Origin of the sequence: Paenirhodobacter populi (assembly GCF_004022215.1) — a bacterium.
Taxonomy (GTDB): Bacteria; Pseudomonadota; Alphaproteobacteria; order Rhodobacterales; family Rhodobacteraceae; genus Rhodobacter; species Rhodobacter populi.
The window spans coordinates 1-109,930 of sequence record NZ_SAUZ01000019.1 but is presented as its reverse complement, the minus strand read 5'-3'; the positions used below and the strand labels follow the sequence as shown (position 1 = coordinate 109,930).

The 109,930-nt window shown below is 65.8% G+C and carries 108 protein-coding genes, 6 tRNA genes, 1 other RNA gene and 4 pseudogenes (1 of these 119 cut by a window edge); 78 read left to right on the top strand and 41 right to left on the bottom strand.

Features of this window, described 5'->3' with window-relative positions; all coding sequences use genetic code 11:
• Positions 1-345: the 3' portion of a cation diffusion facilitator family transporter gene (locus D2T30_RS16440; protein ID WP_128209764.1), read on the top strand. It extends 546 nt beyond the left edge of the window; the window shows 345 of its 891 coding nt (coding positions 547-891); its start codon lies off the left edge, out of view; the stop codon is at positions 343-345.
• A 6-nt stretch (positions 346-351) separates the two neighbouring features.
• Here D2T30_RS16440 and D2T30_RS16435 read toward each other — a convergent pair whose 3' ends face one another.
• The 5 genes from D2T30_RS16435 to pdxH form a co-directional block, all read right to left on the bottom strand.
• Positions 352-2,370 carry a M3 family metallopeptidase gene (locus tag D2T30_RS16435; protein WP_128209763.1) on the bottom strand — a complete coding sequence of 673 codons (2,019 nt, stop codon included), beginning with the start codon at positions 2,368-2,370 and terminating at the stop codon, positions 352-354.
• A 92-nt stretch (positions 2,371-2,462) separates the two neighbouring features.
• Positions 2,463-2,539 (bottom strand) — tRNA-Pro (locus D2T30_RS16430).
• Positions 2,540-2,580: 41 nt separating this feature from the next.
• The gene (locus D2T30_RS16425) at positions 2,581-3,063 is read right to left on the bottom strand and encodes a DUF192 domain-containing protein (RefSeq protein ID WP_128209762.1); all 483 of its coding nucleotides are present in this window, start codon (positions 3,061-3,063) and stop codon (positions 2,581-2,583) included.
• 4 nt (positions 3,064-3,067) lie between these two features.
• The gene (locus tag D2T30_RS16420; protein WP_128185302.1) at positions 3,068-3,676 is read right to left on the bottom strand and encodes a cold-shock protein; all 609 of its coding nucleotides are present in this window, start codon (positions 3,674-3,676) and stop codon (positions 3,068-3,070) included.
• A gap of 164 nt (positions 3,677-3,840) precedes the next feature.
• Complete coding sequence (pdxH, locus tag D2T30_RS16415; RefSeq protein ID WP_128209761.1) at positions 3,841-4,464, bottom strand: pyridoxamine 5'-phosphate oxidase; 624 nt, start codon at positions 4,462-4,464, stop codon at positions 3,841-3,843.
• A gap of 128 nt (positions 4,465-4,592) precedes the next feature.
• Between pdxH and fabI the strand changes: the two genes are divergently transcribed.
• From fabI to D2T30_RS16315, 20 genes are all read left to right on the top strand, one after another.
• Positions 4,593-5,414 carry an enoyl-ACP reductase FabI gene (gene fabI, locus D2T30_RS16410; protein WP_128185298.1) on the top strand — a complete coding sequence of 274 codons (822 nt, stop codon included), beginning with the start codon at positions 4,593-4,595 and terminating at the stop codon, positions 5,412-5,414.
• A 1-nt stretch (position 5,415) separates the two neighbouring features.
• Positions 5,416-6,030: a LysE family translocator gene (locus D2T30_RS16405; protein WP_128209760.1), complete on the top strand. Its 615-nt coding sequence runs from the start codon at positions 5,416-5,418 to the stop codon at positions 6,028-6,030.
• 7 nt (positions 6,031-6,037) lie between these two features.
• Positions 6,038-6,541, top strand: coding sequence for a xanthine phosphoribosyltransferase (gpt, locus tag D2T30_RS16400; protein WP_128185294.1), 504 nt, complete (start codon positions 6,038-6,040; stop codon positions 6,539-6,541).
• 57 nt (positions 6,542-6,598) lie between these two features.
• A complete protein-coding gene (locus D2T30_RS16395) occupies positions 6,599-7,780 on the top strand; it encodes an aminotransferase (protein ID WP_128209759.1) in 1,182 nt (393 codons plus the stop codon).
• Positions 7,781-7,879: 99 nt separating this feature from the next.
• Positions 7,880-7,954, top strand: a tRNA-Gly gene (locus D2T30_RS16390).
• A gap of 19 nt (positions 7,955-7,973) precedes the next feature.
• Positions 7,974-8,048: transfer RNA gene (locus tag D2T30_RS16385), tRNA-Gly, on the top strand.
• 100 nt (positions 8,049-8,148) lie between these two features.
• Complete coding sequence (gene hisB, locus D2T30_RS16380; RefSeq protein WP_128209758.1) at positions 8,149-8,736, top strand: imidazoleglycerol-phosphate dehydratase HisB; 588 nt, start codon at positions 8,149-8,151, stop codon at positions 8,734-8,736.
• Complete coding sequence (gene hisH, locus D2T30_RS16375; RefSeq protein ID WP_128209757.1) at positions 8,736-9,377, top strand: imidazole glycerol phosphate synthase subunit HisH; 642 nt, start codon at positions 8,736-8,738, stop codon at positions 9,375-9,377. Before hisB ends, hisH begins: the two co-directional genes overlap by 1 nt.
• 22 nt (positions 9,378-9,399) lie before the next feature.
• Entirely contained in the window at positions 9,400-10,119 is a 720-nt protein-coding gene (hisA, locus tag D2T30_RS16370; protein ID WP_128209756.1) for a 1-(5-phosphoribosyl)-5-[(5-phosphoribosylamino)methylideneamino]imidazole-4-carboxamide isomerase, read from the top strand.
• Positions 10,120-10,417: 298 nt separating this feature from the next.
• Entirely contained in the window at positions 10,418-11,179 is a 762-nt protein-coding gene (gene hisF / locus D2T30_RS16365; protein ID WP_128209755.1) for an imidazole glycerol phosphate synthase subunit HisF, read from the top strand.
• Positions 11,176-11,487: a phosphoribosyl-ATP diphosphatase gene (locus tag D2T30_RS16360; RefSeq protein WP_128185282.1), complete on the top strand. Its 312-nt coding sequence runs from the start codon at positions 11,176-11,178 to the stop codon at positions 11,485-11,487. Before hisF ends, D2T30_RS16360 begins: the two co-directional genes overlap by 4 nt.
• Positions 11,488-11,618: 131 nt before the next feature.
• Positions 11,619-12,062 (top strand): tellurite resistance TerB family protein, encoded by a 444-nt coding sequence (locus D2T30_RS16355; protein WP_206612987.1) that lies wholly within the window; start codon positions 11,619-11,621, stop codon positions 12,060-12,062.
• A gap of 128 nt (positions 12,063-12,190) precedes the next feature.
• Entirely contained in the window at positions 12,191-12,967 is a 777-nt protein-coding gene (locus tag D2T30_RS16350) for an ABC transporter ATP-binding protein (protein ID WP_241560640.1), read from the top strand.
• A 35-nt stretch (positions 12,968-13,002) separates the two neighbouring features.
• Positions 13,003-13,722, top strand: coding sequence for a transporter substrate-binding domain-containing protein (locus tag D2T30_RS16345; RefSeq protein ID WP_128185276.1), 720 nt, complete (start codon positions 13,003-13,005; stop codon positions 13,720-13,722).
• 61 nt (positions 13,723-13,783) lie between these two features.
• Positions 13,784-14,665 (top strand): ABC transporter permease, encoded by an 882-nt coding sequence (locus D2T30_RS16340; protein ID WP_128185274.1) that lies wholly within the window; start codon positions 13,784-13,786, stop codon positions 14,663-14,665.
• Positions 14,666-14,678: 13 nt separating this feature from the next.
• Positions 14,679-15,509, top strand: a complete 831-nt coding sequence (locus D2T30_RS16335; RefSeq protein WP_128209752.1) for an ABC transporter permease — start codon at positions 14,679-14,681, stop codon at positions 15,507-15,509.
• Between the two features lie 4 nt (positions 15,510-15,513).
• The gene (locus D2T30_RS16330; protein ID WP_128185270.1) at positions 15,514-16,845 is read left to right on the top strand and encodes a glutamine synthetase family protein; all 1,332 of its coding nucleotides are present in this window, start codon (positions 15,514-15,516) and stop codon (positions 16,843-16,845) included.
• 65 nt (positions 16,846-16,910) lie between these two features.
• On the top strand, positions 16,911-17,591 hold the full coding sequence (locus D2T30_RS16325; protein WP_128209751.1) for a type 1 glutamine amidotransferase: 681 nt from the start codon (positions 16,911-16,913) through the stop codon (positions 17,589-17,591).
• 18 nt (positions 17,592-17,609) lie between these two features.
• Positions 17,610-18,965, top strand: a complete 1,356-nt coding sequence (locus tag D2T30_RS16320) for a glutamine synthetase family protein (RefSeq protein WP_128185266.1) — start codon at positions 17,610-17,612, stop codon at positions 18,963-18,965.
• Complete coding sequence (locus tag D2T30_RS16315; RefSeq protein ID WP_128209750.1) at positions 18,962-20,278, top strand: NAD(P)/FAD-dependent oxidoreductase; 1,317 nt, start codon at positions 18,962-18,964, stop codon at positions 20,276-20,278. The genes D2T30_RS16320 and D2T30_RS16315 overlap by 4 nt, the downstream gene beginning before the upstream one ends.
• Positions 20,279-20,366: 88 nt before the next feature.
• Here D2T30_RS16315 and D2T30_RS16310 read toward each other — a convergent pair whose 3' ends face one another.
• Both D2T30_RS16310 and rlmB read right to left on the bottom strand, forming a co-directional pair.
• Complete coding sequence (locus D2T30_RS16310) at positions 20,367-20,786, bottom strand: CoA-binding protein (protein ID WP_128209749.1); 420 nt, start codon at positions 20,784-20,786, stop codon at positions 20,367-20,369.
• A gap of 186 nt (positions 20,787-20,972) precedes the next feature.
• Entirely contained in the window at positions 20,973-21,755 is a 783-nt protein-coding gene (rlmB, locus tag D2T30_RS16305; RefSeq protein WP_128185260.1) for a 23S rRNA (guanosine(2251)-2'-O)-methyltransferase RlmB, read from the bottom strand.
• 142 nt (positions 21,756-21,897) lie between these two features.
• Between rlmB and D2T30_RS23135 the strand changes: the two genes are divergently transcribed.
• Positions 21,898-21,981 (top strand) — tRNA-Tyr (locus D2T30_RS23135).
• Positions 21,982-22,039: 58 nt separating this feature from the next.
• Here the strand turns inward: D2T30_RS23135 and D2T30_RS16300 are convergent.
• The 5 genes from D2T30_RS16300 to D2T30_RS16280 all read right to left on the bottom strand — a co-directional run bounded on the left by D2T30_RS16300 (position 22,040) and on the right by D2T30_RS16280 (position 26,751).
• Positions 22,040-22,993 carry a LysR family transcriptional regulator gene (locus D2T30_RS16300; RefSeq protein ID WP_128209748.1) on the bottom strand — a complete coding sequence of 318 codons (954 nt, stop codon included), beginning with the start codon at positions 22,991-22,993 and terminating at the stop codon, positions 22,040-22,042.
• A gap of 109 nt (positions 22,994-23,102) precedes the next feature.
• Positions 23,103-23,780, bottom strand: a complete 678-nt coding sequence (locus D2T30_RS16295) for a DUF1028 domain-containing protein (protein WP_128209773.1) — start codon at positions 23,778-23,780, stop codon at positions 23,103-23,105.
• Between the two features lie 65 nt (positions 23,781-23,845).
• Positions 23,846-24,259: a RidA family protein gene (locus D2T30_RS16290; protein WP_128185254.1), complete on the bottom strand. Its 414-nt coding sequence runs from the start codon at positions 24,257-24,259 to the stop codon at positions 23,846-23,848.
• A gap of 45 nt (positions 24,260-24,304) precedes the next feature.
• Positions 24,305-25,579, bottom strand: a complete 1,275-nt coding sequence (locus tag D2T30_RS16285) for a flavin-containing monooxygenase (RefSeq protein ID WP_128209747.1) — start codon at positions 25,577-25,579, stop codon at positions 24,305-24,307.
• Between the two features lie 44 nt (positions 25,580-25,623).
• Complete coding sequence (locus D2T30_RS16280; protein ID WP_128209746.1) at positions 25,624-26,751, bottom strand: aromatic ring-hydroxylating oxygenase subunit alpha; 1,128 nt, start codon at positions 26,749-26,751, stop codon at positions 25,624-25,626.
• A 476-nt stretch (positions 26,752-27,227) separates the two neighbouring features.
• Here D2T30_RS16280 and D2T30_RS16275 point away from each other — a divergent pair, with 476 nt between their 5' ends.
• Positions 27,228-27,443 carry a hypothetical protein gene (locus D2T30_RS16275; RefSeq protein WP_128209745.1) on the top strand — a complete coding sequence of 72 codons (216 nt, stop codon included), beginning with the start codon at positions 27,228-27,230 and terminating at the stop codon, positions 27,441-27,443.
• A gap of 195 nt (positions 27,444-27,638) precedes the next feature.
• Here the strand turns inward: D2T30_RS16275 and D2T30_RS16270 are convergent, their stop codons facing one another.
• The gene (locus tag D2T30_RS16270; protein ID WP_128209744.1) at positions 27,639-29,297 is read right to left on the bottom strand and encodes an NAD+ synthase; all 1,659 of its coding nucleotides are present in this window, start codon (positions 29,295-29,297) and stop codon (positions 27,639-27,641) included.
• A gap of 173 nt (positions 29,298-29,470) precedes the next feature.
• On the opposite strand from D2T30_RS16270, the gene D2T30_RS16265 reads away from it, so the two are divergent.
• The 8 genes from D2T30_RS16265 to D2T30_RS16230 all read left to right on the top strand — a co-directional run bounded on the left by D2T30_RS16265 (position 29,471) and on the right by D2T30_RS16230 (position 39,730).
• Complete coding sequence (locus D2T30_RS16265) at positions 29,471-30,934, top strand: MORN repeat-containing protein (protein ID WP_164884325.1); 1,464 nt, start codon at positions 29,471-29,473, stop codon at positions 30,932-30,934.
• 390 nt (positions 30,935-31,324) lie between these two features.
• Positions 31,325-32,884: a 2-isopropylmalate synthase gene (locus tag D2T30_RS16260; protein WP_128185241.1), complete on the top strand. Its 1,560-nt coding sequence runs from the start codon at positions 31,325-31,327 to the stop codon at positions 32,882-32,884.
• A gap of 311 nt (positions 32,885-33,195) precedes the next feature.
• Positions 33,196-34,230: a rod shape-determining protein gene (locus D2T30_RS16255; RefSeq protein ID WP_164881765.1), complete on the top strand. Its 1,035-nt coding sequence runs from the start codon at positions 33,196-33,198 to the stop codon at positions 34,228-34,230.
• A gap of 29 nt (positions 34,231-34,259) precedes the next feature.
• Complete coding sequence (gene mreC / locus D2T30_RS16250; RefSeq protein ID WP_128185239.1) at positions 34,260-35,159, top strand: rod shape-determining protein MreC; 900 nt, start codon at positions 34,260-34,262, stop codon at positions 35,157-35,159.
• Entirely contained in the window at positions 35,152-35,691 is a 540-nt protein-coding gene (locus D2T30_RS16245) for a rod shape-determining protein MreD (protein ID WP_128185237.1), read from the top strand. Before mreC ends, D2T30_RS16245 begins: the two co-directional genes overlap by 8 nt.
• A gap of 11 nt (positions 35,692-35,702) precedes the next feature.
• Positions 35,703-37,649: a penicillin-binding protein 2 gene (mrdA, locus tag D2T30_RS16240; RefSeq protein ID WP_128209743.1), complete on the top strand. Its 1,947-nt coding sequence runs from the start codon at positions 35,703-35,705 to the stop codon at positions 37,647-37,649.
• 3 nt (positions 37,650-37,652) lie between these two features.
• Entirely contained in the window at positions 37,653-38,792 is a 1,140-nt protein-coding gene (rodA, locus tag D2T30_RS16235; RefSeq protein WP_128185233.1) for a rod shape-determining protein RodA, read from the top strand.
• On the top strand, positions 38,792-39,730 hold the full coding sequence (locus tag D2T30_RS16230; protein ID WP_128209742.1) for a 2-hydroxyacid dehydrogenase: 939 nt from the start codon (positions 38,792-38,794) through the stop codon (positions 39,728-39,730). Before rodA ends, D2T30_RS16230 begins: the two co-directional genes overlap by 1 nt.
• A 135-nt stretch (positions 39,731-39,865) precedes the next feature.
• Here D2T30_RS16230 and hisG read toward each other — a convergent pair whose 3' ends face one another.
• From hisG to hisS, 3 genes are read right to left on the bottom strand one after another with little or no spacing between them, the layout of a single operon-like run.
• Complete coding sequence (gene hisG / locus D2T30_RS16225) at positions 39,866-40,573, bottom strand: ATP phosphoribosyltransferase (protein WP_128209741.1); 708 nt, start codon at positions 40,571-40,573, stop codon at positions 39,866-39,868.
• Positions 40,570-41,643 carry an ATP phosphoribosyltransferase regulatory subunit gene (locus D2T30_RS16220; RefSeq protein ID WP_128209740.1) on the bottom strand — a complete coding sequence of 358 codons (1,074 nt, stop codon included), beginning with the start codon at positions 41,641-41,643 and terminating at the stop codon, positions 40,570-40,572. Before D2T30_RS16220 ends, hisG begins: the two co-directional genes overlap by 4 nt.
• On the bottom strand, positions 41,643-43,136 hold the full coding sequence (gene hisS, locus D2T30_RS16215) for a histidine--tRNA ligase (protein ID WP_128209739.1): 1,494 nt from the start codon (positions 43,134-43,136) through the stop codon (positions 41,643-41,645). The genes D2T30_RS16220 and hisS overlap by 1 nt, the downstream gene beginning before the upstream one ends.
• A gap of 94 nt (positions 43,137-43,230) precedes the next feature.
• On the opposite strand from hisS, the gene D2T30_RS16210 reads away from it, so the two are divergent.
• Both D2T30_RS16210 and D2T30_RS16205 read left to right on the top strand, forming a co-directional pair.
• Positions 43,231-43,437 (top strand): SlyX family protein, encoded by a 207-nt coding sequence (locus tag D2T30_RS16210; RefSeq protein ID WP_128185223.1) that lies wholly within the window; start codon positions 43,231-43,233, stop codon positions 43,435-43,437.
• A 212-nt stretch (positions 43,438-43,649) separates the two neighbouring features.
• A complete protein-coding gene (locus tag D2T30_RS16205; RefSeq protein ID WP_128209738.1) occupies positions 43,650-44,711 on the top strand; it encodes an AbrB family transcriptional regulator in 1,062 nt (353 codons plus the stop codon).
• Here the strand turns inward: D2T30_RS16205 and D2T30_RS16200 are convergent.
• The 3 genes from D2T30_RS16200 to D2T30_RS16190 all read right to left on the bottom strand — a co-directional run bounded on the left by D2T30_RS16200 (position 44,700) and on the right by D2T30_RS16190 (position 47,462).
• Positions 44,700-46,040, bottom strand: coding sequence for an 8-oxoguanine deaminase (locus D2T30_RS16200; protein ID WP_128209737.1), 1,341 nt, complete (start codon positions 46,038-46,040; stop codon positions 44,700-44,702). The genes D2T30_RS16205 and D2T30_RS16200 overlap by 12 nt on opposite strands.
• Positions 46,041-46,187: 147 nt before the next feature.
• A complete protein-coding gene (locus D2T30_RS16195; RefSeq protein ID WP_128209736.1) occupies positions 46,188-47,009 on the bottom strand; it encodes an inositol monophosphatase family protein in 822 nt (273 codons plus the stop codon).
• A gap of 90 nt (positions 47,010-47,099) precedes the next feature.
• Complete coding sequence (locus D2T30_RS16190) at positions 47,100-47,462, bottom strand: helix-turn-helix domain-containing protein (protein ID WP_128186895.1); 363 nt, start codon at positions 47,460-47,462, stop codon at positions 47,100-47,102.
• Positions 47,463-48,060: 598 nt separating this feature from the next.
• Here D2T30_RS16190 and D2T30_RS16185 point away from each other — a divergent pair.
• The 14 genes from D2T30_RS16185 to D2T30_RS16120 all read left to right on the top strand — a co-directional run bounded on the left by D2T30_RS16185 (position 48,061) and on the right by D2T30_RS16120 (position 58,817).
• Positions 48,061-48,783, top strand: a complete 723-nt coding sequence (locus tag D2T30_RS16185) for a Bax inhibitor-1/YccA family protein (protein WP_128186897.1) — start codon at positions 48,061-48,063, stop codon at positions 48,781-48,783.
• A gap of 142 nt (positions 48,784-48,925) precedes the next feature.
• Positions 48,926-49,000, top strand: a tRNA-Lys gene (locus D2T30_RS16180).
• Positions 49,001-49,327: 327 nt separating this feature from the next.
• Complete coding sequence (locus tag D2T30_RS16175) at positions 49,328-49,888, top strand: hypothetical protein (protein WP_128209735.1); 561 nt, start codon at positions 49,328-49,330, stop codon at positions 49,886-49,888.
• Positions 49,885-50,124 (top strand): hypothetical protein, encoded by a 240-nt coding sequence (locus tag D2T30_RS16170; protein ID WP_128209734.1) that lies wholly within the window; start codon positions 49,885-49,887, stop codon positions 50,122-50,124. Before D2T30_RS16175 ends, D2T30_RS16170 begins: the two co-directional genes overlap by 4 nt.
• Positions 50,125-50,551: 427 nt before the next feature.
• The gene (locus D2T30_RS16165) at positions 50,552-50,812 is read left to right on the top strand and encodes a hypothetical protein (RefSeq protein ID WP_128209733.1); all 261 of its coding nucleotides are present in this window, start codon (positions 50,552-50,554) and stop codon (positions 50,810-50,812) included.
• Complete coding sequence (locus D2T30_RS16160; RefSeq protein ID WP_128209732.1) at positions 50,796-51,452, top strand: DUF6441 family protein; 657 nt, start codon at positions 50,796-50,798, stop codon at positions 51,450-51,452. The genes D2T30_RS16165 and D2T30_RS16160 overlap by 17 nt, the downstream gene beginning before the upstream one ends.
• Positions 51,453-51,612: 160 nt before the next feature.
• Positions 51,613-52,044 (top strand): terminase small subunit, encoded by a 432-nt coding sequence (locus D2T30_RS16155; protein WP_241651315.1) that lies wholly within the window; start codon positions 51,613-51,615, stop codon positions 52,042-52,044.
• Entirely contained in the window at positions 52,031-53,815 is a 1,785-nt protein-coding gene (locus tag D2T30_RS16150; RefSeq protein WP_128209730.1) for a phage terminase large subunit family protein, read from the top strand. The genes D2T30_RS16155 and D2T30_RS16150 overlap by 14 nt, the downstream gene beginning before the upstream one ends.
• 21 nt (positions 53,816-53,836) lie before the next feature.
• On the top strand, positions 53,837-54,424 hold the full coding sequence (locus D2T30_RS16145) for a hypothetical protein (RefSeq protein WP_128209729.1): 588 nt from the start codon (positions 53,837-53,839) through the stop codon (positions 54,422-54,424).
• Between the two features lie 210 nt (positions 54,425-54,634).
• Positions 54,635-55,096 carry a hypothetical protein gene (locus D2T30_RS16140; RefSeq protein ID WP_128209728.1) on the top strand — a complete coding sequence of 154 codons (462 nt, stop codon included), beginning with the start codon at positions 54,635-54,637 and terminating at the stop codon, positions 55,094-55,096.
• The gene (locus D2T30_RS16135; protein WP_128209727.1) at positions 55,096-56,403 is read left to right on the top strand and encodes a phage portal protein; all 1,308 of its coding nucleotides are present in this window, start codon (positions 55,096-55,098) and stop codon (positions 56,401-56,403) included. Before D2T30_RS16140 ends, D2T30_RS16135 begins: the two co-directional genes overlap by 1 nt.
• Positions 56,400-58,274, top strand: a complete 1,875-nt coding sequence (locus tag D2T30_RS16130) for a prohead protease/major capsid protein fusion protein (protein WP_128209726.1) — start codon at positions 56,400-56,402, stop codon at positions 58,272-58,274. Before D2T30_RS16135 ends, D2T30_RS16130 begins: the two co-directional genes overlap by 4 nt.
• 4 nt (positions 58,275-58,278) lie before the next feature.
• Positions 58,279-58,494: a phage head-tail joining protein gene (locus D2T30_RS16125; RefSeq protein WP_128209725.1), complete on the top strand. Its 216-nt coding sequence runs from the start codon at positions 58,279-58,281 to the stop codon at positions 58,492-58,494.
• A gap of 2 nt (positions 58,495-58,496) precedes the next feature.
• On the top strand, positions 58,497-58,817 hold the full coding sequence (locus tag D2T30_RS16120) for a DUF2190 family protein (RefSeq protein ID WP_128209724.1): 321 nt from the start codon (positions 58,497-58,499) through the stop codon (positions 58,815-58,817).
• Here D2T30_RS16120 and D2T30_RS16115 read toward each other — a convergent pair.
• Positions 58,814-59,176 (bottom strand): Arc family DNA-binding protein, encoded by a 363-nt coding sequence (locus D2T30_RS16115; RefSeq protein ID WP_128209723.1) that lies wholly within the window; start codon positions 59,174-59,176, stop codon positions 58,814-58,816. The two genes, D2T30_RS16120 and D2T30_RS16115, sit on opposite strands and share 4 nt — an antisense overlap.
• 90 nt (positions 59,177-59,266) lie before the next feature.
• On the opposite strand from D2T30_RS16115, the gene D2T30_RS16110 reads away from it, so the two are divergent.
• From D2T30_RS16110 to D2T30_RS16095, 4 genes are read left to right on the top strand one after another with little or no spacing between them, the layout of a single operon-like run.
• Positions 59,267-59,506 carry a hypothetical protein gene (locus tag D2T30_RS16110; RefSeq protein ID WP_128209722.1) on the top strand — a complete coding sequence of 80 codons (240 nt, stop codon included), beginning with the start codon at positions 59,267-59,269 and terminating at the stop codon, positions 59,504-59,506.
• Positions 59,499-59,645: an Arc family DNA-binding protein gene (locus D2T30_RS16105; protein WP_128209721.1), complete on the top strand. Its 147-nt coding sequence runs from the start codon at positions 59,499-59,501 to the stop codon at positions 59,643-59,645. Before D2T30_RS16110 ends, D2T30_RS16105 begins: the two co-directional genes overlap by 8 nt.
• A 1-nt stretch (position 59,646) precedes the next feature.
• Entirely contained in the window at positions 59,647-59,832 is a 186-nt protein-coding gene (locus D2T30_RS16100) for a hypothetical protein (protein WP_128209720.1), read from the top strand.
• Positions 59,825-60,979 carry a tyrosine-type recombinase/integrase gene (locus D2T30_RS16095; protein ID WP_128209719.1) on the top strand — a complete coding sequence of 385 codons (1,155 nt, stop codon included), beginning with the start codon at positions 59,825-59,827 and terminating at the stop codon, positions 60,977-60,979. Before D2T30_RS16100 ends, D2T30_RS16095 begins: the two co-directional genes overlap by 8 nt.
• Positions 60,980-60,997: 18 nt before the next feature.
• On the opposite strand, the gene D2T30_RS16090 is transcribed toward D2T30_RS16095, so the two are convergent.
• Positions 60,998-61,074, bottom strand: a tRNA-His gene (locus tag D2T30_RS16090).
• A gap of 222 nt (positions 61,075-61,296) precedes the next feature.
• Between D2T30_RS16090 and D2T30_RS16085 the strand changes: the two genes are divergently transcribed.
• Complete coding sequence (locus D2T30_RS16085; RefSeq protein ID WP_128209718.1) at positions 61,297-62,640, top strand: NAD(P)/FAD-dependent oxidoreductase; 1,344 nt, start codon at positions 61,297-61,299, stop codon at positions 62,638-62,640.
• Positions 62,641-62,658: 18 nt separating this feature from the next.
• Here D2T30_RS16085 and D2T30_RS16080 read toward each other — a convergent pair whose 3' ends face one another.
• Entirely contained in the window at positions 62,659-63,066 is a 408-nt protein-coding gene (locus D2T30_RS16080; RefSeq protein WP_128186901.1) for a universal stress protein, read from the bottom strand.
• An 84-nt stretch (positions 63,067-63,150) separates the two neighbouring features.
• Positions 63,151-64,158, bottom strand: a complete 1,008-nt coding sequence (gene moaA, locus D2T30_RS16075) for a GTP 3',8-cyclase MoaA (protein WP_128209717.1) — start codon at positions 64,156-64,158, stop codon at positions 63,151-63,153.
• 209 nt (positions 64,159-64,367) lie between these two features.
• Here moaA and D2T30_RS16070 point away from each other — a divergent pair, with 209 nt between their 5' ends.
• The 7 genes from D2T30_RS16070 to ybaK all read left to right on the top strand — a co-directional run bounded on the left by D2T30_RS16070 (position 64,368) and on the right by ybaK (position 70,780).
• Complete coding sequence (locus D2T30_RS16070) at positions 64,368-64,757, top strand: hypothetical protein (RefSeq protein ID WP_128209716.1); 390 nt, start codon at positions 64,368-64,370, stop codon at positions 64,755-64,757.
• A gap of 293 nt (positions 64,758-65,050) precedes the next feature.
• Positions 65,051-66,640: a Re/Si-specific NAD(P)(+) transhydrogenase subunit alpha gene (locus tag D2T30_RS16065; RefSeq protein WP_128186907.1), complete on the top strand. Its 1,590-nt coding sequence runs from the start codon at positions 65,051-65,053 to the stop codon at positions 66,638-66,640.
• Between the two features lie 12 nt (positions 66,641-66,652).
• The gene (locus D2T30_RS16060; RefSeq protein ID WP_128186909.1) at positions 66,653-68,116 is read left to right on the top strand and encodes an NAD(P)(+) transhydrogenase (Re/Si-specific) subunit beta; all 1,464 of its coding nucleotides are present in this window, start codon (positions 66,653-66,655) and stop codon (positions 68,114-68,116) included.
• Between the two features lie 141 nt (positions 68,117-68,257).
• On the top strand, positions 68,258-69,544 hold the full coding sequence (locus D2T30_RS16055; protein WP_128209715.1) for a DUF3422 family protein: 1,287 nt from the start codon (positions 68,258-68,260) through the stop codon (positions 69,542-69,544).
• Between the two features lie 39 nt (positions 69,545-69,583).
• Complete coding sequence (locus tag D2T30_RS16050) at positions 69,584-69,946, top strand: YigZ family protein (RefSeq protein WP_128209714.1); 363 nt, start codon at positions 69,584-69,586, stop codon at positions 69,944-69,946.
• Positions 69,933-70,304 carry a DUF4186 domain-containing protein gene (locus tag D2T30_RS16045; RefSeq protein ID WP_128209713.1) on the top strand — a complete coding sequence of 124 codons (372 nt, stop codon included), beginning with the start codon at positions 69,933-69,935 and terminating at the stop codon, positions 70,302-70,304. Before D2T30_RS16050 ends, D2T30_RS16045 begins: the two co-directional genes overlap by 14 nt.
• Positions 70,301-70,780 (top strand): Cys-tRNA(Pro) deacylase, encoded by a 480-nt coding sequence (gene ybaK, locus D2T30_RS16040; RefSeq protein WP_128209712.1) that lies wholly within the window; start codon positions 70,301-70,303, stop codon positions 70,778-70,780. Before D2T30_RS16045 ends, ybaK begins: the two co-directional genes overlap by 4 nt.
• Positions 70,781-70,789: 9 nt before the next feature.
• Here ybaK and ssrA read toward each other — a convergent pair.
• The 7 genes from ssrA to hslO all read right to left on the bottom strand — a co-directional run bounded on the left by ssrA (position 70,790) and on the right by hslO (position 77,906).
• Positions 70,790-71,140, bottom strand: a transfer-messenger RNA (tmRNA) gene (gene ssrA / locus D2T30_RS16035).
• Between the two features lie 28 nt (positions 71,141-71,168).
• Positions 71,169-71,678, bottom strand: a complete 510-nt coding sequence (locus D2T30_RS16030) for a L,D-transpeptidase family protein (protein WP_128209711.1) — start codon at positions 71,676-71,678, stop codon at positions 71,169-71,171.
• A gap of 66 nt (positions 71,679-71,744) precedes the next feature.
• A complete protein-coding gene (locus tag D2T30_RS16025) occupies positions 71,745-72,968 on the bottom strand; it encodes a class I SAM-dependent RNA methyltransferase (RefSeq protein WP_128209771.1) in 1,224 nt (407 codons plus the stop codon).
• A 323-nt stretch (positions 72,969-73,291) separates the two neighbouring features.
• Positions 73,292-75,109 (bottom strand): ABC transporter ATP-binding protein, encoded by a 1,818-nt coding sequence (locus tag D2T30_RS16020; RefSeq protein WP_128209710.1) that lies wholly within the window; start codon positions 75,107-75,109, stop codon positions 73,292-73,294.
• A 40-nt stretch (positions 75,110-75,149) separates the two neighbouring features.
• A complete protein-coding gene (locus D2T30_RS16015) occupies positions 75,150-76,295 on the bottom strand; it encodes a CCA tRNA nucleotidyltransferase (RefSeq protein ID WP_128209709.1) in 1,146 nt (381 codons plus the stop codon).
• Entirely contained in the window at positions 76,286-76,888 is a 603-nt protein-coding gene (locus D2T30_RS16010) for an NUDIX hydrolase (protein WP_128209708.1), read from the bottom strand. The genes D2T30_RS16015 and D2T30_RS16010 overlap by 10 nt, the downstream gene beginning before the upstream one ends.
• Positions 76,881-77,906 carry an Hsp33 family molecular chaperone HslO gene (gene hslO / locus D2T30_RS16005; RefSeq protein WP_128209707.1) on the bottom strand — a complete coding sequence of 342 codons (1,026 nt, stop codon included), beginning with the start codon at positions 77,904-77,906 and terminating at the stop codon, positions 76,881-76,883. Before hslO ends, D2T30_RS16010 begins: the two co-directional genes overlap by 8 nt.
• Before the next feature lie 88 nt (positions 77,907-77,994).
• Here hslO and D2T30_RS16000 point away from each other — a divergent pair, with 88 nt between their 5' ends.
• Positions 77,995-78,444, top strand: coding sequence for an NUDIX domain-containing protein (locus D2T30_RS16000; protein WP_128209706.1), 450 nt, complete (start codon positions 77,995-77,997; stop codon positions 78,442-78,444).
• Between the two features lie 4 nt (positions 78,445-78,448).
• Here D2T30_RS16000 and D2T30_RS15995 read toward each other — a convergent pair whose 3' ends face one another.
• Positions 78,449-79,720, bottom strand: a complete 1,272-nt coding sequence (locus tag D2T30_RS15995) for a PP2C family protein-serine/threonine phosphatase (protein WP_241651314.1) — start codon at positions 79,718-79,720, stop codon at positions 78,449-78,451.
• A gap of 312 nt (positions 79,721-80,032) precedes the next feature.
• Between D2T30_RS15995 and D2T30_RS15990 the strand changes: the two genes are divergently transcribed.
• A complete protein-coding gene (locus D2T30_RS15990; RefSeq protein WP_128209705.1) occupies positions 80,033-80,452 on the top strand; it encodes an Hpt domain-containing protein in 420 nt (139 codons plus the stop codon).
• On the opposite strand, the gene ilvA is transcribed toward D2T30_RS15990, so the two are convergent.
• Complete coding sequence (gene ilvA, locus D2T30_RS15985) at positions 80,415-81,662, bottom strand: threonine ammonia-lyase IlvA (protein ID WP_128209704.1); 1,248 nt, start codon at positions 81,660-81,662, stop codon at positions 80,415-80,417. The two genes, D2T30_RS15990 and ilvA, sit on opposite strands and share 38 nt — an antisense overlap.
• Positions 81,663-81,814: 152 nt before the next feature.
• Between ilvA and D2T30_RS15980 the strand changes: the two genes are divergently transcribed.
• Positions 81,815-83,041 (top strand): argininosuccinate synthase, encoded by a 1,227-nt coding sequence (locus D2T30_RS15980; protein ID WP_128186935.1) that lies wholly within the window; start codon positions 81,815-81,817, stop codon positions 83,039-83,041.
• On the top strand, positions 83,038-83,562 hold the full coding sequence (gene mog, locus D2T30_RS15975) for a molybdopterin adenylyltransferase (protein WP_206612986.1): 525 nt from the start codon (positions 83,038-83,040) through the stop codon (positions 83,560-83,562). The genes D2T30_RS15980 and mog overlap by 4 nt, the downstream gene beginning before the upstream one ends.
• Here mog and D2T30_RS15970 read toward each other — a convergent pair.
• Entirely contained in the window at positions 83,537-83,905 is a 369-nt protein-coding gene (locus D2T30_RS15970; protein ID WP_241651313.1) for a DUF488 domain-containing protein, read from the bottom strand. The two genes, mog and D2T30_RS15970, sit on opposite strands and share 26 nt — an antisense overlap.
• Complete coding sequence (ubiG, locus tag D2T30_RS15965; RefSeq protein ID WP_128186937.1) at positions 83,902-84,642, bottom strand: bifunctional 2-polyprenyl-6-hydroxyphenol methylase/3-demethylubiquinol 3-O-methyltransferase UbiG; 741 nt, start codon at positions 84,640-84,642, stop codon at positions 83,902-83,904. The genes D2T30_RS15970 and ubiG overlap by 4 nt, the downstream gene beginning before the upstream one ends.
• A gap of 74 nt (positions 84,643-84,716) precedes the next feature.
• Here ubiG and pip point away from each other — a divergent pair, with 74 nt between their 5' ends.
• The 15 genes and pseudogenes from pip to D2T30_RS15895 form a co-directional block, all read left to right on the top strand.
• On the top strand, positions 84,717-85,685 hold the full coding sequence (gene pip, locus D2T30_RS15960) for a prolyl aminopeptidase (RefSeq protein WP_128186939.1): 969 nt from the start codon (positions 84,717-84,719) through the stop codon (positions 85,683-85,685).
• A gap of 549 nt (positions 85,686-86,234) precedes the next feature.
• Positions 86,235-87,221 (top strand): TerC family protein, encoded by a 987-nt coding sequence (locus D2T30_RS15955; RefSeq protein WP_128209703.1) that lies wholly within the window; start codon positions 86,235-86,237, stop codon positions 87,219-87,221.
• 130 nt (positions 87,222-87,351) lie between these two features.
• Positions 87,352-87,960 (top strand): ribosome maturation factor RimP, encoded by a 609-nt coding sequence (rimP, locus tag D2T30_RS15950; RefSeq protein WP_128186943.1) that lies wholly within the window; start codon positions 87,352-87,354, stop codon positions 87,958-87,960.
• Between the two features lie 3 nt (positions 87,961-87,963).
• Positions 87,964-89,574 carry a transcription termination factor NusA gene (gene nusA / locus D2T30_RS15945; protein WP_128186945.1) on the top strand — a complete coding sequence of 537 codons (1,611 nt, stop codon included), beginning with the start codon at positions 87,964-87,966 and terminating at the stop codon, positions 89,572-89,574.
• Positions 89,571-90,200, top strand: a complete 630-nt coding sequence (locus D2T30_RS15940) for an RNA-binding protein (protein ID WP_128186947.1) — start codon at positions 89,571-89,573, stop codon at positions 90,198-90,200. Before nusA ends, D2T30_RS15940 begins: the two co-directional genes overlap by 4 nt.
• The gene (gene infB / locus D2T30_RS15935; RefSeq protein ID WP_128209702.1) at positions 90,197-92,725 is read left to right on the top strand and encodes a translation initiation factor IF-2; all 2,529 of its coding nucleotides are present in this window, start codon (positions 90,197-90,199) and stop codon (positions 92,723-92,725) included. Before D2T30_RS15940 ends, infB begins: the two co-directional genes overlap by 4 nt.
• 252 nt (positions 92,726-92,977) lie before the next feature.
• Positions 92,978-93,691, top strand: a complete 714-nt coding sequence (locus D2T30_RS15930; protein WP_128209701.1) for a GntR family transcriptional regulator — start codon at positions 92,978-92,980, stop codon at positions 93,689-93,691.
• A 183-nt stretch (positions 93,692-93,874) separates the two neighbouring features.
• A complete protein-coding gene (locus D2T30_RS15925) occupies positions 93,875-94,837 on the top strand; it encodes a dihydrodipicolinate synthase family protein (protein ID WP_128209700.1) in 963 nt (320 codons plus the stop codon).
• 319 nt (positions 94,838-95,156) lie between these two features.
• Positions 95,157-95,414 (top strand): hypothetical protein, encoded by a 258-nt coding sequence (locus tag D2T30_RS15920; protein WP_241651312.1) that lies wholly within the window; start codon positions 95,157-95,159, stop codon positions 95,412-95,414.
• Position 95,415: 1 nt separating this feature from the next.
• A pseudogene (locus tag D2T30_RS15915) lies at positions 95,416-95,847 on the top strand (ATP-binding cassette domain-containing protein); the annotation flags it as partial.
• Positions 95,847-97,079: an NAD(P)/FAD-dependent oxidoreductase gene (locus tag D2T30_RS15910; protein ID WP_128209698.1), complete on the top strand. Its 1,233-nt coding sequence runs from the start codon at positions 95,847-95,849 to the stop codon at positions 97,077-97,079. The pseudogene D2T30_RS15915 and the gene D2T30_RS15910, both read left to right, overlap by 1 nt.
• A 30-nt stretch (positions 97,080-97,109) precedes the next feature.
• A complete protein-coding gene (locus tag D2T30_RS15905) occupies positions 97,110-98,111 on the top strand; it encodes a 4-hydroxyproline epimerase (protein ID WP_128209697.1) in 1,002 nt (333 codons plus the stop codon).
• Entirely contained in the window at positions 98,108-99,793 is a 1,686-nt protein-coding gene (gene lhpI, locus D2T30_RS15900) for a cis-3-hydroxy-L-proline dehydratase (RefSeq protein WP_128209696.1), read from the top strand. Before D2T30_RS15905 ends, lhpI begins: the two co-directional genes overlap by 4 nt.
• A 7-nt stretch (positions 99,794-99,800) precedes the next feature.
• Positions 99,801-99,938: pseudogene (locus D2T30_RS24325) on the top strand (proline racemase family protein); the annotation flags it as partial.
• Positions 99,921-100,154, top strand: a pseudogene (locus D2T30_RS15895) (proline racemase family protein); the annotation flags it as partial. The pseudogenes D2T30_RS24325 and D2T30_RS15895, both read left to right, overlap by 18 nt.
• A gap of 147 nt (positions 100,155-100,301) precedes the next feature.
• Here D2T30_RS15895 and D2T30_RS15890 read toward each other — a convergent pair.
• The 7 genes and pseudogenes from D2T30_RS15890 to D2T30_RS23130 form a co-directional block, all read right to left on the bottom strand.
• Positions 100,302-102,641 (bottom strand): molybdopterin-dependent oxidoreductase, encoded by a 2,340-nt coding sequence (locus D2T30_RS15890; RefSeq protein WP_128209695.1) that lies wholly within the window; start codon positions 102,639-102,641, stop codon positions 100,302-100,304.
• 279 nt (positions 102,642-102,920) lie between these two features.
• Positions 102,921-104,012: an LLM class flavin-dependent oxidoreductase gene (locus D2T30_RS15885; RefSeq protein WP_128209694.1), complete on the bottom strand. Its 1,092-nt coding sequence runs from the start codon at positions 104,010-104,012 to the stop codon at positions 102,921-102,923.
• Positions 104,009-105,712 (bottom strand): ABC transporter ATP-binding protein, encoded by a 1,704-nt coding sequence (locus D2T30_RS15880; protein ID WP_128209693.1) that lies wholly within the window; start codon positions 105,710-105,712, stop codon positions 104,009-104,011. The genes D2T30_RS15885 and D2T30_RS15880 overlap by 4 nt, the downstream gene beginning before the upstream one ends.
• Positions 105,691-106,533, bottom strand: coding sequence for an ABC transporter permease (locus tag D2T30_RS15875; protein ID WP_128209692.1), 843 nt, complete (start codon positions 106,531-106,533; stop codon positions 105,691-105,693). The genes D2T30_RS15880 and D2T30_RS15875 overlap by 22 nt, the downstream gene beginning before the upstream one ends.
• Positions 106,530-107,540, bottom strand: a complete 1,011-nt coding sequence (locus D2T30_RS15870; RefSeq protein ID WP_128209691.1) for an ABC transporter permease — start codon at positions 107,538-107,540, stop codon at positions 106,530-106,532. Before D2T30_RS15870 ends, D2T30_RS15875 begins: the two co-directional genes overlap by 4 nt.
• A gap of 18 nt (positions 107,541-107,558) precedes the next feature.
• Complete coding sequence (locus tag D2T30_RS15865) at positions 107,559-109,199, bottom strand: ABC transporter substrate-binding protein (RefSeq protein WP_128209690.1); 1,641 nt, start codon at positions 109,197-109,199, stop codon at positions 107,559-107,561.
• Between the two features lie 490 nt (positions 109,200-109,689).
• A pseudogene (locus D2T30_RS23130) lies at positions 109,690-109,930 on the bottom strand (hypothetical protein); the annotation flags it as partial.

Here is a 109,930-nt window from a genome sequence, read left to right as displayed (position 1 = left end):
GTCGACAGCATCGTCGCCATCCTTGCCGCGCTGATCATGATTCGCGGCGCGGTTCGCATCGGCGCCAGCGGCTGGCACGCGCTGATGGACCGTTCCGCCCCCGAGGACATTCTGGCGAAGATCGAGCGTCTGGCGCGCGATACCCCCGGCGTGCGGGGCTTCCACGACCTGAAGACCCGCACCGCCGGAACCATCCTGTTCGTGCAGCTGCATATCGAACTCGACGGCGGACAGACCCTGTCCGAGGCCCATGCCATCGCCGCCGAGGTGAAGCGCCGCATCATCGAGGCCTATCCCCATTCGGATGTCATCATCCACATGGACGTCTGGCAGCCGGAGGGTTGACGGCCCTCAGGCCGTCTCCAGCAGCCCCCGCCCCTTCAGCAGCGCCTCGATCCCCGGCTTCTTGCCGCGGAAGGCCAGCCACAATTCATCCGCCGGCCGCGAGCCGCCCGCCGACAGGATGAACTTCTCCAGCTTTTCCGCCGTTTCCGGGTCAAAGGCATCGCCGCGTTCCTCGAAGGCGGCGAAGGCGTCGGCATCCATCACCTCGGACCACATGTAGCTGTAATAGCCCGAGGAATAGCCGTCGCCCGAGAAGATATGGCTGAAATGCGGGGTGGCGTGGCGCATCCGGATCGCATGCGGCATGCCGATGGATTTCAGGATTTCCGCCTGCCGCGCCATCGGATCCTTCGGCGCGGGGCCGTCGTGGAAGTCCAGATCGACCAGCGCCGAGGCGACATATTCCACCGTCGAGAAGCCCTGATCGTAGGTCTGCGCGGCCAAGAGCTTGTCCAGCAGCGCCTGCGGCATCGGCTCGCCGGTCTTCCAGTGCCTCGCGTGGCGTTGCAGCACCTCGGGCACCTCCAGCCAGTGTTCGTAAAGCTGGCTCGGCAGCTCGACGAAATCGCGCGAAACCGAGGTGCCGGAGATGAACTGATAGGTCACGTCCGACAGCATCTGATGCAAAGCATGGCCGAATTCGTGGAACAGCGTGCGCGCATCGTCGTAGGACAGCAGGCTCGGGTTGCCCTTGGTGAAGTTGCACACGTTGACGACGATCGCATGCGTCTCGCCGCCGAGCTTTTTCTGCGACCGCATGGCCGAGCACCATGCGCCCGAGCGTTTCGATCCACGCGCGAAGTAATCGCCCAGAAAGACCGCGACATGTTGGCCCTTGCGGGTCACTTCCCAGCCGCGGACATCCGGGTGGTAGAACGGCCCGTCGAGTTCGCGGAATTCCAGCCCGAACAGCCGGTGCGCGGTGTCGAACGCCGCGCCGATCATCGCATCCAGCGACAGATAGGGTTTCAGCAGCGATTCATCGAAATCGAATTCCGCCACCCGACGCTTTTCGGAATAGTAGCGCCAGTCCCATGCCTCAAGATCGCCGTTCACCCCGTCTTCGTGCATCATCCGGGTCAGGGTTTCTGCATCCGCCTCGGCCTTGCGCCTTGCGGGCGCCCAGACCTGCATCAGCAGATCGCGCACCTGCGCGGGGGTCTTGGCCATCTCGTCGTCCAGCTTGAAGGCCGCGAAATTCGGGAAGCCCAGCAGATGCGCGCGTTCCTCGCGCAGCTTGAGGATTTCCGCCGCATTGGCGCGGTTGTCCGTCTCGCCGCCATTCGCGCCGCGCGCGCCCCATGCCTCATAGGCGATCTCGCGCAATTCGCGCTTGGGCGAGAATTGCAGGAACGGCACGATCAGCGAACGGTTCAGCGTCAGCACCGGCCCGTCCTGCCCGCGTTCGCGGCCGGCCTCGCGCGCGGCCTCGACCACGAAATCGGGCAGGCCTTCGAGGTCTTCCTCCGACAGCGGGCGGAACCAGTCGCGTTCATCGGCCAGCAGGTTCTGGCTGAACGCGGTCGACAGCACCGCGAGCCGTTCGCGGATCGCCGCCATCCGCTGCGCCTCGGCCCCGTCGAGCGCCGCCCCCGCGCGCACGAACATCTTGTGATACAGGTCCAGCACGCGGAGCTGTTCGGGCGTCAGGTCCAGCGCCTCACGCCCCTGCCACAGCGTGTCGATGCGCCGGAACAGCGCCTTGTTCATCGTCACCTCGGACGAGAAGGCCGCCATCTTCGGCGCCAGATCGCGCATCAGCGCCTCGCGCGCCGGGGTGCTGTCGGCGCTGGACAGATTGTAGAAAACGCCCGACACGCGATCCAGCAGCGTCTCGGCCTGCTCCATCGCCTCGATCGTATTGGCGAAGGTCGGGGGTTCCGCATTCGCGGCGATCCGCGCGATATTGGCGCGGGCCTCGGTCAGGGCGGCGTCGAAGGCGGGGGCGAAATCCCCGTCGCCGATCACGGCAAAGGGCGGCAGCGCGAATGGCCCCGTCCAGTCGGCCAGAAGCGGGTTTGTCATGATGAGATCCTTCCGTTCGCAAGGCAGGCGGCGCTGCCCGTTGCGCCACTATATGGGCAGGACGGAGAGGGTTTCGAGCCTTTTATGGCGGATGGTCGGGGCGGCGAGATTCGAACTCACGACCTACTGTACCCAAAACAGTCGCGCTACCAGGCTGCGCTACGCCCCGACGGGATCTTCCTACAGAAGCGCCGCAGCGGAGGGAAGGGGTCAGCCGCAGGGAATCGCGGCCTGCGACGGGTCAATCGCGGGATGCGACAGCACCATCCCCGGTTCCAGCCGCATCCGCCGCGCAAGCCCGCCGTTGATTTCCAGCACGAACTGCGCCGGGGCGCCGGATGGAATCGGCGTTTCATCCAGCGGCACCGCCTCGGAATGGATCGAGACGATCCGCCCCGCAGCGTCGATGAACAGCATGTCCAGCGGGATCAGCGTGTTGCGCATCCAGAAGGCGACGGGTTCCTCGTCGGGATAGACGAACAGCATCCCCGATGCCGTGGGCAGGTGTTCGCGCCCCATCAGCCCCTGGGCGCGTTCCTCGGCGTCATCGGCGATCTCGACATGGAACCGCGCGACCTCGCGCCCGGCGGGGGCGCTCAGAATCGCCTGATCCGGCATGCAGACGGGCGCCGCGCCCGCCGCCCCGGCGGCCAGAACGAACAGCGCCGCCAAGGCCCCAAGGGGGGCCGGCATCCGCTCAGCGGCGGCCCACAAGCCGCAAATCACCATTCTCCGCCTCTTTGCCCGCTGCCTCCGGTGTCCCTTCGGAGGTCTGCGTCTGTTGTGCCACGTCCCAGCAATAGACCGCAACCGCCATCTGGCCGCGCTTGCCTGCGATCACGCGCAGGCAGATGGCCTCGCCCGCCGCAAGATCGGCAAGCCCGGAACGACGCAGGATCTCGATATGGACGAAGATGTCCTCGGGCTTGCCGAAGACATTGGCGAAACCGAACCCCTTACCCTTGTCGAACCATTTGACCCGTGCCGGCAAAAGGGGGAGCTGCGCCAGAACCTCCAGCGTCACGCCGCCCAGATCCTCGGACAGGACCATACGGTTTTCGGTTTCGGGCGGGATGATTTCTATCACCTCCACAGCCTGCACGCCGCGCGGCGTGGATTGCACGGAAACCACCACCTGAGCATTGTCGGCGATGGAGCTTTGCCCAAAATTGCGCAGGACATTCGCATGCAACAGGATATCCGCGCCGCCCTGATCGTTCAGAATGAAGCCGAAACCTTTAGCGGGGTCAAACCATTTGACACGCCCGCGCACGATTGGGGCCTCGGCCCTCTCATCCGTCATCATTCCTCGTCCAAACACTTTATGGTAGTTCAACTCAACCGGAGACCGGCGCGTCGCACTCTCACATGCTATGCGCAGGTTTCAAGCAAAAAAGTATGGTTTTCCTGACCACAACCTGTCGGATTGCAGTATTCGCGCTGAATTAATGGGCGATTTTGGCCTGAAATTCACGGATTTAGCCGGTCGCAGCGCCAATCAGACGCAAAATCGGACCGCTCCCATCGAAATCTGTCATGTAACCGGAAGGCGCCATCCGCCCAGAATTCAACCTCAAGTGGTGTAATCCGGTAGCCGCCCCAGAACGGCGGGCGCTTCGGATTGGGGCCTTTCAGCGCCGTCACCTTTGCAACTTCGGCCATCAGCGCCCCGCGCGAGGACAGCGGCTGGCTCTGATGCGAGGCCCAGGCCCCGAGTCGCGACTGCAACGAGCGCGAGGCGTAATAGGCGTCTGCCTGCGGCCCCTCTTCGCGCGTCACCAGCCCGCGCACGCGGATCTGCCGGCGCAGGCTTTTCCAATGCATCACGAAGGCCGCCTTGCCCGAGGCGTCCAGTTCCTGCCCCTTGCGCGAGCCGTAGTTGGTGTAGAACACGAAGGCCCCGCCCGAGGGTGCGTCCCGCCCCTCGATCTCCTTCAGCAGCACCATCCGCACATTCGGCAGCCCCGTCGGGTCGACGGTCGCAAGGGCGATCGCATTCGGGTCGTTGAGTTCGGTGGCGGTGGCCTCTTTCAGCCAGGCCGCCGCGATGGCAAAGGGATCGTCTCCTGCGAAAATCCCGGTTCTGTCGCTCATCTCATCCTCCGGTTCAGGGGCCACACGGGCGGCGAAGCAGAGGAGATGCCCGTCAAGCGGCCTTGATGCACCATGAGGTTTCGCCTAATGCTGTGCCACTTACCAGAGGGAAGCGGGGGTAACCTGACATGACGAACACGCTTTTGGCGGGCAAGCGCGGGCTGATCATGGGCCTGGCCAATGACAAGTCGATCGCCTGGGGCATCGCCAAAGCCTGCGCCGACGCGGGGGCCGAGCTGGCGTTTTCCTATTACGGCGATGCGCTGAAAAAGCGGGTCGAGCCGCTGGTGGCCGAAATCGGGTCCGATTTCCTCGTCGAATGCAACGTCGGCGATCAGGCATCGCTCGACGCGCTCTTCGCCGCGCTGAAGGACCGCTGGGGCAAGATCGATTTCGTGGTCCATGCAATCGGTTTCTCCGACAAGAACGAGCTGCGCGGCCGTTACGTGGATACGTCGCTCTCGAACTTTACGATGACGATGGACATTTCCGTCTATTCCTTCACCGCCGTCTGCAAGCGCGCGGCGGATCTGATGCCGGATGGCGGCTCGCTGCTGACGCTGACCTATTACGGCGCCGAACAGGTGATGCCGCATTACAACGTCATGGGCGTCGCCAAGGCCGCGCTGGAGGCTTCGGTCAAATACATCGCCGAGGATCTGGGCAAGGACGGCATCCGGGTGAACGCGATCTCGGCCGGGCCGATCAAGACGCTGGCCTCCTCGGGCATCGGCGATTTCCGCTATATCCTGAAGTGGAACGAGCTGAACTCCCCCCTGCGCCGCAACGTGACGCAGGAAGAGGTGGGCAAGGCCGCGCTGTTCCTGCTGTCCGATCTGGGCACCGCCACGACGGGCGAGACGCTGCATGTCGATGCGGGCTACCATATCGTCGGCATGAAGGCGGTGGATGCGCCCGACATCGACGTGGTGACGGGGCGCAAGGAATAAGATGACGCTCGGGGCGCTGGCCGCGATCTATTTCGTGCAGCTCGCGGCGGCGATCTCGCCCGGGCCGGCCATCCTGATGGCCGCCCGCACCGGCCTGCGCGAAGGTTTCGCGCGCGGCGTCTGGCTGTCGCTGGGGATCGGGCTCGGGGCCGCGTTCTGGGCGCTGGCCGCGCTGTTCGGGCTGTCGGTCCTGTTCCGCATCGCCCCTGCCCTGCTGACGGCGCTGAAATTCGCCGGTGCCGCCTACCTGCTGTGGATGGCGGTGAAGATGTGGCGCCATGCCCCCGATCCGATCGACGAAACCGATGCGAAGACCGCCGGGCGCAGCAACGCCGGGCTGTTCCGGCTGGGGCTGGCGATCCAGCTGGCCAATCCCAAACCTGCGATCTTTTTCGGCACGGTGTTCCTGACCTTCCTGCCGCCCGACGCGCCCGGCTGGGCCTATCCGGCAATCCTGCTGATGGTGCTTGTCAACGACAGCGCCTGCGCCATGCTGGTCGCGCGTATTTTTTCGCTCGAACGGACGCGACGGGCCTATGTCGGTCTGAAAACCGCGTTGGAGCGCGTGTTCGGGGGGCTTCTGGCCCTTCTTGGTCTGAAACTGGCACTTACCTGAGGCTCAAATGGAACGTCTGCCGCATGAAAAGGGCTTTCTTGTAAGCTGGGATCAACTGCACCGCGATGCGCGGGCGCTGTCGTGGCGTCTGGACGGGCATGGCCCCGGCCCGGAGGGTAGCTGGCGGGCGATCGTCGGCATCACCCGCGGCGGGCTGGTGCCCGCGGCCATCGTCGCGCGCGAGCTGAACATCCGGGTGATCGATACGATCTCGGTCAAGGGCTACAACCACCAGACGCAGCACCCGCCGCAGGTCATCAAGGCGCCGCAGGCCGATCTGATGGGCGATGGCGAAGGCATTCTGGTGGTCGACGATCTGGTCGATTCCGGCCGGACGGTGGAGCTTGTCCGCTCGCTCTACCCGCGCGCGCATTTCGCCACGATCTACGCCAAGCCCAAGGGCAAGATGCAGGTCGATACCTATGTGACCGAGGTCAGCCAGGACACCTGGATCTTCTTTCCGTGGGACACCGCGCTGCAATATGTCCAGCCGTTCCGCGGCACGGACTGACCCGCCCGCCAAGCCATTTCCGGTCGGCGCGGTCAGGCGCCGAGTTTCGAGGACGCCATGACCCTGAACACGATCAACCCCGCCTTCAGCCGCACCTTCGCCCCGCCGATCATGGAATCGCGCAATTGGCTGGATGGTGTCACCTTCCCGCCGGATCGTCCGCTGATCAACCTCGCGCAGGCAGCGCCCCTCGATCCGCCGCCCGAGGGTCTGCGCCGCGCCATCGCCGATGCCTGCCTGACCCAGACGGCGGCGCATCTTTACGGCCCCGTCCTCGGCCTGCCCGAACTGCGCGCCGAAGTCGCCGCGCAATGGTCCGTGGCCTATGGCGGTGCTGTGAGCGAAGATCAGGTGGTCATCACGCAGGGCTGCAATCAGGCCTTCTGCGCGATCATGGCGACGCTCGCCGGCCCGGGGGATGAGGTGATCCTGCCGACGCCGTGGTATTTCAATCACAAGATGTGGCTCGACATGACGTCGGTCACGGCGGTTCCGCTGCCGACCGAAGCGGATCTGATCCCCGATCCGGAACGCGCGGCGGGGCTGATTACCCCGGCGACCAAGGCGATCGTGCTGATCTCGCCCAACAATCCGGGCGGCGCGGAATATCCGGCGGAAACGCTGCGCGGCTTCCTCGATCTGTGCCGCAGCCGGGGCATCGCGCTGATCGTCGATGAAACCTACCGCGATTTCGACAGCCGCGACGGCCGCCCGCATGAGCTGTTCACCGACCCCGACTGGGCCGATACGCTGATCCACCTTTACAGCTTTTCCAAGGCCTACCGGCTGACCGGGCACCGCGTCGGTCTGGCCATCGCCTCGAAGGCGCGGCTGAAGGAGGTGGAGAAATTCCTTGATACCGTGGCGATCTGCCCGAACCAGCTGGGCCAGATCGGCGCGCTCTGGGGTCTGCGCAACCTTTCCCAATGGGTCGCCGGCGAACGGGCCGAGATCCTGGCCCGCCGCAGCGCGATGCTGGACGGGTTCAGCAAGCTCGAAGGGTGGAAGATGCTCGGCTGCGGCGCCTATTTCGCCTATGTCGAGCACCCCGACATCACCGATTCGCCCGCCTATGCGCAACGGCTGGTGCGCGAAGGCGGGGTGCTGCTGCTGCCCGGCACGATGTTCACGCCCGAGGACGACCCCTCGGGCCGGAAACAGTTCCGCATCGCCTTCGCCAATGTCGATGTGCAGGGGATCGCCACGCTGATGGAACGGCTGCCGCTCGCCCGCCCCTGATCCCGGCCCTGAACCGGGGCGGGAAATTCGCCGGACGCGAATTTTCCTCTTGCAGGGCGGGACGGCATCCCCTAAATCCCCGCTCACCGAAACGGCAGCGCGGGCGTAGCTCAGGGGTAGAGCATAACCTTGCCAAGGTTAGGGTCGGGCGTTCGAATCGCCTCGCCCGCTCCATTTCGGTGATGTCGCTGATGCGGGCGTAGCTCAGGGGTAGAGCATAACCTTGCCAAGGTTAGGGTCGGGCGTTCGAATCGCCTCGCCCGCTCCAGCGAACCAAACGGGACCGCCATCGGCGGTCCTTTTGTTTTCCGCCGCTTTGCAACCCTTTCCGAGCGCCCTATAAGGCGGCAGAACCGAAGGGGAAACCGATGCGCACCGCCACCATCACCCGCAAGACCGCCGAGACCGCGATTTCCGTCACGATCAACCTCGACGGCACCGGCATTTATGACAACAAGACGGGGGTGGGCTTCTTCGACCACATGCTGGATCAGCTGTCGCGCCATTCGCTGATCGACATGACGATCCGGGCCGAGGGCGATTATCACATCGACGATCACCACACGGTCGAGGATACCGGCATCGCTCTTGGGCAGGCGCTGGTGAAGGCGATCGGCGACAAGAAGGGCATCCGCCGCTACGGCCATTTCGCGCTGGCGATGGACGACACGCAGGTGGCGACGGCGCTGGACCTGTCGGCGCGGCCCTGGCTGGTGTGGAACGTCGATTTCCCGACGCCGAAGATCGGCACCTTCGACACGGAACTGGTGCGCGAATTCTTTCAGGCGCTCAGCACGAATGGCGGCATCACCCTGCATGTCGACAAGGTGCACGGGATCAACAGCCACCACATCGCCGAGGCGGCGTTCAAATCCGTCGCCCGCGCGCTGCGTATGGCGGTCGAGATCGACCCGCGCATGGCTCAGGCGCTGCCCTCGACCAAGGGGGCGCTCTGATGTCACTCACGGCTCTGGTCGATTACGATTCGGGCAACCTGCATTCCGCACGCAAGGCATTCGAACGCATGGCGCGCGAAGAGGGGCTGGGCACCGTCACCGTGACCTCCGACCCCGATGTGGTGGCAAAGGCCGACCGGATCGTCCTGCCGGGCGACGGGGCTTTCCCCTCCTGCCGCGCGGCGCTGATCCGCCACACCGGCCTGTTCGAGGCGATCGCCGATGCGGTGACCCGCCGCGGCACGCCCTTCCTTGGCATCTGCATCGGGATGCAGATGCTGGCGACGCGCGGGCTGGAGTTCGAGCCGACCGAGGGCTTCGGCTGGATCCCCGGCGAGGTGGTGCGCATCACCCCCGCCGATCCCGCGCTGAAGGTGCCGCATATGGGCTGGAACGATCTGGTAGTGGACCGGCCGCACGCGGTGCTGGACGGCATCAAAACCGGCGATCACGCCTATTTCGTCCATTCCTACCATTTCAACGTGGCGGATCCCGCGCATCTGCTGGCGCATGTCGATTATGCCGGGCCGATCACCGCGATCGTCGGGCGCGACAATATCGTCGGCACGCAGTTCCACCCGGAAAAATCGCAGGCGACGGGGCTGCGCCTCATCGCGAATTTCCTGCGCTGGAAACCCTGACTTCCCAGATGAAGAGAACAGCATGATCCTTTATCCCGCGATCGACCTCAAGGACGGCCATTGCGTGCGGCTCCTGCACGGCGACATGGACAAGGCGACGGTCTTCGGTGACGACCCGGCCGAGCAGGCGGCGGCGTTCGAGGCCGCGGGCTGCGCCTGGGTCCACCTCGTCGATCTGAACGGCGCCTTCGCCGGCGCGCCGGTGAATGGGGCAGCGGTCGAGGCGATCCTCGCCCGTATCAAGGTCCCAGCGCAGCTCGGCGGTGGCATCCGCGACATGGCGACGATCGAGCGCTGGCTGTCCAAGGGCCTCGCGCGCGTCATCCTCGGCACCGTGGCGGTGGAGAACCCCGATCTGGTGCGCGAGGCGGCCCGCGCCTTCCCCGGTCAGGTCGCCGTCGGCATCGACGCGCGCAACGGCCGCGTCGCTACCCGTGGCTGGGCCGAGGAAACCGACGTCATGGTCACCGACCTAGCCCGCAGCTTCGAGGACGCGGGCGTCGCCGCGATCATCTACACCGACATCCTGCGCGACGGCGCGATGACCGGCCCGAACATCGCCGCGACCGAGGCGCTCGCCCGCGCCGTCTCCGTCCCCGTCATCGCCTCGGGCGGCGTCTCGTCGCTCGCCGACCTGACGCGGCTGCGCGATACGGGCGTCATCGCCGGGGCGATCTCGGGCCGGGCGATCTATGACGGCGCCCTCGACCTGACGGAGGCGCTTGCGGCGCTGAGGGCATAGGGGGCCAGCCCCCTCGCCCGTTCCGGGCTCACCCCCGGGATATTTATGGAAGAATGAAGGCCATTAAGTCTTCAGTTACCAGATCCGGGCAATTCTGGATATGCAGAACAGGCGGGGACGCCGATGACCGTGAAGGATGAAGGTCTGGCCCGGCTTCGCCGAGCGTCCCGGGTCGGGCCGTTTTGTCTTCATTCTTCCATAAATATCCCGGGGGAGTCCGAAGGACGGGGGCAGCGCCCCCAATCGACGCTGGCCACGGGCGGCGCGGATCTGTATTCAGGCGCCGAAGGAGTTTCGCATGCTGAAAACCCGCATCATTCCCTGCCTCGATGTCGCCGATGGCCGCGTGGTCAAGGGCGTCAACTTCGTCAACCTGATCGACGCGGGTGACCCGGTCGAGGCGGCCAAGGCCTATGACGCGGCGGGCGCGGATGAGCTGTGTTTTCTCGACATCCATGCAACGCATGAAAACCGCGGCACGATGTATGACCTCGTGACCCGCACGGCCGAGCAATGCTTCATGCCGCTGACCGTGGGCGGCGGCGTGCGTAGCCATGAGGATGTGCGCAAGCTGCTGCTCGCCGGGGCCGACAAGGTTTCGTTCAACTCCGCCGCCGTCGCCGACCCCGATGTGGTGGCCGAGGCCGCCGACCGCTTCGGCGCGCAATGCATCGTCGTCGCCATCGACGCCAAGACCGTCGCGCCCGGCCGGTGGGAGATCTTTACCCACGGCGGGCGCAAGCCCACCGGCATCGACGCGGTCGCCTTCGCCCGCACGGTCGAAGCGAAGGGGGCGGGGGAAATCCTGCTCACCTCGATGGACCGGGACGGCACGCGAGCGGGGTTCAACCTGCCGCTGACCCGCGCCATCGCCGATGCGGTCGAGATTCCCGTGATCGCCTCGGGCGGGGTCGGCACGCTCGACCATCTCGTCGAGGGGGTGAGCGAGGGCCATGCAAGCGCCGTGCTCGCCGCCTCGATCTTTCATTTCGGCACCTATACCATCCGCGAGGCCAAGGAACACATGGCCGCCGCAGGCATCCCCGTGAGGCTTTCATGAACACGCTCGAACGGCTCGCCGCCACGATCGAATCGCGCAAGGGCGCGGACCCGGACAGCAGCTGGACCGCCAAGCTGTTCTCCAAGGGCGCAAACAAATGCGCGCAGAAATTCGGCGAAGAGGCGATCGAGGCCTGCATGGCCGTCGCCAGCGACGACCGCGACAACCTTGTCTATGAATCCGCCGACGTGCTCTACCACCTGTTGGTGATGCTGACGGCGAAGGGCGTGACGCTGGACGAGGTGCTGGCGGAACTCGAACGGCGCGAGGGCACGTCGGGCATCACGGAAAAGGCCTCGCGCGGCTGATCCCGGCCGGAGCGTGCCTGCCGGAGGGACAGGTGATCCCTCCGGGGCACGATCCCCGTAAGTTGATCCGGCGATCGTCGCGGGCTGCGGGGAATGCTTGTCCCGCGCCGGACACTGATTAAATTGGGATCATGTTCAAATCTCTCCTGTCCCGGCTGTCCGATCCCGCCCCCGCGCCGCTTTCCGCCGAAGAGGCGGAGCTGGCCATCGCCGTTCTTCTGGTGCGGCTCGCGCGCGCCGATGACAGCTACGAAGCCTCTGAAAAGGAACGCATCGATCGCGTTCTGGCCGCCCGCGGCAATCTTGGCCCGTGGGAGGCGGCGCAACTGCGCCGGCAGGCCGAGGCGATCGAGCGCGAGGCCCCCGACACCGTGCGCTTCACCCGCACGATCAAGGACAGGATCCCGCATGACGACCGCATCGGCGTGATCGAGGCGCTGTGGGATGTCGCGCTGGTCGATGACGCCCGCTCGGCCGAAGAGGATGCGCTGATCCGGCTGGCGGCAAATCTGCTGGGCATCAACGATCGCGAATCGGCTCTGGCGCGGCAACGGGTCGAAGCGCGCCGTTCGTGAAGGCCTGACGCCTGAATTTTCACCACCTGCTCAGGGATAAGGCGGTTTCCTCTTGCCGAGCCTGCTTCGTCATTGCATTGATGGCGGAAATCGGCCCAAGCTCCGGTAACGGACCCAGAGAAAACAACGTGCCAATCAATCCAGCCGTCATCGAAATCCGCGACCTTCACAAGAGCTACGGCTCGCTGGAAGTGCTGAAAGGCGTTTCCCTGCGCGCCGACAAGGGCAAGGTGATCTCGCTCATCGGCTCTTCGGGGTCGGGCAAATCCACGCTTCTGCGATGCTGCAACCTGCTTGAGGACAGCCAGCAGGGCGACATCCTGTTCAACGGCGAGGCGGTGAAATGGGCGGGCGAAGGCCTGCGCCGCCATCCCGCCGACCGGGGGCAGGTCGTGCGCATCCGCACCAACCTGTCGATGGTGTTCCAGCAGTTCAACCTGTGGTCGCACATGACCATCCTGCAAAACGTCATGGAAGCGCCGCTCACCGTGCTGAAGCGCGACCCGAAAGAGGTCGAGGCGCTGGCGCGCAGGCTGCTCGACAAGGTGGGGATCGGATCCAAGGCCGACGCCTGGCCCGCGCAGCTTTCGGGCGGGCAGCAGCAGCGCGCCGCCATCGCCCGCGCCCTGTGCATGCAGCCCGAGGCGCTTCTGTTCGACGAACCGACCTCGGCGCTCGATCCGGAACTGCAGCAGGAGGTGGTCAAGGTCATCAAGGACCTCGCCAATGAGGAACGCACGATGATCATCGTCACCCATGACATGCGGCTGGCGGCGGATGTGTCCGACCATGTCATCTTCCTGCATCAGGGCCTGATCGAGGAAGAGGGCCCGCCCGCGCAACTGTTCGGCGCGCCGAAATCCGAGCGGCTCAAGCAATTCCTGTCGGCGACGCTTGCGCACTGACAGATGACCTTCAACCAGCAATACAGGGGACTGAAATGAAGAAGCTGATCCTGACGGGGGCGGTTCTGGCCATGACCGCGGGCGTCGCGATGGCGCAGGATGTCGTGCGCATGGGCACCGAGGGCGCCTACCCTCCCTACAACTTCATCAACGACAAGGGCGAGGTCGACGGTTTCGAGCGCGAACTCGGCGACAAGCTGTGCGAGATGGCGTCGCTCAACTGCACCTGGGTCACCAATGACTGGGATTCGATCATCCCGAACCTGCTGTCGGGCAACTACGACACCATCCTTGCCGGGATGAGCATCACCGAAGAACGCAAGCAGACCATCGACTTCACGCAGAACTACTTCCCGCCGGCCGCTTCGGCCTATGTGGCGCAGAATGAGGATGTCGACCTGCAGGGGGTGATCGCCGCGCAGGTGGGCACGATCCAGGCGGATTACATCGCCCAGTCGGGCGCCACGCTGCTGGAATTCGCCACGCTCGACGACACGATCGCCGCCGTCAAGAACGGCGAGGCTGATGCGGTCTTTGCCGACAAGGACGCGCTGACCCCCTTCATCAGCGATGGCTCGGGTCTGGTGATCGCCGGCGAGGACGTGCCGCTTGGCGACGGGATCGGCATCGGCCTGCGCAAGTCGGATACCGCGCTGAAGGACAAGTTCAACGCCGGCATCACCACGCTGAAGGAAAACGGCGAGCTGAACGCGCTGATCACCAAATGGTTCGGCGCGGACGCGAAAACCTTCTGAGGTTCGGCTGACGTTCCGGGGCGGGCCCCTGCCCGCCCCCTTCTCCCATCCGACGTGAGCCATGTTTTCAAACTGTGCCGATCCATCCCAACTCGAGGGGCTGAGCTGGCTCCTGTGCTACCTGACTTCGGGCAAGCACATGATGTTCTACACCTCGTTCTTCGTGGTGATCGCGCTGATGCTGATCGTCGCGCCGGTCGCGCTGCTGTTCGGCTTCGGCGGGGCGCTGGCCGCGCGGGCGCATTTCGCGCCGCTGCGCTGGTTCGGCAAGGGCTATACCTCGATGGTGCGCGGGGTGCCCGACATCATCTTCTTCCTGTTCGTGCCGGTGGCGATGGATCAGGCGCTGGAATATCTGCGCTACAAGATGGTCTGCCCGCCCTCCGACGCGCCGGTCTGGTCGAACAACGAATTCAACGTCTGCGCCGCGGCCAAGCTGCCCCTGTCCTCCTCGCCGCAGATCTACCATGAGGTTTACGGCTTCTTCCTGGCCGTGATCGCCTTTGCCATCGTCTTCGGCGCCTTCGCGGCCAATGTGCTCTATGGCGCGATGAACGCCGTGCCCCGCGCGCAGCTTGAAACCGCCGAGGCCTATGGCATGTCGACGGCGCAGGTCCGCCGCCGGATCCTGATCCCGCAGATGTGGACCTACGCCCTGCCCGGCCTGTCGAACCTGTGGCTGATCCTGATCAAGGCGACGCCGCTGCTGTTCCTGCTGGGGGTTCCCGACATCGTCTACTGGGCGCGCGAGCTGGGCGCGACGAAATCGCAGATCTACGACTATCCGCACCCCGACTGGCGGCTGTGGTATTTCCTCGCGCTGCTGGTCTTTTACCTCGGCATGACGCGGATTTCGGAAATCATCCTCGGCCGGCTGACCGCGCGGCTGGCGCAGGGGCAGGCGACGATGGCGGGCGAAGCAATGCGAAAGGCCCAGACATGAAAGAGGCCCGCGCATGAACACCTGCCTCCAGACCATCGCCGACTACGGGCTGCGCTCCATCGGGTTCGGCGAGCGTGTGCTGCCGCGCGGCACCTTCACCCTGTGCGAGCAGTTCACCCTGATCGGCTCCGGCCTGATCTGGAACGTCTATTTCGGAGTCCTGTCGCTGCTGTTCGGCTTTGGCTTCGCCACCGCGCTGGCGGTGGCGAAGGCGTCGGGCAATCCGTGGCTGCGCAAGCCCGCCGAATGGTTCATCTTCATCTTCCGCGGCTCGCCGCTCTTCATCCAGTTCTTCATCATCTACGAAATGCTGGTGCTGCTGCCGCGCGGCGGGATCACGCTCGGCGGCATCCTGATCGCCACGAACTGGATGACCTCGGCCTGGGCCGGGGCGCTGCTGGTGCTGTTCCTCAACACCTCGGCCTATTCCGCCGAGATCTTCTATGGCGCGCTCCGCGCCGTGCCCAAGGGCGATATCGAGGCCGCCGACGCCTACGGCATGACCGGCTGGGCGAAATTCCGGCGGGTGATCTGGCCGACGACCTTGCGCCTTGCATGGCCAGCCTATACGAACGAGGCGATCTTTCTGTTTCACGCCACGACGCTGGTGTTCTTTTCGGGTTTCCCCGCCTTTCAGCAAAGAGGCGACGCGCTCTATTACGCCAAGTTCTTTGCCGACAAGACGTTCAACCCGTTCATCGCCTATCCGATCGCGGCATTCTACTTCATCCTGCTGACCTTGACGCTGATCACGGTCTTCGGGATGATCAACCGCCGCCTGAACCGCCATCTTCCCGCTGAGCGGCGTGCCAAGCTGAGGATCAGGCCGCAAATTGTCAGGTGAGGTTATGGACTGGCTGAAAGAACACCCCGAAGTGCGCACCATTCGCGTGGCGGCGGCGGATCTGAACGGGGTGCCGCGGGGAAAACGCATCCCCGTGCGTTTCGCAGGCAAGGTGTTTTCCGAAGGGACGCGCTTCCCCTTTTCGGTGATGAATCTGGATATCTGGGGCGAGGATATCGAGGACAGCCCGCTGGTCTTTGCCACCGGCGATTGCGACGGTCTGCTGATACCGACGGAACGCGGCTTCATGCCCATGCCCTGGCTGTCGGCGCCGACGGCGCTTTTGCCGATCTGGATGTTCCACATGGACGGCCGCCCCTATGCGGGCGATCCGCGTCAGGCGCTGGCGCGGGTGGTGGACCGCTACAAGGCGCGCGGGCTGACGCCGGTGGTGGCGACCGAGCTTGAATTCTTCCTGATCGACGATTCCGGCAAGACGCTGCGGGTGCCGCCCTCGCCCCGGTCGGGCAAGCGCCGCTCGGGCGGGGAAACGCTGTCGCTGCGCGCGCTCGACACCTTCGACACCTTCTTCAGCGCGCTCTATGCCGCCTGCGAGGAAATGGACATCCCCGCCGATACCGCGATTTCCGAGGCGGGGCCGGGCCAGTTCGAGATCAACCTGATGCATCAGGGCGACGCGCTGAAGGCCGCGGATGACACGTGGCTGTTCAAGATGCTGGTCAAGGGGCTGGCCCGCACGCATGGCTTCGCCGCCTCTTTCATGGCCAAACCCTATGAGCTGTGGGCCGGGAACGGGATGCACACGCATTTCTCGATCCTCGACGCGGCGGGGGACAACATCTTCAACGACGGGACGGAAAAGGGCTCCGACGCGCTGCGCCATGCGGTGGCGGGATGTCTGGCCGCCCTGCCCGGCTCGACGCTGATCTTCGCGCCCCATGCGAACAGCTATGACCGGCTGGTGCCCAATGCGCATGCGCCCACCTCGATCGGCTGGGCCTATGAAAACCGCACCGCCGCGCTGCGCATCCCGGCCTCGGGCCCCGCTGCCCGGCGGATCGAGCATCGCGTGGCCGGCGGCGACGTGAACCCCTATCTGATGATCGCCGCGGTCCTTGGCGCCGCCCTCGTGGGGATCGAGGATGAGATGCCCGCCGATCCGCCGATCGTCGGCAACGCCTATGCCCAGAGCCTGCCGCAGCTGCCGGCGACGTGGAACCTGGCGATCAACGCCTTCGACAATTGCGCGCTGATCCCCCGGATCTTCGAGCGCGAGCTGATCGAGAATTTCCTGATGACCAAGCGGCAGGAAATCCACTACATGGCCGAGCTTTCGGAGGAAGAGCAGACCGAACTGTACCTCGACACCGTGTGACCGGCCCCCCTTGCCCGCCATTCTGGCCGGGGCTAACCTGTCGCGACGAAAATCAAGAGATATTCATGCAAATCGGTATTCTGCAAACCGGCCAGTCGCCCGAAGTCTTGCGGGCAAAGGACGGCGATTACCCCGACATGTTCGAACGGCTTCTGGCCGGGCATGGGCTGACCTTTCGCACCTATCGCGTGGCCGAGATGGACTTTCCGCAAGACGTCCACGATTGCGACGGCTGGCTGATCACCGGGTCGCGTTTTGGCGTCTATGAGGATCATCCGTTCATCGCCCCGCTCGAGGATTTCATCCGCCACGCCATCGCCGCCAAGGTGCCGATGGTGGGGATCTGCTTCGGCCATCAGATCATCGCCCAGGCGATGGGCGGCAAGGTCGAGAAATATCCAGGCGGATGGGCCGTCGGCGCGCAGGATTACGTTCTGGACGGCGAAGAGGTCACGCTGAACGCCTGGCATCAGGATCAGGTCACCCGCCTGCCCGAAGGCGCGCAGGTGATCGGCTGCAACGATTTCTGCGAAAACGCCGCGCTGGTCTATGGCGACACGGCGCTGACGGTGCAGGCGCATCCGGAATTCGACGACGGTTTCATCGGGGGGATGCTGGAAAAGCGCGGCCCCGGCGTGGTGCCGGACGCCATTCTCGACCGCGCCGGAGCCCGGTTGCACGATCCGAAATCCTCCGCGCTTCTGGGCGACAGGATCGCGCGTTTCTTTCTCAAACCGAGGGGCTGACGCCCCGGAAGGCCCATCATGTCCGATTGGAAAGACCTGATCCCGCAGGCGGCCCGCGACTATATCGCCGGGCGCCGCCTTGACGAGGTGGAATGCATCGTCGCCGATATCGCCGGCGTCGCGCGGGGCAAGGCGATGCCCGCGTCGAAATTCGTGCATCAGGACCGCTTCTTCCTGCCCAACTCGATCTTCTTGCAGACGATCACCGGCGAATGGACCGACAACCCGATGGGCGCGTTCACCGAGCCCGACATGATCCTGACGCCCGACTGGTCGACGGCCGCCGCCGCGCCTTGGACGGCGGACATCACCCTGATGGTGATCCATGACGTCAAGGACCAGCAGGGCAATCCCGTCTCCGTCGCGCCGCGCAACGTGCTCAAGCGCGTGCTGGCGCTGTTCGAGGCGGAAGGCTGGCGTCCGATCGTCGCGCCCGAGATGGAATTCTTCCTCGTCGCGCGCAATCTGGACCCGAACCAGCCGATCATCCCGCCGATGGGCCGGTCCGGCCGCCGTGCCGCCGGCAAGCAGGCCTATTCCATGTCCGCCGTCGACGAATACGGCAAGGTGATCGATGACATCTACGATTTCGCCGAGGCGCAGGGGTTCGAGATCGACGGCATCCTGCAGGAAGGCGGCGCGGGTCAGGTGGAAATCAACCTCGCCCACGGCGATCCGGTGCATCTGGCGGACCAGATCTTCTACTTCAAGCGGCTGATCCGCGAGGCCGCGCTGCGCCACGACTGTTTCGCCACCTTCATGGCGAAACCGATCGAGGGTGAGCCCGGTTCGGCCATGCATATCCACCAGTCGGTGGTGGATGTGCGCACCGGCAAGAACATCTTTTCCGATGCCGATGGCGGCGAGACGCCGGCCTTCATGCATGCCATCGCCGGGCTGCAAAAGCACCTGCCCGCCGTGACCGCGCTGCTGGCGCCCTATGTGAACAGCTATCGCCGCTACGTTCCGGATTTCGCCGCGCCGATCAACCTCGAATGGGGGCGCGACAACCGCACCACGGGGCTGCGCGTGCCGATTTCCGGCCCCGCCGCCCGGCGGATCGAAAACCGGCTGGCGGGGATGGACTGCAACCCCTATCTGGGGCTCGCGGCCTCGCTCGCCTGTGTGTATCTGGGGCTCAAGGCGCAGGACATGCCGCGCCCGGAATGCATCGGCGACGCCTATATGAACGACACCGACCTGCCCTACAATCTGGGCGACGCGCTGGATGTCTTCTCGGAATCCGCGCCGGTGCGCGAGGTGATGGGACCGGAATTCTGCACCGTCTACGAGGCCGTCAAACGCAACGAATACAAGGAATTCCTGCAGGTCATCAGCCCCTGGGAACGTGAACACCTGCTGCTGAACGTATGAAGCTCCTTTTCGCAAACGACCGCCTTGGGGAATATCCCGCCAGTTTCTATGCCGCGACGTGCGATCCCTCGCCCGAGCGGCCGGGGCTGCGCGGGGCGGAACAGGCGGATGTCTGCGTCATCGGCGCGGGCTATACCGGCCTGTCGGCGGCGCTGCATCTGGCCGAGGCCGGGCGCCGGGTCATCGTGCTCGAGGCGCACCGGGCGGGTTTCGGCGCCTCGGGCCGCAACGGCGGGCAGATCGGCTCGGGCCAGCGGCTGGAGGTCACCGATCTGGAACGCATGGCGGGCAAGCCCGCCGCGCACCGGCTGTGGGACATGGCCGAGGAGGCCAAGGCCCTGACCTATGCGCTGGCCGAACGCGCCGGCGTGCCCACCCGGCGCGGCATCGCCCATTGCGCGTTGAGGCCATCCGAGGTCGCCCATGCCCATCACATGGCCGACTATCTGGCGGCCAATTACGGTTACGACCAGATCACGCCGCTGGACCGCGACGGGCTCAGGGCGCTGGTGCCCTCGCCGCTGTATGTCGGCGGCGACATCGACCGGGGCGCGGGCCATGTGCATCCGCTGAACTACTGCCTTGGCCTCGCCCGTCTGGCCGAGGCGGCGGGAGCGGTGATCCTTGAGAAATCCACCGTCACCCATATCGAACATGGCCGGACGGGGGAGCCGAGCGTCGTCGCCACCGCCGATGGCCAGGTCGAGGCGGATCACGTCATCCTTGCCGCCAATGCCTATCTGGACCATCTGGAACCGCAGATCGCGGCACGGGTGATGCCGCTGAACAACTACATCGTGGCGACCGAACCGCTCGGGCCCCGGATGTCCGAGGTGCTGACCGAAGACATCGCCGCGCATGACACGAAATTCGTGGTGAACTACTGGCGGATGCACCGCGATGCCGAAGGCGACCGGCTGCTGTTCGGCGGCGGCGAGACTTTGGGCTACCGCTTCCCGAAGGACATCGCGGGCATGGTGCGCCGGCCGCTGGAACAGGTCTATCCGCAACTGAAAGGCGTGCGGCTGACCCATGCCTGGGGCGGCACGCTTGGCATCACGGTGAACCGGATGCCGTGCTTTCGCCGGCCGGCGCCGAACTGCCTGTCGGCCTCGGGCTATTCGGGACATGGGGTGGCGCTGGCGACGCTGGCGGGCAAGCTGATGGCCGAGGCCGTCACCGCCACCGGCGACGGCTTTGACGTGATGGCCGCCCTGCCCTGCCACATGTTCCCGGGCGGCAGCCACCTGCGCTGGCCGCTGCTGGTCGCGGGGATGAGCTGGTATGCCCTGCGCGACCGGCTGGGAGTTTGACGGCCGGGAGCAGGGGACCAGCCCCCTCTTTGCGCATGCGCGCAAATTCACCCCCGGGATATTTATGGAAGAATGAAGCCAGACCCGCTCACGGCAGCAGCCGCGCGTGTTCGATCTTGGGGCAGCGGTCCATGACGACCTTTTTCCCGGCGGCGCGGGCGGCCTGCGCGGCGGGTTCGTTCACCACGCCGATCTGCATCCAGATCGTCGTGGCGCCGGGCAGATGCGCCAATGCTTCATCGACGATCCCCGGCACCGCCTCGGACGCGCGGAAGATGTCCACCATGTCGACGCCCGCCGTTTCGGGGATCGAGGCGAGGTCGGGATAGACCAGCTCTCCCTCGATCTCCTGCCCGGCAAGGCCGGGGTTCACCGGAATCACCCGGTAGCCCTGCGCCCGCATATAGCGCGCCACCCCATGCGAGGGCCGCGCCGGATTGGCCGAATATCCCACCATGGCGATCACCCGGGTGGACTTGAGTATGTCGCGGATTTCGTCGTCGGTCATGCCATCCTCCTTCCTGCGCAGCCTGCACAGAAAAATGCGCCCGAGCCAAGAGGCCGGGCGCACAGTGGCGGAACGAGGGACAGTGAACTGAAACACAGCAGTTCCAAAGCTGCGTTTCTGCTCTTATAGGTAGGAAGGAATCAGCCCATTTAAAGGGCGACAAGCGAATATCCCGTTTTCGTGATCTCAGCGGTTCGTTGCGGCGTAGAGCGATACCGCCGCCGCGTTCGAGACATTCAGCGACCCGAACCCCCCGGCGAAGGGGATGCGCACCAGCACGTCGCAGGTTTCGCGGGTCTTTTCGCGCAAACCCGGCCCTTCGGCACCAAGGACCAGCGCCACCGGCCGCGTCCCGGCCTGGGCGAGCCCCTCGGCCAGCGTCACCTCGGCCTCACCCGCAAGACCGATCAGGATGTAGCCCATCTTGCGCAGTTCGTCCATCGAATCGGCCAGATTGGTGACGCGCAGATAGGGTTGCCGTTCCAGCGCGCCCGAAGCGGTCTTGGCCAGCGCCCCGGTTTCCGGCGCGGAATGGCGGGCGGGGGCCACCACCGCGCGCGCCCCGAACACCTCGGCCGAGCGCAGCACCGCGCCCACGTTATGCGGATCCGTCACCCGGTCGAGCAGCACGACCAGCGGCGCCCCCGCCCCGGTCAGCGCGACATCCTCGAGGCTGCCCCAGTCGAGCGGCTTCGCCTCCAGCGCGGCGCCCTGATGCACAGAATCGGGCGCCAGCGGCACATGCGCGTCGAACTTGCGGGGATCGACGATCTCGGGTTCCAGCCCGCCGGCGGCGATGGCCTCGGTCAGCTTGTCCGAGGCGTTCTTGGTCAGCACCAGCCGCAGTTTCTGCCGCGCCGGGTTCATCAGCGCATCGCGCACGGCATGCAGCCCGAACAGCCAGACGGTTTCCGCCGCCGCCGCACGTTTCGCCCGCTCCTTGTCGATCACCCAAGCCGGTTTTTTCATCATGATCCCTTTCGTCCCCTCCTAACTGCGTCGCCGGGCGGACTTTGGCAAGAGCGGCTGTGACGGCAGGCGTAACATCCCCCCGGCTTTGGCGAAAAACCCGCTTGACGCCCCCTGCCCCCATGAGTATTCACCCCCCGTCGGGTGACGAGCTGCAAGGTGCGGCAGCGGACTGTAACTCCGCCGGGGAGACCCACGCCTGGTTCGATTCCAGGGTCACCCACCACTCCCGACAAATGACGTGAAATCAAAGTGGTGGGATGCCGGCCTGTGCCGTGACCACCTCAGGCCCGCCGCAGCGGCGTATTCGCCCGCACCTGCAATCCCGGCGCGCGCAGGGGCGTGATCTGGTCCTGCGCATGGTCGATGAAGGCACTGATCGTGCGCGACTGCCGCGCCGTGTCATGCAGCAACAGCCCCAGATGCAGCGCCTTCACCGGCCCGGTCAGCGGCACGAACCGCAGCCGCCGCCCATCCGGCGCAAGGTCCGACAGAGGCCGGATATTCGCCACCGAATAGCCGAATCCATTGGCCACCAGAGACCGCATCACCGCGATGTCGCGCGTGCGTTCCGCAATGATCGGATCGATCCCCATCGCGGTGAAGAACGACAGGAAGTAATCCGCGCTCATCGGCAGGTCGAGCAGCACCATCGGATAATCCGCCAGATCGGCCGGGGAGAGGCTCTCCCGATGCGCCAGCTCATGCGTTTCGTTCAGCAATGCGAAGGGCGGCAGCTCGATCAGCGGAATGAAGGCCAGATCGGCCGGAATGTTCAGATCGTAGGTCAGCGCGATATCCAGCCGCGCGCTGCGCAGATCGTCGAAAATCGCCTGCTGGTCGCGCTCGAACTGATGGAACTCGACCTCGGGCCATTGATCGACGAAGCCGCGGCGCAGTTGCGGCAGCACGATCTGCGCGAAGGTCACAAGGCAGCCCACGTTCAGCGGCCCCCGCACCTTGCCCGAGATGTCATTCGCCAGATCGTTCAGCGCCCGCGCCCGTTCCAGCACCTCGCGCGCATGTTCCATGAACCGCGCCCCACCCTGGGTCAGCGACAGCCCATGCGCATGACGGCGGATGAAAAGCTGCAATCCAAACTCGGCCTCGAGCTGCGCGATGGCGGCTGAAATCGAGGGCGAGGAGACGCTGACCTTTTCCGCCGCCAGCGCGATTGAACCATGCTCGCCAACGGCGACGAAATATTCCAGTTGCCGCAACGTGATGCGTAAGGCCATTCACCATCCGATCGGAGAAAAGTCAGCTCCGCCCCGGCAGAATGCTGCCGATCCTTCGCGGCCCCGTCAATATCGATCCGGATGGTTTCTGCACGGAATACGTGCGGGGTCACGCGTCTCCGGGAACGCCGTAAGAGGGCGCGGACACCGGGTTCAGCGCGCGCGTCACGTAATCATCGGCCTGCGGCTTGTAGACCTCCCACGCGCGGGCGACGGCCGCGACCGGGCAGGCATCGTCAATCCAGTCGATCCGCAGCTCGGCATAGGGCCAGCTTTCGCGATCCGCGATCAGCAGCCCGGCCGAATGCACCGGCCCGGCCTCGCCGCCCTCGGCGATCCCGGCGCGCAGCGCGGCGATCAGCCGGTCACCCAGCACGCCCCCCGCCCCCTCGAAGGCCGCCACCATCGCCGCGGGCACGCCTGCATGCGCCAGCATGTTGCCCCCCGCCGCGCAATCGCGCCCCTGCGCCGAGGTCCAGATGCCAAGCGCGCGCGCCCCGGAATGAGCCGCCGTCCGCCCAAGCGCATCCACCGCCAGCAATTGCCGGTAGTCCGGAAACCCGTCGGCATCGCGCGCGCCTGCCACCGCCTCCGGCGCGCCCGCGCCCGCCTCCATCCGATCGAGCATCAGCGGGCCAAGCGCCGGATTGGTCACGTTCTGCGTGGACACCGCGCCCACCCCTGCCCGCACCCAGGCGCAACGCGCCGCCACGGCCGGGGAGGATGACGAGATCGCCACCCCGAACTGCCCTGTTTGCGCACAGCGCGCGACGATGGAAAAGGTCATGGCTTTCATCTTTCCATAAATATCCTCCGGGGGTCCGGGGGTGGAAAACCCCCGGCTGCGCCGGTTCAGTCCGGGATGACGGCGGTGGCGTCGATCTCCACCAGCCAGTCGGGCCGCGCCAGCGCTGTCACCACGACACCGGTCGAGACCGGATGCACGCCCTTGATATATTCGCCCATCGTCCGGTAGACCGCCTCGCGGTGGCGCACATCGGTCAGATAGACCACCACCTTGCACAGATGCTCCATCGAGCCACCGGCCTCCTCGATCAGCTGCCGGATATTCTGCATCACCTTGTGCGTCTGCGCCACCGGATCGTGGCTGTCGATATTCGCCGAGGTGTCCAGATCCTGCGGGCAGGCGCCGCGCAGAAAGACCGTGGTGCCCCGCGCCACGACCGCATGGCACAGGTCGTTGTCGAGGTTCTGCTCGGGATAGGTTTCCTTCGTGTTGAAGGGGCGGATGCGTTTATGTGCCATTCTCATCTCCATCGGATCAGGCAAGGCGGCGAAAACCGCCAGTAATCATTCGGCGGCCTCGTGCCTGCGGGTCAGTGCATCCAGGTGATAGGCCAGGTAGCCGCGCTGCTTGGCGATATGATCCGCCACGAACTTCGCATCATGCCAGACCCCCCAGATGAACGAGGATCCCCGCCGCGACTGCCACGGCAGGCCAAGGAAATAGATCCCCGGCTCGGTCGAGACGCCGCGCTTGTGCCGCGGCCGGCCGTTGCCGTCGAAGGCATCGACCTCCATCCAGCTGTAATCATTCTCATATCCCGTGGCCCAGAGGAGCGTCGTCACCCCCGCCGCCTTCAGGTCCAGCGACAGCACCGGGTCACGCACACAGGGCGGATCGGCGGGGATGACCTTCGCCTCCGGCTCCTCGGGCAGGTCGAGGCCGTTGCGCGCCACATAGCCATCCGCCTCCGCCAGCAGCGACAAGTAATTCGCGTCGCCCGCATCCAGATTGCGCTTCAGATCGGGGGCGAAGGTCATCACCCCATCGGCGCAGCCTTCGGTCCGGCCCGCCAGCATCATCCCCCGCTCCGCCAGACGGCGGAAATCGACGGTATGGCCACCGCCCGCGCCGCTGACCGCGATGGTGGTATGCTCGACCCCCGGCGTCGCCTCCATGTCCCATTTGTCCAGCACGCCCAGCCACCAGACGAAATCGCGCCCGCGATAGGACCGCGGCGGGCGGTCATGCGGCCCGACCGAAAGCCAGACCTTCCGCCCCGCCTGCATCAGCTCGTCGGCGATCTGCACCCCCGAGGAGCCCGCCCCCACCACCAGCACCGCCCCCTCGGGCAACTGGCCGGGATTGCGGTAATCGGCCGAATGCATCTGCGTCAGGCCCGGAATGTCCGGCACGATCGGCGGGATCACCGGCGTCTGAAACGCCCCCGTCGCCGCCACGACATACTCCGCCTCGACCGGCCCTTGCGAGGTTTCCACCCGGAAGCCCGCCCTGCCGTTCAGCCGGGCAACCCGCGTGACCTCGACCCCGCAGCGGATCGGCGCGCCGATCCGTTCCGCATAGGTGACGAAATAATCCGCGACCGCTTCCTTCGGCACGAAACCATCCGGATCGCCCGAGAATTCCAGCCCCGGAAACCGGTCATGCCAGGCCGGACCGTTCGCCACCAGCGAATCCCACCGGCCCGAGCGCCATTTCTCGGCCACCCGCCCGCGTTCCAGAACCAGATGCGGAATCCCCGCCCGGCCCAGATGCTCGCTCATCGCGACACCCGCCTGACCCGCGCCGATCACCAGAACCTCGGTCTTCTCAACTGCCATCTTCTATCCTTCCAGATATCGGGCGCCGGTCCCCGGCGAACGGCTCAGCCCTGCCGCACCTTGTCAAAGATCCAGCGGGCGAATTCGAAATTGGGGCGTTCCAGATGCGACAGCGCGCCGGGCGCGGCAAAGCGGCTCTGCATGCCCCGCCAGACCCGTTCGGTGCAGCCGCGATCCTCGTCGTTCACGTCATCGAGCAGCGCCTTGAGCGCGCGGAAATGCGCCTCGGCCTGCGGATCGGCGATGAAATCGGGCGACAGCCCGCCGCCATACAGGATCTTCACGTGATCCGGCCCATCCGGCATCAGCGACAGATACCAGAAATAGCCCGGCGTCAGCGTGATCAGCAGCGAGGGATAGATCGACAGCAGCCAGGTGCGGTTGCGTTCCTCGCCCGTCAGCGCCGTGTTCGTCGGATGCGCCAGCGCCAGCGGCACCGAATCGTCCTTGAGAATGTGGTGGTAGTTGAACGCCTCGAATCCTTCGGGACAGGTCATGTCGCGCAGCTTCACCGCCCCGCCGATGGTGCCGCCATGGCACATCGGCAGGTGATAGCTTTCCATGAAATTCTCGGCGAGGATCTTCCAGTTGGTGTTCCATCGATGTTCCTCGCGGAAGGTCTCGACATAGCTGCCCATGTCCAGATAGCCGACCAGCCCGTCCACATCGGCGAACTGCACGGCGGGGTCGGGCAGGTCGGGATCTAGCGTGATCATGATCCACCCCTGCCAGTCCACGCAGCGGATCGCCGGCAGGCGGATGTCCTGCTTGCAGAAGCTGGCGTTCAACTCCATCGCCGGGGCGCCGCGCAGGCTGCCGTCAAGGCTGTAGGTCCAGGCGTGATAGGGACAGGTGATGACCCGCGCATGGCCGCGCCCCTCCAGCAGCACCGACATCCGGTGCCGGCAGACGTTCGACATCGCCCGCAGCGCGCCCTCCTGATCGCGCAGGACGATCACCGGCTCCCCGGCGATTTCCAGCGTCAGATAGTCGCCCGGCGTCTTCAGCGCATCGGCGCGCCCGGCGCAAAGCCAGCTTCGCGCAAAGATCCGGTCCTGCTCAAGCGCAAGGAAATCGGGCGAGGTATAGACCGACACCGGCATCGCCTGCGCCTGTTCGAACGGAACGGCGACCGAGGCGGCAAGGTCTGCGACAGGATCGTGGCGGTTCATGGCTGGCTCTCTCATCGGTTGCGGGAAGATGGCGCAGGCTGATATTCAGAAAAAGAATATCCTTTATCACCATTGATTAGTCCAAGACTAATCAAACAGCGCCCCGGTCCGGCACGGACGTGATCCGGCCGCGTTGATGCTGCAATCGAGGTCGCGCTGCATAGTCATCGGTCTCTCCCTTCCACCGGGATCCTGCGACAGGATCCCGAACAGGGTGCAGAAACATTTTCCGAGCCGGAGCTTCGGATTTTCCGAACCCAATGCCGGGACATACACAAATGCATGAAATCAAATGTCATTTCCCGGGGCGGAGGGACAGGACGGCATGGCTCTCCGCCACCCATGATCGGGAACACGGCATTCTGCCCGATTCACAGGCAAAGCAAGAATGGCACGCGGACGCCACGCGGGGATCAGGCCACAACACCCGCCGGAAGGGCCTTGCGAATCCCGGACGAAACGGGAAAACCCCGTCCATGGCCGGGAAATGCACAGTTACACTGCTCGAGGACGGCGCGTCCTTCCGCATCGCGCGGGATGCGTGGTTCAACGATTATCCGCTGGAAGAACTCGATGGCTGGATCGACTTCTACAAGCAGCTCCGCGCGGATCATTCGAAATCGCTGCACAGCTATGACGAAACGATCCGCGCGCTGGAGGATTTCGCGGAAATGCAGAAACGCCGGGGCTAAGCGTTCCAACGTCCATTCGCGCGCCCCTCGACCGGCAAGCGCCACGCGAGGAACCTCTCCGAAGCGCCCCTTTCCCCTTCATTCTTCCACAAATATCCCGGGGGTGAGCGCGGAACGCGCGAGGGGGCTGGCCCCCTGCACCCCATCCGCCCGCGCTCCGGTCCGGGTTCCAAACCCGCCCCGCAAAATCCGCGGTCAGCTTTGGTCGCGCCAGCAGTTGACCATCGGATAGCGCCGGTCGAGCCAGAAGGCCCGGCGCGTCAGCCGCGGCCCCGGCGCCGACTGGAAGCGCTTCCATTCCGAGATATACAGCAGATGCTCGACCCGCTTCACGGTGGCCCGGTCGAAGCCCGCCGCGACGATCTCGGCCACCGACTGGTCATCCTCGACCAGCCGTTCGAGGATCGCGTCCAGCACCTCGTAGGGCGGCAGGCTGTCCTGATCCTTCTGGTTGTCGCGTAACTCGGCCGAAGGGGGCTTGTCGATGATCACCGTGGGGATCACCTCGCCCGCCGGGCCCTTCATCCACGGGCGGTGGTTGGCGTTGCGCCAGCGGCAGGTCTCGAACACGCGGGTTTTATACAGGTCCTTCAGCGGGTTGTAGCCGCCCGACATGTCGCCGTAGATGGTGCAGTAGCCGACCGCCATCTCGGACTTGTTGCCGGTGGTCAGCAGCATCCCGCCGAACTTGTTGGAAATCGCCATCAGCATCACGCCCCGCAGGCGGGACTGGATGTTTTCCTCGGTGCTGTCGGGTTCGGTGCCGGCCATGATATGCGCCAGCGCCCCGGTGACGGCCTCGCGGCTGCCCTCGATCTCCACGGTGTCGAGCCGCGCGCCGATCCGGTGCGCCAGCGCCGCCGCATCATCAAGCGATCCCTGCGAGGTATGGCGCGAGGGCAGCATCACGCAATGCACGTTCTCCGCACCGATCGCATCGGCGGCGATCACCGCGACCAGCGCCGAATCGACCCCGCCCGACAGCCCCAGCACGACCTTGCGAAAGCCCGACTTGCCCAGATAGTCCCGCAGGCCCAGCACCATCGCGTGATAATCCTGTTCCCATGCGTCGGGCTGCGGGGTCAGCGCCTGCGGCACGGCGCGCCAGCCCTCGGCCCCACGGGTGAAATCGACATGGGTCACGCATTCCTCAAAGGCCGGAAGCTGCGCCGCGATCTCGCCGTGCGGGTTCAGCACGAAGCTCGCCCCGTCGAACAACTGGTCATCCTGCCCGCCCACGGTGTTCAGATAGACGACGGGCAGGCCCGTCTCGACCACGCGCGACACGATGACATTCATCCGCACGTCCTGCTTGTCGCGGAAATAGGGCGAGCCGTTCGGCACGATCAGGATCTCGGCCCCGGTTTCCAGGAGCGTTTCCGCCACCTCCGGGTGCCAGCTGTCCTCGCACACCGGAATGCCGACACGCGCCGCACCAATGCGGACGGGACCGGAGATCTGCCCCGAATCGAACAGCCGGTATTCGTCGAAGACATCTTCATGCGGCAGGTTGTGCTTGAGGATCCGCGCCGCGACCTTGCCGTCCCGCAGCACCCACCATGCGTTGTAATGGCCGGTTTCGTCCCAGTAGGGCCCGCCGATGCCAAGCGCCGGGCCATCGGTGATCCGCGCGGCCAGCCGCTCCATCGCCGCCATGGCGTCCTGCACGAAGGCGGGTTTCAGCACCAGATCCTGCGCCTGATAGCCGGTCAGGAACATCTCGGGCAGCATGACCATGTCGGCGCCGGCGCGGCGCCCCTCTTCCCATGCGTCAAGCGCCTTGGCGGCATTCGCCTCGAACGCGCCGACGGTGGGGTTGAGCTGCGCCAGCGTGAGGCGGAAGGTATCGGCCATGCGGAAATCCTCGGTTTGCAGGTCCGATGTAACGCCTCCCCCGTTCCGTGAAAAGCACCCACGGCATCCAGAGGGGCCGGGCGACTTGTTTCCCGTTCCCCCGCACACTAGTCTGACCGCGCCCGGACGCGATGACCCGCGCCGATCTTGGGGGACATATGGCGAAGAAGCGCATGATCATCTGGCTTGGACTTGCCCTGACGCTGACCGCGACCACGGCGATGGCGCAGAACGTGATCACCAAGCAATACGAGGATGGCGGCATCTACGAGGGCACCTTCAAGGATGGCAAGCAGGACGGGCGCGGCACCTATCGCCTGCCCTCGGGCTACGAATACGAAGGCGAATGGGTGGCGGGCGAGATCGTGGGTCAGGGCCGGGCGCGGTTCCCGAACGGATCGGTCTACACCGGCCATTTCACCGCCGGCAAACCGGACGGACAGGGCCGGATGACCTTCGCCAATGGCGGCACCTACGAAGGCCAGTGGACGGCGGGCGAGATCACCGGCGAGGGCACCGCCGAATATCCCAACGGCACCAGCTACACCGGCCAGTTCCGCAACGCCCTGCATGACGGCAAGGGCGTGCTGACCGGGGCCGACGGCTATCGCTACGAAGGCGACTGGGTCGAGGGCGCCAAGCAGGGCGAGGGCCGGATCACCTATCCCGACGGCGCCGTCTACGAAGGCGGGATGCAGGCGGGGCAGCGCTCCGGCACCGGCAAGCTGACGCTGGCGAACGGCATGGTCTACGAAGGCCAGTGGGCGAACGGCCAGATGAACGGCACCGGCAAGCTGACCCAGCCGAACGGCGATATCTACGAAGGCGGCATGGTCGACGGCAAGCGACAGGGCGAAGGCCGCGTCACCTATGCCAACGGCGACATCTACGAAGGCGGTTTCATCGCCGACCAGCGGCAGGGCAAGGGCGTCTTCCGCGGCACCGACGGTTATGTCTACGACGGCGACTGGATGCAGGGCCGGATCGAGGGACAGGGCAAGGTAACCTATCCCGACGGCTCGGTCTACGAGGGCGCCTTCCGCAACGACCAGCCCGATGGGCAGGGCCGGATCACCTATCCCGACGGATCGGGCTACGAAGGCGGCTGGGTCGCCGGAGTGATCGAGGGCACCGGCACCGCGCGCTATGCCAACGGCCTTGTCTATGAGGGCGGCTTTCGCGGCGCGCGCAACAACGGCAAGGGCCGCATGACCTATCCGGACGGCTATGTCTACGACGGCGACTGGGTCGACGGCCAGCGGCAGGGACAGGGCCGCGCCACCTATCCGGACGGCACGACCTACGAGGGCGGCTTCGAGGGCGGCAAGCGCGCCGGTCAGGGCAAGCTGACGATGCCCGATGGCTTCACCTACGAAGGCGCCTGGCGGGACGGCGAGATCGACGGCGAAGGCCGCGCCACCTATGCGAACGGCGATGTCTACGAGGGCCATTTCGCCGCCGGCAAGCGGCAGGGTCCGGGCATCATGCGCTATCGCACCGGACAGGTGGCCGAGGGCGACTGGCAGGACAACGTGCTGCGCCGCGACACGGCCGAGCCCGCGCCCGAAACCGCGCCAGAAACCGCGCCCGTGCCGGAAGCCGCCCCCGCGCCGGAAGATCCGGCGGCTTCCCCCTGAAGATGGCACCCGGCCGTGCGGTCGCAGGGGGCCAGCCCCCTCTTTGCGCATGCGCGCAAATTCACCCCCGGGATATTTAGGGAAAGATGAAAGCAGGACGGGCGGCGCGAACCGCCTGAAGGTAAGCAAAACTGCCATATTTTTGGGCTTTTCATTTACGGAAGGCCGCGCCATAGTCCGCGCCATGACACGGACGCTGACCATATCCATTCACCTGACCGGGGCCCTGCCCTCCGGCCCGTCCGTCCGCGGTCTCTTTCTTCTTAGCAGCCTCTGAGCGTGCCTTCGGGCGCGACCGCTCAGAGGTGTCCAGCGCCCAACGCTCCCGAAGCCCAGGCGTGATGCTGGCCTTCGGTTCCCCAGACAGCCAAGCAGAAGAAGGCAATCCCGATGACCGACAACACCCGCGTCCTGATTTTCGACACCACCCTGCGCGACGGCGAGCAATCGCCCGGCGCCACCATGACCCATGACGAGAAGCTGGAGATCGCCCAGGCTCTTGACGAAATGGGCGTGGACATCATCGAGGCGGGCTTCCCGATCGCCTCGGAAGGCGATTTCGAGGCGGTTTCCGACATCGCCCGGAATGCGAAGAATTCGGTGATCTGCGGCCTGAGCCGCGCGAACCTCAAGGACATCGACCGCTGCTGGGAGGCGGTGAAGCACGCGCGCCGGCCGCGCATCCATACCTTCATCGGCACCTCGCCCAGTCACCGGGGGATCACCAACCTCGATCAGGACCAGATGATCGAGCGCATCTATCAGACCGTCACCCATGCCCGCAATTATTGCGAGGATGTGCAGTGGTCGGCGATGGACGCGATCCGCACGGAACGCGACTACCTCTGCCGTGTCGTCGAAACGGCGATCAAGGCGGGCGCGACCACGATCAACATCCCCGATACCGTCGGCTACACCCTGCCGCAGGAAAGCGCCGAGATCATCCGCATGCTGCTGGAGCGCGTGCCGGGCGCCGACCGGATCATCTTCGCCACCCATTGCCACAACGATCTGGGCATGGCTACGGCCAACGCGCTGGCCGCCGTATCGGCGGGCGCGCGGCAGATCGAATGCACGATCAACGGGCTGGGTGAGCGCGCCGGCAACACCGCGCTGGAAGAGGTCGTGATGGCGATCAAGGTGCGCCGCGACCTGATGCCCTACACCACCGGCATCGACACGACCAAGATCATGAACCTGTCGCGCCGCGTTTCGCAGGTCTCGGGCTTTCCGGTGCAGTTCAACAAGGCGGTCGTCGGCAAGAACGCCTTCCTGCACGAAAGCGGCATCCATCAGGACGGCGTGCTGAAGAACGTCGAGACCTTCGAGATCATGAAGCCCGCCGACATCGGCCTGACCGAAACCAACATCGCGATGGGCAAGCATTCGGGCCGCGCGGCGCTGCGCTCGAAGCTGTCGGATCTGGGCTTCGATCTGGCGGACAACCAGCTCAACGACGTCTTCGTGCGGTTCAAGGCGCTGGCCGACCGCAAGAAGGAGATCTACGACGAGGATCTGGTCGCGCTGATCTCGGATTCCACCGCCAATACCGACAGCGACTATCTGCAGGTGAAATGGCTGCGGGTGGTCTGCGGGTCCGACGGGCAGGAAGCGGAACTGAAAATGACGGTGGACGGGGTCGAGAAATCCGCCCGCGTGCCCGGCGACGGGCCGGTCGACGCCTGCTTCAAGGCGGTCAAGGCGATCTACCCGACCAACGCCCGGCTGAAGGTCTATCAGGTGCAGGCGGTGACGCAGGGCACCGACGCGCAGGCGACGGTGAGCGTCCGGCTGGAGGAAGACGGCCGCATCGTCACCGGCTCGGCTGCGGATACGGATACGATCCTCGCCTCGGTCAAGGCCTATGTCGGCGCGCTGAACCGGCTGCGCGTGCGGTCGCAAAAGACCGCGCCGGACGCCGATATGAAGACGGTCAGCTACAAGATCTGATCCGCATTCCCGACAGGGCGGCGGGGCACCGGCGATCCGGCGCCCCGCCATCTCGGCAGACATGCACAATTGACCATATTTCACACGTCAACGTGAGATGTTGTCTTTGTGCATTTTATAGCCTGGTTTTCGGCCGATTTTCCGGCCGAATATCGCAAAAGTGCAAGCCCCCTCATCCCCCCTTGCGGAAGCCCGCGCATCGTCGGCAGCGGTAACGTAAATCAGCTTTCGCCTTGTCATGCCTTTGCATATATGGGCGGGAACCGGACTCGGCACGAGTCGCGGGCGCAGCGCAGGCGGGACACGAAATCATGGGACTTGGCGGGATTTTCTCCTCGGATATGGCGATCGACCTCGGAACAGCGAACACGCTGATCTACATGAAGGGCAAGGGGATCGTGCTGAACGAACCCTCGGTCGTCGCCTACCACGTCAAGGACGGGAAGAAGCAGGTGCTCGCCGTCGGTGAGGATGCCAAGCTGATGCTCGGCCGCACCCCCGGCTCGATCGAGGCGATCCGCCCGATGCGCGACGGCGTCATCGCCGATTTCGACAGCGCCGAAGAGATGATCAAGCATTTCATGCGCAAGGTCCACAAGCGCTCCACCCTGTCCAAGCCCAAGGTCGTCGTCTGCGTGCCGCAAGGCGCGACGCCGGTTGAAAAGCGGGCGATCCGGCAATCGGTCCTGTCGGCCGGGGCGCGCCGCGCCGGGCTGATCGCCGAGCCGATCGCCGCCGCCATCGGCGCGGGGATGCCGATCACCGACCCCACGGGCTCGATGGTCGTCGACATCGGCGGCGGCACGACCGAGGTGGCGGTGCTGTCGCTTGGCGACATCGTTTATGCGCGGTCGGTCCGTGTCGGCGGCGACCGGATGGACGAGGCGATCATCTCCTACCTGCGCCGCAACCAGAACCTTCTGGTGGGCGAAGCCACGGCCGAGCGGATCAAGACCACCATCGGCACCGCGCGGATGCCCGACGACGGCCGCGGCTCCAGCCTGCTGGTGCGGGGGCGCGACCTCCTGAACGGCGTGCCGAAGGAAGTCGAGATCACGCAGGCCCAGATCGCCGAGGCGCTGGCCGAACCCGTGCAGCAGATCTGCGACGCGGTGATGCAGGCGCTGGAAGCCACGCCCCCCGATCTGGCGGCCGATATCGTCGATCGCGGCGTGATGCTGACCGGCGGCGGCGCGTTGCTGGGCGATCTCGACCTCAGCCTGCGCGAACAGACCGGGCTTTCGATCACCGTGGCCGACCAGACGCTGAATTGTGTTGCGCTTGGCACCGGCAAGGCGCTGGAATATGAAAAACAGCTTCGGCATGTGATCGACTACGATAGCTGAGACCGGACCCCCGGTCGCCGGAGGCACATGTGGCCAGAGACCGCGACGAAGATTACGCAGGACCGCTGCGCCGGATCGTCATAGCGATTCTGGCGTTGTCGCTTGCTGCGACCTTCCTTGTCTGGCGCATCGACAGCCCGCGGGTCGAGCGCTTCCGGCTGGCCTTCATCGACCGTTTCGTGCCGACCTTCGACTGGGCCATGGTGCCGGTCACCAAGGTCCTCGGCATGGTCGAGAATTTTCAGTCCTACGCGCGGATCTACGAACAGAACCAGGAACTGCGGCGCGAGTTGCAGCAGATGAAGGCGTGGAAAGAGGCTGCGGTCCAGCTGGAACAGCAGAATGCCAAGCTGCTGGCGCAGAATCAGGTGCGGCTGGACCCCAAGCTGACCTCCGTCTCGGGCGTGGTGCTGGTGGACAGCGGCTCGCCCTTCCGGCAGTCGGTGCTGCTGAACGTGGGATCGCGTGACGGGATCGTGGACGGCTGGGCGACGATGGACGGGCTCGGCCTTGTCGGGCGGATTTCCGGCGTCGGCCGGTCGACCAGCCGGGTGATCCTGCTGACCGACACGTCGAGCCGCATCCCGGTCATCGTCCAGCCCTCGGGCCAGCGCGCGATCCTGACCGGCGACAACACCCCCTTCCCAGTGATCTCCTTCCTCGAAAACGCCGATCAGGTGCGACCGGGCGACCGGGTGATTTCCTCGGGCGACGGCGGGGTCTTTCCGGCCGGGCTCTTGGTCGGGCAGGTGTTGCAGGGCCATGACCGGCGGCTGCGGGTGCGGCTGGCGGCGGATTACGAACGGCTCGATTTCCTGCGCGTCCTGCGGTCGCATCCGGCGGAGCAGATCCGCGATGCCGGCCCGCTGATCGCGCCCGAGGCGCCCCGCGCCCCCCCCGACACCACCGCCGGGGACACCAATGGTTGACCCCCGCACCACAAGGCGCCTTGCGCATTGGGCGCTGTTCCTGCTGCTGACGGCGGTGACGATGTTCCTGCGGCTGCTGCCGATCAATCCGATGACCGACGGCATTCCCGGCCCGGACCTGATGCTGGCCTTCACCTTCGTCTGGCTGCTGCGCCGGCCCGACTACATTCCCGCCTGGCTGATCGTCACGGTCTTCTTTCTGGGCGATCTGGTCTATTGGCGGCCGGTCGGGCTCTGGCCGCTGATCGTTCTGCTGGGCACCGAGTTCCTGCGCGGGCGGGCGCCGCGCTCGCGCAGCCTGCCGATGGCGGCGGAACTGGCGATGGTCGGATCCGTCATGCTGGCGATGCTGTTGGTGAACCGGCTGATTCTGGCGCTGGCGCTGGTCGAACAGCCGTCTCTGGGGCTGGAACTTTTGCGTTTCGTGATTACGCTTATGGCCTATCCTTTCGTTGCCGCTTTCTCGCGGCTCGCCTTTGGCCTGCGCCGCCCGGTGCCGGGCGAGGCGGCGGGCTACGGGCGCAGGCTTTAGGGGGGCAGCAGATGCCGAAATCGCAAAAGGACACGCAGGCCGGCCGCGCCTCGATCACCCGCCGGGGGCTGATGCTGGGTGCGGCGCAGGTGGCGATCGTCGCGGTGCTGGGCATGCGGATGCGCAAGATGCAGCTCGAACAGGCCGATGACTACCGGATGCTGGCCGACGGCAATTCGGTCAAGATCCGGCTGATCCCGCCGGCGCGCGGGCTGATCTACGACCGCAACGGCGTGCTGCTGGCCGGGAACGAACAGAACTACCGCGTCACCATCACCCGCGAGGATGCCGGGAATGTCGAAGATGTTCTGGCCGATCTGCGCCAGCTCATCCCGGTGACCGATACGCAGGCCGAGGAAACCCTGACCGAGATCCGCCGCCAGCCCCCCCACGCGCCCATCACCGTCGCCGAACGGCTGAGCTGGGAGGAGTTTTCCCGCATCGCGGTGAACACCCCCGCCCTGCCCGGCGTCTCGCCCGAGGTGGGCCTGTCGCGCATCTATCCGCGCGGCCCGGATTTCGCCCATGTGCTGGGCTATGTCGGCGCGGTGTCGGATTACGACCTCAAGAAGCTCGAGGATCCCGATCCCCTGCTGCGCATCCCGAAATTCCAGATCGGCAAGACCGGGGTCGAGGCGAAGCTGGAAGACGAGCTGCGCGGCAGCGCCGGTCAGCGGCGGATCGAGGTGAACTCGCTCGGCCGCGAGATGCGCGAGCTGGGCCGGCGCGAGGGCGACCCGGGCGTGAACCTGCAACTGACGCTGGATTACCGGCTGCAAAACTTTGCCCATGCGCGGCTGAAGGGCGAATCGGCGGCGGCCGTGGTGATGGATGTGACGAACGGCGACATCCTCGCCATCGTCTCCGACCCGTCCTTCGATCCGAACATGTTCGTGCGCGGGATCAGCTCGGTCGAATACAAGGCGCTGATGGAAAACGACCACCGGCCGCTGGCGGACAAATCGGTGCAGGGGCTGTATCCGCCGGGATCGACGTTCAAGGTCGTCACCGCGCTCGCCGCGCTGGAAAGCGGCGCGATCGGGGCCGACGACACCGTCTATTGCCCCGGCTATTTCGAGGTCGCCGGGCGCCGCTTCCATTGCTGGAAACATGGCGGCCACGGCCGGCTGAACGTGCAGCAGGCGCTGGAACAATCCTGCGACGTGTTCTTCTACGAGGCATCGCAGCGCGTCGGCATCGACAAGATCGCCGACATGGCACATCGCATGGGGGTGGGCGTGCGCCACGACCTGCCGATGTCCGCCGTGGCCGAGGGGCTGGCCCCCACCCGCGCATGGAAACGGGAACGCTACAACAAGGAATGGCTGATCGGCGACACGATCAACGCCTCGATCGGGCAGGGCTATGTGCTCGCCTCGCCCCTGCATCTGGCGGTGATGACGGCGCGGCTGGCCTCGGGCAAGGTGGTGGTGCCGCGGCTGGTGCGCGCGAAGAACGGGGTCGAAGTGCCGGTCGAGGAACCGCCCTCCCTTGGTCTGCCGGAAGGCTGGCTGCGCCGCGTGCGGCAGGGGATGGACGATGTGATGAACGGCCGTCACGGCACCGCCGCCAAGGCGCGGATCGTGCTGTCGAACTGGAAGATGGCGGGCAAGACCGGCACCAGTCAGGTGCGCAACATCACCGCGGCGGAACGGGCGCGCGGGGTGATTTCCAACGCGCAGCTGCCGTGGAACCGGCGCGACCATGCGCTGTTCGTCTGCTACGCGCCGGTCGACAATCCGAAATATGCCGTCAGCCTGATCGTCGAGCACGGCTCCGGCGGGTCGAGCACCGCCGCCCCGATCGCCCGCGACATCCTGCTGTTCGCGCTGGCGGACGGGCTGCCGCCGCTGGACGCCTACCCCTCCGGCCAACGCAACGAGGTGCAGGCGCGCTTCGACGCGCTCGATCTGGTGAACCCCGAGGCCGTCAGCAGCGGCATCAAGAGCCGGGCCTGACGCATGAGTTTCCTCGAAAGCAACCTCAAGACCGTTCCCACAGGCATCCGCAAGGTCCTGTATCTGAACTACCCGCTCATCATCCTGCTGTCGGCGGTGTGCTGCGCGGGGTTCCTGATGCTGTATTCCGTGGCGGGCGGGGATCCGACGCTGTGGGCCGAACCGCAGATGAAGCGTTTCGCCGTCGGCATGGTGGTGATGCTGGTCGTCGCCTTCACGCCGATCTGGTTCTGGCGCAACATCTCGGGGGTGGTCTATCTGCTGGCGCTGCTGCTGCTGGTCGCGGTGGAATTCTTCGGCGTGATCGGCATGGGGGCGCAGCGCTGGCTGGAAATCGGTCCGATGCGGGTGCAGCCCTCCGAGATGATGAAGGTGGCGCTGGTGATGCTGCTGGCCGCCTATTACGACTGGCTGCCGGTGGAAAAGGTGTCGCGCCCGCTCTGGGTGCTGATCCCGATCCTGCTGACCGTGGTGCCGACGGTGCTGGTGCTGATGCAGCCAGACCTTGGCACATCGATCATGCTGATCGCGGGGGGCGCGGTGGTGATGTTCGCCGCCGGCGTCAGCCTGTGGTATTTCGGCACGGTGGTGGCGCTGGTCGTCGGGCTGGTCTTCGTCGTGCTGGAAAGCCGCGGCACCGACTGGCAGCTGCTGCACGATTACCAGTTCCGCCGGATCGACACCTTCCTCGACCCGACGGCCGATCCGCTCGGCGCGGGCTACAACATCATTCAGGCGCAGATCGCGCTCGGCTCCGGCGGATGGGCGGGGCGGGGCTTCATGCAGGGCACGCAGAGCCAGCTGAACTTCCTGCCCGAGAAGCACACCGACTTCATCTTCAACACGCTGGCCGAGGAATTCGGCTTCGTCGGCGCCTTCGGGCTGCTGATGCTCTATACCGCGATCATCGGCTTTTGCCTGCACGCCGCGCTGGTGAACAAGGACCGCTTTTCCAGCCTGTTGATCATGGGCGTGGCAGGGACCTTCTTCTTCTACTTCGCGATCAACATGGCGACCGTCATGGGGCTGTTGCCGGCCAAGGGCTCGCCCCTGCCGCTGGTCAGCTATGGCGGCAGCGCGATGATCATCATCCTGGCCTCCTTCGGCCTTATCCAGAGCGCAAACGTCCACAGGCCCCGCTGATGCTGACAGTCCTTTATTCCGGTGAACCCGATCTGTGGCCCGTCTATCGGCCCGCCCTGACCGCCGCGCTGCGCGAGGCCGGCATTGCCGCGCGCCTCGTCCTGCCGGGCGAAGCCGCGCCCGAAAGCGTCGACTACATCGTCTTTGCCCCCTCCGGCCCCGTCACCGATTTCACCCCCTACCGGCAGGCGAAGGCGGTGCTGAGCCTCTGGGCCGGGGTCGAGCGCGTCGTCGGCAACCCGACCCTGACACAGCCCTTGTGCCGGATGGTGGACGAGGGGCTGGAACGCGGCATGGTCGAATGGGTGGCGGGACAGGTGCTGCGCCATCATCTGGGGCTCGACCGCCATATCACCGGGCAGGACGGCGTCTGGCGCAACGATCAGGTGCCGCCGCTCGCCCCCGAACGCGGGGTGACGGTGCTTGGCCTCGGCGTGCTTGGCCGCGCCTGCGCAACGGCCCTTGCGACACTCGGCTTCCGCGTGACGGGCTGGAGCCGCAGCCCCAAGGACGTGCCGGGCATCGCCTGCCTGCACGGGACCGAGGGCCTGAATGAGGCTTTGCGGCGCGCCGAAATCCTCGTCTCGATCCTGCCCGACACGCCGGAAACCAACGGCCTGCTGAATGCGGAAACGCTGGCGCTTCTACCCCAAGGCGCGGTGGTGCTGAACCCCGGGCGCGGCACGCTGATCGACGATGCGGCACTGCTCTCCGCGCTGGATGCCGGGCAGGTCGGCCATGCGACGCTGGATGTGTTCCGCACCGAGCCCCTGCCCCCCGATCACCCCTACTGGGCGCATCCGCGCGTCACCGTCACGCCCCATATCGCGGCCGCGACGCGGCCCGGCTCCGCCTCGGCGGTGATCGCGGAAAACATCCGCCGCGGCGAGGCGGGAGAGCCTTTCCTCCATCGCGTGGACCGAGACAAGGGCTATTAAGCCCGGATTTCAAAGCCACCCGACCGCACGACTTATCTTTCGTGTTTCCATAAATATCCCGGGGGTGAGCCCGGAACGGGCGAGGGGGCTGGCCCCCTCTGCCGCCCACCTGCGGTTCTGGACCGCAGCCCGAAGCTACCGCAGCTCCGGCTCCGGCAGGCCAAGCTGCGCGGTCAGCGCGGCAAGGCAATCGCGCCCTTCGGTCCAGTCCGCCGCCCGCGCGGCAAAGAGCGTGGCCTGCGACTGGTGGATCATCCCGTCCGACAGGATCTTCAGGTGATTGGCGCGCAGCGTCTCGCCCGAAGAGGTGATATCGGCGATCGCCTCGGCGGTCAGGTTCTTGACCGTGCCCTCGGTCGCGCCCTGACTGTCGACAAGCTGCCAGTCGGCCACGCCCTCGCGCGTCAGGAATTCCCGCACGAGCCGGTGGTATTTCGTCGCGATCCGCAGCCGGTGGCCGTGGGTTTCGCGGAAGGCATGCGCCACGGCGTCGAGGTCTTCGAGCGTCTCGACATCCGCCCAGCAGGCCGGCACCGCGATGATCAGGTCGGCATGGCCGAAGCCCATCGGCGCCAGTTCCGCCACCTGCCCCTGCCAGTCGGCCAGCTTGTCGCGCACGAGGTCCGAGCCCGTCACGCCCAGATGGATCCGGCCCGAGGCCAGCTCGCGCGGGATTTCCCCGGCCGAAAGCAGCACCAGCTCGATCCCGTCCGCGCCCTCGACCGCGCCGGCATATTCGCGCTCGGACCCGGTGCGTTTCAGCGTCACGCCGCGCCCCGCGAACCAGTCGAAAGTCTTTTCCATCAGCCGCCCCTTGGAGGGCACGCCCAGCTTGATCGTCATGCGCCAGCCTCCAGATCGGCCACCACGCCCGGGCGGATCACCCCGCCCACCGCCGGGATTTCACGCCCGCCGCCCAGTTGCCGGGTCAGCGCGTCGTAGCGCCCGCCCGAGGCGATGGGCGGCAGCGCCGGATCGGCGGCCGAGAAGGTGAAGACGAAACCGTCGTAATATTCCATCGAGGTGCGGCCATGGCTGGCCTCGAACATCAGGTCCGAGGTGTCGATCGACCGCGCCGCCATTGCCGCGAGCCGCCGTTCCAGCCGGTCGATCGCCATATTCAGCGCGGGCATCGACAGCGCGCGCAGCCGCGCGGGCGCCTCATGCGCCGGACAGGCGAGGGAAAACAGCGCGTCGAACTGCGCCACGACCTCCGCGGGGATCGGCGCCGCTTCGGCGTCCTGCCGCAGCACCTCGATCCGGGCGCGCATCTCGGCGGGGCCGCGCAGGCCGATCCACGGCGCGCCATTCGCGGCCTCCCCGGCCAGCAGGGCGGCGCGATGCGGGGGCACCGGCTCCAGCCCGGCATAGCGGGTCATCAGCCGGTGGAACCGGCGCGGGCGCCAGATGTGCCGCGCCAGCGCCGCCTTGCGCGGCGCGATCGTGTCGATGCCGTCCACCGCCGCGCGCAGGATGCCGATGTCGCCGATCGTCGCCTTCAGCCGCAGATGCGCCAGCAGCCGCGCGAAGAGCGAGAACACCTCAGCATCCGCCGTCACCGGATCGGTGCGGTCGAAAACCTCGTATCCCGCCTGCAGATATTCACTGGCCCGCGCCGCGCCGCGATGATCCTGCCGCCGGAAGACCTCGCCCATGTAGCAATAACGGGCGGGTTCGGCGCCCTCGGCCATTTGCGCCTCGACCACCGGAACGGTGAAGTCGGGGCGCAGCATCATCTCGCCCCGCAGCGGGTCCGAGGTGACATAGGCGCGCGCGCGGATGTCTTCGCCATACAGGTCCAGCAGGGTTCCGGCGGGCTGCAGCATGTCGGGCGTAACCTCGACCGCGCCCGCGCGCAGGAAGGCGCCCAGAAGCCTCTCGCCCGTTTCCCGCGCCTGAGCCTTCGTCGCCATCAGACGCCCAGCCCCAGCATGCGGCGCACGGTCTCGACCATCTCGGCGCGCGGCACCTCGACCTGCGCGGGCTGGTTCTTCCATTCCTCAAGGCTGGCCGAGGCGGCGATCTTCGCCCCCAGCACCAGATCCTTGATCTGCACGACGCCGCGCCCGGCCTCGTCCGTGCCCTGAATGACGGCCACCGGGCTTTCGCGCTTGTCGGCGTATTTGAGTTGGTTGCCGAAGTTCTTCGGGTTGCCCAGATAGACCTCGGCCCGGATACCGGCGCGGCGCAGTTCAGACGCCATGGCGAGGTAATCGCCCATCCGGTCGCGGTCCATCACGGTGACGACGACCGGCCCCTCGGTCTTGCCGCCGATCCGCCCCTTGGCCCGCAGCGCCGCAAGCAGCCGGTCCACGCCGATGGACACGCCCGTCGCGGGGACCTCCTGCCCGGTGAAGCGTTTCACCAGATCGTCGTAGCGCCCCCCGCCCGAGACCGAGCCGAAGGACCGCTTGCGCCCCTTTTCGTCAAGGATCTCAAAGGTCAGCTCCGCCTCGAACACCGGGCCGGTGTAATAGCCAAGGCCCCGCACGACGGACGGGTCGATCACGATCCGGTCCGCCCCGTAGCCCTGCCCATCAAGCAGCGTGGCGATCAGGTCAAGTTCATCGACCCCCGCCGCGCCAAGCGCCGAGCCGGTCACCAGTTCCCGCAGCCGCGCGGCGGTCGCGGCGCCGGTGTCGCGCTTGGCCTCCATGAAGCCCATGACGATATCGGCCTGTTCGTCCGACAGGCCCGCGCCCTTGGTGAAATCGCCCGACTCGTCCAGCCGCCCGGGGCCGATCAGCGCGCGCACGCCCGCCTCGCCGAACTTGTCGAACTTGTCGATGGCGCGCAGCACGATGCCGCGTTCATCGGCGAATTTCGCGGGATCCGAGGGGTCGAGCACGCCCGCCACCTCCATCACGCCGTTCAGCACCTTGCGGTTGTTGACGCGGATCAGATAGTCGCCGCGCGGGATGCCGACGGCTTCCAGCGTGTCGGACAGCATGCCGCAGATTTCCGCATCCGCCGCCACGGTGGGCGCGCCCACGGTATCGGCATCGCATTGATAGAACTGGCGGAACCGCCCCGGCCCCGGCTTTTCGTTGCGCCAGACCGGCCCCATCGTATAGCGCCGGTAAGGGCTGGGCAGGTCGTTGCGGAACTGCGCCGCGACGCGGGCGAGCGGCGCCGTCATGTCGTAGCGCAAGGCGAGCCAGTCGCCGCCCTCGTCCTGCCAGGCAAAGACCCCCTCGTTCGGGCGGTCCACATCGGGCAGGAACTTCCCCAAGGCCTCGACCGTCTCGACCGCGCTGGTTTCCAGCGGATCGAAGCCGTGGGCGCGGTAGACCTCGGCGATGGTGGCGAGCATGTCGGTCCGCTCGGTCACCTCGGCGCCGAAGTAATCGCGAAACCCTTTCGGCGTTTCCGCGCGCGGACGGCGCGGTTTCTTGTCGCTGGCCATGGTCTTGCACCCGATCGTTTCCCGCGCGAGGGTGTAACGGATGGGGTGCCCCGCGGCAAGTCCGCTGCGCCCCATGAAACAGGAGGAGGAAAAGATGACGGACCGGATCGAACATCTGGAAGAACAACTGGCCTTCCTGACCAAGACCGTGGACGAGCTGAGCGACGTGGTCGCCCGGCAGACGCTGGAGATCGACCGCCTCGGCCGGTCGGTGGGCATGCTGATGGAACGCGAGGCCGAACGCGAGGTGGGCGAAGGCGGACAGATTCCGCTGGCCGACCAGAAGCCGCCGCACTGGTGAAAGCCCCCTTCACCGCCCGCGCACCGGCCTTTCCCGCCTTCATTCTTCCATAAATATCCCGGGGGTGAGGGCCGAAGGCCCGAGGGGGCGGCGCCCCCTCGCCACGCCTCCACCCGCCCGCAGGCCTCCGGTCCCGCGGTACGCTGTCGCCCCTGCCCCTTGCCTCCGCCTTCCGGCAATGCCACACGGGCACCGGACCGGAACGGACGACGATGACCCCGCGCGAAAGCCTGCATCTGCCAACCCTTTGCGTGACCGTGCTTCTGGCCGCGGCGGGCGGGATGGCGGCGCGGTTCGTGCATCTGCCGCTGCCGATGCTGCTCGGGCCGCTTCTGGTGGTGGCCACGGTGTCGCTGGCGGGATGGCGGCCGTTCGGGCGGCTGCCGCAATTCCCGATGAGGCTGCGCAACTGCTTCGTGCCGATCGTCGGCGTGGCGATCGGGGCCAATTTCACGCCAGAAATCGTCCGGCAGGCGGCGCAATGGTGGCCCTCGCTGCTGGCCATCGCGCTGTTCATCCCGACGGCGCATTACGTCTGCTTCCGCGCGGTCAAGGCGACCGGGCTGATCGACCCGGTCACCGCCTTCTTCGGCACCGCGCCCGGCGGGCTGATCGACGCCGTGCAGATGGGCGAGGACAAGGGCGCCGACGTGCCGATGCTGACCATGCTGCAGTTCCTGCGGCTGATCGTGACCATCGTGACGGTGCCGGTGTTCTTTTCGGTCATGGTCGGCCATGCGGTCGGCTCCTCGGGCGGGGCCACGCTGTCGCACGGGGCGCTGGCGCTGACCGACATTCCCTGGCTGGTCATCGCCGGGGTCAGCGGGGCGCTGGCCGGCAAATGGCTGAAGATGCCGGGCGCGATGGTGACCGGGCCGCTGGCCGTGTCGGCGGTGGTGCATCTGGCGGGGCTGGTGCAGGGCAGCCCGCCCACCTTCCTTGTCAACATGACGCAGGTGGTGATCGGCGCGGCGCTCGGCGTGCGGTTCGCGGGGATGGAAATCCGCCGCTTCCGTCTGGCGATCCGGCTGGCGGCGCTGTCGACGGGCGTGTCGATCACGATGGCGGTGATCTGCGCCTTCACGCTCTATCGGTTTGTGGACGAGCCGATGGCGGCGGTCTTTCTGGCCTTCGCGCCGGGGGGGCTGACGGAAATGTCGCTGATCGCGCTGTCGTTGCAGATCAGCATCGTCTACGTCACCGCGCATCACGCGCTGCGGATCATCCTTGCGGTGCTGGTGGCGCGGCTGCTGGCGGACCGGCTAGCCCGCTAAGCCGCGCGCCAGACGGTTCTGCGTCTCGATCACCCGCGGCAGGTCGATGGTGGTGATCTGCCCGTCGCGGACCACCTGCCGCCCCTCGACGAACAGATGCCGGACGCGCATGGGACCGGACAGCAGCAGCGCCGCGACCGGGTCCCACGCCCCCGCCGCCTCCAGCCCCGAGACATCCCAGATCGCCAGATCGGCGCGCTTGCCCGGCTCGATCGCGCCGCAGTCGTCCCGGCCCAGAACCTGCGCCCCGCCAAGCGTGGCGATTTCCAGCATTTCCCGCGCCGACATCGCATCGGCGCCGTTTTGCACGCGCTGAAGCAGCATCGCCATCCGCGCCTCGCCGATCAGGTTGCCCGCGTCGTTCGAGGCGGAGCCATCGACGCCAAGCGCCACCTTCACCCCCCGGTCGCGCATCTGCCGCACCGGCGCGATGCCGGACCCCAACCGGCAGTTCGAGCACGGGCAATGCGCCACCCCCGTCCGCGATGCGGCGAACAGGTCGATCTCGGCCGCGTCCAGTTTGACGCAATGCGCGTGCCAGACATCGGCCCCGGTCCAACCCAGATCCTCGGCATATTGACCGGGGCGGCAGCCGAAATGCGCCTGCGACCAGGCGACATCCTCGTCATTCTCGGCCAGATGGGTGTGCAGCATCACGCCCTTGTCACGCGCCAGCAGCGCCGCCTCGCGCATCAGATCGCGGCTGACCGAGAACGGCGAACAGGGCGCCACGCCGATGCGCAGCATCGCCCCCGGCCGCGGATCGTGAAAGGCGTCGATCAGCCGGAGGCAATCGTCCAGAATCGCCCCCTCCTTCTCGATCAGACTGTCTGGCGGCAGCCCGCCCGCGCTTTCGCCGATCGACATGGCCCCTCGCGTCGGATGGAACCGCAGCCCGATCTCGCGCGCCGCGTCGATCGTATCCTCCAGCCGCGCGCCGTTCGGGAACAGGTAAAGGTGGTCGGAACTCATCGTGCAGCCCGACAGCGCCAGTTCGGCCAGCCCCGTCAGGGCCGAGACGCGCATCTCTTCCGGCCCCATCCGCGCCCAGATGGGATAGAGCGTCCGCAGCCAGCCGAACAGCAGCGCATCCTGCCCGCCCGGAACCGCGCGGGTCAGCGTCTGGAAAAGGTGATGGTGGGTGTTCACCAGGCCGGGCGTCACCACGCAGCCATCGGCCAGAATCTCCTCGGCCCCCGGGGCAAAGAGCCCGGTCCCGACCCCGGCGATCCGCCCGTCACGGATCAGCACATCCGCCCCGGCAAGCTCGCGCCGTGCCCCGTCCATGGTCACGACCACCCCGGCCCCGCGAATCAGTATTTCCGGCATCTCCGGCCTCCCCTGAGATGCGCCCAAACCGCGCGCGCCCCTTTCCCATTCATCCTTCCGAAAATATCCCGGGGGTGAGCGCGGAACGCGCGAGGGGGCTGGCCCCCTGCCCGCTATCCGCCCAAAGCTTCCGCCCGGAAATCAGGCTCAGCCGTTCAGAACCTTCATCGCCTCGGCGTGGATCTCGTGGTTGGCGGCGGCAAGTACCCGGCCACCGCGCCAGGCGGGACCACCGGTCCAGTCGGTGACGATACCGCCCGCCGCCTCGATCACCGCGATCGGGCCGCCCACGTCATAGGGATGCAGGCCGGCCTCGACCACAAGGTCGATCTGCCCCGCCGCGATCAGCGCATAGGCGTAGCAATCCATCCCGTAGCGCGTCAGCCGCACCTGTTTCGAGAGCCGGGCGAAGGCCGCGCCCTCCTCGGCCGTGCCGACCTCGGGGAAGGTGGAAAACAGCACCGCCTCGGACAATGGCCGCGCCGGCCGGGCCCTCAGCGGCATCACCCCGCGTGGGCCGGACAGTTCGGACCGGCCGAAGCCGCCAAGGAACCTTTCTCCGACATAGGGCTGATCGACGAGACCCATCAGCGGCCGGCCGGGGCCATCGGCCAGTTCCTCGGACAAGGAGATCAGCACACCCCAGGTCGGCGTGCCGGACATGTAGCCGCGCGTGCCGTCGATCGGGTCCAGCACCCAGGTCAGGCCACTTTCCCCGCGCTTCACGCCATATTCCTCGCCGAAGATGCCATCCTGCGGGCGCCGTTCTGCCAGCAGGTCGCGCATCGCCTTTTCCGCGCCGCGATCCGCGACGGTCACCGGGTCGAACCCGCCCGCCAGCTTGTTGCTGGTTTCCGGGCCGCCCGCGGTGCGGAAATGGCGCAGGGTTTCCACCCGCGCCGTATCGGCCAGCTCCTGGGCGAGAGCGATCAGCGCCTCGCGTTCGGCGGGAGAGATGGAAACGGTCATGCCTTGCCTCCGGGTCAGTCCCGAAAGCGGTAGCCCCTGCCCGATGCCCCGGTCAAGGCTGCATCGGCCAGAGGCAGGGCTCCGCCCAAGTCATGCCGCGTCGGACAGGACCTTCGCCAGCTCGAACAACCGCCTGCGCTGCGGCGCGGGGATCGCGTAATAGGACCGCACCAGCGCCAGAGCCTCGCTGTCTCCGACCAGCTCGCGCGAAAGATTCGCCCTATGGGTGTTTTCCTCGTTGAACCCCTCGAAGAAGAAGGACACGGTCACGCCAAGCGCATGCGCGATGTCCCACAGGCGGGACGCGGAAACCCGGTTCATGCCGGTTTCATACTTCTGGATCTGCTGGAATTTGATGCCGACACGATCGGCAAGTTGTTGCTGGGTTACGCCGGTCATCCAGCGGCGATGCCGGATGCGCTTGCCCACATGAGCGTCAACGGGATGTACCATCTGCACCTTCCTAAACACGAAATACTGGCAACCAATTCAAAATACGTAGGGCAGCGTAACACAGCTTTGCCATTGCATGAACGAAGGGATCGTCGGTCGTCGGCAAAAATACGCCGTTTCCGTGGGGGGAAATCCGCGAATGAGGAAGGCGCACGCCCCGCCGAAAGGCGAATCGGCGCCCCGGAGGAGCGCCCGCTCCCACCCGCCCGCCGGGGCCTGTCTTTGCGAATGTGCTTCAAAACCGATATTTTACACGCATGGGGTGTAGAATCCGCCGCCCCTGCCCGCCGTTTTCCCCGGGGTAAGGACGTGGCGGCCGGCCCGGTGATGAAAACGCCCGGGATCGCGCCCATCCGGCATGCAAAGCGGGCCGCCGGGCACCGGAATCGCCCCATGAACGAAGGCCCGACTGATTCGCAGGCCCGCCACCGCCCACACATCTGTGCAGCCAAACACGGCAGACCGCCGTTTTTTGGGTGATCGCGGCGATTTTACGCAGATTCCCGCCCATGCCATGCTTGAAATCACCCCCTGCTTTCCCGATATCATGGCGGAAAGAGCGGCGATCCGCGCCGCACATGGCCCGAGGGAGATAAGGATGCCTGATTTCAACACGATGCGCGCCAGCTCCGCGACAACGCGCGCGACGCAGATCGATGAGGGTCTGCGGGCACATATGAACAAGGTCTACGGGCTGATGTCCGTGGCCATGCTGATCACCGGCGTGGTGGCCTATGGCGTGGGGTCGAACCCGCAGCTGATCGCGGCGATCTGGGGATCGGGCCTGAAATGGGTCGTCATGCTGGCGCCGCTCGCGGTGGTGTTCGCCTTCAGCGCGATGATCAATCGCATGTCGACGGCGACGGCGCAGATGGTCTTCCTCGGCTATTCCGCCCTGATGGGCCTGTCGATCAGTTTCATTTTCGCCGCCTATACCGGCATTTCCATCGCGCAGACCTTCCTTGTCACCGCGATCGCCTTTGCCGGCCTGTCGCTTTACGGCTACACGACCAAGCGCGACCTGAGCCCGGTGGGTTCGTTCCTGATGATGGGCCTGATCGGCCTGATCGTCGCCTCGATCCTAAACATCTTTATCGCCTCCTCGGCGCTGCAATTCGCGATCTCGGTGATCGGCGTGCTGCTGTTCGCGGGCCTGACCGCCTACGATACGCAGAACATCAAGAACACCTACCTGCAACTCGCCGCGACCGAGCATGACTTCATCGGCAAGGCCGCGATCCTTGGCGCGCTGCAACTGTATCTGGACTTCCTGAACCTGTTCATGTTCCTGCTGCAGTTCATGGGCGACCGCCGCGGCTAAGCGACGTCCGGACAATTCGACGAAATCGGTGCTCACCCCTCGGGGTGGGCACTTTTCGTTTGTGGAGGGCCGTTCGAGAAGATTCCTGAAAAACTTGTGACAGCCCCTTGCAACCCGGAACGAGTTTTGACAAAAGGGCGTCGGACCGGTAGCTCAGTGGTAGAGCAGCTGACTCTTAATCAGCGGGTCGAGGGTTCGAAACCCTCCCGGTTCACCAAATTCTCCAAAATTCAGGAAATGTTCGCCGCCGAGGCGGCTTCGAGTCGTTCCGCATGGGGGACGGAGGATTCGGCTGGCAGCGGCTGAAGGGGCGTTCCAGACTCCGGATCGACGCGCGGGTGGAGGGGAGGCAGGGGGCCAGCCCCCTCTTTGCGCTGACGCGCAAATTCACCCCCGGGATATTTATGGAAGAATGAAGGGAAAGCGGGGGCTCGGAGGGGTTGAGGCATTCCATCGAGCGGGCGCGACAATACCCGAAGATCCCGGGGAAGATCGCGCGAACGGGCGCGGATCGCGACCCGCACACCCATAAGGGTGTGAACTCATGTTTCAGGAGAGTGGTACCGCCTTCCCGGTTCGAACGGGAGACCCCCAGATCCACAATTTTTGCGAGGATATTGAAAAACAAGGGATTTCCTGCAAACCGACGAAAAGCAAAGGGCTTTCGGATCAACAGGTTATAAATAGCCTGCAAACCGAAACCAGCCGCCGGAAATCGGGCAACATCATTTCCCGCGCGATGGCCCCCCGACACAAGCGCATGTCGCGGATGCTGGGCTACAGCCTTATTCTGGGCACATCTGAGGCATGGCAAGCCTTCGGCCTTATCGCTGCGGCACGACTGAGCGCGGGCGAACGCGCCGCGCTGGCGGCTGTCGTCCTCGCGACCCTTGACCACGGCGAGGCCACAAGTATCGCCGCCGCGGTTATCGGTGCGGCCGGCGATCCACTGCCCGCATTCCTCGGTGGAATGCATGATGCGCGGAATTGGTCACAGTGGGCGAGCGCGGAAGAACTCAAGGCTTATGCCCTTGCCGCTTTCGAGGCCATGGCCCCGGCAGATCAGGCGCGGTTCTTTCATTATATTGGCTCGGTCGCGATATGACCGAAGTCGAGGTCGATCAAATTCTCACCTTGCAATGGCCGGCCGTGGTCAGGCGAGCGATGGCCGAGGGCGATGCATGGAGCCGGAAGTTCGCATGCTCGATCGCTCGCCAGGGTAAGCGCCCCGGCTGGATGCCGACCCCCAAGCAAGAGTTCCTGATGCGCGCCGCCCTGGCCGAGATGGGCGGCGGCGATGCCGAGGAATGGTCCCCGATCGACCCGGAGGACACGCCATGATCCGCTGAACGGGTGCAAGTAACTTGCGGCGCGCGGGCGTCGCATCGGCTGGCGGTGGGGTTCACGGGTTACATGGGCCGCCAAGCCTAAAGCGCAACCGATGGAACGGGCCAAGGCGCGAGCAGTCAGGGCGATAGCCCTGTCGGCGCGGTGAAAATCCGCAGGGGCAGCTATTCCGGCAATGCCGGTCTCTCCAAGCCCCAAGGCCCCGCTGGCCCCCTCACGCCAGCGAACATGGGAGAGCGGACCATGCCGAGGGAAAGGCAGGTCTGGCCTAAGCGACGGCCCGGCTCCGTTCGGATGAGCAGGCAAGATCGTGAAGGTCAGGGCGGGAGGCGGGTTTTCAACCCCGCTGCTTAACCCGCTTTCTGACCTTCGCTCAGACCCTCACCATTCGGATGGGGCGCAACATAGGATAGGACTCGATATGAGCAATGATGCACAGAAAAGCTGGAAAAAAGCCTCGGACGCGGCATTTGACGCCGCCATTTCCCAAGCGGAAATGCGCATTGCTGAAAGCGAAGCGCATATCGAGAGGGCAAGGAACGCAGCCAGCGAACCCGCCGCACTGACCGACCTCGACCACGCTTCCGCCAGCACCGCCGCAGCTGACCGGCTGATGGATGCTGCCGAGGCATTGCGCCCGAGTGAAAATGAGATCGGGGACAGATATGCGGATCAAGTTTGAGCTCGACGCCTCCATTTCGGGGATCATGGAGGACGAAATCCGCTTGGCGGAACGTGCGATTACGGCCGGTGTGAAAGATACCGCCGAGCACGTGCAGAAACGGTGGCGCGGACAAATAGTTGCGGCGGGTCTTGGCGATCGGCTAGCGCGGGCTATCCGCAAGCGCAATTTCCCGGATAAGGGCGACTCCATTTCCGCGGCGTCACTGGTCTATGCCCAGCCAAACCGGAAGCAATCTGCCAGTGCGGCCGATGTGATAAATGCCTTTGACAAGGGCGCCTTGATCCGATCGCAGCATGGCATGTTCCTGGCGATCCCCACCCCTGCGGCAGGCCGAAACCCACGCGGAGCGAGGATGACGCCGCAGCTTTGGGAGAAGCGCACGGGCCTCAAGCTCCGTTTCGTGCCGAGGCGCACGGGGCCTAGCTGGCTGGTCTTGGACAAGGCGCGGATCAACGTGAAGGGCGCTGCCGTGGCAGATCGGCGGAGACGGCGCAAGGCGTTGAAGACTGTCGAGAAGGCAGAGGTCATATTCTTCCTTGTGCCGCAAGTCAGCCTGAAGAAGCGCATCGACCTCGCTCGCGATACGCGGGATGCCGGCGATCGTCTGGTTCGCGCGGTCATGGCGCGGTGGAGATGAGCGCCCGGCGGGTCCTTCCCGACTGAAATGGTAGCGGGGCGCGGAGGCGCGGCATATCGGGCGATGCAGAAATCCGTAAGGGGGTTAAATCAAGTTGTTGAAAATATTAACAGAACTTGAGCTTGGCGGGGAGGTCACCCACCGGATTTCCGGCCCTGACATGTGCGAACTTTTAGCGATATCTCCCGCCGCCCTTTCGGACCTGAAGAAACGTGGCATTGCGGTTCGCCTCGGCCATGATTCCTATGATCTCGGCGCGACCATCTCTGCCTATGTCATGCATCTTCGGGGTGTTGCTTCGGGCCGGGGCGGCGAGGAACATACCGCAAGCCTGACGGCGGAGCGCGCCCGCCTTGCCAAGGAACAGGCCGACGCCCAGGCATTGAAGAATGCGGCCCTTCGCGGCGAAATGGTTTCCGCCTCGGAGGTCACCCGCGCATGGGCCGAGGTGCTGCGACAGGTGCGATCCCGCGTCCTCGCTGTGCCATCCCGCATCCGTTCCGCCTTGCCACATCTCAATGCCTCCGAAGTCGCCTCGATCGACCGGGAACTGCGCACCGCTCTTGAGGACCTTGCCCATGCCGACGATTGACCAGATCCGGACCGAGGCCCTGCGCGCCCTGATGCCGCCGCCGCGTCTGCGCCTTTCCGACTGGATAGAGCGCGAAGTTTGTCTGCCCGAGGGCGTATCGAGCCAGCCCGGCCCGGTGCGCCTCTGGCCGTTCCAGCGCGAGATTGCCGACGCGATCGGCGATCCGCTGATAGAGCGCGTAACGCTGGTGAAGCCTGTGCGTGTCGGCTTCACCACGCTGTTGACCTCGGCCATTGCGAGCTTCGTTGCCAACGATCCTGCGCCCATTCTCTGCCTGCTGCCCGCCGAATCCGACTGCCGCGACTATGTGGTTTCGGATATCGAGCCGATCTTCAGCGCCTCGCCCGCCGTCGCCAGCGCCCTGTCCGGTGATCTGGACGAGGCAGGCCGCAATACGCTGCTGTCGCGCCGCTTCCCCGGCGGCTCGCTCAAGGTCGTCGCTGCCAAGGCCCCGCGCAACCTGCGCCGGCACAATGTCCGCATGCTGATGATGGACGAGGTGGATGGCATGGCCCCGACCGCCGAAGGCTCGCCCATCCTGCTGGCCGAACGCCGAACCCTGTCCTTCCCGGATCGCAAGATCGTCCTCGGCTCGACCCCGGTGCATGAGGAGACGAGCCACGTCCTGCGCGCCTATGCCCAATCCGATCAGCGCATATTTGAGGTGCCGTGCCCCTGCTGCGGGATCTTCGAGGAAATCACCTGGGATCAGATCACATGGCCCGAGGGGCAACCCGAGGCCGCGTGCTGGCGCTGCCCGAACTGCGCCGAGGAGATCGAGGAGCGCCACAAGCCGCAGATGATCGAGGAAGGCCGCTGGCGCGCCACGGCGCCGCAGGTGCAGGGCCACGCCGGTTTCCGCATGAACGCCCTGATCAGCCTTCACGCGAACGCCGCATGGGGCAAGCTGGCGACCGAGTTCCTGTCGGCCAAGGACGATCCGACCACCTTGCAAACCTTCGTCAACACGATCCTCGGGCAGGGCTGGCGCTCCGAGGGCGATGAACTGGATGAAGGCGGCATGGCGGCGCGCGCCGAGGACTTCGGGCTGACATTGGTTCCGGCCGAGGTTCTGGCGCTGACGGTGGGATGCGACGTGCAGCACGACCGGCTTGAGTTGACCTATGTCGGCTGGACCGAGGCGGGCGGCATGCTGATCCTCGCCCATAGGGTGATCTGGGGCGCGTTCGACGCCGATGAAACATGGGCTGAATTGGAAATACTCCTGCGCGAACGCTTTCCGCATGCGCTTGGCGGCAAGATCGCGATCGACGCCACGGCGATCGACGCGGGCGACGGGACCTCAATGAACGCCGTGACGGCCTTCTGCCGTCCCCGCACCGCACGAAAAATCTTTGCGATCAAGGGCGCAGCTGGAAACAGGCCAGTAATCGAACGGGCCGGATCAAAGACAAAGACCGGCGCCCGGCTCTGGATTGTCGGCGTGGATACGGTGAAGATACAGCTTTTCGCCCGCCTTCCGCGCGCGGGCCACGTGCGGTTCTCAGCCGATCTGCCCGCCGTATGGTATGAACAGGTCGCGTCGGAGCGCGCCGTGGTGCGCTATTCCCGAGGCCAGCCGGTGCGGAACTTCGAGCGCATCCCCGGCAAGCGCGCCGAGGCGCTGGACTGCACCGTTTACGCCTTCGCCGCCCGGCAGATGGTGAACATTAACCCGGATCAGCGACGATCCGATCTTGCGACAGTCGGCGCGCTTCCGGGGCAAGTCAGGCCGCCAATTCTTCAGTCTTCATGGATGAAACGAAATTAAGCCTTTGTGAGGTATAACATTATGACGCTTCCCCGCAGATATCTGTTCACGGTTTTTGAAATAGCTGCGCGCCTCCGCTGCGCGCCGGCGGACATCATTGAATTTTCCATGATGGACAGGATCAGGCTGTCCGCCCGAATCCCTTTTTCCGAGGCGATCAATTTTTGCGGGCTTGCCCATATTCAGGCTTCGGAAGTTTTCGATCTGTTCCCCCGCGACGGATCGATCGCTAGGCCGGCACGAATCCGCATGTTTCTGCCCGATGAATCGCCTGATGGCTGGAAAGTCATTCCGCGCGAGGAAGCCATTGTGCTTGAGGCGCGCGATATCCTGATCACCGCCGGCGAGATCGAGAAGTTCGAGATCGAGTGTGAGCTTGTCCCGAGGAATCCGAACTATCGCGGCGGGAAATCAAATTGGGATTGGGATGGGTTCTATTCTGCCCTGATCATGCGAATCCATAATCATGGCCTGCCGGAGCACCAAAAGGATCTGGTGGACGAAATGCTTGGCTGGTTCGAGCGGCGATCGGACACCGGTGAAACACCGGACCCGAGTTGCCTCCGCAAGAAGATCGCGGTGTTCTGGCGTGAGCTGAATCCGGGATAAGGCTGCGTCGCCTCGGGGCTTACTTGATTCACCCGAAAGCCGCCAGCAACTCGGCGAGTGCTGCTTAACCCCGAGAGCCTGCGGCGCATATTTCCATGCGCGCGGCAGGCACCAGCCCTCGCAAGGCACGGGGCGGAAGGCTCCGCATTGACAAAAAACCCAGATGAACCTCAAATAAGGTTCGATTCTATCCCGTTTTCCGGACAGTCAATGCGCACGATCAGCACACAGAGAATTTCGACCGAAGCCCTTGCCGCGTTTCTGGGCGTGAAGCTCGAAACCTTCAAGACTTGGCGCAAGCGTGGCGGGCTGCTGCCTGATCAGGCGCCGGGGAAAGGCAAGACCGCTGAATGGGGCTTCGGCGACTGCCTGAAAGCATATGCTGCCAAAGTGCTGATCGAGGCCGGAGCAAGCACGATCACGGCGGCGACGTTTGCGAATGGAGCAGACGCTTTCGAGACCTTTATGAAGGGGACGCCTTTGCACGCGCCGCCCGGTATCGGGGGCCTTGAGGCGATTTCTCTTGAGGATTTCGGCCGCGAACTGGCCGATTGGTTTTGCCACCATATTGCGGCAACCCTCGATCCTGAAACAGGCTATGGCGGCCCTGATGCTTATGCCGCTGCGAAGGCGGATTTCGAGATGCAGATTCGCCGCATTCGGGGGCTCTGATGGGCTTTTGGGGGCGCATCTTCAAACGATCTGTGGGCGTCGAGGCTGGCGCGGGCGGCCGGAGATGGGAAGGTGCATCTGCCCTGACCGCGCCCGCTTCGCAGACCCTTGGCGCGCGCGGCCCGGCCAAGGCGCGGGCATCGGGCGTTTATGCGAACACGCCCTATGGGCAACGGATTGTCGAGGTCTGGGCATCCAACCTGGTGGGCGGCAAGGGCTGGCAAGCCCGGCCGCAGTATCCCGACCCGGAAATCCGCCGATCTCTGGCCGAGGGGTTCGAGGCGCTTTTTCGGCCGCTTATGCTGCCGCTGGCCCGCGGTCTCGTGCGCGATGGCGAGGCTTTCGTGCAGACCTTTGTCGCAGCGGACGGCACGTTTCGCGTCAGATTGCTGTCCGCCGACCAGATCGATCCGAGCCTGACCCGAGACCTGGGCGCCGGGCGCCGGATCGTGGCGGGGGTGGAACTGGACCCGAACGACGAGCCGATCGCGTATCATGTTCTGCGCGATGCGCCCGACCAGCCCTTTGGCTTCTATGGCGCGCCGGTGCGGGTGCCGGCATCGGACATTCTGCATGTCTATGACACGCAGTTTCCGGGGCAGGTGCGCGGCCTGTCGTGGCTGTCGCCCGTTCTGTTGAAGCTCCGCGATCGGGACGAGGCTTCCGACGCCATGTTGATGGCGCTGAAAGTGCAGTCGCTGATCACTGGCTTCATCCGCGACCCCGAAGGCGGATCGGCGGGGTTCGATGGTGACGGCGCCGCCGGGGCGCTGAACGTTTCGCTCGAACCTGGTGCGATGCGGGTGTTGCCGCCTGGCGCTGATGTCACGTTCTCGACTCCCGGTCAGGGACTGCAACAGGCCATTGAGTTTCTGCGCACCCAAGATCGCGAAATCGCAGCCGGAACCGGGTTAACCGCCGAGATGCTGAGCGGCGACCTGTCGCAGACTAACTATTCATCGGCCAGAGTCGGTATCCTGGAAGTCCGCCGGCGGTGTGAGGCGCTGCAACGCAGCCTGATCGAGGCGCAATTTCTGCTGCCACTCTGGCGGCGCTGGATCGAGGTCCGTGCCTTGGCGGGCGATTTTCAGCGCGAGCAGGCCGAGCAATACAAGGCCGTGCGGTTCGTGCCGCCCGGCTGGCAGTGGGTCGATCCTCGCAACGAGGTCGAGGCCGAGATTGCAGCGATCGGCGCGGGGCTAAAGAGCCGGGAAGAGTCTGTCGCCGCCCGCGGCCGAGACATCGACGAGCTGGACGAGGAGCGCGCCCGCGACCGTGAGCGCCAGCAACAGGAGCCGAAGCCATGACCCTGCATCTGCGCGCCGCCGCGCCTGCCGTTTCAAGCGTCAACCTGGAAGCCCGCACCGTTGAGGCGATCGCCAGCACGGGGGCCGAGGTGCGCCGCAGCGGCTTCACCGAGCGCCTGGACCTGGCCGGCGCTGACCTGTCCCGCTTGATCGGCGCTCCGGTTCTGGACGCGCACCGCGCAAGCTCGACCAAAGATCAACTGGGCGTCGTTGACGCGGCCGAGGTCCGGCCAGAGGGGCTCTGGGTCCGCCTGCGCTTCCGCTCAAATGACGCCGCAAGGGCGGTGCTGGCGGATATCGCGGACGGCACCCTGCGCGGCCTGTCGATCGGCTACAGCGTCGAGACCTGGACGGAAACCCGCCGTGGCAAGGATCGCATCCGCACCGCAGCCAAGTGGCAACCCATTGAAATTTCAATCGTGCCTGTGCCGGCAGATCCGGCAGCGGGCTTCAGGAGCGAGGACATTCCCATGCCGGAAACCCAGGAAAACCATGATGCGGGCACCATGACGCGCGCCCAGATCAACGCGGAAATCCGCAGCATCGCGGCGACGGCCAGCCTCGATCAGGCTTGGACCGATGCTCAGATCGACGCCGAAACCACGGTCGAGGCCGCCCGCGCCGCGGCCTTCGAGGCAATGCGCCAGCGCGGCGCGGAACAGAATGTGCGCACCACCCGCGCCCATGTCGGGTTCAGCCATGACGACCCAGCGGTGATCGCCACCCGCGCCGGCGAGGCTTTGTTCGCCCGCTCGCATCCCGAACATCAGCTCTCGCCCGAATCGCGGCAGTTCGCCTATGCCAGCTTCATCGACCTGGCCCGAGATTCGTTGCGTCGATCGGGTGTCAGCCTGACCGGCCTTGCGGCGGAAGGCATCATCACCCGCGCGTTGCACGTGAACGGCGACTTTGGCCTGATCCTGGGCGATGCCGTGGGGCGCAATCTTCGCCAGTCTTATCAGTCCGGCCCGGCCGGGGTGCGCCAGGCCGCGCGGCAAAGCACGGTGCGCGATTTCCGGCCGAAATCCAAGGTCGGGCTGGGCTCCGCGCCGAACCTGATCCATGTGCCCGAGGCTGGCGAGTTCCCGCACGGCACCATGACGGAAACCGGCGAGAAATACGCTGCCCAGACCTTCGGCCGCATCTTCGGGATTTCGCGTCAGGCGCTGGTGAACGATGACCTCGGCGCCTTTTCCGCGCTGCCGAAGTTGATGGGGGAGGCCGCGCGGGACTTCGAGAACGCCTACCTTGCCAATATGGTTTCCAGCAACCCGGCAATGGCGGACGGGATGCCGGTGTTCGACGCGACTCGGAACAATGCCGATACCGATGATGACCTTTGGCAGGTGATCGCCAATGCCATCACCGCCGGTTCGGCTGACACGACCGTGAAGAATCTGGCGTTCACCGCACTCGCGGCGATCCGCACCGCCATGCGTCTGCGCAAGGGGCCGGGCGGGCAGTTCATCGATGCGGCTCCGAGCTATGTTCTGGTGCATCCGCTCTTCGAGAATATCTTCGAGCGCATGATCTCCAACCTGCGCGGTAGCCTCTACGGCGCCCCGAATGCCTTCCCGGCCGACTTGAAACTTCTGGTGGACCCCCGCCTGCCGAGCAATGCGTGGTATTTCGCGGCGGACCCCAGCAAGGTCGAAGGGCTGGAATATTCCTACCTCGAGGGCGCCCCCGGCCCGCAGATCGAGACCCGCACCGGCTTCGAGATCGACGGGGTGCAGACCAAGGTCCGCCTCGATTTCGGCGCCGGCTGGGTGGATTGGCGCGGCTGGCATCGGCTGATCATCAGCCCGACCGAGTTGCCTGTTTCTGACAGCGATATGATCTTTGGCCTTCTCGCCGGCACGGAAGACTGAGGCCATGCCTTCTGCCGAAGAACTGATCTCCATGCGGGACGCGCTGCTGCGCGCCCGCGCCTCGGGCACCCGCTCCGTGACCTTCTCCGATGGCCGCAAGGTCGAATACATGACCGGAGCGGAACTGGCGGCGGCTATCACTGACCTCGAGCGACGCATCGCCGCGGCCGCCTCCGCGCGCCCCGGCAGCGTTCGGTTCTCCACCAACAAGGGATTTTGAAGATGAAAAACTACCTCTATTCGGGCGACTCCCTTTATCTGCCCGTGGATTTTGATGCCAAGGCCGGCGACGTGGTTGTGGCCGGCAAGCTCGTGGGCGTGGCCTCGGCTGACGCAACCGCAGGCGATCGGGTTGTTCTGGTCACGCGCGGCGTGTTCTGGATCAACAAGACCGCAAACGACGTTTTTGCGATCGGCGATGCGGTGTATTGGAACGCGACCACTAAGCGCGCCACGGCCACGGCAACCGGAAACGCCCTGATCGGCGTGGCGACCGAACCCGCAGTGGCGAGCGCCAGCGTCATTCAAGTCAAGGTGGGCTAGGGCTCTATCGCCATGTCGGGGCCCCAGAGCTCGCCTATTCTTACGGTCTTGATTTTGCCTTTGCGCAGGGTCAGCCGTTCGACTGTTCCGGCCTCGGCAAGCCGCTCGTTCAGTGCCAGCACCTTCGCGGGGCGATCTTCTGGCAAGGTATTGAATAGGTCGAGAAGCGCGGCATGGCCTAAGATTTCGTCAATGCTAGGTGGATTCGGCGGCGGGAACTTCTCTTCCAGAATCGCGACGATCTCCGCGTTCATGGATCGGTTGTTCGCTTCTGAGGCCGCCTTGATCCGGTCCCGCATCCCATCAGGGAGCCGGAGCATGAACTTGTCGGAAAGGGTGCGCTTCTCGATTTCAGACATAGTGTGTCCATTGGACATAAAATTGCGATTGACTCAATAGAGTCCAAAGGACATCATTCGGACAGGTCTTATGCGAAAGAGGAACCAACCATGAAACCTGACAACAAACTGACCTTGAACGCGGCCCGAAGCCTGACAGATGCCCAAATCAAAGACGTGTTTAGCGAGGCGGCTGCGACGATTGATCTCATTCAGCGCGAGACAATGATCATTCTCGCAGTGCTGAGAGAGCGAGAAGTGAAGCTCCCACCGGATCTGGCGGGAAATCCGGTGCTGAAAGCCTTGGAAAAAATTGGAAAAAATATGGCGAGGGAGGGCAACGGTGAATAACGCAGTCCAGTTCAAACTGGTCATTCCTGCAGACGTAAAGGAATGGCTGGCTATGCAGGCCGTGAAGAACATCCGTTCGCAGGGCGGCGAAATCGTCGCGATCCTTCGCCAGCACATGGCGCAAGAGGCGGAGGCCTGACATGGCAACCCCGCTGCCCTTCCGTGTTCCTGATCTCAAGCGGCTGGTGAAGGCGACCCAAGACATGGGCCTGCCCGTCACCGGCATTGTGATCGCTCCGGATGGCAGCATTCATGTCCAGACGCAGGTGGCAAAGGCCGACAGCGCTGACGCTGCCTTGGAAAGCTGGATGAAACGCAATGGCTAGGGTGACAATCAAGGGCGTTAACACGGTTCGTAAGCGGCTCTCGGGCGGCAAGGTGAAGGTGTATCGCTATCACCGGGCGACCGGCACCTTGCTTCCGGGGGAGCCGGGCAGCCCCGAGTTTCTGGCCGCTTGGCTGGAAGCCGAGAAGATCCCGGCCCGCGATACCGGCACCATTGCCGCGCTGATCCGCGACTATACCACCGGCCGCAAATTCACCCATACCAAGAAGGGACGCCCGAAAGCGCCTTCGACCATGAAGGAATACCTTCGGCTTCTGACGGTGATCGAAGCGCGCTTTGGCACCCTACCCATCAAGGCCTTGGAAAGCCCGAAGGTGAACGCGCTGTTCATCGACTATCACGAGGAAATCGCCTTGGACCGGCCGCGCGAGGCAGACAACCGCATGACAGTTTTCTGCGCGGTGCTCAATGAAGCAAAACGGCGTGGACAGATCATGCGGAACCCGCTGGAAGGCTTCGAGCGCGCCTATGTCTCAGACAGGTCGGAAATGATCTGGACCGAAGCCGACATTGCGAAATTCATGGCCGTCGCGCCGCTTGAACTGCAACAGGCGCTGATTCTCGCGATCCACACCGGGCAGCGATATGGCGACCTGATCCGCCTGCGCTGGCAGGACTATGACGGGGCGGTGATCCGGCTTGTCCAGTCAAAGGGCAAGAGAAAGGTGCCGGTGCCCGTCTCCGCCGCCTTGAAACGGATGCTGGACGGTATGGCGCGGCAAGGGCCGTTCATTCTGACTCGCGCCGACGGCCGCCCGTGGCATACCGAGCGCAACGATAAGGAGCTCGGGAAGGCATGGCGAAAGCACATGGAGACCGCGTGCTTTTATCCCCGCCCTTTCGAGGAACTGACCAAGGAAGAAAAGCAGGGCTTCCTGCATTTTCACGACCTCCGCGGAACCGCTGTCACGCTGCTGGCAGAGGCTGGATGCGAGATACCGCAGATCTGCGCGATCACCGGTCATACGCTGGAAAGCGCGACCCGGATTTTGCGGCACTATCTCGCCTCTACCGAGGCGATCGCGAAGGCCGCGATTCTGCGCTTTGAGAACGCACCGGAAACGGCTTTTGCAAACCGGATGCAAACCACGGCACAGGCCAGCAATGGCAGGAAAGAAAAAGGATAGGGATAACAAGATGGTAAGTGGTACCGCCTTCCCGGTTCGAACGGGAGACCCCCAGATCCACAATCTGGTGCTCTAACCAGCTGAGCTAAGGCGGCATCCGGGTGCGATTTAGCGGCTGGGGACGTGGAATGCAAGCGGGAATGAGTCGATTTCGCGATCCTGCGGGCGGCACGATCCGCAACGGGCCTTGACCTCGCCGCAATCGGGCGCAAGCTGCGCCGGAATTCGCGGAAAGACCCCATGACAGACCTTCGCACTGCACACGAACCTTCCCTGCGCGCAACGCGCGCGCGCCATCCTCGCGGCGGAGCGCAACGATGAGCTTCGTCATCTCACTTGCGGACCGCGTCATCTATCCCGGCCCGCCCCCGGCGCAGGCGGATGCGGTCGTCATCGGCGGCGGCGTGGCGGGGATCATGACCGCCTACTTCCTCGCCAAGGCCGGCCAGCGCGTGGTGCTGTGCGAAAAGGGACGGGTCGCGGGGGAACAGTCCAGCCGCAACTGGGGCTGGATCCGCCAGCAGGGCCGCGACCCCGCGGAGCTGCCCATCACGATGGAGGCCGTCCGCCTGTGGGAAGGCTTCGCCGCGCAGCTTGGCCCGGAACTGGGGTTCAACCGCTGCGGGGTGACCTATCTGAGCGACCGGCCCGAGGCAGTGGCGGGCTATGAGAACTGGGTCAGGATCGCGGCGGAGCATGGGTTGGAAAGCCGGGTGCTGACGAAATCGCAGATCGCCGGGATGATACCGAACAGCGCCAACTGGGCCTGCGGGCTGATCACCCCATCGGACGGGCGGGCCGAGCCCTGGGTCGCGGTGAAGATGCTGGCGCATCTGGCCGTGGGCGCGGGGGTCGAGATCATCGAGAATTGCGCCGTCCGGGCGCTGGATCTGGAAGGCGGCCGGCTGACGGGCGTCGTCACGGAAACGGGGCGGATCAAGACGCCGCAGGTGCTGCTGGCGGGCGGGGCATGGTCTTCGCTGTTCGCGCGGGCGCAGGGGGTGGATCTGCCGCAGCTGTCGGTCCGGGCCTCTGTCGCGCAGACGGCGCCTTTACCGGAAAACGTGCTCGGCCCCTCGGGCGTGGATGACGATTTCGCGTGGCGGCGGCGGCTCGATGGCGGCTACACGCTCGCGCCGGGGGCCGAGCATGACCTGTTCATCGGCCCCGACGCCTTCCGCCATTTCCGCTTCTACATCCCGCAGATGCGCCGCGACCTGTTGAAGACCGCGCTGCGTCCACGCGCGCCGGAGCCGGGCTATCCGGACGGCTGGACCACGCCGCGCCACTGGGATGCCGACCAGCCCGGCCCGTTCGAGGCGATGCGCATCCTCGATCCCGCGCCGAACATAAAATATCTGGAATCGGTGCGGCAGGCCTTCGCCCGGGCCTTCCCGCAGATCGGCCTGCCGAAGCTGCAACGCAGCTGGGCGGGGATGATCGACGTCATGCCCGATACGGTGCCGGTGCTGGATGAAACCGCGATCGGGGGGTTCTTCGTCGCCACCGGCCTGTCGGGGCATGGCTTCGGCATCGGGCCGGGGATCGGCCGGGTGATGGCGGATCTGATGCTTGGCCGCGCGCCGGGGCACGACCTGACGCGCTTCCGCCTGTCGCGGTTCACCGACGGGTCTAAGATGGAACTCGGCCCGACCTTTTGACGGGCCGGGCCGGAAAATTCAGCGCAGCACCAGCACCGAACAATGCGCGTGGCGCACGACGCGCGCGGCGGTCGAGCCGATCAGATAATCCCCGAACCCCGGCCGGTGCGAGGCGATGACGACGCAATCCACGCCGTTCTCATCCGCGATGCGGAGGATTTCGTTCGCCGGGCTGCCCTCGGTCAGGATCGTGGCGGCGCCGCCGAAATCCTTCGCCAGACTGTCGAGCGAGGATTGCAGCGTCGTTTTCAGCTCATCCGTATAGCCGGGCGGCATGTAGGACATCGCATAGCCCGGCACATCCGCCATCACATGGACAAGCGTGACCTTCGCCCCTTCCGAGGCAAGCGCCCGCACCGCGTTCATCGCGGCATCGGGTTTGTGTTCCTCGTCAAAGGCGAGCGGAACAAGAATATTCTTATACATGGCGATCTCCCGTCATTCGGGTGCCGGTCCGGCCCCCATCCCAGTCATAATGCGACATTCCCGGCCGCGGCTCCATGATTCAGATCAGCCGCCGGTATGGCTCATGGCGCGGCTCATCTGACCCGAGACATGGGCGCGGGAATAGTCGAAATCGTGGCCTTTCGGCTTGCGTGCGATGGCCTCGCGGATCGCGTCATGCAGGGGTGCATCCTCGGGCGAGGCGCGCAGCACCGCGCGCAGGTCGGCACGATCCTCCTGTCCGAGGCACATGTAAAGCTCCCCGGTGCAGGTCACCCGCACGCGGTTGCAGCTTTCGCAGAAATTATGGCTCAGCGGCGTGATGAAACCGATCTTCTGCCCGGTTTCCAAGATCCGCACATAGCGCGCCGGCCCGCCCGAGCGTTCGGTCAGGTCGAGCAGGGTATGGCGTTCCGCCAGACGGGCGCGCAGATCGGTCAGCGCCCAGTATTGGCCAAGCCGCTCGGCCTCTTCCATCTCGCCCATCGGCATCACCTCGATGAAGGTGAGGTCATGGCCTTCGGCCGCGCACCAGTCGGTCAGGCGGAAGAGTTCATCCTCGTTGAAGCCCTTCAGCGCGACGGTGTTGATCTTGACCCGCAGCCCCGCGCGCTTTGCGGCGGCGATCCCCTCCATCACCTGCGCGAGCCGACCCCAGCGGGTGACGCGGGCGAATTTGTCGGCGTCCAGCGTGTCGAGCGAAACGTTGATCCGCCGCACCCCCACCGCCGCCAGATCCGCCGCGAAGCGGGCAAGCTGCGAGCCGTTGGTGGTCACCGTCAGCTCGGACAAGGCGCCACTGTCCAGATGGCGCGCCATGGCGCGGAAAAAGGTCATGATGTCGCGCCGCACCAGCGGTTCCCCCCCGGTGACGCGCAGCTTGCGCACCCCAAGCGCGATGAACGAGGAACAGAGCCGGTCGAGTTCCTCAAGCGACAGCAGATCCCGTTTCGGCAGGAACTGCATATGCTCGGCCATGCAGTAGACGCAGCGGAAATCGCACCTGTCGGTGACAGACACCCGCAGATAGCTGATCGCGCGGGAAAAGGGATCTGTGAGAGGCGCATTTTCCATCCTCAACAGCTAGGGCAGCCGGGGCTCCGGGGCAAGAGGCAGCCGATTCCTCCGGCGGCTTTCGCAGGCCGCTTGCGACCGCGCCGCCCCTGCCCTACGGTGAATTATCAAGGGGCAGCCCGTCGCGCCGCGGCGCAGGGGCCTGAAATGGGGCGGGATCAAACGGAATGCGGATCAGCGGGTTACGGGCCGGGACGGGGGTTTGCATCATGGCGGTCGCGGGCGCGGGCCTGTCGGGCTGCGGATTGACGCGGGCCGCCCCGGCATCGGACCCCGACGCCAGCGCCTTTCGCGCCCCCGAGGGCGTCGCGCAAATGTCATTGGCCGCCGCCCTGCACCCCCGCGCGGGGGAATCGGAACTTGGCAACTCGGTGGCCAGCCTCGGCGATCCGACGCTTGGCGGTTTCTGGGTCCGCACGCCCTTGGTCACGCGCGCGGTCAAGGGGCGGGTGGTGAACAAGCGGTCCGGCGCCTCGGTTCAGGTGGATCTGCTGCCGATGCCCTCCGGCGGCAATGACGCGCAGATGTCGCTGGCGACGATGCGGCTGCTGACGCCCTCCCTGACCGATCTGCCCGAAGTTGCCCTGTTCGCCGGATAAGATCCCCGGCGCACGCGGGCCTGAGACGAAATGTCGCTTGCGCCGCGATGCTGCGCCGCAGCGAAAGCATTGACGCTAACTGTTTGACAGAACAGATTAAATCGGCACAGTGCGGTATTCACAAGTATACATTCGGAAAAGGGGCTGTTTTCGGGCCCTTTCCACGTCGATCCGCCGATCTGGCGCTTGAGATGGATTATTTCCGGGTGGTAAGTAAACGGGCCGGATCCGCGCTTTGGCCGGACTTAGCCATGAAGCGTCCGTTTCGGGCAGCCTGATAAAGGGGGTCGACATTGAAAATCGGTGCACCAAAAGAGATTTATGAAGGCGAGGCGCGTGTCGCGCTGACGCCCGACTCCGCAGTCCAGTTGCAAAAGCTTGGGCATACCTGTTTCATCCAGTCCGGCGCCGGCATGTTGGCCGGGTTTACCGACGACGCCTATCAGAAGGCGGGCGTCACCGTGATCGAGGGGGCGCAGGCCCTGTTCGAGGCGGTCGATTTCGTCGTCAAGGTGCGCCCGCCGACCGAGGCGGAGGTCGCCTGGCTGAAGAAGGGGCAGACGCTGATCTCCTTCTTCTATCCGGCGCAGAACAAGGAGCTGCTGGAAGAGGCGCAGAAGACCGGCGCGAACGTCATCGCCATGGACATGGTGCCGCGCATCTCGCGCGCGCAAAAGATGGACGCGCTGTCCTCGATGGCGAACATCGGCGGCTACCGCGCGGTGATCGAGGCGGCGAACAACTTCGGCCGCTTCTTCACCGGGCAGGTGACGGCGGCGGGCAAGGTTCCGCCCGCCAAGGTGCTGGTCATCGGCGCGGGCGTCGCGGGTCTGGCGGCGATCGGGGCCTCGACCTCGCTCGGCGCGATCACCTACGCCTTCGACGTCCGTCCCGAAGTGGCGGAACAGATCACCTCGATGGGTGCGGAATTCGTCTATCTGGACTTCGCCGGCGAACAGCAGGACGGCGCGGCGACGGGCGGCTATGCCACGCCGTCGAGCCCCGAGTTCCGTGAAGCGCAGCTCAAGAAGTTCCGCGAGCTTGCGCCCGACATGGATATCGTCATTTCCACCGCGCTGATCCCGGGCCGCGACGCCCCGGTGCTGTGGACCAAGGACATGGTCGAGTCGATGAAGCGCGGCTCGGTCATCGTCGACCTTGCGGCGGAACGCGGTGGCAACTGCGAACTGACGGTGAAGGACCAGAAGATCGTCACCGACAACGGCGTGACGATCATCGGCTACACCGACCTGCCCAGCCGGATGGCCACGCAGGCCTCGCAGCTTTACTCGACCAACGTGCGGCAGATGGTCGGCGACCTGACCCCGGCCAAGGACGGCGTCATCAACTACAACATGGAAGATGACGTGATCCGCACCGCGACGGTCACGCATGAAGGCACCATCACCTTCCCGCCGCCGCCGCTGAAGATCCAGGCGATCGCGGCGCAGAAGCCGAAGGAAAAGCCCAAGGAACTGACGCCCGAGGAAAAGAAGGCCGCCGAAAAGGCCGCCTACCGCAAGGCGACGGTCCGGCAGGTGTCGCTCCTCGTCGTGGGGGCCGTGGTGCTGTTCGCCATCGGGCTTTTCGCACCGGCGAGCTTCATGTCCCACCTCGTCGTCTTCGCGCTGGCCTGCTTCGTCGGCTTCCAGGTGATCTGGGGCGTCTCGCCCAGCCTGCACACGCCGCTGATGTCGGTGACCAACGCGGTGTCGGGGATCATCATCCTCGGCTCGCTGTTGCAGATCGGCGCGGGCGGCACCGGCTTCGGCGGTTTCGTCATCATCCTGCTGTCGGTGCTGGCGATCCTCATCGCCTCGATCAACATCGTGGGCGGGTTCCTCGTGACGCGGCGCATGCTCGCGATGTTCCAGAGATCGTAAGGAGGGGCGGACATGGATTTCGCACTGATCTCAGCGGCCTATATCGCCGCTGCCATTCTGTTCATCCTCTGCCTCGGCGGGCTCGCCGGGCAGGAAAGCGCCAAGCGCGCCGTCTGGTACGGCATCGCGGGCATGGCTCTTGCCGTTGTCGCGACCATTCTGGGCGACGGCGTGGGGTATTACCCGCTGATCGGTATCGCGATCATCGTCGGCGGTTCCCTTGGCTGGTATGTGGCGAAGACGGTCGAGATGACCTCGATGCCGCAGCTCGTCGCGGCGCTGCACAGCTTCGTCGGCCTCGCGGCGGTGTTCATCGGGCTCAACTCGGATATCGTGCTGAACCAGATGATGCCGATCATTCAGGAACATGCGGCGACGGGCGTGCTGCCAGCGGCCTATGACGGGCTTTCCGGCTTTGCCCAGATCGTCGCCAGCAAGACGCTGACCGAGGTGACGATCCTCAAGGTCGAATCCTTCCTCGGCGTGTTCATCGGTGCGGTGACCTTCACCGGATCGGTCGTCGCCTTCGGCAAGCTTGCGGGCAAGGTCGACGGCAAGGCGAAGAAGCTGCCGGGCGGGCATTTCCTGAACGCCGGCGCGGCGATCGCCTCGTTCGCGCTGCTCGTCGCCTACATGAACGGCGCGGGGATGTGGGCGGTTCTGCTGATGTCGATCTTCGCGCTGTTCATCGGCTATCACCTGATCATGGGCATCGGCGGCGCCGACATGCCGGTGGTCGTGTCGATGCTCAACTCCTATTCGGGGTGGGCCGCGGCGGCGATCGGCTTCTCGCTCGGCAATGACCTGCTGATCATCACCGGCGCGCTGGTCGGTTCCTCGGGCGCGATCCTGAGCTACATCATGTGCAAGGCGATGAACCGCTCGTTCATCTCGGTCATCCTTGGCGGCTTCGGCGGGGCCAAGGGCCCGGCGATGGCGGTCGAGGGCGAACAGGTCCCGATCGACGCGCAGGGCGTGGCCGACATGCTGTCCGAGGCGCACAGCATCATCATCGTGCCGGGCTACGGCATGGCGGTGGCGCAGGCGCAGGGCGCGGTGTCGGAACTGACCTCGCTGCTGCGCGGCAAGGGCAAGGAAGTCCGCTTCGCGATCCACCCGGTCGCGGGCCGTCTGCCGGGCCACATGAACGTGCTTCTGGCCGAGGCGAAGGTGCCCTACGACATCGTTCTGGAAATGGACGAGATCAACGGCGACTTCCCCAATACCGACGTAGCGATCGTCATCGGCTCGAACGACATCGTGAACCCCGCGGCGGAGGACGATCCGAACAGCCCGATCGCCGGGATGCCGGTTCTGGAAGTCTGGAAGGCCAAGCATGTGATCGTGCTGAAGCGCGGCTCCGGCACCGGCTATTCGGGGATCGAGAACCCGCTGTTCTACAAGGAGAACACGCGCATGTTCTTTGGCGATGCGAAAAAGAGCGTCGAGAACCTGCTGCAGCTCCTGCGGAGCTGAGAACAGCCGCGACGATCAGGGGGCCCCGCCGGTGCGGGGCCCTTTTTCTACCCGGCAGGCGGTTCCGGACAAAGCCCGCTGTCATTTTGTTCATAACCCGCCATCATCATCCGGCCGACAGACGGAATGACAGAGACAGCCATGCCCCAGATCGAAGACCATCCGCTGCGCTATACCCTGGTGAACGAGCTTCACGCCCGGCCCTTCCCCTCGTTCGACGCGCCGGCCCATGTGGTCTATCTGGCGATCAAGGAAACGGTGGATGCGGCCAACCGCGACCGCCGCAAGGATCACGCCCATCTGTGCGATCTGCTGGCGCGCAACGGCGCGGCGCTGCCCGCCGTCGATGCGACGCATTACGCGGGCGTGCTGGGCCGCTACACGCTGACATGGGAAAGCCACACCGAATTCGTGACCTACTTCGCGCAATCGCCGATGATGGCCGAACGCGCCTTCGACCCGGCGGAGACCGAGGTGTTCCCCGCCGACTGGCTTGGCGCCGCGCCGGGGCGGCGGATCGCGGCGGTGCATATCCGCATCGACACCCTGCCCGAGGATCCGGATGACATCCTGCCGCTGATCGATGGCTGGTTCGTGCCCGAAAGCCTCGTCTGCGCCTGGGTGCTGGATGAAAACGTCGTGGTCGCCACCGATTTCCGCATCGACCCGAACGGCCAGATGCGCTTCGCCGTCTTCGCCCGCCCCGGCACCGGCCCCGCCCGCATCGGCCGTGTGGTGCAGCGCCTGTGCGAGATGGAGACGTATCGCGCCATGTCGATGCTGGGCCTTGGCCTCGCGCGGGAACTGACGGCGCGACTGAACGCGCTGGACCCGGAACTGTCCGCGCTGGTGCGGGGCATGGGCGATGACGGCCATTCGGCCGAGGAGACGCTGCAACGCCTGCTCGCCGTCGCGGCGGATCTTGAGGGGCTGGCGGTCGGCGTATCGTTCCGCTTCGGCGCGACCCATGCCTATGCCGCCATCGTCCGCGAACGGGTCGAGGTGCTGCGCGAAAGCCGCTTTGAAGGCCGGCAGAAGTTTTCCGAATTCATGCTGCGCCGCTACGATCCCGCGATGCGCACCGTCCAGTCGGCCGAGGTGCGGTTGAACGCGATGCTCGAACGCGCCTCACGCACCGCCGAACTGCTGCGCACGCGGGTGGAGGTAGCGCGGCAGGCGCAGAACCAGAAGATACTGGAAAACATGGACCGCCGGTCCGACCTGCAGCTGCGGCTGCAAAACACGGTCGAGGGGCTGTCGGTCGTGGCGATCAGCTATTATGCCGTCAGCCTTGTGGCCTATCTGGCGCATCCGCTGGCGGAACAGGCCGGCTGGTCGAAAGAGGTGACGCTGGCCGTGGCCACACCCGTCGTCGTGCTGGCGGTCTGGCTGATGATCCGGCGCATCCGGCGCGGCGTCGGCCACTGACGGCTTGCGCAGCGGCCCCGCGCGTCCTAACCCCGGATCATGCGCGTGCTGGACAACATCATCTCGGACCGCGGCTCGAAATACGCCGTCGCGGGCGGCCCCTGCCGGAGCGAGGCAGAGGCCCGCGCCCTTGTGGCCGAACTGAAAAAGGTGAAGAAATTCGCCAAGGCCACGCATAACACCTGGGGCTTCATCGGCGCCGACGGCCCGGTGAAGAACGACGACGGCGAGGCGGGCGCGGGCATGGTGATCCTGCGGATGCTGGAACGCGAAAACCTGCGCGACCATCTGATCGTCGTCACCCGCTGGTTCGGCGGCAAGCATCTGGGCGGCGACCGCTTTCGCCACGTGCAGGAGGCCGTGCGGATCTATCTGGAGGATCTGGCCCATGACGGAAAGTGACCTTTTCGAGCGCCTCGCCCGGTCGAAATTCCGCTCCCGCTTTCACCTCGGCGCGCGCGAACGGGATTATGCTGACCAGAAGGGGCGCAGCACCATCGCTCGCCATGCGCAGGATTTCATCGCCACCCGGCTCGCGCCCGAGGCCCCGGCGAACGATGGCAAGCAGACGCCGATGCGCGGCCATCCCGTCTTCATCGCGCAGCACGCGACGGGCACCTGCTGCCGCGGCTGTCTGGCGAAATGGCACGGTCTGCCCGCCGGCCGCGCCTTGACGGAGGCGGAGCAGGCGCAGATCGTGGCGGTCATCCTCGCATGGATCGACCGCGAGATGGGTTACAGGAAACGGGACGACAGATGAGCACCAAAACCCCCGCCACCCAGATGCTGACCAAGGCCGGCGTGACCTTTGCCACCCGCGAATACGATTTCGTCGGCGGGCAGAGCAATATCGCCCTCCATGCCGCCGAGGCGATCGGCGCCGACCCGGACACGGTGCTGAAAACCCTGATGGTCGAGGTCGACGGCAAGCCTGCCTGCTGCGTGATCCAGTCGGACCACTCGCTGTCGATGAAGAAGGTCGCCCATGCCTTCGGTGGAAAATCCGCGCAGATGATGGACACCGCCAAGGCCGAGCGCCTGACCGGCTACCACAAGGGCGGCATCAGCCCCTTTGGACAACGCTCCCGCGCGCCGGTCGCCTTCGAGGAAACCACGATGGTCCATGAGACGGTCGTCATCAACGGCGGCAAGCGCGGGATGATGGTGGTGCTGGCGCCGCAAGACGCGGTGCAGGCCACCGCCGGCATGGTCGCGCCACTGATCGCCGAAAGCTGAAAAGGGGAAGGTGCAGGATTCTGTTGCCAGGCTCCTGCGGGCCCCGCCTGAAGCTGCTAGGCCTCAGGACTTAAGTTTTGGTTTTGCGAACTGCTTACGCAGCCAGCGCCACCGGAGCACGGTTGTCATTGGCAACTATCATGCTTGCACCGATAACGGTGGTAGCTCACCGGGACAAAGTAAGACCTTTTCACTTCCTGTCGATCCTATTTCACCCCCATGCGCCCCCAATGAAGGGAAGATTTGGTGGAGGTGTCGGCTTCGCAGCCGAGTCCAGAAAAGCTATTGTGATCCCCGTTTATGTCCATAGTTCCGAGGAACATCTGACAGGTAGTGCGGCCCCGCCCTTGTGTCAATGGGCGGGCGCGGAAACCGCTGGCACGCGCCCTTACGGGAAGATCCAGATCGGCGTGCCGGTGGCGACCATGGAATAGATTTCCTCGATCTCCTTGTCGGTAACGGCGATGCAGCCGGCGGTCCAGTCCTTGCCGCGGCCCTTGTTCTTGCCCGCGCGACCATGGACGAAGATGTCGCCCCCCGGCCTGCGGCCCATCGATTCCGCATAGGCGATGTCCTGCGGGTTCGGATAGGAAATCCCCAGAGACAGGTGATAGGATGAATTCGGATTGCGCCGGTCGATGTAATACAGCCCCTCTGGCGTCTTGCCGTCCCCCTCGAACCGCTTCGGCCCGATCGGGTTGCCGCCAAGGGCGAACTTGTATTCCTTCAGCACGGTGCTGCCCGACAACAGATACATCCGACGCTTGCCCTTGAAGACCTGAATCTGCGTCACCGGCGCGCCGGTATAGATCTTGAATTTCGAATGCGGCATGGAATCGCCGCAAGCCGCAAGAAGGGCGAGGCTCGAAAGCCCCGAAATGAGCGTTCGCCGCTGCATGATTTACCTGATGTCCACTGCCCGTTTTTTGGAACTCTAGCAGAACCCGATTCCATGGCGAAGCCGTTAATCGCGCAGGAACAAAGCCGCAAGCTCGACGTGATCGGACCAGCGGAACTGATCGACGACGATCAGCGGCTCCAGCCGGAAGCCCGCATCGGTCAGAAGGCGCGCATCTCGGGCAAAGGTGACGGGATTGCACGAAACATAGGCAAGACGGGCGCAGTGCGAGGCCGCGATCTCGCGCACCTGCGCCTCGGCCCCGGCGCGCGGCGGGTCGATCACGATTGCGTCATGGCGGTCGATCTCATCGGGCAGCAGCGGGCGGCGGAACAGATCGCGCGCCTCATGCGTCACCCGTTTCAGCCCCTGCGACTCGCGCCAGCCGCGGTCGAGTGCCTCAAGCATCGGCGCGAACCCCTCGACGGCATGGACCTCGGCCCGTTCGGCCAGCGGCAGGGCAAAGGTGCCGCACCCCGCGAACAGATCCGCCACCCGCGCGGCGTCGCCCACCGCGCGGCGGACAAAGGCGACGAGCGCCGCCTCCCCCTCCGCTGTCGCCTGCAGGAATGCGCCGGGCGGCGGCGTGACCCGGGCGCGGCCAAAGCTCTGCTCCGCCGGGCGCCGCGCGGCGACGGTTTCGCCATTCCAACTCAGCCGCACCAGATCGTGACGGCGCGCCAAACCGGCCAGCGTCTCGAACAGCGGCGGGTCCATCTCCTTGCCGCCCTTGGCCGCGACCTCGATGCCGGAGCCCGAGAGCGTCAGGGCAAAGCCCACCTCGCCCTTGCGCGACGCGCCAAGCGCGGTCGCCTCGCGCAGCGCCGGCACCGCCGACAGAAGCTCGGGCCGCAGGATCAGGCACCCCGGCACCTCGACCAGCGTATCCGAAGCGCGGGCATGGAACCCGACCAGCGTGCCCTTTTTCGTACGCCGCCCCGCGAAGGTCGCCCGGCGGCGGCTGCGCAGGGGCGAGGTCTCGACAGCCGCGATCTCCGCCGCGATCCCCCGCTGCGCCAGCGCCTGCCGCACCACATCGGCCTTCCATCCCGCCGCGAAAGCGTCCGAACCGTGTTGCAGAACGCAGCCCCCGCAAGCCCGGTAATGCGGGCACGGCGCCCGCACCCGGTCGGGCGAGGCGGTGAGGATCTTCGGCGCGGCGATGCGCCCGTCAACAACGTCACCCTCGACCACCTCACCCGGCAGCGCCATCGCCACATGGATCACCCCGTCCGGCCCGCACGCGACGCCATCGGCATGCAGCGACAGACGCTCGATCGTCAGAGGCAGGGTGGTCATGGCAGCTCCTTCGGCGGCGGGTCCACGGTGGCGCAATCCGCGCCGGAACGGATCACCTCCCATTCATCTTTCCAGAAATATCCCGGGGGTGAGGCCGAAGGCCGAGGGGGCTGGCCCCCTTGCGCCCTATCCGCCCGTGACAGCGATTTCCGCATGACGAAACGGGTATCGCTTCGTCGCGGTCGGCAGAGGGGGCCAGCCCCCTCGCGCGTGCCGCGCTCACCCCCGGGATATTTCTGGAAAGATGATGGGAAAGCGGTTCCTTTGGGTGGATTCGGGATGTGCTCTTAGCAAAGTGCGCGCGCCGGGGCCAGCTATTCCGCCGCTTCCTCGGTGCCAAGGAAGCCGCCCGACTGCCGTTCCCAGTAGCGGGCATAGAGCCCGCGCCCGGCCAGAAGCTCGGCATGGCTGCCCTGTTCGACGATCCGGCCGCGGTCCATCACGACGATCCGGTCCATCTCGGCGATGGTCGAAAGCCGGTGCGCGATGGCCAGCACGGTCTTGCCCTCCATCACCCGCAGGAGGGCGTCCTGGATCTGCGCCTCCACCTCGCTGTCGAGCGCCGAGGTCGCCTCGTCCAGCACGAGGATCGGCGCGTTCTTCAGGAAGGCGCGCGCGAGCGCGATCCGCTGCCGCTGGCCGCCGGACAGCTTCACCCCCCGTTCGCCCAGTGTCGCCTCATAGCCCCGGTTGCCTTTGAAATCGACAAGACCGAGGATGAAGTCATGCGCCTCGGCGGCCTGGGCGGCGGCGATCATTTCCTCTTCGGTGGCATCCGGGCGGCCATAGAGGATATTCTCCCGCGCCGAGCGGTTGAACATCGCGGTTTCCTGCGTGACCATGCCGATCTGGCGGCGCAGGCTTTCCTGCGTGACGGATCGCACGTCGTGACAGTCGATGGTCACCGCGCCCTTTTCGGTGTCGTAAAGCCGCAGCAGCAGCGCCACCAGCGTCGATTTCCCCGCACCCGAGGCGCCGACGATGCCGATCCTTTCGCCCGGCCGGATATGCAAGGTGATGTCGTCGAGCCCGCCCGCCTGCCGCCCGTAGGCGAAGGTCACATGGTCGAAGCCGATATCCCCCTCGACCCGGCCCAGCACTTCGGCATCCGGCGCATCGTTCAGTTCATGGGCGGGGGTGAGCGTTTTCATCCCATCCTCGACCTCGCCCACCGATCCCCAGATCTGCATCAGCGACATGCTGACCCAGCCCGACATCTGCGCGATGCGCATGGCGATGGCGCCCGAGGCGGCGATATCGCCCGCCGTCGCGGCGCCCGCCTGCCACATCAGCACCGCGCCCCCCACCAGCATCACCGGCAGCACGCCCGACAGGGCCATCTGCGCCAGTCGATACCAGGTCGAGGTGACGCCGAAATCATGCGCCTTTTCGCGGAATTCCCCCATCGCGCCCAGCGCGGCGCGGTCTTCGTGATCCGCATGGGCGAACAGCTTCACCGTCTTGATGTTGGTGATCGTATCCACGACCTGCCCCGTCACCGTCGCGCGCGCCGCCGCCCGGGCCGAGGATCGCGCCCGCACCTTCGGCAGGAAGGCGCGGATGACCCACATGTAGACCAGCAGCCACAGCGTCAGGCCCAGCGCGCTCCACACATCGACGCCCAAGAGCAGCGCCACCGACCCGATGACCGAGGCCAGCGCGAACATCCCCGTGTTGATCGTTTCCGAGGCGGTATCCGTCACCGCCCGCGCCGTCTGCATCTGCTTTTGCGCGATGCGCCCGGCGAAGTCGTTGTCGAAGAAGGTCACCGCCTGTCCCATCGTCCAGCGATGCAGCCGCGACAGGACGAGAGGCATGACATTCGGATTGATCAGCAGGTTCGACGCCGCCGAGGACAGCCCGAAGATGCCCGGCCGGATCAGCAGGTAGAACACCGCGAAGGCGAGGATGATGCCGCCGTTTTCCGAAAACACCTCCCCGGGCCCCGAGGCGAGCACCCCGTCGATCACTTTGCCCAGGAGCCAGGCGGAGACGACCTCCATGCTGCCCGCGGCAGCCGACAGAAGCCCCGCCAGCCACAGCGCAGGCCAGGCCCCGGTCAGGCACCAGCGGAAGAATGCCCCCAGACGCTGGGGCGGAGGCCCGTCGGCGGGCCGGAAACTGTCGATCATCATGCACCTCTTGACCCACGATATAGGGGCGGGACGGGGATCAGGCCAGCAAAGCCTTGCGATCCAGCGCAAAGCCGGAGGCGATCCAGCGGTCTTCCAGCTCTCGCAACCGGGCGCCGAGGGCCGCGCCGCTGTAGTGCGGCGCCAGATCGGCGGCCCGGACCGGAAAGCGCTGCGCCGCGCCAAAGGCGATCCGCGCGCACCAGTCCGGCGCAGGTGGCTGCCCCATCAGCGCGGCACGCACGAGGAGCGCATCGCCCGCGTCCCGCGCGCCGAGGCGATAGCCAAGGACCGCCGCTTCCGCGCCTTCGAGCGCCGCACGGCGGAGAAGGTCGAGGCGGCGCGCCTCGGCCCGCGACAGGCGCAGCCGCGATGCGGCATCCTCTGCCCCGAGCACGGCCAGACGGCGCAGGAAATCGGGCGCGGCCTCCCCTTCCAGATGGATCAGCGGGGCCAGCGCCGAGACATCCGCACCGGGCAGCACATGGGCCAGCACGCCGCTGGCCTGCATCGCCGCCATCACCGGCGCGGGATCGGGCGCGGCCAGCAGACGGCGCATTTCATGGCCGATCCTTTCGCGCGACAGGCTGTCCACCCCATCGGCCAGAGCGGCGCAGGCGGCGAGGCCATCGGCATCCAGCCCGCGCTCCGGGTCGCCATAGAGCGCGGTGAACCGGAAGAAGCGCAGGATGCGCAGGTAATCCTCGCGGATGCGGCGTTCGGGATCGCCGACGAAACGCACCCGGCGCAGCGCCAGATCGGTGAGCCCGGTGCCGAGCGGATCCAGCACCGTGCCGTCCCGCCGCGCGTAAAGCGCATTGACGGTGAAGTCGCGGCGGGCCGCGTCTTCCTCGATCCGCGCGGAAAAGGCGACGGTGGCGTGGCGGCCATTCGTCGTCACATCGCGGCGGAAGGTGGTGATCTCATGCGTCTTGCCGCCCGCCATGACGGTGACGGTGCCATGCTCGATCCCCGTGCCGATCGCGCGCAGCCCCGCGGATCGGGCGAGATCCATGACCTCTTCGGGCAGCGCATCCGTCGCCATGTCCATGTCGGAAACCGGCGCGCCGATCAGGTCATTGCGCACGCAGCCGCCGACCAGCAGCGCCTGATACCCGCCCGCCTCGATCATCCCCAGCACCTGCTGAACGTGATCCGCCCGGATCCAGTCGCCCGTTATCCGCATGGCGTGGCCCGGTCGCAAAAGGCCCGCAGGATGCGCGCCGTCGCGCCCCAGATGTAATAGGGCCCGTAGGGCGCGACGTGATAGCTGCGCCAGGTGCCGCGCCAGCGGCGTTTCTCGATCCGGTAACTGAGGGGATCGGCGACATGGGCGAAGGGGACGGTGAAGACCTCTTCCACCTCACCCGGATCGGGGCGGGGGGCGAAAGGCCCGCGCAGCCGGGCGACGACCGGGGTCACCTGAAAACCCGTCACCGTTTCATGCGGCGCGAGCATCCCCAGAACCTCGACATTCTCGGGGGCGAGGCCGATTTCCTCCTGCGCCTCGCGCAGGGCGGTGCAGATCAGGTCGGGATCGCCGCTTTCGACCTTCCCCCCCGGCAGGGCGATCTGCCCGGGATGGTGGCGCAGCTGCGAGCTGCGCTTGGTCAGATGCAGCCGCAGCCCGCCGGGACCGTCCTGAAAGGCCAGCAGCACCGCCGCGGGCCGCAGCCGGACGTTCTCCGGCGCGCTGAACCCCGGATTCAGATCGTAATCCGACGAAGGCCGCCCCGGCCGGGCCAGGGCAGCCAGAACCGGGGCGAAGGGATCAGTCATTCGGCCGCGTCTCCTCCCCCTTGTCGCGCGGGGTGCCATCCGGGTTCACCGTCGCCTCGAAGCCGAGCGACGCGGGATCGAAGCGGTAATGCGCCCCGCAGAACTGGCAATCGGCGGTGACGAGGCCCTCGTCCGTGGTCATCGTCGCGATATCCTTGGCCGAATAGATCGCAAGGCTGTCGCGGACGCGGTCCTCGGAACAGGTGCAGCCGAATTCCACCCGCTGCGGATCGTAGACGCGGGGGGCTTCCTCATGGAACAGGCGGACGAGCAGGCTGGTCAGCTCGACGCTTGGGCCGATCAGCTCGATATCCTCGACGGTATCCAGCAGCACATTGGCGCGGACCCAGTTTTCATCCTCCTCGCCGGCAAGGATGTCGGTGTGGCGCAAGAGGCCACCCTCGCCCGAGCCTTCGCGCGCGACGCCGGGCATTTCGGGCATCATCTGCAACATCACGCCGCCCGCGCGCCAATGCTCCCCCTGCCCCGGCAGGACCGAGCGGGCATAGGCCAGCTCGAACCGCGTTGGCAATTGTTCCGACTGGGCGAAATAGGTTTCCGCACAGGCCGAAAGCGAGCCGCCGTCCAGCGGCGTGATCCCCTGATAGGGGGCGCCCTCGCCCTGATCGATCAGGATGGCGAAATACCCCTCGCCGATCTGCGAAAAGGGCGTCGCGTCGGGGTCGAGCCGGTCGGCATCATACGAGGCATAGCCCCGGACGCGCGCGGGCTCGCCATCGGCCGAGGGGCTGAAATAGTCGGTAGCGATCAGCCGGATCGGCCCGTTGCCGCGGATCTGCAGGGACAGCTTCCAGCGCAGTTTGATCGCCTGACCGATCAGCGCGGTCAGCAGGGCGGCCTCGGCCACCAGCGCCTCGACGACAGGCGGATAGGCGTGTTGTTCAAGGACCTGTTCCAGAACGCCGTCAAGCCGCGCGATGCGGCCGCGGACATCCGAACGGTCAAGCTGAAACGGAAGGACTGTATCGTCCCATGCGATTTGCGAAAGAATGGTCATCGTTTTCCCGGGGGTTTCGTTCAGCCTTCAGGCTGGCATACCGTGCCTATATAGGGGCGGCAACCGTTCACCCAAGGGGGCAGGCAAGATGAGACGATTCGGCGAGGCGCTGGTGAAGGGACAGACATACCGGCGCCGGCCCGGTGCCTATGCGGTGCTGCTGCGCGACGGAGCCGTCCTGCTGACCCATCAGGCGGAACCGATTCCGGAATACCAGCTGCCGGGCGGCGGCATCGATCCGGGCGAAGGTCCGATCGCCGCGCTGCACCGCGAGGCCTTCGAGGAAACCGGCTGGAGTATCTCGCCTCCGCGCCGTCTGGGCGTCTACCGGCGGTTCACCTACATGCCGGAATACGACCTCTGGGCGGAAAAGCTGTGCAGCGTCTGGCTGGCGCGTCCGATCCTGCGCTACGGCGCGCCGTCGGAGCCCGGCCATCGGGCGATCTGGGCGGAACCGGCGGCGGCGGTGGAGCTTTTGGCGAATCAGGGCGACCGGCATTTCATGGCCGGGGCATTGCGGGATCTGGGCCTGCTGTAGCGCCTCAGTCGGCATTCCGCTTCGGCCCGTCGAATTCAAAGAACACCGCCGAGACATCATCGGCCAGCGCGGCTTCGGCATAGGCCACCAGATCGCCCTGCACCGCGTCGAGAAAGGCCGGCCCGCGCAGATGGCTTTCGGCCTGAAGGATGCGTTTCAGCCCCTCATCCCCCAGAAAGCTGCCGTCCGGGCTGGCGGCCTCGGTGATGCCATCGGATCCGAGGAACAGCCGGTCCCCCGGCAGGAGCCGCGTGGTGATCGTGTCGTAATGCGCATTCTCGATCAGCCCGATCGGCAGCCCGCCGGAGCCGAGGTATTCCACCCGGCCGTCGCGGCGCAGCACGGCGGGCATCGGATGGCCCGCCTGCACCATCGCCACCTCACCCGAAACCAGATCCACATCGGCATAGATCAGGGTGAAATAGCTGTCGGTGCGGATTTCCCGCGGCACGATGCGGTTCAGGGTGGCGGCAAGCTCGGCCGGGGGCAGCGCGTCATAGAGGCCCAGCTCCGTCTGGATCATCGCGACGTTCTGATCGGGCGAGACGCCGGACAGATAGCCCGAGATCCGCGCCGTCATCAGCGCCGAGGCGATCCCGTGCCCCGCCACGTCGATCCCGTAAAGCCCGACCCGGCGCGCGTTGATCGGAAAGAAGCCGACCAGATCGCCCCCCACATGCCCCGATGGCCGCAGCAGCAGCGACACCTGCGCGCTGCCGAAAGAGCGGAACCGTTCCCGCACGAGGCTTTGTTGCAGCTTGCGCGCCTCGATCAGGTCGCGGTCGACCGAATCGTAAAGCCCCTGCAATTCGGCCAGCGCCGAACTGATCATCTGGTTCTTTTCCTTGAGCTGCCGTTCCATCCGCAGGATGCGTTCGCCCGCCGTCAGCCGGGCGCGCAATTCATCCGCGCTGGTCGGTTTCGCCAGAAAGTCATCCGCCCCGCTTTCGAGGCCGAGCGTGATATCGGTCTTTTCGGTCTTCGATGTCAGCAGGATGAAGTAGCCATAGGCGGACCGTTCCATCCGCCGGAACACGCGGCAGAAATCGATCCCCGACATTCCCGGCATCAGCCAGTCCGACAGGATGATGTCGGGTTCCTGCGCCGCGCAGATGCGCAGCGCCTCTTCGGCCGAGGCGGCCTCGATCACCTCATAGCCGGCGCGGGAAAGCTGCGCCGACAGGATGCGGCGCTGCATGCGGCTGTCATCCACCACCAGCACCTTCAGCGCATCGGTTGCCGTTCCCTCCACCGCGCGCATTGCCTGAGACATCATTACCATACCGCACCCACGACCCGCGGCGGATATTGGGCACGAGGGTTTAAGATCCGGTGAATGGATTTGGAGCGGAGGGGGAGCGAGGGGGCCAGCCCCCTCGCGCGTTCGCATTCGGCGGGGCATCCTTCCACAGGAAGGCTGCCTGATCCGCATTCGGCGGGGCATCCTTCCACAGGAAGGCTGCCTGATCCGCATTCGGCGGGGCATCCTTCCACAGGAAGGCTGCCTGATCCGCCTCATTCCCCGGGATATTTATGGAAAAACGAAGGCCAGAAGCCGTTTCGACGGTTTTCCTGCGTGGATTAAGCAATGCGCAATCTTGGCAGAGCACAGTCGCCCGCGGGTAACGAGAGGTGGAACGGGATGCTGATCGACTGGAAGATGGTCGAGGATCTGCACGCGGATATCGGCACCGCCGATTTCGCCGAAGTCGTGATGCTGTTCCTGTCGGAGGTCGAGGATGTCCTGAACCCCATCACCCCCGGCCCGCTGAGCAGCGAGGAGCTGCATTTCCTCAAGGGCTCGGCGCTGAATCTGGGCTTCGTCGGTCTGGCCGGGCTGTGCCGCGACGCCGACGCCCCCGATGCCCGGATGCGCCGCGCCATGTTGCAGGACACGTTCGTGCAGTCCCGCAACGAATTCCTCGCCCGCGTCGGGCATTACCTGCGCGCGGTTCCGGCGGGGGAACCCGTCAGATCAGGAATTCCGCCAGGGTTTCATCTTCCGTGATGTCGCGGTAGCTGAACCCGCCCGCGTCGAGCTTCTGGAACAGCTCGGCGAAGGCCTCGGGGCGTTTGGTCTCGATCCCGATCAGGACGGAGCCGAAGTTGCGCGCCGATTTCTTAAGATACTCGAACCGGGCGACGTCATCCTCCGGCCCCAGCATCTGCAGGAATTCGCGCAGGGCGCCGGGGCGCTGCGGCAGACGCAGGATGAAATATTTCTTCATGCCCGAGAACCGTTGCGCGCGTTCGCGCACCTCGGGCAGGCGCTCGAAATCGAAATTGCCGCCCGAGACGATGCAGACCACCGTCTTGCCGCGGATATCGGCGCCCAGTTCCGGCAGAACGTCGATCGACAGCGCGCCCGCGGGTTCGAGCACGATCCCCTCGACGTTCAGCATCTGGATCATGGTGACGCAGACCCGGTCCTCGGGCGCGCGCAGGATCTGTTCGGGCGTCACCCAGTCGAGCGCGGCAAAGGGCAGATCGCCGATCCGCGCCACCGCCGCCCCGTCGACGAAGCTGTTGACCTTGGCGATCGTCACCGGCCCGCCCGCGTCGATCGCGGCGGTCAGGCTGGCGCCGCCCTGCGGCTCGACGAAGCGGAAGCCGGTTTCGGGCGCCGTCGCGCGCAGATAGCCGGTGACACCCGAGGCGAGCCCGCCGCCGCCCACCGGAATCACCACCAGATCGGGCGCCGAACCGAGCTGGTCGAGGATCTCGACCGCCACCGAGGCCTGCCCCTCAATCACGTCCTCGTCGTCGAAAGGCGCCAGGAAATGCGCCCCGGCCTCGCTGCAATAGGTCTTGGAGGCCGCCAGCGTCTGGTCGAAATAGTCGCCGGTCAACACGATCTCGACCTTGTCGCCGCCGAAGGTGCGGGTCTTGTCGATCTTCTGCTGCGGCGTCGTCACCGGCATGAAGATCGTGCCCTTCACGCCGAAATGCCGGCAGGCAAAGGCCATGCCCTGCGCGTGATTGCCCGCCGAGGCGCAGACGAAATGGCCCGCCTCGGGATCCGCCTCGATCTGCTTGCGCATCGCGGTGAAGGCGCCGCGCAGCTTGTAGCTGCGCACCGGGGTCAGATCCTCGCGCTTCAGCCAGATATCCGCGCCGTAGCGCTTCGACAGGAACTCGTTGCGCTGCAGGGGCGTCGGCTCGAACAGCGAACGCAGGGCACGGGTGGCGGCAAGGGCGGAAAGGGCGAACTGGGTCATGATTTCGGGTGATGGCGCGGCTTGCGGCGCGAGGCAAGGGGATTCGCTTTGTATCCGGCACAATTCCGCCCCCGCCGGGGGCATCGCGGCCCTTGAGATGCAGGCGAAAACGCTCTATCCCGCGCCAGATGCCCATTTCCCGGAGACACTCCATGTCCGCGCCCAAAAAAGTCGTGCTGGCCTATTCTGGCGGCCTCGATACCTCGATCATCCTGAAGTGGCTGCAGACCGAATACGGCTGCGAGGTCATCACCTACACCGCCGATCTCGGCCAAGGGGAGGAACTGGAACCCGCGCGCCACAAGGCGGAGCTGCTGGGCATCAAGCCCGAGAACATCAACATCGTCGACGTGCGCGAGGAATTCGTCCGCGATTTCGTCTTCCCGATGTTCCGGGCCAATGCGCTGTATGAAGGGCTGTATCTGCTGGGCACCTCGATCGCGCGGCCGCTGATTTCCAAGCATCTGGTGGAGCTTGCGCATAAATACGGCGCCGACGCGATCGCGCATGGCGCCACCGGCAAGGGCAACGATCAGGTGCGGTTCGAGCTGTCGGCGCTGGCGCTCGACCCGACGATCCGGGTGATCGCGCCGTGGCGGGAATGGTCGCTGACCTCGCGCACGAAACTGATCGAATTCGCCGAACAGAACCAGATCCCGATCGCCAAGAACAAGCGCGGCGAGGCGCCCTTCTCGGTCGATGCGAACCTGCTGCACACCTCGTCCGAGGGCCGCGCGCTGGAAAACCCGGCCGAGGAAGCGCCCGACTACGTCTATCAGCGCACGGTGAACCCCGAGGACGCGCCGAACACGCCCGAATATATCGAGGTCACCTTTGAAAAAGGCGATGCCGTGGCGATCAACGGCGAGGCGATGTCCCCCGCCACCCTGCTCACCGCGCTGAACGAATATGGCGGCAAGCACGGCATCGGGCGGCTCGATTTCGTGGAAAACCGCTTTGTGGGCATGAAGTCGCGCGGCATCTACGAAACCCCCGGCGGAACCATCCTGCTGGAGGCGCATCGCGGCATCGAACAGATCACGCTCGACGCCGGGGCCGGGCACCTCAAGGATTCGATCATGCCGCGCTATGCGGAACTGATCTACAACGGCTTCTGGTTCAGCCCGGAACGCGAGATGCTGCAGGCGCTGATCGACAAGTCGCAGGAATTCGTTTCGGGCACGGTGCGGCTGAAGCTCTACAAGGGGTCGGTCCATTGCGTCGGCCGCTGGTCGGACTATTCGCTCTACAGCGAAAAGCATGTGACCTTCGAGGATGACGCCGGCGCCTACGACCAGAAGGACGCGAACGGCTTCATCCACCTGAACGCGCTGCGGCTGAAGCTGATCGCCGCGCGCAACGCCCGGGTGAAGAAATGACGGTGCGGGCCGCCATCGTCACCGTATCCGACCGCGCCTTCGCCGGGGAATACGAGGACAAGGGCGGCCCGGGCTGCGAATTCTGGTTGCGCGGCGTGGTCACCACGCCGCTGACCGTCACCCGCCACATCATCCCGGACGGCCGCGCCAGCGTGGCGCAGATGCTGCGCGTCCTTGTCGCGGAAAAGGCGGGCCTGATCCTTGTCACCGGCGGCACCGGCCCCGCGCCGCGCGACGAAACGCCCGAGGGCGTGGCCGATGTGATCGAAAAGGAACTGGCGGGCTTCGGCGAGGAAATGCGCCGCGCCTCGCTCGCCGAGGTGCCCACCGCCATCCTCTCGCGCCAGACGGCGGGGATCGCGGGGCAGAGCCTGATCATCACCCTGCCCGGCAAGCCCGCGGCCATCGCCACCTGCCTGAACGCGGTCTTCGCCGCCGTGCCCTATTGCCTCGACCTGATCGGCGCCGGCCGGATCGAGACGGATCCCGCGAAAATCACGGCCTTCCGCCCGAAGGCCTGACACCCAGCAGAACATCGCGCAGAACGACGGCATCGTTATGCGCCTCGTCATGCGCGGCATAGATCAGGGTCAGCGTTCCCCTGCGCGCCAGATCACGCAGGCGGTCCAGATCCGCGCCCCGCGATGCAAGCTCCTCCCGATAGCGGTGCTGGAACTCCGGCCATTTCGCTGGATCATGGCCGAACCATTTGCGCAGATCGGTGCTGGGCGCCACGTCCTTCATCCAGTCGTCGAGCTGCGCCGCCTCCTTGCTGATGCCGCGCGGCCAGAGCCGGTCGACAAGGACACGCACCCCATCCCCGGGCAGGGCCGGTTCATAGGCACGTTTCAGATGGATGATCATCGTTTCACGCTGGCCGTGACATAATTCACCGACAGATCCCGGTCCGACAGCTTCCAGCCCCAGGTCACCGGGTTGAACACCATGCCCTTGCGGTCCACCGGGTCGAGCCCGGCCTTGCGGATCAGCCCGAACAGCTCATCCGGCGTGATGAATTTCGTCCAGTCATGCGTGCCCACCGGCAGCCAGCGCATGATCCGTTCGGCCCCGACGATCGCCATCAGCCAGCTTTTCGGATTGCGGTTCAGCGTCGAGCAGATCATCAGCCCGCCGGATTTCAGCAGCGCCGCGCAGGTATCGGTGAAGCCCTGCGGGTCCGAGACATGCTCGATGATCTCCATCGCCAGCACCACGTCGAACCGTTCCCCCGTCGCGGCCAGATCCTCGGCGGCGCAATGGCGGTAGTCGATGGTCAGGCCGGATTGCTCGGCATGGAGCCTTGCCACCGGGATGTTGCGCTCTGCCGCGTCGGCGCCCACCACCTCGGCCCCAAGCCGCGCCATCGGTTCGGACAGGAGCCCGCCGCCGCAGCCGATGTCGAGGATGCGCAGCCCCGCGAAAGGGGCCGGCGCCTTCAGGTCGCGCCCGAACTGCGCCGCGATCTGCGCGGTGATATAGTCCAGCCGGCAGGGGTTGAGCATGTGCAGCGGCTTGAACTTGCCCGCCGGGTCCCACCATTCGGCGGCCATCGCCTCGAACTTCGCCACCTCTGCGGGGTCGATCGTTGTCGTGGTTTCCATGCGGGCCTCCGGTAAGGGCGGTTCGGTGCAAGCTACCCGTGGCAGGTTGCGTTTCGACGCTATATAGTCCCCCCATGGACAGAAACGCAGGGCAAAAGCGCACGGCCAGCGCCTTTCTTTATCCGCCGGTCGAACCCTTCGACCAGCGCTTTCTGGATGTGGGCGACGGCCACCGGATCTATGTCGAGCAATCCGGCCATCCGCAGGGGCGACCCGTCATCGTCTGCCACGGCGGGCCGGGCGGCGGATCGAACCCGGCGATGCGGCGCTTCTTCGACCCGGCGCATTACCGCGTGATCCTGTTCGACCAGCGCGGCTGCGGCCATTCGCGGCCGCATGCCTCGGTCGAGGCGAACACCAGCTGGGACCTTGTCGCCGATATGGAACGGATCCGGCGCGAGCTGGGCATCCCGAACTGGATCCTGTTCGGTGGCAGTTGGGGGGCGACGCTGGCGCTGCTCTATGCCGAGACGCATCCCGAGCGGGTCGATGCTCTGGTGCTGCGCGGTGTGTTCCTGGCGACGCAGGCCGAATTGCGCTGGTTCTACGGTGGCGGCGCGGGGCAGTTCTTCCCCGACCTGTGGGAGGATTTCACCCGCCCGATCCCCGAGAATGAACGCACCGACCTGATCGCCGCCTATCACCGGCGGCTGTTCTCTGGCGATTACCAGACGGAAATCCGCTTTGGCCGGCGATGGGCCCTGTGGGAAAACGCGCTCGCCTCGGTTGATTACGACGGTTTCCCGGGCGAGGCGCCGGCGGATTATGCCCGCGCCTTTTCCCGCCTCGAAAACCACTATTTCTCCCACGGAGCGTTCCTTGAGGTGGACGATCAGATCCTGCGCGACCGGGCCCGGATCGAGCATATCCCCGCAACCATCGTGCAGGGGCGGATGGACATGATCTGCCCGCCGATCGCCGCATGGAAGCTGGCACAGGGCTGGAAACGCGCCGATCTGCGCTTCATCGCCGCCTCGGGCCATGCGCTGAGCGAACCCGCCATCTCCGCCGCGCTGGTGGGCGCGATGGACAGGATGCGCTAGGGGGCCTTCGGGCCATGCCCCGAGCGAACCCGCCGTCTCCGCCGAACTGGACGGTGCGATGGACAGGATGCGCCGGGGGCGCTTCAAAACCGAAGCCGCGCAAACCCGGAGGTTGGCAGGGGGCCAGCCCCCTCTTGGCCTTCGGCCAATTCACCCCCGGGATATTTATGGAAACACGACGGGCAAAAGGGTGCTCCGGCGGTTATGGACCCGCTTCAAAAGTGCGGTTCAAAGCTCCCGGAAAGGCTCTTTTGCCATCGTGTTTCCATAAATATCCCGGGGGTGAGCGCGGAACGCGCGAGGGGGCTGGCCCCCTTTTCCCCCTGCGGTCTTCCAGGCGCTGGTGGCCATGCCCGCAAGAACGCAGCCGCCGCCCCGCCGATATACGAATGCCCCGCCGCCCTTGAAATGCTCCGCGCCGCCCCCACCTGTTACGGGCGGGCCGGGCCCCTCTGACGTTTCGTGAACGTGATGTCGGACCGCATCGAGTGCGCTCGATGTCTGCCCGGCACTGGCTGACCTCTCGGCGCGTTGCAACAAGAGGTCGCGGTGGAATTTCTCACAATACTTTTTCTGGGCACGCCCGTGTGGATGTGGCTCGTCTTCCTTGGTCTGGTCCTTGGCCTGCTGGTGCTGGATCTGGGCATCCTCAACCGGGAGGATCACGAGATCGGCGTGACCGAGAGCCTGAAGATGTCGGCGCTGTATATCGCGCTCGGCCTCGGCTTCTCGGGCTTCGTCTGGTGGCAGATGGGGGGCGAGGCGACGGCGCAGTATCTGACCGCCTTCGTCGTCGAAAAGACGCTGGCGCTGGATAATATCTTCGTTATCGCGCTGATCTTCGGCTTCTTCGCCATCCCGCGCAAATATCAGCACCGGGTGCTGTTCTGGGGCATCCTTGGGGTGATCGTGCTGCGCGGGATCATGATCGGGCTCGGCGCCACGATCGTCGCGCAATATCACTGGGTGCTGTATCTCTTCGCGGTCTTCCTGATCCTGACCGGCATCAGGATGCTGTTCACGAAGGAGGAAAAGGAGCCCGACCTGTCGAAGAACCCGGTCCTGCGGCTGTTCCGCCGCTTCTTCCGCGTTACCGACCGGATCGAGGGGCACGCCTTCACGCTGAAGCTGCCGGATGCCTCGGGCCGGCTGGTGCGGCATGCGACGCCCCTGCTGATGGCGCTGGTGATGATCGAATTCGCCGACGTGATCTTTGCGGTGGATTCGGTGCCGGCGGTGTTCACCATCACCACGGATCCGTTCATCGTCTATACCTCGAACATCTTCGCGGTTCTGGGTCTGCGGGCGCTGTATTTCGCGCTGTCGGCCGTGCTGCACCGCTTCGCCTATCTGAAATACGCGCTGTCGGTGCTGCTGATCTTCATCGGGTCGAAGATGTTCATCGCCGATCTGCTGGGGTGGGAGAAGTTTCCCCCCGTCTGGTCGCTGGGCATCACCTTCGCCATCCTCGGCGCGGGGATCGTCACCTCGCTCCTGCGGACGCAGAAAGGGACCGGGGAAGCTGCCCCGAGGTGAAGGCTTGCAGAGTCGCGATGTTTCGACTATATGGCCTTCAACAGCGGCGTGTCGGGGTCCAAACCCGGCGCCCACCGGGAAATATCGACGGGCCGCTTCGGCCCGTTTTTTGTTATCTGAAGGATCGGACATGACCGACCTGCCCACCTCTACCCCGAACCTGATCGCCAAGACCGGGATCGACCGCCGACTGGCAGAGATCGTCGCCCCCGTGATCGAGGGGATGGGATATGAACTCGTCCGCCTGCGCATGCAGGGCGGGCGGCATCCCCTGTTGCAGATCATGGCGGACAAGCCCGAAGGCGGCATCGACGTCGAGGATTGCGCGGCGATCTCGACCGCCGTCTCGGCCGTGCTGGACGTCGACGATCCGATCGAGGACAAATATACGCTCGAGGTGTCCTCCCCCGGGATCGACCGGCCGCTGACCCGGCTGAAGGATTTCGACATCTGGGCGGATTACGAGGCGCGGATCGAGACCACCGAACAGATCGACGGCCAGCGCCGCTTCAAGGGCATGCTGCGCGGCACCGAAGGCGACGAGGTGCTGATCGAGATCGAGCAGGGTGGCGAGACGGTGACCATCGGGCTGAAGTTCGACTGGCTGGCCGATGCCAAGCTGATCCTGACCGATGAGCTGATCGCCGAGATGCTGCGCCAGAAGAAGGCCACCGAGACGGTCGATGAGACCGCCTTCGACGAAATCGAAGAAGACACGTCCCCCGACGAGGAGAACTGAGACATGGCAATCACCTCTGCCAACCAGCTTGAGCTTCTGCAGACCGCCGAAGCCGTTGCGCGCGAGAAGATGATCGACCCGGATCTGGTGATCCAGGCCATGGAGGACAGCCTCGCGCGGGCCGCGAAGTCGCGCTACGGCTCGGAAATGGACATCCGCGTCCATATCGACCGCAAGACGGGCCGCGCCGCCTTCACCCGCGTCCGCACCGTCGTGCCGGACGAGGAGCTGGAAAACTATCAGGCGCAGCTGACCGTCGCGCAGGCGAAGCAATACAAGGCCGATCCGCAGGTGGGCGACGAGATCATCGACGAGGTTCCCCCCGTCGATCTGGGCCGCATCGCCGCGCAATCGGCCAAGCAGGTGATCCTTCAGCGCGTCCGCGAGGCGGAACGCGATCGCCAGTATGACGAATTCCGCGACCGCAAGGGCACGATCATCAACGGCGTGGTCAAGCGCGAGGAATACGGCAACATCATCGTCGATATCGGCCGGGGCGAGGCGATCCTGCGCCGCAACGAAAAGATCGGCCGCGAAAGCTATCGCCCGAACGACCGCATCCGCGCCTATGTGAAGGACGTGCGCCGCGAAACCCGCGGGCCGCAGATCTTCCTCAGCCGCACCGATCCGCAGTTCATGGCGGAACTGTTCAAGATGGAAGTGCCGGAAATCTACGACGGCATCATCGAGATCAAGGCCGTGGCCCGCGATCCGGGAAGCCGCGCGAAGATCGCCGTGATCTCGCATGACAGCTCGATCGATCCGGTCGGCGCCTGCGTCGGTATGCGCGGCTCGCGCGTGCAGGCCGTGGTGGGCGAGCTTCAGGGCGAAAAGATCGACATCATCCCGTGGAACGCCGATCAGGCGACCTTCCTCGTGAACGCGCTGCAACCGGCCGAAGTCTCCAAGGTCGTGGTCGACGAAGACGCCCACAAGATCGAGGTCGTGGTGCCGGATGAGCAGCTTTCGCTCGCCATCGGGCGGCGCGGGCAGAACGTGCGTCTGGCCTCGCAGCTCACCGGGCTCGACATCGACATCCTGACCGAGGCCGAGGAATCGCAGCGCCGTCAGGCCGAATTCGCCGAACGCACCAAGCTGTTCGTCGATGCGCTGGATCTGGACGAATTCTTCGCCCAGCTTCTGGTGGCCGAGGGCTTCACCAACCTCGAGGAAGTGGCCTACGTCGATCTGGACGAGCTCTTGGCGATCGAGGGCGTGGACGAAGCCACCGCCGAGGAACTGCAGGCCCGCGCCCGCGACCATATCGAGGCGCAGAACGCCAAGGCGATCGAAGCCGCGAAGGAAATGGGCGTCGAACAGTCGCTGTTCGATTTCGACGGCCTGACCCCGCAGATGATCGAGGCGCTGGCCAAGGACGACGTCAAGACGCTGGAAGATTTCGCCACCTGCGCCGACTGGGAACTGGCCGGCGGCTGGACCACGGTTGACGGCAAGCGCGTGAAGGACGACGGCCTGCTGGAGAAATTCGGCATGACGCTGGAAGAGGCGCAGGACCTGATCATGCACGCGCGGGTCCAGCTTGGCTGGGTCGATCCGACGGAGCTGGAACCGAAGGCGGACGACGCCGAAGAAGAAGAGGCTGACGAAGAATGAGCCGCGGGGGCCGGGAAAATACGAACGAGGAGCCGGAACGGCGCTGCATCGTCACGGGCGATGTGGGGCCGAAGGCCGGGCTCGTGCGATTCGTGCTCGGCCCCGACGGGATGATCTACCCCGATCTGGCCGAGAAACTGCCGGGTCGGGGGATCTGGGTCACGGCGGACCGTGACCTGATCGACAAGGCCGTTGCCAAGGGGATGTTCGCCCGCGGGGCCAAGGCTCCGGCGAAAGCGCCCGAAAACCTCGCCGATCTGGTCGAGGAAGGGCTTGCACATCGCGTCGTGGAGCTTATCTCTCTGGCACGGAAGGCCGGCAACGCTGTTGTCGGCTTTGAAAAGGTCAAGAGCTGGCTGGCTGAAGGCAGGGCCAAGGTCCTGTTGCAGGCGTCAGACGGCTCCGACCGGGGGAAGGGGAAATTGTGGACCCCTCCGGGCGGACGCTGGTTCGGCTGTCTGACCTCTGCGGAATTAGGTTTGGCTTTCGGTCGCGATCATGCGATACACGGCGCGCTTGCGGCGGGCGGACTCACCCCACGCGTGATTACGGAAGCGGCAAGGCTTGCGGGCTTGCGCAAGCAGGACGGCGGAAAGACCGCCTTGAAGGATACGAAGACGGCATGAACGATACGGACGGCAAAAAACCTCTTGGCCTTGGCGGCGCGCGCCCCGGTTCGGTGAAGCAAAGCTTCAGCCACGGGCGGACGAAGAACGTCGTGGTCGAGACGAAACGCAAGAAGGTCGTGGTGCCGAAACCCGGTGCCCAGGCCGGAGGCAAGCCGGGGCATTCCGGGCTGGGCGATCCGTCGCGCCGCCCGGCAGGGATTTCCGACGCCGAGATGGAGCGCCGCCTGGCCGCTCTGCGCGCCGCGAAGGTGCGTGAGGTCGAAGAGGCCGCGCAGCGCGTGGCCGATGAAAAGGCCCGCGAGGAAGAACGCGAACGTCGCCGCGCCGAGATCGAGGCGAAGGAGCGTGAGGAACGCGAACGCGAGGAAGCCCTGCGCCTGAAGGCGGAGGAAGACGCGCGCAAGGCCCGCGAGGCCGAGCTGCGCGAGAAGAAAAAAGAAGAGGTCCGCGCCAAACCCGCGGCGAAATCCGTGCAGCCCGCCGATCCGGCGGCCGCGGAGGCCGTCGAGGCACGCGCCGCGACCAAGGGCGTGTCGACCGTCGGCCCGCGCAAGACCGACCGCGACCGTGATGATCGCGGCGGCGACCGTGGCAATGACAGCCGCAAGGGCAAGGGCGGCGACGAAGGCCGCCGCGCCGGCAAGCTCAGCCTGAGCGACATCGAGGGCGAAGGCGGGCGTCAGCGTTCGCTCGCCGCGATGAAGCGCAAGCAGGAAAAGGCCCGCCAGAAGGCGATGGGCTACGGCCAGAAGGCCGAAAAGCAGGCGCGCGACGTGCAGCTTCCGGAAACCATCGTGGTGTCGGAACTGGCGAACCGGATGAAGGAGCGGGTCGCCGACGTCATCAAGTCGCTGATGAAAATGGGCATGATGGTCACCGCGAACCAACCCGTTGACGCAGACACCGCCGAACTGGTGATCGAGGAATTCGGTCATCGCGCGGTGCGCGTTTCGGATTCCGACGTCGAACAGGTCATCGATCAGGTTCAGGACAGCGCCGAGAATCTTCAGCCGCGCCCGCCGATCATCACGATCATGGGCCACGTCGACCACGGCAAGACCTCGCTTCTGGATGCGATCCGGCATGCGAACGTGGTTTCGGGCGAGGCCGGCGGCATCACCCAGCATATCGGCGCCTATCAGGTGACGACGGAATCGGGGGCGGTGCTGACCTTCCTCGACACGCCCGGCCACGCGGCCTTCACCTCGATGCGGGCCCGTGGCGCGCAGGTGACGGATATCGTCGTTCTGGTCGTGGCGGCGGATGACGCGGTCATGCCCCAGACGATCGAGGCGATCAACCACGCCAAGGCCGCCAAGGTGCCGATGATCGTCGCCATCAACAAGATCGACAAGCCTTCCGCCAATGCACAGAAGGTCCGCACCGACCTGCTTCAGCATGAAGTCGTGGTCGAGGAAATGGGCGGCGACGTGCAGACCGTCGAGGTTTCGGCCAAGACCGGTCAGGGCCTCGACACGCTGCTCGAAGCGATCGCGCTGCAAGCCGAGATCCTCGAACTGCGCGCCAACCCGAACCGGGCGGCGCTCGGTGCGGTGATCGAGGCCAAGCTCGACGTGGGCCGCGGCCCGGTCGCCACCGTTCTGGTGCAGAACGGCACGCTGCGCAAAGGCGACATCTTCGTCGTCGGCGAGCAGTGGGGCAAGGTGCGCGCGCTGATCAACGACAAGGGCGAGCGCGTCGATGAAGCCGCGCCCTCGGTTCCGGTCGAGGTTCTGGGCATCGGCGGCACGCCGGAGGCCGGCGACGTCCTGAACGTCGTCGAAACCGAGGCGCAGGCCCGCGAGATCACCGCCTACCGCGAACATGCGGCCAAGGACAAACGCGCCGCTGCCGGTGCCGCGACGACGCTGGAACAGCTTATGGCCAAGGCCAAGGCCGATGAAAAGGTCGCCGAACTGCATCTCGTCGTGAAGGCGGACGTGCAGGGTTCGGCCGAAGCGATCGTTCAGGCGTTGGAAAAGATCGGCAACGACGAAGTGCGGGTGCGCGTCATCCATTACGGCGTCGGCGCGATCACCGAAAGCGACGTCGGTTTGGCAGAAGCGTCGGGCGCACCGGTTATCGGCTTCAACGTCCGCGCCAATGCCCCGGCACGCGCCTCGGCGCATCAGAAGGGGGTCGAGATCCGCTACTACTCGATCATCTACGATCTGGTGGATGACATCCGCGCGGCTGCCTCGGGTCTGCTCAAGAACGAAGTGCGCGAGAACTTCATCGGCTATGCCGAGATCAAGGAAGTCTTCAAGGTTTCCGGCGTCGGCAAGGTCGCGGGCTGTCTGGTCACCGAAGGCGTCGCCCGCCGCTCGGCCGGCGTGCGCCTGCTGCGCGACAACGTGGTGGTCCACGAAGGCACGCTGAAGACGCTGAAGCGCTTCAAGGACGAGGTCAAGGAAGTGCAGTCCGGTCAGGAATGCGGCATGGCCTTCGAGAACTACGACGACATCCGCCCCGGCGATGTCATCGAGATCTTCGAGCGTGAGGAAGTCGAACGCACGCTGTAAAGGCGTGCTTCAAACCGGGATCGGGCGGATGCCGATGGGTCGCAGGGGGCGCCGCCCCCTCTGCCCTTCGGGCATTCACCCCCGGGATATTTATGGAAGAATGAAGGGGATGCGGCTCTCTTCAAGGTACAGCGGATGCGGAAAGCGGGCTTCGGCCCGCTTTTTCCATGGTACCGGACGGCGCGACCGATCTCTCGCCCTTCTTGTCAGCACAATTCATGTATGCAACTGGTGGACATGAAGGGTGGGGTCATGACCGGAAACGCGAAGAAACTCGAAACGGTGGCAGTCGAACGCAAGCGCGGTTCGGGCGTCAAATATGTCTATGACGTGCTGCGCGACGAGATCCTGGACCTGACCCTGCCGCCCGGCAGCCCGATCGACGAGATCCAGCTGTCGGAACGGCTGAAGATGTCGCGCACCCCGATCCGCGAGGCGTTGGTGCGACTGGCGAGCGAGGGGCTCGTTTCCACCCTGCCGAACCGCTCGACCATCGTGTCGAACATCGATTTCCTGAACCTGCACACCTTCTTCGATGCGCTGACCCTGATGTATCGCGTTACCACGCGGCTGGCCGCCGAAAACCATGTTGCCGCCGATCTGATCGCCATCAAGGCGCATCAGGCGGCGTTCTCCAAGGCCGTCGCGGCGCAGGACGCGCTGGCGATGATCGCGACGAACCGCGACCTGCATGCCGCCATCGCCGAGGCGGGCCGCAACCCCTATTACACCAGCCTGTTCTGCCGCCTGCTAGACGAGGGACGCCGCCTTCTGCGCATCTATTACCAATCCTACGACGATCGCCTGCCGCATGAATATGTCGAGGAGCACAACCAGATGATCGCCGCGATCGAGGCGCGCGACATTGACCTGTGCGACCGACTGGGTCAGCAGCACGCCGATCAGATCGTGGCGCAGATCCAGAAGATGATCTCGCGTGACAGGCGCCACCCGATCGCCCTCTGATCCCCGTTTCTTCCGGCGAACGCCCGCGTCCCGTGTTTCATGCTGCAGGCGCGGCCCGGAAAATGATGTCGATTGCGCGGAAATTTTGTCGACAAGTAAAATACAAAAGATATTATGGACGCATGCCAACCGCAGCGCGGAGCCGCCCGATTCCGGCTGCCTGCCCGACACGAGGAGTTTCAGATGGATTCGACGATCTTCACCGGGACCATTCCTGCCCTGATGACGCCCTGCCGGGCGGACCGCACCCCGGATTACGATGCGCTGGTGCGCAAGGCCGAACAGATGATCGCTGCGGGCATGTCCGCCGTGGTCTATTGCGGCTCGATGGGGGACTGGCCGCTTTTGACCGATGCCGAGCGGATGGAAGGCGTCGAACGTCTGGCCAGGGCCGGGATCCCGGTGATCGTCGGCACCGGCGCCGTCAACACCCGGACCGCCGTGGCCCATGCCGCGCATGCCCGGAAGGTGGGGGCCAAGGGGCTGATGGTGATCCCGCGGGTGTTGTCGCGCGGTTCGGTCATCCCGGCGCAGAAGGACCATTTCAAGGCCATCCTGTCGGCGGCGCCCGACCTGCCGGCGGTGATCTACAACAGCCCCTATTACGGCTTCGCCACCCGCGCCGACCTGTTCTTTGCGCTGCGCGCCGAACATCCGAACCTGATCGGCTTCAAGGAATTCGGCGGCCCGGCCGACATGCGTTATGCGGCGGAAAACATCACCTCGCGCGATGATGACGTGACGCTGATGATCGGCGTCGATACCGCCGTCTTCCACGGCTTCGTCAACTGCGGCGCGGCGGGCGCGATCACCGGCATCGGCAACGTGCTGCCGAAAGAGGTGCTGCATCTGGTCCGCCTGTGCGAAGCCGCCGCCAGGGGCGACGCCGAGGCCCGCGCCCGCGCGCTGGAACTCGAATCCGCGCTGGCGGTGCTTTCCTCGTTCGACGAAGGCCCGGATCTGGTGCTGTTCTTCAAATACATGCTCGTGCTGAAGGGGGAGGCGGAATATGCGCTGCACTTCAACGAAACCGACGCGCTGACCGAAAGCCAGAAGGGCTACGTGACCCGTCAACTGGCGCTGTTCGAGACATGGTATGCCGACTGGAGCAAACTGCCCGGTGCGGTGCAGACATACGCCGCCTGATCCGGCGCGGGACGGCGCCGACGGCCGGAACCTTTCGCGTCGTGCCTCTGGCAGGGCGGAAAGTGGGCGCCGCCCCCTCTTTGCCTGTCGGCAAATTCACCCCCGGGATATTTGAGGAAAGACGATGGAGCAAAACGGATCTGCCGTCGTTTTTCCATAAATATCCCGGGGGAGTCGCCGGTACGGCGACGGGGGCAGCGCCCCCTTCTGCCGCGCCGGACATTTTGTATACTTATTGTGTTTTATATTGCGCGACAGATGCAGCAGCCACATAGTTGACCAAGGAACCAAAATCCAACAGCGGAGAAATTGCCAGGACATGACCTATATCGTCCTGCCGCTGGCCACGCGGGTCGCCCTGCCGTCATGGATCGGGCTCGCGATTGGCGTGATGAAGGATTCCGCGCCGGTCTACGTCGTGCAGGTGACGGAACTGCTGAAATCCACCCAGATCCTCATCACCCGCCTGCAGCAGCCGCTCTTCCTGCCGATGATCTGCGGCGCCTTCCACTTCATCATCTCCTTCCCCATCGCCCGTTTCGGTGGGTATCTCGAAAAACGGTGGTCCAATGATTGAGATCGAGAATGTCCGCAAATCCTTCGGCCAGCTCGAAGCGCTGAAAGGCATCGACCTGACCGTGCAGAACCTGAAGCATGTCGGGCTGGGCGACAAGCTGTCGGCCTGTCCTTCGCGCCTGTCGGGCGGGCAGCAGCAGCGCATGGCCATCGCCCGCGCCCTTGCCATGTCGCCCGAATACATGCTGTTCGACGAGGTGGCTTCGGCCCTCGATCCGCAACTGGTGGGCGAGGTGCTGGACACCCTCAAGATGCTGGCCGAGGAAGGCATGACGATGATCCGCGTGACCCATGAAATGGCCTTCGCCCGTGACGGGTCGGACCGGGTCGCCTTCTTCGACAAGGGGGTGATGGCCGAAATCGGCACGCCCGGGCCGATCTTTTCGGCCCCACAACACCCCGAAACGCGGAAATTCCTGGCGAGCGTGCGTTGATGCAAAACTCTGTCATCGTTGTTGGCGCAGGGGTCGTCGGGCTGTCGGCGGCGATCGCGGCGCAGGCGCGCGGGATGCGGGTCACCGTGATCGACCGCGAAGGCCCCGCCGCCGGGGCCTCGGCCGGGAATGCCGGGGCCTTCGCCTTCACCGACATCTTTCCGCTGGCCTCGCCGCGGATCTTCCTCAAGGCGCCGCGATGGCTGATGGACCCTTTGGGGCCCTTGTCGCTGCCGCCTGCCTATGCGCTGCGCATCCTGCCGTGGCTCCTGCGTTTCACCCGCGCCTGCGCGCCGGATCGCGTCGCGGCCTCGGTCGCCGCGCAGACGGCGATAATGGATCTGTCGAAGGCCGTGCTTGAGGGTTTCCTGACCGCCACCGGCACCCTGCCGATGCTGCGCAAGAACGGCAATCTTGAGGTCTATGAGGGCGAGGCGCAGTTCCGCAAATCCCTGCCGGGGTGGGAGGCGCGCGCCCGCCACGGGATCGCGTTCCGCCATCTCACGGCGGCGGAGATGCCCGAGGTGCAGCCCGGCCTCGCGCCCCGCTTCACCCATGGCACCTTCACCCCCGGCTGGTATTCCATCGCCGATCCGAAGCTCTATACCCTCGCGCTCGCCGATCATTTCCGCGCCCGCGGCGGGGTGATCGAACGGGGCGAGGTCATCGCCCTGCGCCCCTCGGACAGCGGGGTCGAGGTGCTGGCCGACCGCCCCTTCCGCGCCGACAAAGTGGTGATCGCGGCGGGCGCCTTTTCCCACCGGATCGCCCGCACCATCGGCGAGAAGATCCCCCTGGAGACCGAGCGCGGCTACAATACCACCCTGCCCCCTGACGCCTTCGACCTGCGCTGTCAGGTCACCTTCGGCGGTCATGGCTTCGTCGTCAGCAGCCTGTCCACGGGGCTGCGCGTCGGCGGCGCGGTCGAGCTTGGCGGGCTGAACCTGCCGCCGAACTTCAGACGGTCTGAGGCGATGCTGCGCAAGGCCGCCGCCTTCCTGCCGGGGCTGAGGACCACGGGCGGTGTGCAATGGATGGGGTTCCGCCCCTCGCTGCCCGACAGCCTTCCGGCGCTTGGCCCCTCCCGCGTCAGCCGCAACGTGATCCATGCCTTCGGCCACGGCCATCTGGGCCTGACGCAATCAGTGGGCACGGCGCGGATCGTGGCCGACCTGCTTGCGGGGGTGCGCCCCCCGATTGACATCACCCCCTTCTCTCCCCAACGCTTTTGATGCGGGCCTGCGCCCGCGGAGGTTCCGACAATGGCTGTGCATACTTTCAGCTGCATCGACGGCCACACCTGTGGCAATCCCGTCCGGCTGGTTTCAGGCGGCGGTCCGCGCCTCGAAGGCGCCAACATGATCGAGAAGCGCGCCCATTTCCTGCGCGACTTCGACTGGATCCGCACCGGCCTGATGTTCGAGCCGCGCGGCCATGACATGATGTCGGGCACCATCCTCTATCCGCCCACCCGGCCGGATTGCGAGGTGGCCGTGCTGTTCATCGAAACCTCGGGCTGCCTGCCGATGTGCGGCCACGGCACCATCGGCACCATCACCATGGGGATCGAGAACGGCCTCATCACCCCGCGCGAACCCGGCCGCCTGTCGATCGAGGTGCCGGCCGGCAAGGTCGACATCGACTACGTTCAGGACGGCCGCTTCGTCGAGGAGGTGCGGCTGACCAATGTCCCCTCCTTCCTGATGGCCGAGGGGCTGAGCTGCGTGGTCGAGGGGCTGGGCGAGATCGTCTTTGACGTGGCCTATGGCGGCAATTTCTACGCCATCGTCGAGGAACAGCCGAACTACCGCGACATGGCGGATTACACGGCGTCCGAGCTGATCGAATACGGCAACCGCCTGCGCGACGCGATCGCGGCGAAATACGAATTCGTTCATCCGCTCTATCCGGAAATCAACGGCGTCCATCATATCCAGTGGACCGGCAGGCCGACGCAGCCCGGCGCGCATGCCCGCAACGCCGTTCTGTATGGCGACAAGGCGATCGACCGCAGCCCCTGCGGCACCGGCACCTCGGCCCGGATCGCGCAGCTTGCGGCCAAGGGCAGGCTGAAGGTCGGCGATGAATTCTGGCATGAATCGATCATCGGCTCGATCTTCAAGGGACGGGTCGAGGCCGAAACCACCGTGGGCGACCGCGCGGCGATCATCCCCTCGGTCGCCGGCTGGGCGCGGCAGACCGGGATCAACACCATCATGATCGACGACCGCGACCCCTTCGCGCATGGCTTCGTGGTGAAATGACGCTCGCGCCCGCCGGCCGCTTCATCGTCACGGGCCCCGCCGAGGGGCGCGTTCTGGCGGCGGATCAGGGGCTGAGCTTCTGGGGCGGCGTCGATCCCGCCACGGCGCGCGTGATCGACGCGCATCACCCCTGGGCGGGCGAGGATATTCGCGGCCGGGTGCTGGTCATGCCGACCAGCCGCGGCTCCTGTTCCGGCTCGGGCGTGCTGCTGGATCTGGCGCTGAACGGGCGCGCGCCCGCTGCGCTGATCTTCCGCGAGGGCGAGGATGTGCTGACGCTTGGCGCGCTCGTCTCGGGGCTGCTGTTCGGGCGCGGGATCGCGGTGGTCCGGCTGAACGAGGCGGCCTTTGCCGCCGCGATGCGTGCGGACCGGCTGGAGGTCACGGAGGACGGGCTGCGGATCGGGGCGCTGTCCATCCCGCTGTCGCCGCTGCCCCGGTCCGATCTGGCGCTGTCCGACCACGACCGGGCGCTGCGCGACGGCGCGGGGGGCGAGGCCGCGCGCCTTGCCATGGAAATCCTGATCGCCATGGCGGCGCAGCAGGGCGCGCCCGAACTGATCGACGTGACGCAGGCGCATATCGACGGCTGCATCTACGCCAGCCCCGCGAACCTGAGTTTCGCCGAGATGATGCTGGCCAAGGGCGCGCGGGTCCGGGTGCCGACGACGATGAACGCGATTTCCGTCGATCACGCGCATTGGCGGGCGCAGGGCGTCGCGGCGGCGTTCGGCGCGGCCGCCGCCCGGCTCGCCGATGCCTATGTCGAGATGGGCGCCGCCCCCAGCTTCACCTGCGCACCCTACCTGCTGGACACCGCCCCCGGCGCGGACGAGGCGGTCGGCTGGGCGGAATCGAATGCGGTGATCTTCGCCAATTCGGTGCTGGGCGCGCGGACGGTCAAGCACCCGGATTTTCTGGACCTGTGCATCGCCATGACGGGGCGGGCGCCGCGGTCCGGGGTCTATCTGGCGGATCAGCGCCGGGCGGGCAAGGTGCTGCATGTCACCCCGCCCAAGGGCGCGGATGATGCCTTCTGGCCGATACTCGGCTATCTGGCCGGGCTGCACGCGCCCGATGTGGTGCCGCTGATCACGGGGCTTGAGGCCCTGCCCGCCAGCCGCGATGACCTCAAGGCGCTTTGCGCGGCCTTCGGCACCACCTCCGCCGCGCCGATGCTGCATGTCGCCGGCCACACGCCCGAGGCGCATCTGCCCCCGCTTCCGGGCGCGTCTCGGGTGGACCTGACCCGCGCCGATTTCGCGCAGGTCTGGCAGGACTTCAACCGGGCGCCCGAGACCATCGACCTCGTGGCCTTCGGCAGCCCGCATTTTTCCCTGACCGAATGCCGGGCGCTGGCCGGGCTGCTGACCGGGCGCCGCGCGGATCGGGTCGCGGTGATCGTCACGCTTAGTCGCGACGTGCTCCGGGCCGCGCGGGCCGAGGGGCTGCTGGACCGTTTCGCGACCTTCGGCATCCGCACCGTGCCGGACCTGTGCTGGTGCTCGATCTCGGAACCCGTGTTTCCGCCCTCCGCGCGGGTGCTGATGACCAATTCCGGCAAATATGCCCATTACGCCCCGGGGCTGAGTGGCCGCGCCGTCCGCTTCGGCAGCCTGCGCGCCTGCGTCGCGGCGGCGTGCACCGGCCTTGCCCCTTCCCTCCCCGACTGGCTGACCTGAGGTTCCCATGCGTTCCAGCAAGACCATCCATGTGATTTCCGCCCATGCCGAAGGCGAGGTCGGCGATGTGATCGTCGGCGGCGTCGCCCCGCCCCCCGGCGCGACGATCTGGGAACAGTCGCGCTGGATCGCCCGCGACGGCACGGCGCTTTCGGCGCGGATGGCGGTGCTGCACCGGCGCGGGCTGATGCGCGAGGGCGACAGGCTGACGGCCGTTTCGCTGATCGACTCGACCTTCACCGGCCGCATTCTGGGTGAGACGCAGATGGGCGGCCTTCCCGCGATCCTGCCCGAGATTTCGGGCCGCGGCTGGATCACCGGGACGCATCAGCACATGCTCGACCCCGCCGATCCCTGGCCCGGGGGATACCGGCTTTCGGACACATGGGGGCGCGCGTTAGGAGATCGCGGCGCAGGGGGCGCTGCCCCCTCGGGCCTTTGGCCCTCACCCCCGGGATATTTTTGGAAAGATGAATGGGAGGGGGCGCGCGGGCGGTTTCCGGGGCGCCTAACCGGGCATCCGGGGCAGAATGTCGCGATGCGGCACCGGGTCCGGCGCCTCCCCCGTCCATTTCGTTACATCGACCAGCGTCAACTGTCCGGCGCAGCCCTGACTGAGGATCGAGGCGCCGCGATCCGATGTCAGGATGTTCGGGTTGCCGTTCACGCAGATCGTCATCTCGCGGCTTTCGCCGGGGGGTGTCAGGCGGCGGGGCGCATACCACGCGCCGGTCGAGAGCTGGATCACCCGTTCGCGGACGCGGGGCGACAGCTCCAGCACGGCCAGTGCGCCGCCCCGGTCGTTGCGCAGCAGGATCGTATCGCCCCCGGCCAGCCCCAGCCGCAGGGCATCAGTGGGGTTCATCCGCGCCACCTCGCGCCCACGGCGCTTGGTCTGCATGCTGACCGCACCGAAGTCGAGCTGGCTGTGCAGCTTGCCCTGCGGCTGGTTCGCGACAAGCTGGAACGGGAAGCGGTCGGTCAGCGCGCCGCCCAGCCATTCCTCGGGCTCCATCCATACCGGATGGCCGGGCAGGCCCGCGCGGGCGATGCGGGGGCAGAAGATCTCGATCCGGCCGCTTTCGGTGGGCAGGGCGCTGCCTTCGGGGGCCGCGTGAAAGCGGTCCATGCGGGATGGCGTGTCGGACAGCGGCAGGGCGACCGGGCCGCCGCGCATGAAATCCGCGAAGTCGGGCGCGGGCAGACCCATGCGGGCCAGCGCCTCCCGCGTGCGCTGATAGATCCGTTCCTGCCAGCCGCGGGCGTCGAGCCCCTCGGTATATCCTTCACCGCAGCCCAGTCGGCGGGCGAGCGCGGCGAAGATGTCGTAATCGTCCCGCGCTTCGCCGAACGGCGGCGCGAGGCGCTGCATCGGGATCATCAGCGGGTCGTTGCCCGCCGCGCCGATGTCTTCGCGTTCGGCGGTCAGCGTCGCGGGGAAGATGATATCGGCATGGGCGGCCGTCGCCGTGCCCACGCTGTCATGCACGATGATCGTATCCGGCCGGGCAAAGGCCCGCGTCAGGCGCTGCAGGTCCTGATGGTGGTGGAACGGATTGCCGCCGGCCCAGTAGACAAGGCGGATATCGGCGTAATGGCGCGTTTCGCCCTTGTAGGTATAGGCCTTGCCGGGATGCAGCAGCAGCTCGGAAATCCGCGCGACGGGGATGAAGTCGGGCACGCGGTTGCGCCCCTGCGGCAGCCTTGGCAACGGCACGGCAAGCGGGCGGCGCCCGCGATCCCCCATCGACCCCAGCGAATAGGTGAAGCCCGCGCCCTTCAGCTTCCCCTGCCCCAGCATCGAGGCCAGCACCAGCGCCATCCAGATCGGCTGTTCGCCATTCTCGGCGCGTTGCAGGGAATAGGTCACGCTGACATGGGTGCGCCCCGCCGCCGCCTGCGCCGCCAGTTCCCGGATCGTCGCCGCCGGAATGCCCGTGATCGCCGCGGCCCATGACGGGGTCTTGGGGATGCCGTCGGTTTCGCCCTTCAGATAGGGCAGGAAGCGGTCATAGCCGCTGGTGTAGCGGGCCAGATAGTCGCGGTTGACCAGATCCTGCTCTTCCAGATGCCAGGCCATGCCCAGCATCAGCGCCACATCCGTGGCCGGGCGCGGCGCGATCCAGCGCGCGCCGGGCAGGTCGGGCAGATCGTCGGACAGCGGGCTGACGCAGACGAAGCGGCATCCGCGCCGGGCCGCGCGTTCCATCGCCGCGCGGGCGACATGCGCGCTGGCACCGCCGGGCGCCACCTGCATCGGCCTCAGGGGCAGGCCGCCGAAGGCCAGCACCATGTCCGAATGCTCTGCGATCTCGTCCCAATAGGGCGCATCCTTCGTCATCAGCGAGGCGGCGCCATAGACGATTTCCATCACCACCTCGCCCGCCGCCGAGGAATAGGTGTTCACCGAGGAGACATAGCCCCCGAAAACCGAATTCAGGAAGCGGTGCAGCAGCCCCTGCGCATGATGGAACCGCCCGGCCGAGGACCAACCATAGGACCCGCCAAAGACATGCGCGCCCGGCATCGGCCCCGTCTCGGGCAGAGCACCGGCGCCCAGACGCGCAAGCTCACCCGCCGCAAGATCCAGCGCCCGATCCCAGTCCATCTCGACATAGGTATCGCGGCCGCGCCTGTCGTCGGGGCCGGGGCCATCCGCAAGCCAGCCCCGCCGCACGAGCGGCCGGCCGAGCCGCGCAGGATGGTTCAGCGCCGTGGCAAGATTGTGGATGATCGGCGAGGGATCGGGATCGCTGTCGAGCGGCCGTATCTCCAGCCCCGCGCCCTGCGCGCGCGCCCGGAACGCCCCCCAATGGCTGCTGTGGAACCGGAAGGGCGCGTCATTCATCGCGCACCGCCCATCAGGGTCGCGTGACGGGCCCGCAAAGCTGCGACCTCTGATTCAACCTCTGGAGGAATATGCGACAGGATCCGGACCTCATTCCATTGTCAGCGACCGTTTATACATAAGAGCGCCTTCCAGAACCACCCCGGACGCTCCTTCTCCCCATCGTGTTTCCAGAAATATCCCGGGGGTGAGCGCGGAACGCGCGAGGGGGCTGGCCCCCTGCCTCCCTCTCCGCGCGCGCGAGGTTTCGGTTTGAACATATGCCATGCGGATGCCGGATCACCCCGCCGGCGACCAGCCCAGATCCGGGGCAACGGTTTCCGCCAGATCGGCCAGCAGCCGAATATTCTCGGCCAGGCCGAAGGCGGGCGGCAGGAACAGCACAAGCTCATCCGCCGCCGCAAGGCCCGGATCGCTGAAGATCGCCTCGCGCACCTGATCGGGCGTGCCGTGGAAGACCGGCGAGATCTGGCTGCCCGGCGGCTGGGTCGTGCGCGCGGTCGGCGCAAGCGCGCCCGCGGGGCGGGAGGCGGCGATGCCCTGGGTGCGGCGCTCATGGTCGTAGGCCGCATATTTCGCCCGCAGCTCATCGGTGGTGCCAACGAGGATCGAGGCCGCGACGGCGACGGGGGGCGGCTCGGTTCCCCATGTCTCGCGCCAGGTGGTGCGGTACGCCGCGATGCAGCGGGCCTGATAGGCGCCGAAGCTTTCCCCTTCGTCGTGGTCGTGCTGCACGGTGCCGGAGATCAGCCCGATGCCAAGCTCGGCCGCCTGTATCGCCGAGGCAAGGCTTGCCGACCCCTGCCGGATGCGGTTGCGCAATGTCGGGCTGTGCGGCGTCACGCGCAGTTCGGTGCCCTCGGGCGCGCCTTGGCCGGGGCCGTCGACGGTATAGAGCACCTCACCCGCGATGGCGGCAAGGAAGCGCGCCTGCCGGCGCTTCGCCTCGGTCCGCGCATCGGTATCGACGGCGCCGAACACCGCGTCGAAGGCCGCGTTGTTGCCGGTGGCGATCGCCAGTTCCAGACGCCCGCCGATCAGCAGATCGGTGGTGCCCGCTGCCTCGGCCAGCAGGATCGGGTCCTGATAGCGCATCGGGATGACCGCCGATCCCAGCGTGATCCGCCGCGTGTGCTGGCCCGCCGCGGCAAAGAACGGCAGAGGCGAAGACAGGTAGTGGTCGAAATGCCGCTGATAGGCCCAGCCGGACTGATAGCCAAGCTCCTCCGCCGCCCTGAACAATTCGATCCCGTCACGCAACCCCTGCGCCGGGCCGTCGGCATCGTTGAACGACACGCGGGTGTTGAAGCCAAGCCGCCGCTTGGGCCGGAACGACACGGGCGGGTTTTTCGCGGGAACGGTGATGGTCATGCGATCTGTTCCTTGAGGGGAAAGGCGTGCGGGTTGCGGTGGGTGCCGCCCTCGATCCCCGACGGGATCGATTTCAGCAGGGACCGGGTGTAGGGCTGCCGGGGATTGTCGAAGATCTCGCCCACCGTGCCGTGTTCGACGATGCGCCCGCGATGCATCACCGAAACCGTATGCGCGATCTGCCGCACCAGCGCGAGGTCATGCGACACGAAGACATAGGTCAGGCCGAGCTTCGCCTGCAGCGACAGCAGCACCTCGACGATATCGGCCTGCACGCTGACATCGAGGGCCGAGGTCGGCTCGTCCAGAACGATCACGTCGGGCTTCAGCACCAGCGCCCGGGCGATCGCCACGCGCTGCCGCTGTCCGCCCGAAAGCGCCGTGGGCCTGCGCGACAGGAACTGCTCGCCCAGACCGACGCTGGCCAGCGCCTCGCGGACCTGCTCGCCCCGCTCCTTGGGCGTTCCGATGCGGAAGCGGTCCAGCGGCTCGCGCACCAGATGTTCGACCTTCCATGTCGGGTCGAGCGAGGTGAACGGGTTCTGGTAGACCAACTGAAGATGCCGCCAGACCGCATGCAGCGCCTGTTGCGAACGGCCAGCCAGCGGCGTGCCCGCGACGGTGATATCCCCGTGGTCGGGCTGGTCGAGGCCCAGCAGCAGTCGGATCGTCGTGGTCTTGCCCGAGCCGGATTCCCCCACCAGCGCATGGGTGGTGCCGGCGGGAACGGCGAAGGACACATCGTCTACCGCCTTCAGCACCTTGCCGTCGACCGAAAAGGTCTTGGTCACGCCGCTGACGGCGATCTTCGCCTTTCCATCCGCCAGACGGGCAAAGCCCGGATCGCGCAGCGCGGCGTAACGGTCCGGGTTCAGCGCCGGGACATCGGCGCGCAGCTTGCGCGCATAGGCCGAGGAGGGCGCGGAGAACACCGCCGCCGTGCTGCCCGCCTCCTGCACCGACCCGCCCTTGAGCACCACCAGCGCATCGGTCCGCTCGGCAGCAACCGCGAGGTCATGAGTGATGAGCAGCAGGCTGATGTCCAGATCCTGCTGCAACCGCGACAGCAGTTCGAGGATGCGCTTCTGGATCGTCACATCCAGCGCCGAGGTGGGTTCATCCGCAACCAGCAGCGCCGGGCGCGGCAGCACCGCAAGGCCGATCAGCACCCGTTGCAGCATCCCGCCCGAGAGCTGATGCGGATAGGACTCATAGGCCCGCCCGGGATTGTCGAGCCCGACCTGCGCGAAGGTTTCAAGGATCAACTCCTTGCGGATGGCCTTGTCGGGTTCGTCGAGCAGGGCCGCCGCCTCCTGCGCCTGCGCGCCGATCGTGCGCACCGGATTGAGCGCATTGCCCGGATCCTGCGGCACGAAACCGATCCCGCGCCCGCGCAGCGGCCGGAAGCGGCGCTCCGGCAGGGCAAGGATTTCCTGCCCGTCAAAGGTGATCCGGCCGGTGGCCCGGGCGTTGCCGGGCAGCAGCCGCAGCACCGACCGGGCGATGGTCGATTTGCCGGAACCGGATTCGCCGATGAGCGCGAGGCTTTCGCCGCGGCCCAGTTCAAAGCCGACGCCGGTCACGACCTCTTGCGGGCCGTAGGAGACGGACAGATCCTCGACGCGCAGGAGGGGGCCGGCCCGGCGCGGGGCGGTCACGATGCGGGTGAGCGGGGGGGTCAGTTTGTCTTGCGAAGCCATCTGCTGATCCTGTTCACGGAAAGAACGGTCGCGATCGTGACGAAGGCGGGGGCATAGACCAGCCAGGGCCACTTGAGGTAATCCTTGCCGATCGAGATCAGCAGACCCCAGTCGGAAGCGGGCGGCGGATCGCCATAGCCGAGGAAGGCGAGGCTGGCGATCACCAGAATGGACAGGCCGAACCGCAGCACCGCCAGCGGCAGCACCGAGCGCGAGGCATTCGGCAGCACATGCCGCAACAGGATGTGCCAGCGCGATCCGCCGAGCAGGAACGACGCCTCGACAAAGGCCGCCTGCCGGGTCTTGATCACCTCGGACCGCATCACCCGGGCAAAGACGGCCACCGCCGAAACGCCGGTGGCGATCGCGGCATTGGTGGTGTTGAAGCCAAGCGCGGTGACGACGATCACCGCCAGCAGGAAGTTGGGGATCGCCAGCAGCACATCGACCAGCCGGGCGAGCACGACATCCACCCATCCGCCCAGAAACCCGGCCAGAAGGCCCATCAGACCGCCCACCACAAGGCCGATGACCACGGCGATGAAGGCGCTGGTGACCGAGGAAGCGGTGCCATAGACGACGCGGGCGTAAAGATCGCGCCCCAGATGGTCGGTGCCGAACCAATGCGCGGCGCTCGGGCCCAGCAGCTTGTCGGCGGGGACGCCGCTGGCGGGATTGTGGCTGGTGAAGAGGCCCGGCGCGACCGCCCATGCCAGCACCAGCGCGACGATCAGGAAGGACAGGAGGACGGCCGGGGGAAAGGTCTCGGACCAGCGTGCCGTCCTGATGCGCGCGGCAAGGGGATTGAGGGAGAATGTCATTCGGTCACCACACGCGAAGGAATGTTGGCTGAACCCTCGTCCGCGGTGGTCGGACGCCGAACCGCGCCCACCAGCTTCACCCGCGGATCGAGCAGCGGATAGACGAGATCGGCGATCAGGTTGACCACCACGAAGACCACCGCCGCGAGCGAGACGATCGCCTGAAGCACCGGCAGATCCTGCGTCGAGACGGAGCGCTGCACCAGACTGCCGATGCCGGTGCGGCCGAAGACCGTCTCGGTGATGAGCGCATTGCCCAGAACCTCGCCCACCATCAGCGCGATGACGGTGACGACCGGCAGCGACGAGGGCTTCAGAAGGTGGAGGAAGAACAGCCGCACCTGCCGCAATCCGCGCGCGCGGGCGACGGCAGCGTATTCCTGCCGGGATTCGTTGTCGAGGTTGGCGACAAGCACCTCGGCGATCTGCGCGGAGATCGGGGTGGCCAGCGTCACGGAGGCGAAGAACGTCGCCCAGAAGCTGTTCGGGTCGATCACCCGGAACAGGCCGAACTGAAAGCCGAAGATATGGATCAGCAGCAGGCCGATCACGAAATTCGGCACCGACAGGAACAGCGACGGAATCCCCCGCACGATCCCCTGCCCGTATTTTCTGGGCAGGGCCTGACTGCCGTAACCGATCAGCCCCGCGATGATCAGCGAAAAGGCCAGCGTCATCGAGGCGAGGATCAGCGTCGAGGGTAGAACCTCGGCGATCATGGTCGCCACCGGCCGGCCGGAGCGCATCGACAGCCCCAGATCGCCGGTCACGAAGCCCGAGAGCGCGTCCCACAGCTGCACCGGGATCGGCCGGTCCAGCCCCTGCGCGGCGATGATCGCCTGTATCTCCTCCTCGGAGAAGCCGTTCTGCGGGTTGCGCAGGACGTTGGTGACCGGATCGCCCGGCAGGATGCTGACGACGATGAAGGTGAAGACATAGGTCAGCAGGATGACCACGACAGCCTGAACGATACGTTTCGCGGCATAGACCAGATAGGCATTTCTCATCCCGGTCACCCCCTTGCGTTACTTGCTTTTTCTGGCGGTGTAGTAGCTGGCGTAGGCGACGCCGTTGTAGACCTCGCCCTTCAGCTCCGGCGCCTGCACGTAGATGCGCTGGACGATCTGCGTGCGCGGGATGAAATAGCCCTGATCGAGGACATAGGCCTGCAGCTCGTCCAGCAGCGGATCGCGGATCTCCACGGAACCGGCGCTGGCGATTTTGTCGCGCAGATCGTTCAGCTTGGCGTCGCTCTCACCCAGACCGAACCAGTTCTCGCCCTTGTTGGCATCGGTGAGGATGCTGGCCACGGTGCCCGCGTCGATGAAGCTGCGCGTCACCTCATAGGCCGGAACGGTGGGGCTGGCGTAACGGACCTTTTCGCCGAAGGTCACCACGTCGAAGGCGCGGATGACGACCTTCCAGCCGATCTTGCCAAGCTGCTGGGCGATCAGTTCGTCGACCGACTTCGAGGTGGCCAGATAGGGGTTGGAATGCACGATCAGCGTCAGTTGGGTGCCGTCCTTGGCGCGGATGCCGTCGGCCCCCTTGACCCAGCCCGCCTCGTCCAGAAGCTTCTCGGCCCTGTCGGGATCATAGGCCAGCAGGTCGCCGTGATCGGTCGCGCCGGGCACGTTGCTCTGGATGAACGAGGTCGCCAGCAGCCAGTCGGGCGTGTAGACGGTGTCGATGATCTCCTGCCGGTCGATGCCGGCCTGAAGCGCCTGCCGGACCTTCACATCGTCGAACGGCGCGACCTGCGTGTTGATCGCCCAGCCGTTCACGAAGCCCAGATAGCGCGGCGTGGCGACGGTGAAGCCCTCTTCGCCAAGCGATTCCAGTTCCTGGGGCGAGGCGTTGTAGGCCACGTCCGCCTGACCCGACTGGACCGAGGCGACCCGCAGCGACGGCTCGGGCACCAGCTTGTAGGTGATGGAATCGAGGAAGGCCGGCCCCGTGTGGCCCACCGCGGGCGGACCCCAGTTGTAATCCGCGCGCTTGACCAGCCGGACGAAATCGCCCTCTTTCCACGCCTCGACCAGATAGGGGCCGCTGCCCGCGGTCTTGCCGAGATCCGCCTGATCCGAGGCGGGCTGCGCGATGCTGTTGGGCGAAATGAGGATCGACCCGTGATAGCCGAGCGTCGGAATGAAGCCGAGCGTCGGCGCCTTGAAGTAGACCTTCACGGTCGCCGCATCCACCGCCTCGGCCCGGTCATAGGTCTTGGGGAACAGGCCGATCGGGTTGATGCCCTCGCCCGTGCGGCCGGCATACCAGATGTCGAGATTGGCGATGACCGCCGCCGCATCCAGCGGCGCCCCGTCGGAAAAGGTCACGCCGCTCTTGAGGTGGAGCGTGAATTCGGTCGCGTCGTCGTTCTGTTCCCAGCTTTCGGCAAGCCACGGGCTCGCCTTGCCTTCGGCATCGACATAGACGAGCTTGTCGGTCACATGGCCCCAGATATGGCCCTGAAAGCTGGAAATCGCGCTGTTGTTCGGGATCCAGGTATCCCCCAGCGAGTCGATGAGGAAGACGATGTCCCCCCCGTCCTCTTCGCTGGCCTGCGCGTGACCGGCCGTCATCCCGAGCGTGGTGAAGGTCAGGGCCGCCGAGGCGACCAGCAGGCGGCGCCGGGAAAGGGTGACCTTGGAAAAGAGTTCAGCCATGAGGAAATCCTGTCAGTTCAAGTTGTATCGCGCATCGGCCGCAGCGAAGCTTTTGCCGATACGGGGGGGTTCGGGTGGCAGGGTGCGCAACATCATGCGCCCGCCGCGATGTGCGGACACCTCGGGCCGGGCGGATGCGCGGTCCCTGTGGCATCATCGTCTTTGATGGACCCGGACGGGCGCCGGGCGGGCGGGACGGAGCAGCCCTTCAGGGCTGCGATGTCGTACAGGTCTGGATCAGGTCGACCGTCATGTGTTCATCCTGTGCTGCCGCGGCATGTTACCCCGGGCGTGTCGTGACCCGCCCCGGAGGAGGGGAGATAACTTGCCTACTTTGGTAGAAGGACTGGTCATTCTTGTCTATTCTGTTGCGGAGCGATTATCGGAAACCATCTTCCGTATCCGTCTCTGCAAAGAGCATATTTCGGCACCCGTCGGCCCAAACGGGGGCTAGGCGGGATTTTCCCGATGTTTTCGACAGGGACTCACGTCAGGTCCGGTTCGCCGCCGGGCGTGCGAAACCCGGCGGCAGGCCGGCTGCGCGGAAGACCTTCATCCGCGACGATATCGGGCCACGGCCTTTGTCGGGCCGGGCTTTCATCGTGGGCCGACAATTCTGTGTGTTGATCTGCATTGCGGCCAGTCCCCAGGCGGTCATTTCGGCGACGAGGCCGCGGCTTGCGCGGTCGAAGGCCTCGACGATATCCTCCGTGCGGGTGGTCGGGCTCGTG

What these genes read in the sequence shown, in the direction of transcription:
- D2T30_RS16435 (WP_128209763.1), bottom strand. Translation starts at nt 2,370, where the DNA reads ATGACAAACCCGCTTCTGGCCGACTGGACGGGGCCATTCGCGCTGCCG.
- D2T30_RS16425 (WP_128209762.1), bottom strand. Translation starts at nt 3,063, where the DNA reads ATGCCGGCCCCCCTTGGGGCCTTGGCGGCGCTGTTCGTTCTGGCCGCC.
- D2T30_RS16420 (WP_128185302.1), bottom strand. Translation starts at nt 3,676, where the DNA reads ATGATGACGGATGAGAGGGCCGAGGCCCCAATCGTGCGCGGGCGTGTC.
- pdxH (WP_128209761.1), bottom strand. Translation starts at nt 4,464, where the DNA reads ATGAGCGACAGAACCGGGATTTTCGCAGGAGACGATCCCTTTGCCATC.
- fabI (WP_128185298.1), top strand. Translation starts at nt 4,593, where the DNA reads ATGACGAACACGCTTTTGGCGGGCAAGCGCGGGCTGATCATGGGCCTG.
- D2T30_RS16405 (WP_128209760.1), top strand. Translation starts at nt 5,416, where the DNA reads ATGACGCTCGGGGCGCTGGCCGCGATCTATTTCGTGCAGCTCGCGGCG.
- gpt (WP_128185294.1), top strand. Translation starts at nt 6,038, where the DNA reads ATGGAACGTCTGCCGCATGAAAAGGGCTTTCTTGTAAGCTGGGATCAA.
- D2T30_RS16395 (WP_128209759.1), top strand. Translation starts at nt 6,599, where the DNA reads ATGACCCTGAACACGATCAACCCCGCCTTCAGCCGCACCTTCGCCCCG.
- hisB (WP_128209758.1), top strand. Translation starts at nt 8,149, where the DNA reads ATGCGCACCGCCACCATCACCCGCAAGACCGCCGAGACCGCGATTTCC.
- hisH (WP_128209757.1), top strand. Translation starts at nt 8,736, where the DNA reads ATGTCACTCACGGCTCTGGTCGATTACGATTCGGGCAACCTGCATTCC.
- hisA (WP_128209756.1), top strand. Translation starts at nt 9,400, where the DNA reads ATGATCCTTTATCCCGCGATCGACCTCAAGGACGGCCATTGCGTGCGG.
- hisF (WP_128209755.1), top strand. Translation starts at nt 10,418, where the DNA reads ATGCTGAAAACCCGCATCATTCCCTGCCTCGATGTCGCCGATGGCCGC.
- D2T30_RS16360 (WP_128185282.1), top strand. Translation starts at nt 11,176, where the DNA reads ATGAACACGCTCGAACGGCTCGCCGCCACGATCGAATCGCGCAAGGGC.
- D2T30_RS16355 (WP_206612987.1), top strand. Translation starts at nt 11,619, where the DNA reads ATGTTCAAATCTCTCCTGTCCCGGCTGTCCGATCCCGCCCCCGCGCCG.
- D2T30_RS16345 (WP_128185276.1), top strand. Translation starts at nt 13,003, where the DNA reads ATGAAGAAGCTGATCCTGACGGGGGCGGTTCTGGCCATGACCGCGGGC.
- D2T30_RS16340 (WP_128185274.1), top strand. Translation starts at nt 13,784, where the DNA reads ATGTTTTCAAACTGTGCCGATCCATCCCAACTCGAGGGGCTGAGCTGG.
- D2T30_RS16335 (WP_128209752.1), top strand. Translation starts at nt 14,679, where the DNA reads ATGAACACCTGCCTCCAGACCATCGCCGACTACGGGCTGCGCTCCATC.
- D2T30_RS16330 (WP_128185270.1), top strand. Translation starts at nt 15,514, where the DNA reads ATGGACTGGCTGAAAGAACACCCCGAAGTGCGCACCATTCGCGTGGCG.
- D2T30_RS16325 (WP_128209751.1), top strand. Translation starts at nt 16,911, where the DNA reads ATGCAAATCGGTATTCTGCAAACCGGCCAGTCGCCCGAAGTCTTGCGG.
- D2T30_RS16320 (WP_128185266.1), top strand. Translation starts at nt 17,610, where the DNA reads ATGTCCGATTGGAAAGACCTGATCCCGCAGGCGGCCCGCGACTATATC.
- D2T30_RS16315 (WP_128209750.1), top strand. Translation starts at nt 18,962, where the DNA reads ATGAAGCTCCTTTTCGCAAACGACCGCCTTGGGGAATATCCCGCCAGT.
- D2T30_RS16310 (WP_128209749.1), bottom strand. Translation starts at nt 20,786, where the DNA reads ATGACCGACGACGAAATCCGCGACATACTCAAGTCCACCCGGGTGATC.
- rlmB (WP_128185260.1), bottom strand. Translation starts at nt 21,755, where the DNA reads ATGAAAAAACCGGCTTGGGTGATCGACAAGGAGCGGGCGAAACGTGCG.
- D2T30_RS16300 (WP_128209748.1), bottom strand. Translation starts at nt 22,993, where the DNA reads ATGGCCTTACGCATCACGTTGCGGCAACTGGAATATTTCGTCGCCGTT.
- D2T30_RS16295 (WP_128209773.1), bottom strand. Translation starts at nt 23,780, where the DNA reads ATGACCTTTTCCATCGTCGCGCGCTGTGCGCAAACAGGGCAGTTCGGG.
- D2T30_RS16290 (WP_128185254.1), bottom strand. Translation starts at nt 24,259, where the DNA reads ATGGCACATAAACGCATCCGCCCCTTCAACACGAAGGAAACCTATCCC.
- D2T30_RS16285 (WP_128209747.1), bottom strand. Translation starts at nt 25,579, where the DNA reads ATGGCAGTTGAGAAGACCGAGGTTCTGGTGATCGGCGCGGGTCAGGCG.
- D2T30_RS16280 (WP_128209746.1), bottom strand. Translation starts at nt 26,751, where the DNA reads ATGAACCGCCACGATCCTGTCGCAGACCTTGCCGCCTCGGTCGCCGTT.
- D2T30_RS16275 (WP_128209745.1), top strand. Translation starts at nt 27,228, where the DNA reads ATGGCCGGGAAATGCACAGTTACACTGCTCGAGGACGGCGCGTCCTTC.
- D2T30_RS16270 (WP_128209744.1), bottom strand. Translation starts at nt 29,297, where the DNA reads ATGGCCGATACCTTCCGCCTCACGCTGGCGCAGCTCAACCCCACCGTC.
- D2T30_RS16265 (WP_164884325.1), top strand. Translation starts at nt 29,471, where the DNA reads ATGATCATCTGGCTTGGACTTGCCCTGACGCTGACCGCGACCACGGCG.
- D2T30_RS16260 (WP_128185241.1), top strand. Translation starts at nt 31,325, where the DNA reads ATGACCGACAACACCCGCGTCCTGATTTTCGACACCACCCTGCGCGAC.
- D2T30_RS16255 (WP_164881765.1), top strand. Translation starts at nt 33,196, where the DNA reads ATGGGACTTGGCGGGATTTTCTCCTCGGATATGGCGATCGACCTCGGA.
- D2T30_RS16245 (WP_128185237.1), top strand. Translation starts at nt 35,152, where the DNA reads ATGGTTGACCCCCGCACCACAAGGCGCCTTGCGCATTGGGCGCTGTTC.
- mrdA (WP_128209743.1), top strand. Translation starts at nt 35,703, where the DNA reads ATGCCGAAATCGCAAAAGGACACGCAGGCCGGCCGCGCCTCGATCACC.
- rodA (WP_128185233.1), top strand. Translation starts at nt 37,653, where the DNA reads ATGAGTTTCCTCGAAAGCAACCTCAAGACCGTTCCCACAGGCATCCGC.
- D2T30_RS16230 (WP_128209742.1), top strand. Translation starts at nt 38,792, where the DNA reads ATGCTGACAGTCCTTTATTCCGGTGAACCCGATCTGTGGCCCGTCTAT.
- hisG (WP_128209741.1), bottom strand. Translation starts at nt 40,573, where the DNA reads ATGACGATCAAGCTGGGCGTGCCCTCCAAGGGGCGGCTGATGGAAAAG.
- D2T30_RS16220 (WP_128209740.1), bottom strand. Translation starts at nt 41,643, where the DNA reads ATGGCGACGAAGGCTCAGGCGCGGGAAACGGGCGAGAGGCTTCTGGGC.
- hisS (WP_128209739.1), bottom strand. Translation starts at nt 43,136, where the DNA reads ATGGCCAGCGACAAGAAACCGCGCCGTCCGCGCGCGGAAACGCCGAAA.
- D2T30_RS16210 (WP_128185223.1), top strand. Translation starts at nt 43,231, where the DNA reads ATGACGGACCGGATCGAACATCTGGAAGAACAACTGGCCTTCCTGACC.
- D2T30_RS16205 (WP_128209738.1), top strand. Translation starts at nt 43,650, where the DNA reads ATGACCCCGCGCGAAAGCCTGCATCTGCCAACCCTTTGCGTGACCGTG.
- D2T30_RS16200 (WP_128209737.1), bottom strand. Translation starts at nt 46,040, where the DNA reads ATGCCGGAAATACTGATTCGCGGGGCCGGGGTGGTCGTGACCATGGAC.
- D2T30_RS16195 (WP_128209736.1), bottom strand. Translation starts at nt 47,009, where the DNA reads ATGACCGTTTCCATCTCTCCCGCCGAACGCGAGGCGCTGATCGCTCTC.
- D2T30_RS16190 (WP_128186895.1), bottom strand. Translation starts at nt 47,462, where the DNA reads ATGGTACATCCCGTTGACGCTCATGTGGGCAAGCGCATCCGGCATCGC.
- D2T30_RS16185 (WP_128186897.1), top strand. Translation starts at nt 48,061, where the DNA reads ATGCCTGATTTCAACACGATGCGCGCCAGCTCCGCGACAACGCGCGCG.
- D2T30_RS16175 (WP_128209735.1), top strand. Translation starts at nt 49,328, where the DNA reads ATGTTTCAGGAGAGTGGTACCGCCTTCCCGGTTCGAACGGGAGACCCC.
- D2T30_RS16170 (WP_128209734.1), top strand. Translation starts at nt 49,885, where the DNA reads ATGACCGAAGTCGAGGTCGATCAAATTCTCACCTTGCAATGGCCGGCC.
- D2T30_RS16165 (WP_128209733.1), top strand. Translation starts at nt 50,552, where the DNA reads ATGAGCAATGATGCACAGAAAAGCTGGAAAAAAGCCTCGGACGCGGCA.
- D2T30_RS16160 (WP_128209732.1), top strand. Translation starts at nt 50,796, where the DNA reads ATGCGGATCAAGTTTGAGCTCGACGCCTCCATTTCGGGGATCATGGAG.
- D2T30_RS16155 (WP_241651315.1), top strand. Translation starts at nt 51,613, where the DNA reads ATGTGCGAACTTTTAGCGATATCTCCCGCCGCCCTTTCGGACCTGAAG.
- D2T30_RS16150 (WP_128209730.1), top strand. Translation starts at nt 52,031, where the DNA reads ATGCCGACGATTGACCAGATCCGGACCGAGGCCCTGCGCGCCCTGATG.
- D2T30_RS16145 (WP_128209729.1), top strand. Translation starts at nt 53,837, where the DNA reads ATGACGCTTCCCCGCAGATATCTGTTCACGGTTTTTGAAATAGCTGCG.
- D2T30_RS16140 (WP_128209728.1), top strand. Translation starts at nt 54,635, where the DNA reads ATGCGCACGATCAGCACACAGAGAATTTCGACCGAAGCCCTTGCCGCG.
- D2T30_RS16135 (WP_128209727.1), top strand. Translation starts at nt 55,096, where the DNA reads ATGGGCTTTTGGGGGCGCATCTTCAAACGATCTGTGGGCGTCGAGGCT.
- D2T30_RS16130 (WP_128209726.1), top strand. Translation starts at nt 56,400, where the DNA reads ATGACCCTGCATCTGCGCGCCGCCGCGCCTGCCGTTTCAAGCGTCAAC.
- D2T30_RS16125 (WP_128209725.1), top strand. Translation starts at nt 58,279, where the DNA reads ATGCCTTCTGCCGAAGAACTGATCTCCATGCGGGACGCGCTGCTGCGC.
- D2T30_RS16120 (WP_128209724.1), top strand. Translation starts at nt 58,497, where the DNA reads ATGAAAAACTACCTCTATTCGGGCGACTCCCTTTATCTGCCCGTGGAT.
- D2T30_RS16115 (WP_128209723.1), bottom strand. Translation starts at nt 59,176, where the DNA reads ATGTCTGAAATCGAGAAGCGCACCCTTTCCGACAAGTTCATGCTCCGG.
- D2T30_RS16110 (WP_128209722.1), top strand. Translation starts at nt 59,267, where the DNA reads ATGAAACCTGACAACAAACTGACCTTGAACGCGGCCCGAAGCCTGACA.
- D2T30_RS16100 (WP_128209720.1), top strand. Translation starts at nt 59,647, where the DNA reads ATGGCAACCCCGCTGCCCTTCCGTGTTCCTGATCTCAAGCGGCTGGTG.
- D2T30_RS16095 (WP_128209719.1), top strand. Translation starts at nt 59,825, where the DNA reads ATGGCTAGGGTGACAATCAAGGGCGTTAACACGGTTCGTAAGCGGCTC.
- D2T30_RS16085 (WP_128209718.1), top strand. Translation starts at nt 61,297, where the DNA reads ATGAGCTTCGTCATCTCACTTGCGGACCGCGTCATCTATCCCGGCCCG.
- D2T30_RS16080 (WP_128186901.1), bottom strand. Translation starts at nt 63,066, where the DNA reads ATGTATAAGAATATTCTTGTTCCGCTCGCCTTTGACGAGGAACACAAA.
- moaA (WP_128209717.1), bottom strand. Translation starts at nt 64,158, where the DNA reads ATGGAAAATGCGCCTCTCACAGATCCCTTTTCCCGCGCGATCAGCTAT.
- D2T30_RS16070 (WP_128209716.1), top strand. Translation starts at nt 64,368, where the DNA reads ATGGCGGTCGCGGGCGCGGGCCTGTCGGGCTGCGGATTGACGCGGGCC.
- D2T30_RS16060 (WP_128186909.1), top strand. Translation starts at nt 66,653, where the DNA reads ATGGATTTCGCACTGATCTCAGCGGCCTATATCGCCGCTGCCATTCTG.
- D2T30_RS16055 (WP_128209715.1), top strand. Translation starts at nt 68,258, where the DNA reads ATGCCCCAGATCGAAGACCATCCGCTGCGCTATACCCTGGTGAACGAG.
- D2T30_RS16050 (WP_128209714.1), top strand. Translation starts at nt 69,584, where the DNA reads ATGCGCGTGCTGGACAACATCATCTCGGACCGCGGCTCGAAATACGCC.
- D2T30_RS16045 (WP_128209713.1), top strand. Translation starts at nt 69,933, where the DNA reads ATGACGGAAAGTGACCTTTTCGAGCGCCTCGCCCGGTCGAAATTCCGC.
- ybaK (WP_128209712.1), top strand. Translation starts at nt 70,301, where the DNA reads ATGAGCACCAAAACCCCCGCCACCCAGATGCTGACCAAGGCCGGCGTG.
- D2T30_RS16030 (WP_128209711.1), bottom strand. Translation starts at nt 71,678, where the DNA reads ATGCAGCGGCGAACGCTCATTTCGGGGCTTTCGAGCCTCGCCCTTCTT.
- D2T30_RS16020 (WP_128209710.1), bottom strand. Translation starts at nt 75,109, where the DNA reads ATGATCGACAGTTTCCGGCCCGCCGACGGGCCTCCGCCCCAGCGTCTG.
- D2T30_RS16015 (WP_128209709.1), bottom strand. Translation starts at nt 76,295, where the DNA reads ATGCGGATAACGGGCGACTGGATCCGGGCGGATCACGTTCAGCAGGTG.
- D2T30_RS16010 (WP_128209708.1), bottom strand. Translation starts at nt 76,888, where the DNA reads ATGACTGATCCCTTCGCCCCGGTTCTGGCTGCCCTGGCCCGGCCGGGG.
- hslO (WP_128209707.1), bottom strand. Translation starts at nt 77,906, where the DNA reads ATGACCATTCTTTCGCAAATCGCATGGGACGATACAGTCCTTCCGTTT.
- D2T30_RS16000 (WP_128209706.1), top strand. Translation starts at nt 77,995, where the DNA reads ATGAGACGATTCGGCGAGGCGCTGGTGAAGGGACAGACATACCGGCGC.
- D2T30_RS15995 (WP_241651314.1), bottom strand. Translation starts at nt 79,720, where the DNA reads ATGATGTCTCAGGCAATGCGCGCGGTGGAGGGAACGGCAACCGATGCG.
- D2T30_RS15990 (WP_128209705.1), top strand. Translation starts at nt 80,033, where the DNA reads ATGCGCAATCTTGGCAGAGCACAGTCGCCCGCGGGTAACGAGAGGTGG.
- ilvA (WP_128209704.1), bottom strand. Translation starts at nt 81,662, where the DNA reads ATGACCCAGTTCGCCCTTTCCGCCCTTGCCGCCACCCGTGCCCTGCGT.
- D2T30_RS15980 (WP_128186935.1), top strand. Translation starts at nt 81,815, where the DNA reads ATGTCCGCGCCCAAAAAAGTCGTGCTGGCCTATTCTGGCGGCCTCGAT.
- mog (WP_206612986.1), top strand. Translation starts at nt 83,038, where the DNA reads ATGACGGTGCGGGCCGCCATCGTCACCGTATCCGACCGCGCCTTCGCC.
- D2T30_RS15970 (WP_241651313.1), bottom strand. Translation starts at nt 83,905, where the DNA reads ATGATCATCCATCTGAAACGTGCCTATGAACCGGCCCTGCCCGGGGAT.
- ubiG (WP_128186937.1), bottom strand. Translation starts at nt 84,642, where the DNA reads ATGGAAACCACGACAACGATCGACCCCGCAGAGGTGGCGAAGTTCGAG.
- pip (WP_128186939.1), top strand. Translation starts at nt 84,717, where the DNA reads ATGGACAGAAACGCAGGGCAAAAGCGCACGGCCAGCGCCTTTCTTTAT.
- rimP (WP_128186943.1), top strand. Translation starts at nt 87,352, where the DNA reads ATGACCGACCTGCCCACCTCTACCCCGAACCTGATCGCCAAGACCGGG.
- nusA (WP_128186945.1), top strand. Translation starts at nt 87,964, where the DNA reads ATGGCAATCACCTCTGCCAACCAGCTTGAGCTTCTGCAGACCGCCGAA.
- D2T30_RS15940 (WP_128186947.1), top strand. Translation starts at nt 89,571, where the DNA reads ATGAGCCGCGGGGGCCGGGAAAATACGAACGAGGAGCCGGAACGGCGC.
- infB (WP_128209702.1), top strand. Translation starts at nt 90,197, where the DNA reads ATGAACGATACGGACGGCAAAAAACCTCTTGGCCTTGGCGGCGCGCGC.
- D2T30_RS15930 (WP_128209701.1), top strand. Translation starts at nt 92,978, where the DNA reads ATGACCGGAAACGCGAAGAAACTCGAAACGGTGGCAGTCGAACGCAAG.
- D2T30_RS15925 (WP_128209700.1), top strand. Translation starts at nt 93,875, where the DNA reads ATGGATTCGACGATCTTCACCGGGACCATTCCTGCCCTGATGACGCCC.
- D2T30_RS15920 (WP_241651312.1), top strand. Translation starts at nt 95,157, where the DNA reads ATGACCTATATCGTCCTGCCGCTGGCCACGCGGGTCGCCCTGCCGTCA.
- D2T30_RS15910 (WP_128209698.1), top strand. Translation starts at nt 95,847, where the DNA reads ATGCAAAACTCTGTCATCGTTGTTGGCGCAGGGGTCGTCGGGCTGTCG.
- D2T30_RS15905 (WP_128209697.1), top strand. Translation starts at nt 97,110, where the DNA reads ATGGCTGTGCATACTTTCAGCTGCATCGACGGCCACACCTGTGGCAAT.
- lhpI (WP_128209696.1), top strand. Translation starts at nt 98,108, where the DNA reads ATGACGCTCGCGCCCGCCGGCCGCTTCATCGTCACGGGCCCCGCCGAG.
- D2T30_RS15890 (WP_128209695.1), bottom strand. Translation starts at nt 102,641, where the DNA reads ATGAATGACGCGCCCTTCCGGTTCCACAGCAGCCATTGGGGGGCGTTC.
- D2T30_RS15885 (WP_128209694.1), bottom strand. Translation starts at nt 104,012, where the DNA reads ATGACCATCACCGTTCCCGCGAAAAACCCGCCCGTGTCGTTCCGGCCC.
- D2T30_RS15880 (WP_128209693.1), bottom strand. Translation starts at nt 105,712, where the DNA reads ATGGCTTCGCAAGACAAACTGACCCCCCCGCTCACCCGCATCGTGACC.
- D2T30_RS15875 (WP_128209692.1), bottom strand. Translation starts at nt 106,533, where the DNA reads ATGACATTCTCCCTCAATCCCCTTGCCGCGCGCATCAGGACGGCACGC.
- D2T30_RS15870 (WP_128209691.1), bottom strand. Translation starts at nt 107,540, where the DNA reads ATGAGAAATGCCTATCTGGTCTATGCCGCGAAACGTATCGTTCAGGCT.
- D2T30_RS15865 (WP_128209690.1), bottom strand. Translation starts at nt 109,199, where the DNA reads ATGGCTGAACTCTTTTCCAAGGTCACCCTTTCCCGGCGCCGCCTGCTG.